This window comes from Pseudomonas sp. GW822-FHT02E03, from assembly GCF_058802325.1.
Genome location: NZ_JBXAOA010000022.1, coordinates 1 through 100,442 on the forward strand (window position 1 = coordinate 1; position 100,442 = coordinate 100,442).

Annotated in this window: 97 protein-coding genes; 48 read left to right on the forward strand and 49 right to left on the reverse strand. The window is 60.5% G+C overall.

Going from position 1 to position 100,442, the window contains the following annotated elements:
- The first annotated feature begins 119 nt into the window (after positions 1-119).
- The 3 genes from metF (at position 120) to rhlE2 (ending at position 4,055) form a co-directional block, all read left to right on the forward strand.
- The gene (gene metF / locus AC1RQB_RS17360) at positions 120-965 is read left to right on the forward strand and encodes a methylenetetrahydrofolate reductase [NAD(P)H] (protein WP_008071963.1); all 846 of its coding nucleotides are present in this window, start codon (positions 120-122) and stop codon (positions 963-965) included.
- Positions 966-1,157: 192 nt separating this feature from the next.
- Complete coding sequence (locus AC1RQB_RS17365; protein WP_063343917.1) at positions 1,158-1,973, forward strand: substrate-binding periplasmic protein; 816 nt, start codon at positions 1,158-1,160, stop codon at positions 1,971-1,973.
- Between the two features lie 222 nt (positions 1,974-2,195).
- On the forward strand, positions 2,196-4,055 hold the full coding sequence (gene rhlE2, locus AC1RQB_RS17370) for an RNA helicase RhlE2 (RefSeq protein WP_063342280.1): 1,860 nt from the start codon (positions 2,196-2,198) through the stop codon (positions 4,053-4,055).
- Positions 4,056-4,306: 251 nt separating this feature from the next.
- On the opposite strand, the gene AC1RQB_RS17375 is transcribed toward rhlE2, so the two are convergent.
- Together AC1RQB_RS17375 and AC1RQB_RS17380 are read right to left on the reverse strand one after the other, a co-directional pair.
- A complete protein-coding gene (locus AC1RQB_RS17375) occupies positions 4,307-4,900 on the reverse strand; it encodes a YceI family protein (protein WP_063342279.1) in 594 nt (197 codons plus the stop codon).
- Positions 4,901-4,932: 32 nt separating this feature from the next.
- Entirely contained in the window at positions 4,933-5,484 is a 552-nt protein-coding gene (locus AC1RQB_RS17380) for a cytochrome b (RefSeq protein ID WP_063342278.1), read from the reverse strand.
- A 285-nt stretch (positions 5,485-5,769) separates the two neighbouring features.
- On the opposite strand from AC1RQB_RS17380, the gene AC1RQB_RS17385 reads away from it, so the two are divergent.
- Positions 5,770-6,699, forward strand: coding sequence for a YncE family protein (locus AC1RQB_RS17385; RefSeq protein ID WP_063342277.1), 930 nt, complete (start codon positions 5,770-5,772; stop codon positions 6,697-6,699).
- An 82-nt stretch (positions 6,700-6,781) separates the two neighbouring features.
- Here the strand turns inward: AC1RQB_RS17385 and AC1RQB_RS17390 are convergent, their stop codons facing one another.
- Positions 6,782-8,557: a flavin monoamine oxidase family protein gene (locus tag AC1RQB_RS17390; RefSeq protein WP_063342276.1), complete on the reverse strand. Its 1,776-nt coding sequence runs from the start codon at positions 8,555-8,557 to the stop codon at positions 6,782-6,784.
- A gap of 222 nt (positions 8,558-8,779) precedes the next feature.
- Here AC1RQB_RS17390 and AC1RQB_RS17395 point away from each other — a divergent pair, with 222 nt between their 5' ends.
- Entirely contained in the window at positions 8,780-10,186 is a 1,407-nt protein-coding gene (locus tag AC1RQB_RS17395; RefSeq protein WP_063342275.1) for an adenosylmethionine--8-amino-7-oxononanoate transaminase, read from the forward strand.
- 138 nt (positions 10,187-10,324) lie between these two features.
- Positions 10,325-11,044 carry a 16S rRNA (uracil(1498)-N(3))-methyltransferase gene (locus AC1RQB_RS17400; protein WP_063342274.1) on the forward strand — a complete coding sequence of 240 codons (720 nt, stop codon included), beginning with the start codon at positions 10,325-10,327 and terminating at the stop codon, positions 11,042-11,044.
- Positions 11,045-11,168: 124 nt separating this feature from the next.
- Here AC1RQB_RS17400 and AC1RQB_RS17405 read toward each other — a convergent pair whose 3' ends face one another.
- Genes AC1RQB_RS17405 through AC1RQB_RS17415 form a run of 3 tightly spaced genes read right to left on the reverse strand, consistent with a single transcriptional unit; the run spans position 11,169 to position 13,709 of the window.
- Positions 11,169-12,071 (reverse strand): transporter substrate-binding domain-containing protein, encoded by a 903-nt coding sequence (locus AC1RQB_RS17405; RefSeq protein ID WP_063342273.1) that lies wholly within the window; start codon positions 12,069-12,071, stop codon positions 11,169-11,171.
- A gap of 27 nt (positions 12,072-12,098) precedes the next feature.
- On the reverse strand, positions 12,099-12,449 hold the full coding sequence (locus AC1RQB_RS17410) for a RidA family protein (protein ID WP_063342272.1): 351 nt from the start codon (positions 12,447-12,449) through the stop codon (positions 12,099-12,101).
- An 18-nt stretch (positions 12,450-12,467) separates the two neighbouring features.
- On the reverse strand, positions 12,468-13,709 hold the full coding sequence (locus AC1RQB_RS17415; protein WP_063342271.1) for a D-amino acid dehydrogenase: 1,242 nt from the start codon (positions 13,707-13,709) through the stop codon (positions 12,468-12,470).
- A gap of 108 nt (positions 13,710-13,817) precedes the next feature.
- Here AC1RQB_RS17415 and AC1RQB_RS17420 point away from each other — a divergent pair, with 108 nt between their 5' ends.
- Positions 13,818-14,780: a LysR family transcriptional regulator gene (locus AC1RQB_RS17420; RefSeq protein ID WP_063342270.1), complete on the forward strand. Its 963-nt coding sequence runs from the start codon at positions 13,818-13,820 to the stop codon at positions 14,778-14,780.
- Between the two features lie 58 nt (positions 14,781-14,838).
- On the opposite strand, the gene trhA is transcribed toward AC1RQB_RS17420, so the two are convergent.
- Positions 14,839-15,456, reverse strand: coding sequence for a PAQR family membrane homeostasis protein TrhA (gene trhA, locus AC1RQB_RS17425; protein WP_007897999.1), 618 nt, complete (start codon positions 15,454-15,456; stop codon positions 14,839-14,841).
- A 241-nt stretch (positions 15,457-15,697) separates the two neighbouring features.
- On the opposite strand from trhA, the gene AC1RQB_RS17430 reads away from it, so the two are divergent.
- Positions 15,698-16,618 carry a LysR family transcriptional regulator gene (locus AC1RQB_RS17430; protein ID WP_063342269.1) on the forward strand — a complete coding sequence of 307 codons (921 nt, stop codon included), beginning with the start codon at positions 15,698-15,700 and terminating at the stop codon, positions 16,616-16,618.
- A gap of 106 nt (positions 16,619-16,724) precedes the next feature.
- On the opposite strand, the gene madM is transcribed toward AC1RQB_RS17430, so the two are convergent.
- From madM to mdcA, 9 genes are all read right to left on the reverse strand, one after another.
- A complete protein-coding gene (gene madM, locus AC1RQB_RS17435; RefSeq protein WP_008007473.1) occupies positions 16,725-17,489 on the reverse strand; it encodes a malonate transporter subunit MadM in 765 nt (254 codons plus the stop codon).
- A gap of 1 nt (position 17,490) precedes the next feature.
- Positions 17,491-17,907 (reverse strand): malonate transporter subunit MadL, encoded by a 417-nt coding sequence (gene madL / locus AC1RQB_RS17440; protein WP_007897996.1) that lies wholly within the window; start codon positions 17,905-17,907, stop codon positions 17,491-17,493.
- 66 nt (positions 17,908-17,973) lie between these two features.
- A complete protein-coding gene (gene mdcH, locus AC1RQB_RS17445) occupies positions 17,974-18,885 on the reverse strand; it encodes a malonate decarboxylase subunit epsilon (RefSeq protein WP_063342268.1) in 912 nt (303 codons plus the stop codon).
- Positions 18,882-19,502, reverse strand: coding sequence for a malonate decarboxylase holo-ACP synthase (locus AC1RQB_RS17450; protein ID WP_063342267.1), 621 nt, complete (start codon positions 19,500-19,502; stop codon positions 18,882-18,884). The genes mdcH and AC1RQB_RS17450 overlap by 4 nt, the downstream gene beginning before the upstream one ends.
- Positions 19,496-20,299, reverse strand: coding sequence for a biotin-independent malonate decarboxylase subunit gamma (gene mdcE / locus AC1RQB_RS17455; protein ID WP_063342266.1), 804 nt, complete (start codon positions 20,297-20,299; stop codon positions 19,496-19,498). Before mdcE ends, AC1RQB_RS17450 begins: the two co-directional genes overlap by 7 nt.
- Positions 20,296-21,147 (reverse strand): biotin-independent malonate decarboxylase subunit beta, encoded by an 852-nt coding sequence (locus AC1RQB_RS17460; protein WP_063342265.1) that lies wholly within the window; start codon positions 21,145-21,147, stop codon positions 20,296-20,298. The genes mdcE and AC1RQB_RS17460 overlap by 4 nt, the downstream gene beginning before the upstream one ends.
- Complete coding sequence (locus AC1RQB_RS17465) at positions 21,140-21,439, reverse strand: malonate decarboxylase subunit delta (RefSeq protein ID WP_007941972.1); 300 nt, start codon at positions 21,437-21,439, stop codon at positions 21,140-21,142. The genes AC1RQB_RS17460 and AC1RQB_RS17465 overlap by 8 nt, the downstream gene beginning before the upstream one ends.
- Positions 21,439-22,314 carry a triphosphoribosyl-dephospho-CoA synthase gene (locus AC1RQB_RS17470; RefSeq protein ID WP_063342264.1) on the reverse strand — a complete coding sequence of 292 codons (876 nt, stop codon included), beginning with the start codon at positions 22,312-22,314 and terminating at the stop codon, positions 21,439-21,441. Before AC1RQB_RS17470 ends, AC1RQB_RS17465 begins: the two co-directional genes overlap by 1 nt.
- Complete coding sequence (gene mdcA, locus AC1RQB_RS17475) at positions 22,314-23,984, reverse strand: malonate decarboxylase subunit alpha (RefSeq protein ID WP_007897974.1); 1,671 nt, start codon at positions 23,982-23,984, stop codon at positions 22,314-22,316. The genes AC1RQB_RS17470 and mdcA overlap by 1 nt, the downstream gene beginning before the upstream one ends.
- 643 nt (positions 23,985-24,627) lie before the next feature.
- On the opposite strand from mdcA, the gene AC1RQB_RS17480 reads away from it, so the two are divergent.
- Positions 24,628-25,005, forward strand: a complete 378-nt coding sequence (locus tag AC1RQB_RS17480; RefSeq protein ID WP_063342263.1) for a DUF6124 family protein — start codon at positions 24,628-24,630, stop codon at positions 25,003-25,005.
- 114 nt (positions 25,006-25,119) lie between these two features.
- Here AC1RQB_RS17480 and AC1RQB_RS17485 read toward each other — a convergent pair whose 3' ends face one another.
- The 6 genes from AC1RQB_RS17485 to pilG form a co-directional block, all read right to left on the reverse strand.
- The gene (locus AC1RQB_RS17485; RefSeq protein WP_007939375.1) at positions 25,120-25,578 is read right to left on the reverse strand and encodes a chemotaxis protein CheW; all 459 of its coding nucleotides are present in this window, start codon (positions 25,576-25,578) and stop codon (positions 25,120-25,122) included.
- Entirely contained in the window at positions 25,571-31,474 is a 5,904-nt protein-coding gene (locus tag AC1RQB_RS17490; RefSeq protein WP_063342262.1) for an Hpt domain-containing protein, read from the reverse strand. Before AC1RQB_RS17490 ends, AC1RQB_RS17485 begins: the two co-directional genes overlap by 8 nt.
- Before the next feature lie 36 nt (positions 31,475-31,510).
- Positions 31,511-33,568: a methyl-accepting chemotaxis protein gene (locus AC1RQB_RS17495; RefSeq protein ID WP_063342261.1), complete on the reverse strand. Its 2,058-nt coding sequence runs from the start codon at positions 33,566-33,568 to the stop codon at positions 31,511-31,513.
- Positions 33,569-33,698: 130 nt separating this feature from the next.
- On the reverse strand, positions 33,699-34,232 hold the full coding sequence (locus AC1RQB_RS17500) for a chemotaxis protein CheW (RefSeq protein WP_063342260.1): 534 nt from the start codon (positions 34,230-34,232) through the stop codon (positions 33,699-33,701).
- Positions 34,233-34,242: 10 nt separating this feature from the next.
- Entirely contained in the window at positions 34,243-34,608 is a 366-nt protein-coding gene (gene pilH, locus AC1RQB_RS17505) for a twitching motility response regulator PilH (protein ID WP_008068134.1), read from the reverse strand.
- A 57-nt stretch (positions 34,609-34,665) separates the two neighbouring features.
- Positions 34,666-35,070 carry a twitching motility response regulator PilG gene (gene pilG / locus AC1RQB_RS17510; RefSeq protein WP_008068133.1) on the reverse strand — a complete coding sequence of 135 codons (405 nt, stop codon included), beginning with the start codon at positions 35,068-35,070 and terminating at the stop codon, positions 34,666-34,668.
- A gap of 233 nt (positions 35,071-35,303) precedes the next feature.
- Here pilG and gshB point away from each other — a divergent pair, with 233 nt between their 5' ends.
- From gshB to AC1RQB_RS17545, 7 genes are all read left to right on the forward strand, one after another.
- Positions 35,304-36,275, forward strand: a complete 972-nt coding sequence (gene gshB / locus AC1RQB_RS17515; protein WP_008068132.1) for a glutathione synthase — start codon at positions 35,304-35,306, stop codon at positions 36,273-36,275.
- A 106-nt stretch (positions 36,276-36,381) separates the two neighbouring features.
- Positions 36,382-37,281 (forward strand): energy transducer TonB, encoded by a 900-nt coding sequence (locus tag AC1RQB_RS17520; RefSeq protein ID WP_008068130.1) that lies wholly within the window; start codon positions 36,382-36,384, stop codon positions 37,279-37,281.
- 190 nt (positions 37,282-37,471) lie between these two features.
- A complete protein-coding gene (locus AC1RQB_RS17525) occupies positions 37,472-38,044 on the forward strand; it encodes a YqgE/AlgH family protein (RefSeq protein WP_007897948.1) in 573 nt (190 codons plus the stop codon).
- Complete coding sequence (gene ruvX / locus AC1RQB_RS17530) at positions 38,044-38,481, forward strand: Holliday junction resolvase RuvX (protein ID WP_007897947.1); 438 nt, start codon at positions 38,044-38,046, stop codon at positions 38,479-38,481. The genes AC1RQB_RS17525 and ruvX overlap by 1 nt, the downstream gene beginning before the upstream one ends.
- 99 nt (positions 38,482-38,580) lie before the next feature.
- Positions 38,581-39,084 carry a bifunctional pyr operon transcriptional regulator/uracil phosphoribosyltransferase PyrR gene (gene pyrR / locus AC1RQB_RS17535; protein ID WP_008068126.1) on the forward strand — a complete coding sequence of 168 codons (504 nt, stop codon included), beginning with the start codon at positions 38,581-38,583 and terminating at the stop codon, positions 39,082-39,084.
- Positions 39,085-39,111: 27 nt separating this feature from the next.
- On the forward strand, positions 39,112-40,116 hold the full coding sequence (locus tag AC1RQB_RS17540) for an aspartate carbamoyltransferase catalytic subunit (protein WP_007897943.1): 1,005 nt from the start codon (positions 39,112-39,114) through the stop codon (positions 40,114-40,116).
- Positions 40,113-41,384 carry a dihydroorotase gene (locus tag AC1RQB_RS17545; RefSeq protein ID WP_008007433.1) on the forward strand — a complete coding sequence of 424 codons (1,272 nt, stop codon included), beginning with the start codon at positions 40,113-40,115 and terminating at the stop codon, positions 41,382-41,384. The genes AC1RQB_RS17540 and AC1RQB_RS17545 overlap by 4 nt, the downstream gene beginning before the upstream one ends.
- A 112-nt stretch (positions 41,385-41,496) precedes the next feature.
- Here AC1RQB_RS17545 and AC1RQB_RS17550 read toward each other — a convergent pair whose 3' ends face one another.
- Complete coding sequence (locus AC1RQB_RS17550; RefSeq protein ID WP_207267417.1) at positions 41,497-41,928, reverse strand: NINE protein; 432 nt, start codon at positions 41,926-41,928, stop codon at positions 41,497-41,499.
- Between the two features lie 250 nt (positions 41,929-42,178).
- On the opposite strand from AC1RQB_RS17550, the gene AC1RQB_RS17555 reads away from it, so the two are divergent.
- The gene (locus AC1RQB_RS17555; protein WP_063342259.1) at positions 42,179-42,802 is read left to right on the forward strand and encodes a C40 family peptidase; all 624 of its coding nucleotides are present in this window, start codon (positions 42,179-42,181) and stop codon (positions 42,800-42,802) included.
- A gap of 130 nt (positions 42,803-42,932) precedes the next feature.
- On the opposite strand, the gene AC1RQB_RS17560 is transcribed toward AC1RQB_RS17555, so the two are convergent.
- The gene (locus AC1RQB_RS17560) at positions 42,933-43,967 is read right to left on the reverse strand and encodes a type IV pilus twitching motility protein PilT (protein ID WP_007897938.1); all 1,035 of its coding nucleotides are present in this window, start codon (positions 43,965-43,967) and stop codon (positions 42,933-42,935) included.
- Positions 43,968-44,023: 56 nt separating this feature from the next.
- Here AC1RQB_RS17560 and AC1RQB_RS17565 point away from each other — a divergent pair, with 56 nt between their 5' ends.
- The 10 genes from AC1RQB_RS17565 (at position 44,024) to AC1RQB_RS17610 (ending at position 51,013) form a co-directional block, all read left to right on the forward strand.
- Positions 44,024-44,710 (forward strand): YggS family pyridoxal phosphate-dependent enzyme, encoded by a 687-nt coding sequence (locus AC1RQB_RS17565; RefSeq protein ID WP_063342258.1) that lies wholly within the window; start codon positions 44,024-44,026, stop codon positions 44,708-44,710.
- Between the two features lie 36 nt (positions 44,711-44,746).
- Positions 44,747-45,565, forward strand: coding sequence for a pyrroline-5-carboxylate reductase (proC, locus tag AC1RQB_RS17570; RefSeq protein WP_063342257.1), 819 nt, complete (start codon positions 44,747-44,749; stop codon positions 45,563-45,565).
- Between the two features lie 24 nt (positions 45,566-45,589).
- Positions 45,590-46,177, forward strand: a complete 588-nt coding sequence (locus AC1RQB_RS17575; RefSeq protein WP_008068116.1) for a YggT family protein — start codon at positions 45,590-45,592, stop codon at positions 46,175-46,177.
- Positions 46,177-46,473: a DUF167 domain-containing protein gene (locus AC1RQB_RS17580; RefSeq protein ID WP_063342256.1), complete on the forward strand. Its 297-nt coding sequence runs from the start codon at positions 46,177-46,179 to the stop codon at positions 46,471-46,473. Before AC1RQB_RS17575 ends, AC1RQB_RS17580 begins: the two co-directional genes overlap by 1 nt.
- A 183-nt stretch (positions 46,474-46,656) precedes the next feature.
- On the forward strand, positions 46,657-47,796 hold the full coding sequence (metX, locus tag AC1RQB_RS17585; protein WP_063342255.1) for a homoserine O-succinyltransferase MetX: 1,140 nt from the start codon (positions 46,657-46,659) through the stop codon (positions 47,794-47,796).
- Positions 47,797-47,803: 7 nt separating this feature from the next.
- Entirely contained in the window at positions 47,804-48,424 is a 621-nt protein-coding gene (metW, locus tag AC1RQB_RS17590) for a methionine biosynthesis protein MetW (protein ID WP_008068110.1), read from the forward strand.
- A 26-nt stretch (positions 48,425-48,450) separates the two neighbouring features.
- Positions 48,451-48,885: a DUF4426 domain-containing protein gene (locus AC1RQB_RS17595; protein ID WP_063342254.1), complete on the forward strand. Its 435-nt coding sequence runs from the start codon at positions 48,451-48,453 to the stop codon at positions 48,883-48,885.
- Positions 48,882-49,478 (forward strand): RdgB/HAM1 family non-canonical purine NTP pyrophosphatase, encoded by a 597-nt coding sequence (gene rdgB, locus AC1RQB_RS17600; protein ID WP_063342253.1) that lies wholly within the window; start codon positions 48,882-48,884, stop codon positions 49,476-49,478. The genes AC1RQB_RS17595 and rdgB overlap by 4 nt, the downstream gene beginning before the upstream one ends.
- Positions 49,475-50,680 (forward strand): radical SAM family heme chaperone HemW, encoded by a 1,206-nt coding sequence (gene hemW, locus AC1RQB_RS17605; protein ID WP_063342252.1) that lies wholly within the window; start codon positions 49,475-49,477, stop codon positions 50,678-50,680. The genes rdgB and hemW overlap by 4 nt, the downstream gene beginning before the upstream one ends.
- 9 nt (positions 50,681-50,689) lie before the next feature.
- Positions 50,690-51,013 carry a DUF3392 domain-containing protein gene (locus tag AC1RQB_RS17610; protein ID WP_007897907.1) on the forward strand — a complete coding sequence of 108 codons (324 nt, stop codon included), beginning with the start codon at positions 50,690-50,692 and terminating at the stop codon, positions 51,011-51,013.
- Between the two features lie 116 nt (positions 51,014-51,129).
- On the opposite strand, the gene trmB is transcribed toward AC1RQB_RS17610, so the two are convergent.
- The 4 genes from trmB to AC1RQB_RS17630 all read right to left on the reverse strand — a co-directional run bounded on the left by trmB (position 51,130) and on the right by AC1RQB_RS17630 (position 53,382).
- Complete coding sequence (gene trmB / locus AC1RQB_RS17615) at positions 51,130-51,855, reverse strand: tRNA (guanosine(46)-N7)-methyltransferase TrmB (protein WP_052964985.1); 726 nt, start codon at positions 51,853-51,855, stop codon at positions 51,130-51,132.
- Between the two features lie 9 nt (positions 51,856-51,864).
- The gene (locus AC1RQB_RS17620; RefSeq protein ID WP_008068101.1) at positions 51,865-52,659 is read right to left on the reverse strand and encodes a thiazole synthase; all 795 of its coding nucleotides are present in this window, start codon (positions 52,657-52,659) and stop codon (positions 51,865-51,867) included.
- 60 nt (positions 52,660-52,719) lie between these two features.
- A complete protein-coding gene (gene thiS / locus AC1RQB_RS17625; protein WP_007897898.1) occupies positions 52,720-52,920 on the reverse strand; it encodes a sulfur carrier protein ThiS in 201 nt (66 codons plus the stop codon).
- Between the two features lie 90 nt (positions 52,921-53,010).
- Positions 53,011-53,382 (reverse strand): DUF423 domain-containing protein, encoded by a 372-nt coding sequence (locus AC1RQB_RS17630; protein WP_007897895.1) that lies wholly within the window; start codon positions 53,380-53,382, stop codon positions 53,011-53,013.
- Between the two features lie 74 nt (positions 53,383-53,456).
- Here AC1RQB_RS17630 and mtgA point away from each other — a divergent pair, with 74 nt between their 5' ends.
- Complete coding sequence (mtgA, locus tag AC1RQB_RS17635; RefSeq protein WP_063342251.1) at positions 53,457-54,179, forward strand: monofunctional biosynthetic peptidoglycan transglycosylase; 723 nt, start codon at positions 53,457-53,459, stop codon at positions 54,177-54,179.
- A gap of 206 nt (positions 54,180-54,385) precedes the next feature.
- Here mtgA and rpoH read toward each other — a convergent pair whose 3' ends face one another.
- From rpoH to ftsY, 4 genes are all read right to left on the reverse strand, one after another.
- Positions 54,386-55,240: an RNA polymerase sigma factor RpoH gene (rpoH, locus tag AC1RQB_RS17640; RefSeq protein ID WP_007897890.1), complete on the reverse strand. Its 855-nt coding sequence runs from the start codon at positions 55,238-55,240 to the stop codon at positions 54,386-54,388.
- A 113-nt stretch (positions 55,241-55,353) separates the two neighbouring features.
- Positions 55,354-56,382 carry a permease-like cell division protein FtsX gene (ftsX, locus tag AC1RQB_RS17645; protein ID WP_008068094.1) on the reverse strand — a complete coding sequence of 343 codons (1,029 nt, stop codon included), beginning with the start codon at positions 56,380-56,382 and terminating at the stop codon, positions 55,354-55,356.
- The gene (gene ftsE, locus AC1RQB_RS17650; RefSeq protein ID WP_007897888.1) at positions 56,379-57,050 is read right to left on the reverse strand and encodes a cell division ATP-binding protein FtsE; all 672 of its coding nucleotides are present in this window, start codon (positions 57,048-57,050) and stop codon (positions 56,379-56,381) included. Before ftsE ends, ftsX begins: the two co-directional genes overlap by 4 nt.
- The gene (gene ftsY / locus AC1RQB_RS17655; protein ID WP_063342250.1) at positions 57,047-58,543 is read right to left on the reverse strand and encodes a signal recognition particle-docking protein FtsY; all 1,497 of its coding nucleotides are present in this window, start codon (positions 58,541-58,543) and stop codon (positions 57,047-57,049) included. The genes ftsE and ftsY overlap by 4 nt, the downstream gene beginning before the upstream one ends.
- Positions 58,544-58,887: 344 nt before the next feature.
- On the opposite strand from ftsY, the gene AC1RQB_RS17660 reads away from it, so the two are divergent.
- The 5 genes from AC1RQB_RS17660 to AC1RQB_RS17680 all read left to right on the forward strand — a co-directional run bounded on the left by AC1RQB_RS17660 (position 58,888) and on the right by AC1RQB_RS17680 (position 64,264).
- Positions 58,888-60,243, forward strand: coding sequence for a M16 family metallopeptidase (locus AC1RQB_RS17660; RefSeq protein ID WP_008068089.1), 1,356 nt, complete (start codon positions 58,888-58,890; stop codon positions 60,241-60,243).
- The gene (locus AC1RQB_RS17665; protein WP_063342249.1) at positions 60,236-61,726 is read left to right on the forward strand and encodes a M16 family metallopeptidase; all 1,491 of its coding nucleotides are present in this window, start codon (positions 60,236-60,238) and stop codon (positions 61,724-61,726) included. Before AC1RQB_RS17660 ends, AC1RQB_RS17665 begins: the two co-directional genes overlap by 8 nt.
- Positions 61,726-62,343, forward strand: coding sequence for a 16S rRNA (guanine(966)-N(2))-methyltransferase RsmD (rsmD, locus tag AC1RQB_RS17670; protein ID WP_063342248.1), 618 nt, complete (start codon positions 61,726-61,728; stop codon positions 62,341-62,343). Before AC1RQB_RS17665 ends, rsmD begins: the two co-directional genes overlap by 1 nt.
- A 73-nt stretch (positions 62,344-62,416) precedes the next feature.
- Complete coding sequence (locus tag AC1RQB_RS17675) at positions 62,417-63,415, forward strand: hydrolase (protein ID WP_008068083.1); 999 nt, start codon at positions 62,417-62,419, stop codon at positions 63,413-63,415.
- Between the two features lie 3 nt (positions 63,416-63,418).
- The gene (locus AC1RQB_RS17680) at positions 63,419-64,264 is read left to right on the forward strand and encodes an AraC family transcriptional regulator (protein WP_063342247.1); all 846 of its coding nucleotides are present in this window, start codon (positions 63,419-63,421) and stop codon (positions 64,262-64,264) included.
- A 114-nt stretch (positions 64,265-64,378) separates the two neighbouring features.
- Here AC1RQB_RS17680 and AC1RQB_RS17685 read toward each other — a convergent pair whose 3' ends face one another.
- Both AC1RQB_RS17685 and AC1RQB_RS17690 read right to left on the reverse strand, forming a co-directional pair.
- Entirely contained in the window at positions 64,379-65,233 is an 855-nt protein-coding gene (locus AC1RQB_RS17685; RefSeq protein WP_063342246.1) for a sulfurtransferase, read from the reverse strand.
- A gap of 44 nt (positions 65,234-65,277) precedes the next feature.
- A complete protein-coding gene (locus tag AC1RQB_RS17690) occupies positions 65,278-65,949 on the reverse strand; it encodes a TetR/AcrR family transcriptional regulator (RefSeq protein ID WP_008068078.1) in 672 nt (223 codons plus the stop codon).
- Positions 65,950-66,095: 146 nt separating this feature from the next.
- On the opposite strand from AC1RQB_RS17690, the gene AC1RQB_RS17695 reads away from it, so the two are divergent.
- The 5 genes from AC1RQB_RS17695 to AC1RQB_RS17715 all read left to right on the forward strand — a co-directional run bounded on the left by AC1RQB_RS17695 (position 66,096) and on the right by AC1RQB_RS17715 (position 70,845).
- Positions 66,096-67,526 (forward strand): coniferyl aldehyde dehydrogenase, encoded by a 1,431-nt coding sequence (locus AC1RQB_RS17695; RefSeq protein ID WP_063342245.1) that lies wholly within the window; start codon positions 66,096-66,098, stop codon positions 67,524-67,526.
- 28 nt (positions 67,527-67,554) lie between these two features.
- Entirely contained in the window at positions 67,555-68,100 is a 546-nt protein-coding gene (locus AC1RQB_RS17700; RefSeq protein WP_063342244.1) for a hypothetical protein, read from the forward strand.
- Positions 68,101-68,254: 154 nt separating this feature from the next.
- Positions 68,255-69,850, forward strand: coding sequence for a GMC family oxidoreductase (locus AC1RQB_RS17705; protein WP_063342243.1), 1,596 nt, complete (start codon positions 68,255-68,257; stop codon positions 69,848-69,850).
- A 115-nt stretch (positions 69,851-69,965) separates the two neighbouring features.
- Positions 69,966-70,445 (forward strand): pantetheine-phosphate adenylyltransferase, encoded by a 480-nt coding sequence (coaD, locus tag AC1RQB_RS17710; RefSeq protein ID WP_007897855.1) that lies wholly within the window; start codon positions 69,966-69,968, stop codon positions 70,443-70,445.
- Between the two features lie 148 nt (positions 70,446-70,593).
- The gene (locus AC1RQB_RS17715) at positions 70,594-70,845 is read left to right on the forward strand and encodes a YfhL family 4Fe-4S dicluster ferredoxin (RefSeq protein WP_003195146.1); all 252 of its coding nucleotides are present in this window, start codon (positions 70,594-70,596) and stop codon (positions 70,843-70,845) included.
- A 114-nt stretch (positions 70,846-70,959) separates the two neighbouring features.
- On the opposite strand, the gene AC1RQB_RS17720 is transcribed toward AC1RQB_RS17715, so the two are convergent.
- Genes AC1RQB_RS17720 through AC1RQB_RS17730 form a run of 3 tightly spaced genes read right to left on the reverse strand, consistent with a single transcriptional unit; the run spans position 70,960 to position 72,993 of the window.
- Complete coding sequence (locus AC1RQB_RS17720; RefSeq protein WP_008068070.1) at positions 70,960-71,283, reverse strand: hypothetical protein; 324 nt, start codon at positions 71,281-71,283, stop codon at positions 70,960-70,962.
- Positions 71,284-71,337: 54 nt separating this feature from the next.
- Positions 71,338-72,150: a bifunctional DNA-formamidopyrimidine glycosylase/DNA-(apurinic or apyrimidinic site) lyase gene (mutM, locus tag AC1RQB_RS17725; RefSeq protein WP_008068069.1), complete on the reverse strand. Its 813-nt coding sequence runs from the start codon at positions 72,148-72,150 to the stop codon at positions 71,338-71,340.
- A 30-nt stretch (positions 72,151-72,180) separates the two neighbouring features.
- On the reverse strand, positions 72,181-72,993 hold the full coding sequence (locus AC1RQB_RS17730; RefSeq protein ID WP_198537230.1) for an HDOD domain-containing protein: 813 nt from the start codon (positions 72,991-72,993) through the stop codon (positions 72,181-72,183).
- A 385-nt stretch (positions 72,994-73,378) separates the two neighbouring features.
- Between AC1RQB_RS17730 and AC1RQB_RS17735 the strand changes: the two genes are divergently transcribed.
- From AC1RQB_RS17735 to ilvD, 5 genes are all read left to right on the forward strand, one after another.
- On the forward strand, positions 73,379-74,575 hold the full coding sequence (locus AC1RQB_RS17735; RefSeq protein ID WP_063342241.1) for a class I SAM-dependent rRNA methyltransferase: 1,197 nt from the start codon (positions 73,379-73,381) through the stop codon (positions 74,573-74,575).
- Positions 74,576-75,012: 437 nt separating this feature from the next.
- Positions 75,013-76,092, forward strand: a complete 1,080-nt coding sequence (locus AC1RQB_RS17740) for a SagB family peptide dehydrogenase (protein ID WP_063342240.1) — start codon at positions 75,013-75,015, stop codon at positions 76,090-76,092.
- Positions 76,089-77,066: a diiron oxygenase gene (locus tag AC1RQB_RS17745; RefSeq protein WP_063342239.1), complete on the forward strand. Its 978-nt coding sequence runs from the start codon at positions 76,089-76,091 to the stop codon at positions 77,064-77,066. The genes AC1RQB_RS17740 and AC1RQB_RS17745 overlap by 4 nt, the downstream gene beginning before the upstream one ends.
- On the forward strand, positions 77,059-78,279 hold the full coding sequence (locus AC1RQB_RS17750; protein ID WP_063342238.1) for an MFS transporter: 1,221 nt from the start codon (positions 77,059-77,061) through the stop codon (positions 78,277-78,279). Before AC1RQB_RS17745 ends, AC1RQB_RS17750 begins: the two co-directional genes overlap by 8 nt.
- Before the next feature lie 258 nt (positions 78,280-78,537).
- Entirely contained in the window at positions 78,538-80,379 is a 1,842-nt protein-coding gene (gene ilvD, locus AC1RQB_RS17755; protein ID WP_063342237.1) for a dihydroxy-acid dehydratase, read from the forward strand.
- Positions 80,380-80,660: 281 nt separating this feature from the next.
- Here the strand turns inward: ilvD and AC1RQB_RS17760 are convergent, their stop codons facing one another.
- Entirely contained in the window at positions 80,661-81,722 is a 1,062-nt protein-coding gene (locus AC1RQB_RS17760; RefSeq protein ID WP_063342236.1) for an HAD family hydrolase, read from the reverse strand.
- Positions 81,723-81,960: 238 nt separating this feature from the next.
- Here AC1RQB_RS17760 and AC1RQB_RS17765 point away from each other — a divergent pair, with 238 nt between their 5' ends.
- A complete protein-coding gene (locus tag AC1RQB_RS17765) occupies positions 81,961-83,352 on the forward strand; it encodes an L-cystine transporter (protein WP_063342235.1) in 1,392 nt (463 codons plus the stop codon).
- A 110-nt stretch (positions 83,353-83,462) separates the two neighbouring features.
- On the opposite strand, the gene AC1RQB_RS17770 is transcribed toward AC1RQB_RS17765, so the two are convergent.
- Positions 83,463-83,975, reverse strand: a complete 513-nt coding sequence (locus AC1RQB_RS17770) for a dihydrofolate reductase (protein ID WP_063342234.1) — start codon at positions 83,973-83,975, stop codon at positions 83,463-83,465.
- An 85-nt stretch (positions 83,976-84,060) separates the two neighbouring features.
- Between AC1RQB_RS17770 and AC1RQB_RS17775 the strand changes: the two genes are divergently transcribed.
- Positions 84,061-85,440 (forward strand): DUF2868 domain-containing protein, encoded by a 1,380-nt coding sequence (locus AC1RQB_RS17775; RefSeq protein WP_063342233.1) that lies wholly within the window; start codon positions 84,061-84,063, stop codon positions 85,438-85,440.
- Complete coding sequence (locus AC1RQB_RS17780) at positions 85,433-86,809, forward strand: GTPase/DUF3482 domain-containing protein (protein ID WP_063342232.1); 1,377 nt, start codon at positions 85,433-85,435, stop codon at positions 86,807-86,809. The genes AC1RQB_RS17775 and AC1RQB_RS17780 overlap by 8 nt, the downstream gene beginning before the upstream one ends.
- Before the next feature lie 147 nt (positions 86,810-86,956).
- On the opposite strand, the gene AC1RQB_RS17785 is transcribed toward AC1RQB_RS17780, so the two are convergent.
- From AC1RQB_RS17785 to AC1RQB_RS17815, 7 genes are all read right to left on the reverse strand, one after another.
- Complete coding sequence (locus tag AC1RQB_RS17785) at positions 86,957-87,514, reverse strand: phosphonate degradation HD-domain oxygenase (RefSeq protein WP_063342231.1); 558 nt, start codon at positions 87,512-87,514, stop codon at positions 86,957-86,959.
- A complete protein-coding gene (locus AC1RQB_RS17790; protein WP_063342230.1) occupies positions 87,514-88,647 on the reverse strand; it encodes a TIGR03364 family FAD-dependent oxidoreductase in 1,134 nt (377 codons plus the stop codon). The genes AC1RQB_RS17785 and AC1RQB_RS17790 overlap by 1 nt, the downstream gene beginning before the upstream one ends.
- Before the next feature lie 124 nt (positions 88,648-88,771).
- Positions 88,772-89,797 (reverse strand): putative 2-aminoethylphosphonate ABC transporter substrate-binding protein, encoded by a 1,026-nt coding sequence (locus tag AC1RQB_RS17795; protein WP_007897808.1) that lies wholly within the window; start codon positions 89,795-89,797, stop codon positions 88,772-88,774.
- 39 nt (positions 89,798-89,836) lie between these two features.
- Entirely contained in the window at positions 89,837-91,561 is a 1,725-nt protein-coding gene (locus AC1RQB_RS17800; RefSeq protein ID WP_063342229.1) for a putative 2-aminoethylphosphonate ABC transporter permease subunit, read from the reverse strand.
- Positions 91,561-92,637: a putative 2-aminoethylphosphonate ABC transporter ATP-binding protein gene (locus AC1RQB_RS17805; protein WP_063342228.1), complete on the reverse strand. Its 1,077-nt coding sequence runs from the start codon at positions 92,635-92,637 to the stop codon at positions 91,561-91,563. The genes AC1RQB_RS17800 and AC1RQB_RS17805 overlap by 1 nt, the downstream gene beginning before the upstream one ends.
- Before the next feature lie 222 nt (positions 92,638-92,859).
- A complete protein-coding gene (locus AC1RQB_RS17810; protein ID WP_063342227.1) occupies positions 92,860-93,723 on the reverse strand; it encodes a LysR family transcriptional regulator in 864 nt (287 codons plus the stop codon).
- Between the two features lie 16 nt (positions 93,724-93,739).
- Positions 93,740-95,998, reverse strand: a complete 2,259-nt coding sequence (locus AC1RQB_RS17815) for a heavy metal translocating P-type ATPase (protein WP_063342226.1) — start codon at positions 95,996-95,998, stop codon at positions 93,740-93,742.
- Between the two features lie 84 nt (positions 95,999-96,082).
- On the opposite strand from AC1RQB_RS17815, the gene cadR reads away from it, so the two are divergent.
- The gene (gene cadR, locus AC1RQB_RS17820; RefSeq protein ID WP_007897786.1) at positions 96,083-96,532 is read left to right on the forward strand and encodes a Cd(II)/Pb(II)-responsive transcriptional regulator; all 450 of its coding nucleotides are present in this window, start codon (positions 96,083-96,085) and stop codon (positions 96,530-96,532) included.
- Between the two features lie 127 nt (positions 96,533-96,659).
- On the opposite strand, the gene AC1RQB_RS17825 is transcribed toward cadR, so the two are convergent.
- From AC1RQB_RS17825 to AC1RQB_RS17835, 3 genes are all read right to left on the reverse strand, one after another.
- A complete protein-coding gene (locus AC1RQB_RS17825) occupies positions 96,660-97,631 on the reverse strand; it encodes a thymidylate synthase (protein WP_063342225.1) in 972 nt (323 codons plus the stop codon).
- 64 nt (positions 97,632-97,695) lie between these two features.
- Entirely contained in the window at positions 97,696-98,502 is an 807-nt protein-coding gene (lgt, locus tag AC1RQB_RS17830; protein ID WP_063342224.1) for a prolipoprotein diacylglyceryl transferase, read from the reverse strand.
- A gap of 82 nt (positions 98,503-98,584) precedes the next feature.
- Positions 98,585-99,367, reverse strand: a complete 783-nt coding sequence (locus tag AC1RQB_RS17835; RefSeq protein ID WP_063342223.1) for a sulfite exporter TauE/SafE family protein — start codon at positions 99,365-99,367, stop codon at positions 98,585-98,587.
- A gap of 134 nt (positions 99,368-99,501) precedes the next feature.
- On the opposite strand from AC1RQB_RS17835, the gene AC1RQB_RS17840 reads away from it, so the two are divergent.
- Positions 99,502-100,248, forward strand: a complete 747-nt coding sequence (locus tag AC1RQB_RS17840) for an NRDE family protein (protein WP_063342222.1) — start codon at positions 99,502-99,504, stop codon at positions 100,246-100,248.
- Positions 100,249-100,442 lie beyond the last annotated feature (194 nt).

A 100,442-nucleotide genomic window follows, 5' to 3' on the forward strand; every position in this document is an offset into this window, starting at 1 on the left:
CCCCCCCCCCCCCCCCCCCCCCCCCCCCCCCCCCCCCCCCCCCCCCCCCCCCCCCCCCCCCCCCGCTCCCACATTGGGATGTGCAAGCCTCCGGCTTACGTGCTTCCAAGGATATGACCATGTCCCAAGACCGTCGCTACAGTTTCGAATTCTTCCCGACGAAGACCGATGCTGGGCATGAAAAACTGATCGCCACTGCTCGTCATCTGGCGACCTTCAATCCCGACTTCTTCTCCTGCACCTACGGCGCTGGCGGTTCGACCCGTGATCGCACCCTCAACACCGTGTTGCAGCTTGAAAGCGAAGTCAAAGTCCCTGCCGCACCGCATTTGTCTTGCGTGGGCGACAGCAAGGACGACCTGCGCGGCCTGCTGAGCCAATACAAGGCAGCCGGCATCAAGCGTATCGTTGCGCTTCGCGGTGACCTGCCCTCGGGCATGGGCATGGCCAGCGGCGAGATGCGTCACGCCAATGACCTGGTTGAATTCATTCGTGAAGAGACTGGCGATCATTTCCACATCGAAGTCGCCGCTTACCCGGAGATGCATCCGCAAGCGCGCAACTTTGAAGACGATCTCAACAACTTCGTGCGCAAGGCTAACGCCGGCGCCAACAGTGCGATCACCCAGTACTTCTTCAACGCCGACAGCTACTTCTACTTTGTCGAGCGTGTACGGGCCAAGGGCGTGAACATCCCGATCGTGCCGGGGATCATGCCGATCACCAACTACAGCAAGCTGGCGCGCTTTTCTGACGCTTGCGGTGCGGAAATCCCGCGCTGGATCCGCAAGCAACTGGAAGCCTACGGCGACGACACCCAAAGCATTCAAGGCTTTGGCGAGCACGTCATCACCGAGATGTGCGAACGCCTGCTGCAAGGTGGCGCGCCAGGGCTGCATTTCTACACGCTGAACCAGGCTGAACCGAGTCTGGCGGTGTGGAACAACCTGAAGTTGCCGCGTTAATCGTCGTTAAAGCAAGATCAAAAGATCGCAGCCTTCGGCAGCTCCTACAGGGGTACGTATCCCCTGTAGGAAATGCCGAAGGCTGCGATCTTTTGCTTTGCGGCGCCCCTTTATTGTGCAGCCATACCCTGAACCAGAGCATCTGGATCCGGTTTCTGGCTCTTTATGATTTCTCGTCGTAATCTCAACCCCATGCCTTTGATCGCTCAGTTACTGACCATGCTTCTGTTCACTTGCCTGAGCCTCACTGCTCGGGGCGAGAAGTTGCGTATTGTCACCGAACCCTGGGCACCTTACGTGTATGAGGAAAACGGCAAGTCTTTGGGGCTTGACTATGAAACCACCGCCATTGTCTTCAAACGCCTCGGAATCGACGTGGAATGGCAGTTCCTGCCATGGAAACGCTGCCTGTCGATGCTTGAGCAAGGCCAGGCAGATGGCGTGCTGGATATCTTCCACAGCGCTGAACGCGACGCGACCCTGCTCTACCCCAGCGAACCGCTCTCGCAAGTCGAATTCGTAATGTTCTATGCCAACGAGCGACCCTATCCATTTCGCACCCTGGACGATCTGAAAGGCCTGACCATCGGCACCTCGCCGGGCTACCTGTACAGCAAGGACTTCAGCGAATCGACGCTGTTCACCCAAGAGCCGGCACCCACCCATGAAGCCAACTTCGGCAAACTGGTGCGCGGCCGCATCGACCTGCTGATCACTGATCGCCGGGTTGGCCAGCATTTGCTCGATCAACTGAACATCCGCGACAAAATCACCGAGAACCCGATCATCATCAGCCAGCAAAGCCAGTTTCTGGCGGTACGCCGCAATGCCGGGATGGACTTGTTGGTGCAGCGTTTCGGTGCCGAGCTCAAGCGCTTCAAGCGCGAGCCAGCCTACGCTGAACTGAGCGCCCGCTATGGCGCCAGCCCGGCCCCCGAAGCACCGGCCGCCAGCGCCACCGCAACCGGCGGAAAAACCGTTGAGCAGCAGGAAAGCGGCGCGCAGTGATTGCTCTGTTATACTCCGGCCTTCCCGCCAGGCTCACGCCCGGACGCTCGGACTTGTTCAAGGCATCTCGATCCCGCTACAGCGCAGCTTTTCAGCCCGCGCGAGCGCTCCAGACGAGCCTTCGAGGCCCAGCAGGACCGGACGGGATTGCGTCCTCTTAAACGCGATTCGCGCCAGGCAAGACTCCCATTGGGCCAAGCCCTAACTAAAACAGGATTACTCATGTCCTTTGCTTCCCTCGGTCTCTCCGAGGCTTTAGTCCGCGCCATCGAGGCAGCGGGCTATACCGAGCCTACTCCGGTGCAACAGCGGGCCATTCCCGCCGTGTTGCAAGGTCGCGACCTGATGGTTGCGGCACAGACAGGTACTGGTAAAACCGGTGGTTTCGCCCTCCCGATTCTGGAGCGGTTGTTCCCCAACGGTCACCCGGACAAATCCCAGCGTCACGGCCCGCGCCAACCGCGCGTACTGGTCCTGACCCCAACCCGCGAACTCGCGGCCCAGGTGCACGAGAGCTTCAAGGTCTATGCCCGTGACCTGAAATTCGTCAGCGCCTGCATCTTCGGCGGCGTCGGCATGAACCCACAGGTTCAGGCCATGTCCCGCGGTGTCGACGTGCTGGTGGCCTGCCCCGGTCGCCTGCTCGACCTCGCCGGCCAAGGCAGCGTCGACTTGTCCCACGTGGAAATCCTCGTGCTGGACGAAGCCGACCGCATGCTCGACATGGGCTTTGTCCATGACGTGAAAAAGGTCCTCGCCCGCCTGCCGAGCAAACGCCAGAACCTGCTGTTCTCGGCGACGTTCTCCAAAGACATCACCGACCTCGCCGGCAAGCTGCTGCACAACCCGGAACGCATCGAAGTCACGCCGCCGAACACCACGGTCGAGCGGATCGAACAGCGCGTATTCCGTCTGCCTGCCAACCACAAGCGTTCGCTGCTGGCGCACCTGATCACCGCTGGCGCCTGGGAACAGGTGCTGGTGTTCACCCGCACCAAGCACGGCGCCAACCGCCTGGCCGAGTACCTGGACAAACACGGCCTCACCGCCGTCGCCATCCACGGTAACAAGAGCCAGAACGCCCGCACCAAAGCCCTGGCCGACTTCAAGGCCGGTGAAGTGCGCATCCTGGTCGCCACCGACATCGCCGCTCGCGGCCTGGACATCGACCAGTTGCCCCACGTGGTCAACTTCGAACTGCCGAACGTCGACGAAGATTACGTGCACCGTATCGGCCGTACCGGCCGCGCCGGTCGTTCGGGCGAGGCGATCTCGCTGGTCGCTCCGGACGAAGAAAAGCTGCTCAAAAGCATCGAGCGCATGACCAAGCAGAAGATTGCCGACGGCAACCTGATGGGCTTCGACTCCAGCGCTGTGGAAGCCGAGAAACCTGAAGTCCGCGAGCGTCCGGATGTGCGTAACCCGCGCAACCCACGTGGCCCGCGCGGCGACGGTCCGAACGGCAGCGGTGGTGGCGGCGGTCGTAAAGACAAAGGCAAGGACAAGGGCGGCAAGGAAAAACCTGCTGCCACTGGCCGTGGCGATCGCCCGGCCCGTGAACACAAGCCTCGCGAAGGCACCCCGGCCCGTGAGCAACAGCGTCCGGCACCTCGTGCCGCCGCTGACCGCGCTCCGGACGAGTTCCTGGACGACGATGTCGATAACTTCGGTAACCGCGTCGATTACGTGCCTCAAGCCAAACCGGCTCAGGGCCGTGGCCGCCGTCCGGGCGCTCCGGCACAAGGCGCAGGTGCTCCGCGCACCGGTCAGCCACAAGGTCGCCAAAATGGTCCGCGCAGCAGCAGCGGCGCAACCACCGGCACGCCGCCAGCCAAGCGCAGCGGCCCACGCAACGGTGCCCCACGTGACGGCCAGGCCCGTCGCGAAGAGTCCCGCAACCGCCGCCCGGCCCGTGACGAACAGCCTCGTTCGGAACCGGCCGTGCAGAACCCGCGGGGCCCGGCACCGAAGATCATTCACAAGGAGTCGAAAAGCGATCGCTTCCCGACACCTGAGCAACTGGATCAACTGCCAGGCCGTCCACGCGGCGAAAAACCAGCCTTGCTGACCCGCAATCGCTGAGTTTTTAAAAGCCATGAAAAATGCCCCGGACCTCACGATCCGGGGCATTTTTTCTGGCTGACGAAAAAACCTGTGGGAGCGGGCTTGCCCGCGATTGTGTCAGCCCGGCAAACATCTATATTGCCTGACCCACCGCCATCGCGGGCAAGCCCGCTCCCACAAGGATTTGCATTGCCTCTACAGATTTTGCCCGCCAATAAAAAAAGCCCCGGATCGCGAGATCAGAGGCGTTTTTGTTCAAGCAGCGAAATTCACTTCGCTTTCACACCTTCAAACGTAATGTACAGCTCGACTGCGTCGGACGCTGGGCCCAGGTCTTTCTGTTTGCCGAAATCGGAACGCTTGATGCTGGTGGTGCCTTCGAAGCCGGCACGGTAGCCGCCCCATGGATCCTTGCCTTCACCCAGGAAGGTGGCTTTGACCACGATTGGCTTGGTCACACCCAGCAAGGTCAGGTTACCGGTTACGTCGGCAGTGTCTTTGCCAGCGGCGTTTTTGCCGGTGGATTTGACACTGGTGGAAACGAACTTGGCGTCGGCGAATTTGCCCACGTTCAGGAAGTCACCGCTGGAGATGTGCTTGTCGCGTTCGGCGTGGTTAGTGAACACGCTGGCGGTGCGCACATTGAACTCGATCTTGCTGTCTTCAGGCTTGGCAGCGTCAAAGCTGAACTTGCCGTCGATGTCCTTGAAGGTACCGGTGATGTAGCTGTAACCCAGGTGGCTGATCTTGAAATCAACGAAGGCGTGTTGGCCTTCTTTGTCGACAACGTAATCGGCCGCCATTACGTTAGCGGACAGCAGAGCAGAACCGATTGCCAGGGCGGCGAGCGTCTTTTTCAACATGCTTTCTATTCCTTTGGAGTCGAGGTAGAACATCAGGCTTTGCGACCCAGCATTCGTGTCAGGGTCACATCACGATCGATAAAGTGGTGTTTCAATGCTGCCAACGCATGGAGGCCGGAAAAAATTACCAGCGCCCAGGCCAGGTACAAATGGATCACACCAGCGGTGTCCGCCTGGTCCGGTAGTCCGGAAACCAGTGCAGGCACTTCAAACAGGCCAAACACCGGGATCCCGACACCGTCTGCGGTGGAAATCAGGTAACCGGCAATCATCACAGCGAACAGCGCGAGATAGAGGAAGGCATGGCCGAACACGGCACCAAGACGCGTCATGCGGCTATAACTTTGCAGGGCCGGTGGCGGTGGACTGATGAAGCGCCACAACACCCGCAGCAACATGACCGCGAACAACAGCAGGCCAATGCTCTTGTGCAGATCCGGCGCATCTTTGCGCCAGGCGCTGTAGTAGTCGAGACCCACCATCCACAACCCCAACGCGAACAGACCATAGACCGCGAGCGCCACACCCCAATGCATGAAGATGCTGATCCAACCGTAGCGGGAAGAAGAGTTACGTAGTTGCATTGCCCAAATCCTGTAAGAACTGCGCCCAAGACTATCGAGTTATCTATCGATTTAAAGCGGAAAATTTTGCTCTGAAATATCGAGAAATACGATCAAGACCTTGCGGTCGAGATGTTAAGAGAGTGTTAACCGAACGAAAAAACCTACAAATGCCGTCCCCATTCCCACTTAAAAAAAGCTTTTACCACTCGTCAGAACTGTCATATCTGACAGTAGCCAACATTGCAGGTCATTGATGAACCTGATCTCGGGCGTTTGTCCGAGCGTCTGAACAGGAGTTCTACCATGAGTCACCATTCGAGTTCATCCCCCGCGACTACGCGCAACCTATCCAATTCGATACCCGTAGGGGCAGGGCCGCGAGGGATAGCCATCAACAACGATGGATCACGGGTTTTTGTTTGCAATTACATTTCAGGCAATGTGTCAGTGATCAACACCCGGAACAGAAAGGTAATCCACACCATCGCCGTCGAGCATTACCCCCAAAACATCGTCCTTGCCCATGGAGGGAAAAGAGCTTATGTGACCAACTACGGGTCAAGTTCGGTTTCGGTTATTGATACCAAAACCTATAAGGTGGGTCACGTCACGGTGGGAAAATATCCTCGGGGAATCGTCGTGAGCCGAGACGGCAAGCATGTTTACGTCACCGTTCGACAAAATAAAGAGTGGCTGGCAATTATCGACACCCGCACTTATGCGGTGAGCAGAGTGAGAGGATTGCCCTCTCCCTCCATAAGTGTGGATATCAGCCAGGACAATTCGCGTCTTTATATTTCCAGCACGAACTCTCCTGATGGCCCTTATCAGGACGCACTAACGATCGTCAGCAGCAAGACTTTCAAAGTCCTCGATATCATCAGAACCGAAAGGTATCCGTCAGCAGTTACCGTCAGTCCCGACGACAAAGAAGTGTATATCGTGTGTCTGGACGCTCAAAAACTGACCGTACTGGACCCTAAGTTATCGACCACCAGGCATTTCGATTTTGTGACTTACGAAGGGAAAATAGTGTTCGGCGAAAAAAACGCTTATGCCGTTGATCAAATCAAAAAAGAGGTCGTGGAAATTAATACCGCCACGTATGAAATTGTTCGCCGGGTGCCCATCCCTGGTGCTTCCGAACCGTATGACATGGTTCTTGATCAACATAACCATGCCTATGTCAGCGACTACCAAAGCGACGAAGTCCATAGTGTCGATCTAGCTTAGCGTCAAAGAAAAATCAGCAGCGACATACGCAAGACATAAAAAAAGCGCGGCATCACTGCCGCGCTTTTTTTGATTCCAGAACTTACTGCGTCTTGGTTTCAGTCGTCGCCGGGGTCTTCGCAGCAGTATTGACCGCTGGCTTCTTCACCGGCTCAGTCTTTTTCACCGTCGCCTTGACCGGGGCTTTTTTGGACTCGGTCTTGGCCGCAGGCTTTTTCACTGGCGCTTTGGCCGGCGCTTTCCTGGCAGGCTCTGCTTTCACCGGTGCCGCAGGTTTCGGCGCCTCAACCGGTGCTGGCGCTGGCGTCGGCGCAGGTACTGGCGCGGGTGCCGGAGCAACCGGTGCCGCGGGTACTGGCGCCTTGGCCGGTTCCGGTTTGTCGTCAGAACCACCGAACAGGTTGGTGAAGAAGTTGCCTTTCTTCGCCGCCACTGCACCTGCAGCTGCTGCGGTCGCCGCCGGAACAACTTTCGCCGGCTCAAACGATTTGCCTGCCGCCAGGTCTTCTACCTGACTGGCTGCACGCTGACCGGTGCGCAATGCGCCTTCCAGAGTGCCTGGGTACAAGGCGTCGGTGTGTTCGCCGGCAAAGGCTACACGTTGCAGCGGACGCTCCCACAGACGCCAGTACTTGCTGATCTGGCCCGGGCCGAAGGCCAGGTAAGCGCCACCCATCGACGGGTCGGTGCTGTAGCGACGGATTTCATAACCGGTGAACGAACCGCGTGCCTGTGGATAAAAGGCATGCAGACGAATCAGTACCTGATCGACCATCTGCTTGTCGCCGAAGGCCTGCATCACGCGCGCATTGTCGCCGGACAGGTTGATCACCACATTGGCGCCGCCTTTCAGGGCCGGCTCGACCCACAACATGCCCAGACCGGTGTTGCTGTAGATCTCGCCGGACATGCGCGCCTTGCTTTCCCACACCGGCGTCTTGAACTTCAGCATGATCTGGTCACGCCAGCCGTAGTTGGTGCCTTTGATGGCGCCCAGGTGCTGAGCATCCAGCGCCGGGGTCATCTGAATCTTGTTCAGCGCCCGCAACGGCACGGCCAGCACGACGTAGTCCGCCTGATAGCCAACACTGCCGACCTTCACAGTCACGCCGTCCTTGTCTTGAGTAATGGACGAAACCGGCGAGCTGGTCTTGATGGTTTTCAGTTGTTTGACGAAGGCCTGGGCCAGCACCGGGCTGCCGCCAGGCAGACGCGAAGCGCGCAGGTCACGGTCGGCAACGCCACGGTAGACGCGGCTCTGTTGTGCGAAGTACAGCAGCGACAGGCGCGAAGGTTCGTCATAACGGGTACGAATCTGCTGATTCACCAACTGACGCGCAGTGGCTGGCAGATTCAAGCGATCGAGCCAGTTGGACACGTTGATCTGGTCCAGGGCGAACAGCGTGCTGTTGGCGGCCGGGTTCTGCGGGTCTTCGATCGAACGCGCCAGATCATCCAGGGTCTTTTCGTAGCGTTTCAGCGCCTCGGCGGTGGCCGGCTGTTTAGTCGCCAGATCGGCGGCGGTGAAATATTCACCGTCGATCAGGTAGCTCGGAGTCCGCACGAATTCAGGGGCTGGCGTGGTGGTCAGCTTGAACGTCGAGACGTACTTGTTCAGCACCGGTTGGGTCTTGTCGTTGCCGATCCACTCACTGGTGGCCATGCCGGAGCGACCGCCCAACGTCGGTTTGGCTTCCAGCAGGGTGACCTGCCAGCCTTTGTTCTGCAGCTCGTACGCCGCGGTGAGGCCCGAAAGCCCGCCGCCGACCACGATCACCGTTTTATCCTTGGCCAGCGCCGAAACGCTGAACAGCCCCAACATCACCAGCGCACAGGCGCGCAGCCAACCAGCAGACATTCAGCGAACTCCGGAAATACACGAGGAAATAGCGGTTTTACGAGTCAGACGACTCAAAGAACCGCGAAGAATACGTCAGCCATCAAAACGCCGCCAGCAACGTCTATCGTCCTATACAAAGTAGCTCAATCGACACAATGGGTTGTCCCGATGACGCGCATTGCATAGGCTTGCGCGATTGTTTACCCGCCTACGTCACGGGTAGCCTCGAGGAGACAGAAAATGGGCCTGAATAAACAGTGGATGGAACGCGATCTCGCGGTGTTGTGGCATCCCTGCACCCAGATGAAAGACCACGAACAGCTGCCGCTGATCCCGATCAAGCGCGGCGAAGGCGTCTGGCTGGAAGACTTCGAAGGCAAACGCTACCTCGACGCTGTCAGCTCCTGGTGGGTCAACGTGTTCGGCCACGCCAACCCGCGAATCAACCAGCGCATCAAGGATCAGGTCGATCAGCTGGAACACGTGATCCTCGCCGGTTTCAGCCATCAGCCGGTGATCGAACTGTCGGAGCGTCTGGTAAAGATGACGCCCGAAGGCCTGACCCGTTGCTTCTATGCCGATAACGGTTCGTCGTGCATCGAAGTCGCGCTGAAAATGAGCTTTCACTACTGGCTCAACCGCGGCCAGCCGAACAAAAAGCGCTTCGTCACCCTCACCAACGGTTACCACGGCGAGACCATGGCGGCGATGGCGGTGGGCGACGTGCCGCTGTTTACCGAAACCTACAAAGCCCTGCTGATGGACACCATCAAGGTGCCGAGCCCCGATTGCTACCTGCGCCCCGAGGGCATGAGCTGGGAAGAACACTCGCGCAACATGTTCGCCGCCATGGAGCAGACCCTGGCCGACAACCACGACACCGTGGCCGCGGTGATTCTGGAGCCGCTGATTCAGGGCGCTGGCGGCATGCGCATGTACCACCCGGTGTACCTGAAGTTGCTGCGCGACGCCTGTGATCGTTATGGCGTGCATTTGATTCATGATGAAATCGCCGTTGGCTTCGGCCGCACCGGAACGATGTTCGCCTGCGAACAGGCCGGCATCCGCCCGGATTTCCTCTGCCTGTCCAAGGCCCTGACCGGCGGTTACCTGCCGTTGGCGGCGGTGCTGACCACCGATGAGGTCTACGGCGCCTTCTACGACGACTACCCGACCCTGCGCGCCTTCCTGCACTCCCACAGCTACACCGGCAATCCGCTGGCATGCGCGGCGGCACTGGCGACGCTGGATATCTTCGAAGAAGACAACGTCATCGAGAACAACAAGGTGCTGGCTCAACGCATGGCCTCCTCCACCGCGCACCTGGCCGATCACCCGAACGTTGCCGAAGTGCGCCAGACCGGCATGGTGCTGGCCATCGAAATGGTCAAGGACAAGGCCAGCAAGACCGCTTACCCGTGGCAGGAACGTCGCGGTTTGAGGGTGTTCCAGCATGCGCTGGAGCGTGGTGCCTTGCTGCGGCCGCTGGGCAGCGTGGTGTATTTCCTGCCGCCGTACGTGATTACCCCGGAGCAGATCGATTTTCTGGCCGAGGTGGCCAGTGAAGGCATCGACATTGCTACCCGCGACAGCATCAGCGTGGCGGTGCCGAAGGACTTTCATCCGGGTTACCGTGATCCGGGCTAGTTTTTCTCGTTCCCACGCTCTGCGTGGGAATGCAGCCGGGGACGCTCTGCGTCCCAAAAGCGGACGCGGAGCGTCCGGTGAGGCATTCCCACGCAGAGCGTGGGAACGATCAGTTCAGACGAATTACAGAGACCATTGATGAGACTGTCCCGCTTCTTTATCGACGCCCCCTTGAGCACCGGCGAGCACGAGCTTCCCGAGGCCCAGGCCCATTACATCAGCCGCGTGCTGCGCATGGCCGAGGGTGATGCGGTGCAATTGTTCGACGGCTCGGGCCATGAGTTTCGCGGCACGCTGGCGGAAGTCGGCAAGAAGCGCGTCGTGGTGCAAATCGATGAAAGCTTCGCCGGGCAGGTCGAGTCGTCGCTTGCGGTCCATCTCGGCCAGGGCTTGTCCCGTGGCGAGCGGATGGACTGGGCGATTCAGAAAGCCACCGAACTGGGCGTCAGCGAAATCACCCCGATCTTCACCGACCGCTGCGAAGTCCGCCTCAAGGACGAGCGCGCCGACAAACGCCTGATGCACTGGCGTCAGGTGGCGATCAGCGCTTGCGAACAGTGTGGGCGTTCATCTGTGCCGGTGATTCATCCACCGCTGCTGTTGGCCGACTGGTTGAAGCAGACGGAAGCCGAATTGAAGCTGGTGCTGCACCCGGTGGCCGAGCCGCTGGTGAGCCATGCGAAACCGGCGACGCTGGCGTTTCTGATCGGCCCGGAAGGCGGGTTGTCCGACGCTGAAGTCGAGCAAGCCAAGGCTGGTGGCTTTCACGCCGCCCGCCTCGGCCCTCGCGTATTGCGTACCGAAACCGCGCCGGTGGTGGCGTTGGCGGTGGCGCAACAACTTTGGGGCGATTTTTAGGTTTGATCGTTCCCACGCTCTGCGTGGGAATGCAGCCCGGGACGCTCCGCGTCCCATCAAAAGCCGAACGCGGAGCGTCCGTAGAGGCATTCCCACGCAGAGCGTGGGAACGATCTTTCAGGAACTATTGCACCGGATCACTCACCGGCTTCGCAATGATCGCTTTCAACTCGCTGGTCATCGGAAACTCAAGGTTCAAACCTTTAGGCGGAATCGGCTGCTGGAACCAGCGGTTGTAGATGCCATTGATTTCCCCTGAGCTATACAAATCGGCAAGCGTCGAGTTCACCAACTCGAGAAATTGCGGATCGCCCTTGCGCACCATGCAGCTGTAGATTTCCCGCGATTGCTCCTCGCCCACCACGACCCACTTATGCGGATCGCGGGCCTTGGCCCGTTCACCGTAGAGCAGCGCATCATCCATATAGAACGCCGCCGCCCGCCCTGACTGCAGCATCTGGAAGGCTTCGCCGTGGTCCTTGGCGCTGATCACAAACATATCGATCTTGTGATCGACGTTGTAGCTCTTCAGAAACCGCTCATTGGTGGTGCCGGCGGTGGTCACAACGTTCTTGCCGCGCAGGTCGGCGAAGCTTTTGATGCCGCTGTCCTTCGCCGTGAGCAACTGCCCCTTCACGTAGATGAACCCATAGGAAAACGCCACTTGCTGCATGCGCTCGGCGGTCACGCCGGTGGAGCCACATTCAAGGTCGACCGTGCCGTTTTGCACCAGTGGAATACGCGTTTGCGAGGTCACCAGGTTGTACTTCACCTGCAAATCCGGCAGCTCGAGTTTTTGCTTGATGCGCTCGACAATCTTGCTCGCCAGGTCCACCGAATAGCCCATCGGCTGCCCCGTGTGATCACCCACGTAAGAAAACGGCACCGACGCATCGCGATAGCCCAGCGTGATGCTCTTGGCATTGGCGACCTTGTTCAGCGTGCCGGTCAGTGGCGCTTCATTGGCCTGGACCTGGCTGCCGAGCAGCAGGCCGAGGGTGCAGCCGATCAACGTGATTTTTTGCATTGTTATTCTCCGTTGTGGGTAAGGCGATTAGCGGCGGGCGGCGATCACGGTGATTTCCACCAGGATCTCTGGACGGGCCAGTTGCGCCTGCAACGTGGTGCGGGTCGGTGCCTTGTCCGGCGACAGCCATTGTGACCAGACCTCGTTCATGGCGGCGAAGTCGCGGCCAATGTCGCTCAGGTAAATGGTCGCGTTGAGCAAGTGATCCTTGTCGCTGCCAGCCTCGGCCAGCAACGCATCGATCTTCGCCAGCACTTCGGCGGTTTGGCCGGTGACGTCGGAGCTGTCACCCGGAACCTGTCCTGAGAGAAACACCAGATCGCCAAAGGTCACCGCGCCAGAGAGTCGGCTGTTGCTGTTGATACGCTTGATGCTCATCGGTTTTTCCTTTTCAAGTCAGGCGACGCGGGGGGCGAGGCCCTGCATTTCGATCGAGGGTGTGCGCCGGGCAATCAACTCACTCAGCAGCCGAGCGCTACCGCAGGCCAAAGTAAAACCCAAGGCACCATGGCCGAGGTTGAGCCAGAGGTTGCGGTACGCCGTGGCGCCAATCAACGGCACGCCGCTGGGAGTGGCCGGGCGCATGCCGGCCCATTCGATGGCGGCGTCGTAATCGCCGGCATTGGGCAAGGTTTCCTGGGCCTGGCGTTTGATCAGCGCCAGACGCTTGGGATCGAGTGCCGGGTCGAAACCGACAATGTCGACCATCGCCGCCACTCGCAGTTGTGCACCGATGCGGGCGTAAACGATCTTGCGGTTGTAATCGGTGATGCTCAGCTCTGGCGCGCGGTGTTCGGTGCGGATCGGCATGGTCAGGCTGTAGCCCTTGAGCGGATACAGCGGCAGGTTCATGCCCGGCAACGCCAGCGCCGGGCTGCGATGACCGGCAGCGATCACCAATTGCTCAACCGGCAATACCTGCGCGCCCATTTCGACGGCCTGCACCGCGCCGTCGCCGTGGCGAATGCCGGTGACCGTGCGCCCCGGCAAAAACTCGCAACGCCCCGACGCCTTGAGCCGGGCCACCAGTTGCAGGCAGAACGCATGGCAATCGGCGACTTCTTCATCGGGCGTGTAGATCGCGCCCACAAACGGTGCCTCGGCGAGCGCCGGCTCCAGCTGTGCGCACTCGGTCCGGGACAATACCTGTTGCTGTCGCGGATCAGCCAGACTGTGGCACGCATGCTCGAAACTTGCGGCTTCGCGAAACGTCACCAATTTGCCGTTGCGCCGCCAGTCGAAACCGTCGAGGCGGTCTTCGTCGCGCCAGCCTTGCAGCGTGGCCTGGCTTAGCAGCGCCAAGCGCAGCAGGTGTGCGCCGTTGCGCTGATTCACCGAACGCCGGCAGGCCGCCAGAAAGGCCGCCATCCAGCGCCATTGCGCCGGGTCCAGGCGCGGGCGCAGCTTCAACGGTGAGTCACCGCGCAACATCCAGCCCAGCGCCTGCAACGGTACGCCGGCATCGGCCAGTGGCGCGACGTAGCGGTAGGACAACTGGCCGCCGTTGGCGAAACTGGTCTCGCTGGCAAACGAATCCCGGGCCTCGATCAGCATCACGTCGATGCCGTCGCGAACCAGTGCGTAAGCCGTTGTCAGCCCGATGACGCCGCCACCGATGATGCAAACCCGCTGAGCCATGTCAGTCCTTAAGCGTTGTTGAAACGTGCCCTCAGCTTAGGAGCAGGTGACAGACGTTGAACAATGCATAAAGATGCCTGAGCCATAAACAAAGGTTATGGACTTGCCATGCGACTGCGACACATCGAAATTTTCCAGGCCATTCGCCAAACCGGTTCGGTCAGTGGCGCCGCCCAGTTGCTGCACGTGTCGCAGCCAGCGGTGAGCAAAGTGCTGCAACACGCCGAACAGCAACTGGGCTTTGCGTTGTTCCTGCGGGTGCGCGGTAAATTGCAGCCGACGCCCGAAGCCCTGGAGCTTGAGCGCGAAGTCGACAAGGTCACCGAAAGCCTGCAAGGCGTGCGACGCCTGGCCCAGAGCCTGCGCCGCGAGCCGGGCCACAGTGTACGGATCGGCGCGATCCCGGCACTGGCTTTGTCGCTGCTGCCGCCGGCGATCAACGAATGGACGCAACGCTACCCGCAAATCGCCTGCGAACTGTCCAGCGCCCACAGCCGCGAGCTGATGCAAAACTTGTTGATGCGCGAAGTGGATGTCGCCCTGACGTTGCAACTGCCCGATCATCCGGGCCTGAAGGCGCAGGCCTTGGCCTGTGGGATGCTGGTGGCGCTGGCGCCGAAGGGCTTTTGGCCCGACGACACTCACGGTAAACCGCTGCCGTTGATCGAACTGGCCGGTGCGCCGCTGATTGGCTTGTCCAGCGCCGACCCGCTGGCCGCCAGACTCGACAGCTACCTTGAGGCAGTCGAGCCGCCGCCAAAGGTACGCATCGCCGTGCAAACCTATTCGCTGGCGCGGGCGATGGTCGAATCCGGGGCCGGGTTGGCGGTGATCGATCCGTTCACCGCGCTCGGCGCGTCCCCCGCCACCACGGCGATTCGACCTCTGGCGCCGGCGCTACCGATCACCCTGTACGCGGTGACCCGCGCCGACGAACCGCCGCCGCACACCTTGAGCGACTTGTTGCAGGTGTTCAGCCGACGGGCGCAGGCGCAATTGGATCACCTGTGTCCCTGTGGGAGCGGGCTTGCTCGCGAAAGCGGTGGATCAGTCAGCGATGATGTCGACTGACCTGAAGTTTTGCGAGCAAGCCCGCTCCCACAGGTTTTGCAAATAGCTGCAGTGCGATCTACAAGACATAAAACAGAATCGCCACAAAGTGCAGCACGCTCCCGGCAATCACAAACAAATGCCAGACCCCATGGGCATGGCGCAGGCGATGGTCGAGGGCAAAAAAGATAATCCCCACGGTGTACAACACCCCGCCCGACGCCAGCCAGGTAAAGCCGACTGGCCCCAGCGCCGCCAGTAATGGCTTGACCGCCACCAACACGATCCAGCCCATCACCGCGTAAATCACGATCGACAGAATCCGCGCTTCCGAACGCGGTTTGATCTCTTGCAAGATGCCGATCAGCGCCAGCCCCCAGACGATCCCGAACAACGTCCAGCCCCACGGCCCGCGCAGGGTCACCAGGCAGAACGGTGTGTAACTGCCGGCAATCAGCAGGTAGATCGAAAAGTGATCGACCTTCTGCATGATCGCTTTCTTGCGCCCGCGCACGCTGTGGTACACGGTCGAGGCGCTGTAGAGCACCAGCAAGGTGAACGCGTAAATCGCCACGCTGACGATCTTCCACGGACTGCCATCCATACTGGCAATCACCAGCAACCACACGCCCCCGACAAACGCCGCCACTGCCCCGACCAAATGCGTCCAGGCGTTCAATCTTTCCCCGTGATACATGTATTGCTCACCTCAAAATTCATTAACACAAAGCCCCTGTAGGACCGGTGTAGGAGCTGTGTAGGAGCTGTGTAGGAGCTGTCGAGTGAAACGAGGCTGCGATCTTTTGATCTTGATTCTAGGCGCCCTCTGAAAGATCAAAAGATCAAAAGATCGCAGCCTTCGGCAGCTCAACAAAAGCCATCGAGCCAAACGTCAGCCAATTGGGCACAATCGAACGATTCGAATAAGAGTCTGGCCCATGCTGATCGATGAAGAGTTGACCCTGAAAAAACTCGAGGTGTTCCTGGCCTTCATGCGCACCGGCAACCTGACCCGCGCTGCCGCCGAGTTGCAAACCAGCAACGTCAGCGTGCACCGCGCTATTCACTCTCTGGAAAGCGCCCTGCGTTGCCCGCTATTCAAACACGAAGGCCGCAACCTGACCCCACTCGAAAGCGCTTATGTGCTGGAAGAACGGGCGCAGAAGCTGATCCAGGACGTGCTCGAAAGCGTGCGCCTGACCCGCGAAGCGGCCGGGTTCTCGGCTGAGCGTTTCAAACTTGGGTCCCTGTATTCGCTGACGGTGAAGACCGTCCCGCAGCTGATCATGGGCCTGAAAATTCGCCGCAGTGAACTCAATATCGACCTGATCCTGGGCTCGAATATCGACCTGTTGTACAAGCTCAAGAACATGGAAGTCGACGCGATCCTGGTGTCGCTGGATGACAGCGTCAACGACCCGGACTGCGAGCAGATTCCGCTGTTTTCCGATGACATCTTCCTCGCCACACCGGCTGATTCGCCCTTTGCCCAGCGGGCCGAAGTCGATCTGGCCGAGGTGCGCGACGAGACATTCATCACCTTGACCCAGGGCTTCGCCACGCACCAGGACGGTATTCGGGTGTTCAAGCAGGCGGGGTTCGAGCCAAAGGTGGCGATGCAGGTCAACGACATCTTCACCCTGCTGAGCATGGTCAGCTCAGGGGTCGGTTATGCGTTGCTGCCGGGAAGGATTGCGGCGGTGTATGAGAACCGGGTGAAGCTGATTCCGTTGCAGCAAAAGTATCGGTTACAGCAGCACATCGGCGTGGTGTTTCTGAAGGCCAAGGAGCGTGACCCGAATTTGCTGGCGCTGTTGGCAGAGTGCCGGATGTATGCCAATCGTCAGGCCACCCAATGATCGTTCCCACGCTCTGCGTGGGAATGCCTCAATGGACGCTCTGCGTCCGCTTTGGGACGCGGAGCGTCCCGGGCTGCATTCCCACGCGGAGCGTGGGAACGATCAGTCAGCCGACAATCCCGCGAACAATGAAGTACAGCAACGAAGGCCCAAGCAAGCACCCAAGCCCGGTGTGGAACGTCGCCGTCAACGCGCCATACGGCACCAGCCTACGATCCGTCGCCGCCAACCCTGCGGTCACCCCACTCACCGTCCCGGCCAACCCGCCAAACACCATGGCCGAGCGCGGGTTATCCAGCCCCATCCAGCGCGCCGCCATCGGTGTGCCGACCATCACCAGAATCGCCTTGATCAGCCCGGTAGCAATCGACAACGCCATCACGTCGGACGTGGCACCAATCGCTGCCCCGGTCACTGGCCCGACGATGTACGTCACCGCACCCGCGCCAATGGTGGTCATGCTGATCGCATCGCGATAACCGAACACCCAGGCCATGCTCGCCCCGACAATGAACGGCAGAATCGTGCCCAGCAGCAGCGCGATAACACCAATCATCCCGGCCTTTTTCGCTTCGGTGGCCTGCACCTCGAACGCCGTGGCGACAATGGCGAAGTCCCGCAGCATGGCGCCGCCCATCAAACCAATACCGGAAAACAGCGACAAATCCGCCAGGCCTTTTTGCCCACCGGTCATGGTGCCGCCGACCCAGGCCAGCACCAGGCCAATGACGATGGCAATCGCCGAGCCGTGAATTCGTCCGAAGGTCAGGCGTTTGGACAACACCACCGACACCCACATGATCACGCCAACGAAGGCGAATGCCGTGATCAGACCGTTATGTTCCAGACCTTTCTCGATGAGATCCCACATATCAGCGACCTCCTGCCGGTGCGCCAACCGACGTTATATCCGCCGGTTCATCGGGCAAGGGCTCGCCTTTGTGGGTCCGGCTGATCAGCGCAATCGTGCAACCACAGAGCACCACCGAACCAATCGCCGCCAGCACCGCCACCGGCCCGCCGTGCAAGGCGGTGACGACGTTCTGTTGCGCGGCCATCGCCACCACCACCGGAATGTACATGGCGCCCCAGAAGCCGACGCCCATCTCGCAGTCCTTGGTCATGCCGCCGCGTTTTTGCATCCACAACCGCGCGCAAATCAGCAGGATCATCGCGATCCCGACCCCGCCGACGTTGGATTTAACGCCCAGCAACGCGCCGAGCATGTCACCCATGATCACCCCTGCCAGCGTACAGATCGCCAACAGCGCCACACCGTAAATAATCATTGTTGTAGTCCTCAAAGTGCATCGTCGGAATTGTTGTTTTTGTAGTTCGCAGCCTGAGTCGGTGATCTAGGGTTGGCGGCTTCCCTCCTCACGCAACAGCGCCTGCAAGGTATCGAGCCGCGCACCGTCGAAAGCAATCACGGTGCCCTGCTCGAACACCCGGCGCGCCAGCCCGGTCAACACCGCACCGGGCGGCAGTTCGATCTGTAGACGTACGCCGCGCTCGTAGGCGCTTTGTACCGTGCCGCGCCAATCCACCACGCGGCACATGTTGAAGGCCAGGTCGTCGCGTAACGCCTCCGGATTGATAACAGGCCGGGCGCGGCTGCCGCTGAGATAACCCAGGGTCGGCGTTTTCAATTGCACCTTGGCGAAGGCTTCGGCCAGGATTTTTGCCGGGGCTTCCAGCAACGGGCAATGGGACGGCACGCTGACCGCCAGACGCTTGGCCAGACCGGCGCCACGCCCCTTCGCCAACTCGGCAACCGCTTTCATCGCCTCCTCGCTGCCAGCAATCACCACTTGGGTATCGGCGTTGATATTGGCCAGGTAAACCGGTGTGTCGACGCTGTGCACCCGCGCCAGCAAACCTTCCACCGTCGCCAGATCCAGACCGATGATCGCGGTCATGCCATAGCCCTGAGGATAAGCCTGCTGCATCAGCTCACCGCGCAGGCTGACCAGATGCAGCGCATCGCTGAAGCTCAAGGCGCCGGCGACCACCGCCGCCGGATAAGCTCCGATGGACAGTCCGGCCACGTAATCCGTGCTCAATGACAACTGACGTGAAGCGGCGATTCCGGCGATCAGCAGGCATAGCTGAACCGCCCTCGTTGACTGCAACGCCTCGGCAGAATCCAGCAACAAAACATCTTCACCCAGCACCTCACTCGCCTCGATCAGCGTTTCCCGAGGCAAGCGATGGAGCATGCCCGGTTGCTGCGCGCCTTGGCCGGGGAACACCAGCAAACTGCTCACGCTGCTTGCTCCTGCGGGTTCCACGGATCGGTGACCAGGCAGGCGACCTGAGCGTTTTTGAGCAGCACCCGATGCGACGGGCCGGCCCATTCGCGCAGAGCTACAGCGCCGTAAGGTGTCTGCAATTGCATGTCGACCAGACATTCAGCAGTGCCGAGAAGCGTCACCAACTCTTGCGCTTGAAGTCGGCTCAACAGTTGCGGTGTACGCAGAATCAAGTCCAGATCGCTGCGCTCATGCAACGCCGCAAAACCGCTGGCCAATTCAAACCCGGCGCTGCCGCTGACACCCCACACCCAACCGCAGGCATCGAGCATTGGCCGCAGCTGCACCAGTGCTCGCAACGCCGGCAGATCCCGCGCCGTCTCGACATGACAAAGCTCTTCCGGACTTACCCGACGTGAAATCGCCGTGATCGCCATCGACGTTGCATAACGCTGCTCACGCAAGCGTCCTCGTACCCCGACCGCGATCTGATCCGGCGCACTCATCGCACGCCGAACCACCACTGGCTGACCCGCGCTGATCGACTCGATCACCCACGCAGGCGCATCCGCAGGCAACTGCTCCGGGGTCATCCCACACAGCAGGTCGTGGGCCAGAAGCGTGCTCACCACTGCTCTCTCAGCAGTTGGCGAACCTTGCTCGACGCGCCGCGGTTGGGCGCACCCAAGCGGCCGCTCAAATCGCGACGACCAGCCCCGACATCGTCAATCGCCTGAACCAGACACTCGTTCACCCGCGCCAGATCCGCCGCCGTCGGTTGTTCGATCTGATCCACCGACAAGGTTTCCCAAAGCAAACCCAAGCTGGCAAAGCTGTCGATGTCATAGGCCATCGGCGGCACGCTGGCGGCCAAGGCTTCAAGCTCTTCGACACTGCGCAAGGTAACCCGCGCCGCCGACGCCTTGCCCATCGCATGCACCATCACGCCCGGATCGCGTAGCGCGATCAGCCGGTTGGCCTGATAGCCATGAGCGAGAAACGCCCCGGACATCGCCTTGCCCACCAGCAAACCGATCACCGCATGCCCGGCCAGTCGGGCACGGGCATAACTGTCCGCAGCACCGGCCAAGGCTTGATGAATGCCGAGGGCTTCTTCGCGCCGACCGTAAGCCTGGCTCGGCACATCGACGATGGCGATCAAGGCGCGTTTTTGAGGTTTGTCGTTATCCGCGGCAATGACGTCAGCCACCGCTTTGGCCAAGCCCCAGCCTTCCAGCAAACCGACCTCGCCATTGCGGGCGCGGACGAAACGGTTGTCGGGATCGGCCACTACCGCGATAAATCGAACAGGTTGATCGCCCAATAAACCATCGGCGACTTTCAACGATGCCGGCAAACCCGCGACCGGTTTTGCGCCGGCACTCAAGGCGTTGAACCAGTTCAAGCCTCTCAGGGAATACGAACTCATGAGCGCTCTCCTTGATACAGATCGCGAACCGTCGCCGGCTCGATTTGTGGTTCGGCGTCCAGACGCGCCAGCCGTTGCAGAAACCATTCGGCCTGGCGGCTGCGTTGCTGCGCCGGCAACCCCTGCTGGAGCAACTCGCTAACCTGCTGCTGAATCTGCGCCACGTCGTCGGCGACATAGCGGTCCACCAGACCGCTGGCGAAACGTTGCTCACCGCCGGTCAGGCTCCAGATAAACGGGCGATCGCGGGAGTCGTATTCCTCAAGTCCGGCTTCCTGCTCGATCACTTGGGGGCCGTTGAGGCCAAGGCGCGCTTCCTGAGTCACCAGCAAATAGCTGCACAACCCGGCGGCAATCGACATGCCGCCAAAGCAACCGACGCTGCCGGCGACCACGCCAACTACCGGTTGGTACTGGCGCAAATCGACAATCGCCGCATGAATATCGGCAATCGCCGCCAGCCCCAGATTGGCCTCCTGCAAACGCACGCCACCGGTTTCCAGCAACAGCACAGCGCGAGTGGGAATGCCTTTGCGGTTGTCCTCGGCGGCCAGTTCCAGCGCGCCGGCAATCTTCGCTCCGCCGACTTCACCGAGGCTGCCACCCTGAAACGCGCCTTCGATGGCAGCGATCACCACCGGCAAACCGCCGAGGCTGCCCTTGGCGATCACCACGCCGTCATCGGCTTGCGGCACCACGCCCTGGCGCGACAGCCACGGCGACATGACGCGCTGAAACGGGTCGAGCAGCTCACGAAAGGTCCCGGCGTCGAGCAACGCTTTCGCTCGTTGCCGGGCGCCGAGTTCGACGAAGCTATGTTTGCTGAGAAGCGCTGCGCTGTCAGTCATGGCCGATCTCCTCGAAGCCTTGTTCCAGGCGCAAACGCACCACGCCGGGAGTGGCGCCGAAATCGTGGATATCGATCGCCATCGCGGGCGGTGTCTGGCCGTCGAACATCCGCGCGAACAGATGCTGCCAGCGTTGTTCGCTGCCGTTGACCGAGGTCTGCACCTGGATCGTCAGCTTGCCCGCTAGCCCCGGTTCGATCAGCACTTCCAGATCGCCCGAGCCCACGCAGCCCACCAGCGCCCTGCCCCGTGGCGGCTGCCCGGCGGGGAATTCAAAGGATAAGGTTTCCATCAAAACGCTCCCTGGAGGACGCCGGCGCCCGACTCGATGCGGTCGATAAACAGGCAGGCTGCGAGCAAGTCCGCAGCGCCGCCGGGCGAGGCATTCAACGCGATTAATTGTTGGTCCAGCTCATGCAAACGGCGGCGACCGGCCAGGCTCGCACTGCCGCCGGCGTCGAGCACTGCTTGGGCGCCGAGTTGCATGGTCTGCAGGCCGCTTTCGCCTGCGCGGTAGAGCACGCAGGTGTCGGCCAGTGTCGTCATGATCGCCAGCAAGGCGTCGAGCCGGGCGTTCTGTTCGCCATGGCCGGCGGCGCGGCTGCGTTTGAGTTGCGGCAGGCCACGTTGCAGCACGGCCGGGAAACCAAGCTGCGCCTCTTCACGGGCACCGCGAGCGCCATAACGTTGGGCCACTTGAGCGCCATGGCTTAGAGGGCGCGGGGCGTAGCGGTCGTCGAGCAAGGCCAGGCGTGCAGCGCGCAAGGTCACGGCGCTTGCTTTGGTATTCGTACATTCCAACGCCGCCGCAGCGACCAACAGCCCCAACGCCCAGATCGCCCCACGATGAGTATTCACACCGTTGGTGGTGGCGAGCATCACTTGCTCACCGTCACGACCAATCCGCCCAAGGGCTTCGCGCAGGGGTAAACCGACTTCGCCAAACTCCATGGCCGCTTCTGCCATTGCCTTGAACGCCGGCCACAACGACAGCGCCGAGGCGTGCATCAGGCTCAGGTGTAAATCGGTGTGCGCGCCATTGCCGCGACGGTCGACCAGCGCCGGTTTCGGCGACAAGTCCGCTTCGTCGATCAGCGCGTCCACCGCGAGATCCGCCAGCCGCTCAGTCAGGGTTAAAGGTTTCGGTTGCAGGTTGAATGCGTGCATTACCAGCTCCTGAACTTGGCGGGCGGGTTGTAGAGACCACCGGACCACTCCACCAGATCGGCCACGCTTTTCGCTGCGAGCAACTCGCGGGTGGCGTCGGTGCGGCGGATGCCGAGGTCTTCGGGCAAAGCGATCAGGCCTTCGCGGCGCATGCGGGCGGTGTCTTTCGGGTTATGGCGCAGGCCGATGGCGGTCACCCCGGCGACGGCGGCGATCATCGCCTGACGCTCTTCGAGGGAACGGGCCTTGTACAAATAGGCGATGCCTTCTTCGGTCAGCAAGTGAGTGACGTCGTCGCCGTAAATCATGATCGGCGCCAGTGGCATGCCGCTTTTCTTCGCCACTTCCACCGCGTCGAGGGTTTCAACGAAGGTCGGCTTGCCGCCCTCCTGGAAGGTCTCGACCATTTGCACCACGAGTTTTTTACCGCGTTCCAGCAACGCTTCGGGTGCATCGTCGTGACGCATGTCAAGCCAGGCCGGCGTGCCATGGCGGCGACCGCGCGGGTCGTGGCCCATGTTCGGCGCACCACCGAAACCGGCCAGGCGGCCGCGCGTGACGGTGGAGGAATGGCCGTCGCCGTCGACTTGCAGGGTTGCACCGATGAACAGGTCCACCGCGTACTGGCCGGCCAGTTGGCAGAACATCCGGTTGGAGCGCAGCGAGCCGTCGCGGCCGGTGAAGAACACATCCGGTCGAGCGGCGATGTAGTTTTCCATGCCCAGTTCGGTGCCGAAACAATGCACGCTTTCGACCCAGCCGCTTTCGATGGCAGGGATCAGGGTTGGGTGAGGATTGAGGGTCCAGTTGCGGCAGATCTTGCCTTTCAAACCAAGGGATTCACCGTAGGTCGGCAGGATCAGTTCAATGGCGGCGGTGTTGAAACCGATGCCGTGGTTCAGGGACTGGACGTTGTGTTTTTCATAGATCCCGCGGATCGCCATCATCGCCATCAACACGTGCACAGGCTTGATGTGGCGTGGGTCGCGAGTGAACAGCGGTTCGATATAGAACGGCTTGTCGGCCACCACCACGAAGTCGACCCAGGATGCGGGAATGTCGACACGGGGCAGTTCGCTGACATCGTCCACCAATTGGTTGACCTGCACGATGACGATGCCATCGCTGAACGCCGCCGGTTCAATCAATGCGGGGGTGTCTTCGGTGCTCGGGCCGGTGTAGATGTTGCCGGCGCGGTCGGCCATGAAACCGGCCGAGAGCACGACGTTGGGAATCAGGTCGACCACCAGCCGCGCATAGAGCTCGATGTAGGTGTGGATCGCGCCGATTTCCAGCAAACCGTCTTCGAGCAACTGACTGATACGCAGGCTTTGGGTGCCGGCAAAAGAGAAGTCGAGCTTGCGCGCAATGCCGCGCTCGAACAGGTCCAGGTGCTCGGAACGCCCGACGCTGGGCATGATCATGTGCAGGTCATGCAGCTTGCCGGGATCGGCCTTGGCCAGGGAGCGGGAAAGGAAGTCCGCCTGCTTCTGGTTATTGCCCTCCAGCACCACACGGTCGCCGGGCAGGATCAATGCCTCCAGCGCCGCAACGATCTTGTCGGTGGGCAACACCACACCGTCGGCAAGCCCCTTCACCCATTCGAGGCGCCGCTGCTTTTCGCTGCGCCGCCGCGTCCATCGCGAGTCGGGGGATATTGTTGTTGTCATGACCACTCCACGGGTTCGCTGTCGTGGGGGTCACCTTAGGAGCGTTGGGTGGGGGCATCAATCAAGCAGAGGGACGGATCGTTACGCTGACCGTAATAATCGAACACCGTCCCGATCGTTCCCACGCTCTGCGTGGGAATGCCTCGAGGGACGCTCCGCGTTCCAGCTCTCGAATGGGACGCGGAGCGTCCCGGGCTGCGTTCCCACGCAGAGCGTGGGAACGATCAGGAACGCAGAAACCTTTGTGGCGAGGGGCTTGTTGGAAGGTCCGACAGCCTGGGGTTTTGTGTTTAAAAGTTTGTCCGCAGGAACGGTGAGAGGCTACACAACCTTGCGTCGCTGCCTACAGCAATGCCGGAACCCGCTGACTGGTGCGGTTTTGCGTTGGTCTTTATCGTTTGGGGGTCGCTGCAAACTCAGCGACCGGGATTGGAACCCCGTGGTGTTAACGAGGCAAAAGCGCCTTTCATAACGTATGCTTGCGCACCTTTAATGTGTGCACTCCGTTATGGCGGCTGTGCGCGGGAGACCTTAGTGTCTGTCGGGTTTTGTCCGTTTGCCCGGGTTCCAGCCCGCGTACAGCTGCCACCCCTTCGATTGGAACCCGATGGAGCAGCTGAAACTCATTAAATGGAGCTTCACTATGTTCAAAGCTACTCCCACCCCCCCGGAAACCGACGTCGATTCCCAAGCATCCCTCGATGCAGAAAAGATGAAGGAAGCCGCCGACCACGCCTTCTCCCATTACTTCCCCCCACTCCATGAAAAACCGGCCAAACGCCGTAAATCCCAGCTCTTCGCCGTCTGCCCCGATATCGACACCGAAGCCCTTCTGGCCAATGCCTCCGAAGACCTGCTGTCTATCAGCGCCATTGCGGCCGATCTGGCGGACGATGTGGAAGGCTCACGCCGCTCTGTAGCCTTGGCGCTCAGCCGTTTGGCAGATGGCGTGCAGTTGTTGGTGGAGCGGGTGCTGGATCATCATGAGTCGTTGCAGATGAAGGCTCGGGCCGGGGTTTAACGCAGAAGATCGTTCCCACGCTCTGCGTGGGAATGCAGCCCGGGACGCTCTGCGTCCCAAAAAGCCGAACGCGGAGCGTCCGTTGAGGCATTCCCACGCAGAGCGTGGGAACGATCAATGGGCTAACCCTGCTGTAACAAGCAACTCTTCCAACGCCAACAAATCCGGCACCTTGGCCACTTGCTCCCCCACCTGCACTGCCGCCTGTTCCAGCGAACACAACGGCACATCCACATAGCTCAACTGGCTATCCAGCTTGTAAGACCGCGGAATCCCCTGCACCAGCAACGCAATGAACTTCAGCTCAGGCCGCCCACCGAGGGCATTGAGGATGACGATCCGTGCTCGCTCACCGATCACCACTTTGTTGCCACACGCCGACTCAAAACTAAGCAATGGAATTTGCCTCTCCCGCCACGTCACCCGCCCCAAATACCACGGCGGTGTATCGAGATCGAAAGCCCCCGGCTGATAGTCGATAAGTTCAGCGACAGCGACGTTAGGCAGGATCAGGTTGCGGTCAGCCAGGGGCAGTAGCAGACCGGTGAGGTTGCTGGAGCGGTGTTCATGCATGGGTTTTGCTCCATCGGGCGATGCTGTCGAGCAGCACCGATTCCTGGTATGGCTTGCCGAGGTAGTCGTTGACGCCGATGGCCATGGCGCGGTCGCGGTGTTTCTGGCCGGTACGGGAGGTGATCATGATGATCGGCAGATGCCGCAAGCGTTCGTCGGCGCGTACCTGGGTCGCCACTTCAAAGCCGTCCATACGCGGCATTTCGATGTCCAGCAGCATCAGGTCGGGCATGTGTTCTTCGAGCAGTAACATGGCGTCGACACCGTCCTTGGCGATCAGCACGTTCATGCCGTGGCGTTCCAGCAGACGGCTGGTGACCTTGCGCACGGTGACCGAATCGTCGACCACCAACACCAGCAAGGGCCGTTGCGGCTCGGGCTCTACGTCTTGAGTCACAGGCCGCTTCGGCACCTGTGCCTGCATCGCGCGGATCGGTGCCAGCAAATCGAGAATCAGTACCACACGGCCATCACCGAGAATCGTCGCCCCGGACAAACCCTGCACCGCGGCGAACTGCGGGCCAAGGCTTTTGACCACGATTTCCCGGGTGCCGGCCATGGCATCCACCTGCACCGCAACGTGCCGCTCGTTGCATTGCACCAGCAACACCGGCAACGGCAGGCTCTGGCCCAGCAGTTTTGGACGGGTGCTGGTTTTCAGCAGTTCACCGAGATAGCACAATTCGTAACGTTGCCCGGCGTATTCGTAGGTCGGCGGATCGAGCCGGTAATGCCCTTCGAGTTCGTTGGGCAACACCCGAACGATGCCGTCGATGGTGTTCAGCGGGATCGCGTATTGATCCTCCCCGCACTGCACCATCAGCGCGCGGTTGACCGACACGGTGAACGGCAGGCGAATCCGGAAATGCACGCCCTGCCCTGGCACAGAGTCGATGGTCATGCTGCCGCCGAGCTGCCGGACTTCTTCGTGAACCACATCCATGCCGACGCCACGCCCGGAGATCTGAGTGATTTTCTCGGCAGTGGAGAACCCCGGTTGCAGGATGAATTGCAGCACGTCGCGATCACTGATGTCGCTGTCCGGATCGAGCAACCCGCGCTTGATCGCCTTGCGCCGCACGGCGTCCAGCGGCACGCCGGCACCGTCGTCGCGGATGTCGAAAATGATGTCGCCGCCCTCTCGCGACAGGTCGAGGGTGATCTTGCCCTGAGCCGGCTTGCCGGCCGCAATACGTACCTCGGCCGATTCCAACCCATGGTCGACGGCGTTGCGCAGCATGTGTTCCAGCGGCGCGGCCATGCGTTCGAGGACGTTGCGGTCCATCTCGCCTTCGGCGTTGCCGACGACGAAGTCCACGTCCTTGCCCAGTTCGCTGGCGACCTGCCGCACGATGCGTTTCAAACGCGGCAGCATTCGCTCGAACGGCACCATGCGCGTACGCATCAGGCCTTCCTGCAATTCGGTGTTGATGCGGCCCTGCTGTTGCAGCAGGTTTTCCGCGTCGTGATTGCGCCGTTCGAGGGTTTCCTTGAGGTCGAGCAGGTCGGAGGCAGACTCGAACAGCGCCCTGGACAACTGTTGCAGCTGCGAGTGACGGTCCATCTCCAATGGGTCGAATTCTTCGTACCCCAGGCGTTCGGCGTCGACTTGCTGACGGCTGAGGATCCGCCCCTGGGTTTCGGTATCGAGGCGACGCAACTGATCGCGCATGCGTTCGATGGTGGTTTCCATCTCGCTCAGGGCCACCCGTGCGTCGTTGACCTGTTGTTCGATGCGGCCACGGAAGATTGAAGTTTCCCCGGCCAGATTGACCAGGTCATCGAGCAATTCCGCCGAGACCTTGACCGTGTCGGTGCCTTCCGGTTGCAGCGCGGTTGTCTCGGCTTTGGGCGCTACGGGCAGCGTCACGGGTGCCGATGTTTCGGGCACTGCCGGATGGCTGAAATTCTTGATCGCATCGATCAGCCGATCGGCCGGCGGCAATGGCTGACCGGCGCGGGTGGCGTCGAGCATCTGCGCCAGTCGGTCATGGCTGCGTTGCAACAGCGAGAATAGCTCGGCGGTGGGTTGCAGCACGCCAGCCGACAAGCCTTCGTAGAGAAATTCCAGTTCATGGGCCAGGTCGCCAATCGGCACAATCTCCACCATCCGCGCGCCACCCTTGAGGGTGTGCAAGTCGCGCAGCAGGGTTTCCATTTCCTGGCGACTCGACGGCTCGGCCTGCCAGCGCAACAGCGCCGCACCGGAATTTTCAATGATGTCGAAACCTTCCTCGAGGAAGATCTCCAGAAGCTCGGAATCATGACCCGCCGAGTCATTGCTCGCCGCTGGTTCGATCACCTCGGCGCTGCCGGCATTGCCCTGACGAAACTCGCGAATGGCTTGGATCAACTCGCCCGGATCACCCAATGGACGGTTGTGCTGCAACTGATCAAGGAACATGGCCAGTCGGTCATGGCTCTGCTGCAGCAACTGCGCCAGCGTTTCGCTGTGACTGTAACGGCGGTCCACCAGGCCTTCGTAAAGGCTTTCAAGTTCATGGGCCAGATCGCCGACCGGTTCGACCTCGGCCATCCGCGCACCGCCCTTGAGGGTGTGCAAATCGCGCTGCAAGGACAACAGCGGCGCGGCGTTGTCCGGGTCACTCAGCCAGCGCTGCAAAGCCTGACCAGCGCTCTCGAGGATATCCACCGCTTCTTCAAGGAAGATCGAAACGATTTCGTCGTCCAGCTCCACCTGCGTCGCGCTCTGCTCCAGCTCGGCGGTGGCGCTGCCCAGTTCGCGGATGCTCAAGGTGCGGCTGCCGTCACTGCGGATCAGGCCCATGGCGGATGGATCGAGACTCTCATCGAGCAAGCCGCGCAAGGCCCGCACCCGCTGCGGTTGGGCAGTGACTTCCTGGCCGGCGGCCAGTTCGTCGAGCATGTTGATCAGCGCTTCATGGGCACTTTGCGCCTCATGGAAAAACGCCTCGCTGACCGCCAGGCTGCTTTCTTCCACAGCGCCATACAGGTCGAGCAAAGCTTCACAGAGTTCATCCACCGGATGCAGATCGGCCAGGTGCGCGCCTTCGCCCAGGGTGGTCAGTTCGTCCAGTAACGCACTGAGTTCCTGCCGCTCGCCGGGATGTTGCTGCCAGCGCTGCAACAGGCTTTCGGCGTCCAGCAGGATGTCCATGCCCTGGGCAAGAAAATTGTTGATCAGTTGCGGATCGCGCTTGATGCGCTGCTTCGTATTGGGCGTGGTCAACAGGCTTTGCAGACGCTCGGCCAGCAATGCCTGGGTTCGCTCTATCAGCGAGCGGGCGTCGGGGATTTCAGCCAGCGGGTCGCTCTTGAGTTGTCGCAGCCCAAGGCGGAACAGCCCTTCGGCTTCCAGCAGCAATTCAACTTCGTCCAGGTCGAGGGCAATCCGGTGCGCCTTGTACTCCCGGGCCAGTTCATCCAGCGACGCCGCCAGCTCGGCAATCGGCAGCACGCCGGCCATCGAGGCGCTGCCCTTCAGGGTGTGCAACGCCCGCTGCAACTCGTCGCTGGCTTGAAGCGGTACGTGCTCGGCGGCCTGGTCGAGGAAGCGATTGAGGCTGCTCAAATGGGTTTCGGCTTCGTTGCGGAAGATCTCCAGCAACAGTGGATCGAGCGCCGCGACATCCTGCACGTCTTCATCGGACACCGGTTTATCACCCTTGGCGAGGGCATGGGCGCGGGCGGCCAATTGATCGACATCGTTGCGTTGGCGCTGGGCATTGGCGGCGAACTCGGCCACCAGTTCCGGCAACAGCTTCAGCGCATCGCCCACCAGTTGTTGCACTGCAGGCGAAGGTGCAACGCTGTGTTCCAGCACGCGATTGAGCAGGTTTTCCACCGCCCAGGCCAACTCACCCAGCACCAGCGCGCGGACCATCCGGCCACTGCCTTTGAGGGTGTGGAAGGCGCGGCGCAATTCAGTCAAGACCGATGTGCTGTCGGGGCTGGCCGACCAGCGCGGCAGATACTCCTCAAGGATTTCCAGCACCTCGTCAGTCTCTTCGAGAAAGACGTCCCGTAGCTCATCGTCCACCGGTTCTTCACCGGCGGGCGGCGGCAAAAGGCTACCCGGCGTGGTTAGGGCTGGCGGGTTGACGGACGACACCGGGCTGGCCAACACATCGGCCAGGGACTGAACGGTTTCGGGGTCATCCAGCTCCTGCATGTCCTGCATGACCAGGGCTTCACTGGGGCTGAGCACATCCTTGAGCATCGGCACCTGCTGTTCGATGGGAAAGAAGCCGAGCGAGGCCAGGCCTTTTTCCGCGACGTCGAGCAGGTGTTCCCCCGGCGCTTCGGGGTCGTCGCTGAGGCGCTCCAGGTAATATTCGATGCTGGTGATGACGTCGGCCAGGCTGTCCAGTTGCTGCCAGCCGGGCTGGCCCGGGTCCACCAGCAGATGCTCGCGGATGAAGCCGTTGCAGGTCTCGACCAGGCTCGCCGCGCGGGCCAACGGAATCATCGCCAACGCACCACGTACCTGGGTCAGCAACGCCGGCAAGGGTTGCAAATGCTGGCGGTCCCAGTCGGCGTCGATGTAGTCGACGATCATGTCCTTGGCCTGTTGCAGGCAAATGCGCGCTTCCTTGATCACGATCTGATGGATCTGCGTCAGGTCGGTGGTCGGCAGACGGCTGTCTTCCTGGCTTTCCGGCTCCACGGTACCGACCATGCCGGCCAGGGTCGCTTCGACGTAGAGCAAGGCCCCGGCGACGTCCATGAGGGTCGCGTCGTTGGGTTCACGCTGGCCCTGAGCGAGGCTCAGCACCACTGCCAGTTGATCGATGATGACCTTGCGCGGCTGGCCAAAACCGAGCACCGCCAGGGTGTCGGCGATTTGCCGCAGGGGCGCCAGCAGGCTTTCGAGGTCCGAGGTGTGCTGGCGGTCGCTGCGCACGAACAAATCCAGGCGCTCCTTGACCCGCACCAGCTCTTCGCACAGCGCCGCCAATACCGAACGCATGGCGTCGCGGTCAGGGCCGGCCAGCCTTGCCCGTTCTTCATCGACCATCGCGCCGTCGGGTAGCGCATCGTCAAGTGAGTAGCGATCTTTCATGGTCAGCATCTGCCCGGTGGGGTGTTCGGCCTTGGCAATATAGAACAACAAACTCTTGAGCAGCTCCGGCGGTGCCGGTTGATTGATTGCGGGCATGCCCTGTTCGAGCAAACGCTTGAGCTCTTTGTCGGCGTCCTTGAACAGGCTGCGCAACGCCGGGCTGTTGGCAATCGAGCCATTGCGCATGCCTTCGACCAGTGCCGAAGCGACTTGCCATAACGGGCTCAGCGGCGCGTTGTCGCACAGCCCTTCGAGGTGCACAAAAACCCTCGCCAGATAACCGATGTGGGTTTCGTCATCCTGCTCGCGCAACAAACCAACCAGGGCCATCTGCAACATCTGCCGCAATTTGCGCAGCACATTCGGCAAGTCGGACGGTTCCAGCAGCGCCAAGGCCTCTGGGCCCAGAGGTAGCAGCTCCGGCAGTTGCGGGCTGAACAGGCTGGTTTCCGATAACAGGCTTTCGCCACGGGCGCTGCGTAGGTCGTTGAGCAGCGGCAACACCACCAGCGGTAAATCACGACGGGCACCTTGCACCCGGTCGAGGTAAGTCGGCAATTGCCCCAGGGCTTGCAGTAACAGATGGATCGCCTCGTCACGATGGCTGACGCGGTTCTGCTGTAAGGCGCTGGTCAACTGCTCGATCTCTTCGGCGAGCAAGGCCGCGCCGTAGAACTCGACCATCTGCAAGCTACCGTGAACCTGATGGACACAGGCAAGACACTCACTCAGCGTGTGCGTCGCCTGTGGATCGTCGATCAGGGTTTCGATCGCCTGATGAGCCTGTTTCAGCGTTTCGGCAATCTCGCCTTTGACCCACTCGAGGGCCACATAGTCGTGCCGATCACCCATAACTACTCCAATCAAATGCATACGCCCTGAGGCGGTTCAAGCTTTGTCCGCAGCCTGCGCTTTAGCGGCCGGCAAGGTGAAACCGGACACCGAACGCCGCAGCTGGCTGGCCATTTTCGCCAGGTTGCCGATGCTCTCGGCGGTGGCGGTGGAGCCGGACGAGGTCTGCGTGGTGATCTGCTGGATCACGTTCATCGTCAGGGAAATCTGGCCGGCCGACGAAGTCTGTTGCTGCGCGGCGTTGGAAATACTCTGGATCAATGCCGCGAGGGTCTTCGATACGCCTTCGATTTCTTCCAGGGCCACCCCGGCATCCTGCGCCAGACGCGCGCCGCGCACCACTTCGGTGGTGGTCTGTTCCATGGAAATCACCGCTTCGTTGGTGTCGGCCTGAATCGCCCGCACCAGCGTTTCGATCTGCCGGGTCGCCGCGGATGAACGCTCGGCCAGACGCTGTACTTCGTCGGCCACCACCGCAAAACCGCGCCCGGCGTCACCGGCCATGGACGCCTGAATCGCCGCGTTGAGGGCGAGGATGTTGGTCTGATCGGCAATGTCATCGATCAGGCTGACAATGTCGCCAATTTCCTGAGAAGACTCACCCAGCCGCTTGATGCGCTTGGCGGTGTCCTGAATCTGCTCGCGAATATTGTCCATGCCATGAATGGTGTTGTGCACCACTTCGTTGCCCTTGTTAGCGATCTCCACCGAGCGTTCGGCCACCGCAGAGGATTCGGCGGCGTTGGCCGAGACCTGATCGATGGACTGGGCCATGTCGTTGATGGCCGTGGAAGCTTCGGAAATCTGCTGCGCTTGATGCTCCGAGGCCTGGGCCAGGTGCATGGCGGTGGCCTGGGTTTCCTGCACGGCGGCGGCGACCTGGCCGGCGGTGAGGTTGATGGTCGCCACCAGATCGCGCAATTGGTCGACGGAATAGTTGATCGAGTCGGCGATGGTCCCGGTGAAGTCTTCGGTCACCGAGGCGGTCACGGTCAGGTCGCCGTCGGCGAGGTCTTCGATTTCGTCCAGCAAACGCATGATCGCGTTCTGGTTGCGCTCGTTCTTCTCGGCGGTTTCACGCAGCTGACGGTTGGTTTCGCGCACCATCACCAAGCCGATGAGGATGATCGACATCAGCGCCAGCAAGCCCAGTACATAACCACCGATAGTGCCGGTGTTACGCCCGCCAGCGAGGTTTTCGAATCGGCTGGCCAGGTGTGAAGCTTCATCGAGCAGGGTTTGCGACAGGGTAAAAATATTGGTGGCCGATTCGCGGACCTTGAGCAGCTCCGGCGAGGTTTCGAGGATTTCATCCACCGAACCCGATACGAATTCGAACAGTTCGGAAATCTCGGTCAGCCGGGCGCGCGCATCACGGTCTTCGACCTGGCTGATTTTCAGTGCCGCATTGCCCTGAAGCATGCCGTTGAGCACCAGGCCGAAACGCGCCGCGTCGCGACCGAAAGCGTCGGCCGCCTGCTGCGAATTTTCATCGCCGGACAACACGGTATTCACCGCACCAAGAATCCGCTCGGCCAGCAGCGACTGACGCTGGGCCATCGCCACTTGAGTCGCCGGGGCGCCACGTTGCAGGAGGGTTTCGACGACCTTCTCATACTCGACCTGCAACTGCGGCACGGTTTCGGCCAGTGTTGCGGCGACTTGATGCAAAGACAACACGGTCTGCTCGCTGGAGAGAATGGCGTCGGTGTTTTTCAGCAAACGCTCCCAATCCAGCTGCACGGCGCGCATTTCCGGGCGCACGGTGGACGGTGCCGGCGGCAGGCCGGTGGAAGGATCGCCTTTCTTCAGATAGCCCCAACGCTGGGCGAAGTCGTTGCGCGCATCGCTGAGCAACTTGAACGCCGCGGCCTTGCCGGCGGCGGCTTCGGTGGCGTTCTTGGCGATGCGCTGGGACAGCACGCGCAGCTCACCGGCGTGGCCGATGTACTGTTTGTCGTAATTCGCCTGGGTGTTGAGGTATGCGAAGTTGGCGAACAGCAGCATGATGAAGACGATCAACGCGATGAACAGCGCGATGATCTGCGACCGACTGCGCGACCCTTCTGGCTTGCCTGTTTTAGCTTTTATCATCGGTCCTCGCCTGTTAACCAACATCTTGTGAGACCTGACAGGAACCCTGTGGGAGCGGGCTTGCCCGCGATGAGGGCGTGTCAGTCGACATCTATTGAACCGCTATCGCGGGCAAGCCCGCTCCCACAGGTTATACGGCGACGTTCATGAAACCTTGTGACTGCGCCAACGCAAACGGGCTGAATACCTGCCAATTCTGCTCACGCTGAAACCGGCCTTTGATGAACGGTGCAATCGGGCCGCTCAAGGTATCTACCGGTTCCAGGCTGTCCTGGGCAAAGTGTTGCAAGCCGAACACTTCATCGACCAGTAACCCGGCAAACACCTCGTTGTGCTCCACCACCAAAACCCGCCGCTGCTTGCGCAGATTCGACAGTTCATGACCGATGAAGCCACTCAAATCCATGATCGGCAGCAATCGCCCGCGCAGGTTGGCCACGCCCTTGACCCAGGGCTTGACCCCAGGCAATTGGGTAACGCGCGGTTCGTGCAGGACTTCGCTGACTTCGCCCATGGGCGCGACGTACCAATGCTCGCCCAAGCGAAAGCCGATGCCACTCCAGCTGTCCTGTCGGGTTGGCTGGGACGGCAGGTCCGCCGCCAGCAGACGACAGCGCTGGTCAATCTGCAGCAGCAGTTCAAAAGCCGTCAGCGACTCGGTCATGACCGGACGATCAACCGGCCAGCACGTTGTTCAGAGTCTTGATCAGGGTCTCTTCGTCGACCGGTTTGGTCAGGTAGTCCTTGGCGCCCTGGCGCGTGCCCCAGACTTTGTCGGTTTCCTGATCCTTGGTGGTAATGATGATCACCGGAATGTGCCCGGTTTCCGGGTCTTTGGTCAGCTGACGGGTCGCCTGGAAACCGTTAAGGCCGGGCATGACGATGTCCATCAACACCGCGTCGGGTTTTTCCTGACGGGCCAGGGCCACGCCGTCGGCGCCGTTTTCGGCTTTCAACACCTCATGACCGTGCTTTTCGAGCATGCCGGTCAGTTTGTACATTTCGGTCGGCGAGTCATCGACGATCAGAATACGTGCCATGGTCTTCCCCATTCTTGTCGACACCGGGCCCCATGGCCGAGCGTCACTGTGCGTGTCCTACTGCGGCGAAACGGCGGTGAAGCCCGGTACATGGGCCTGAATCGCGTTCAGCAGTTCTTCCTTGCTGAAAGGCTTGGTCAAAAACTGGTCGGAACCGACGATCCGCCCCTTGGCCTTGTCGAACAACCCGTCCTTGGACGACAGCATAATCACTGGCGTGGACTTGAACGCACTGTTGTTCTTGATTAAAGCGCAGGTCTGATAACCATCCAGACGCGGCATCATGATGTCGACAAAGATGATGCCGGGGTGATTGTCGGCAATCTTGGCCAGGGCATCGAAACCATCGATTGCGGTGATGACTTCACAGCCCACGTTTTTCAACAGCGTTTCGGCGGTGCGACGAATCGTTTTCGAATCATCGATCACCATGACCTTCAAGGCGCTGGAATGCTGTTCCATAGTGGCTCTACCGTCGCCTTTGTGAATCAAATTGTCCGTTTGCCGCTCATCGCTGGCTCGAAACCCTTGATACTTAAGGGCCAACAGGGCATGGCAGCCTTTTTAGCACAGTCTCCCCATCCAATCTATCGGGCGACCCTGGCGGTGGTTTTTCCTTGACCGGGAACACACTCAGCGCCACTCTGACGCCACTTTTTCACAACACTTTGCACCCCAATTTCGAGGAAAACCCCATGAGCGTTCGCGTCGGGATTGTCATGGATCCTATCGCCAGCATCTCCTATAAAAAGGATAGCTCGCTGGCCATGCTGCTGGCCGCGCAAAAGCGTGGCTGGGAACTGTTCTATATGGAACAGCGCGATTTGTATCAGGCTGAAGGCGAGGCTCGCGGGCGGATGCGTCCGCTGAAGGTGTTCGCCAACCCGGAAAAATGGTTTGAACTGGGTACCGAAAGCGACGCGCTGCTGAGCGATCTGGACGTGATCCTGATGCGCAAGGATCCGCCGTTCGACATGGAGTTCGTCTACTCCACGTATTTGCTGGAACAAGCGGAAAGTGCTGGCGTACTGGTGGTCAACAAGCCGCAAAGCCTGCGTGACTGCAACGAAAAGCTCTTCGCCACGCTGTTCCCGCAGTGCACGCCGCCGACCATCGTCAGCCGTCGCCCCGACGTGTTGCGTGAATTCGCCGACCATCACGGTGACGTGATTCTCAAGCCGCTGGACGGCATGGGCGGCTCGTCGATCTTCCGCCACACCGCTGGCCACCCGAACCTGTCGGTGATCCTCGAAACCCTGACCTTGCATGGCCGTCAGCAAATCATGATCCAGGGTTACCTGCCGGCAATCGTTGATGGCGACAAGCGCATCCTGATGATCGATGGCGAACCAGTGGATTACTGCCTGGCACGGATTCCCGCGCTCGGTGAAACCCGTGGCAACCTCGCCGCCGGTGGCCGTGGCGAAGCCCGACCGCTGACAGAGAAAGATCGCTGGATCGCCGCGCAAGTCGGCCCGACCCTGCGTGAGAAGGGCTTGCTGTTCGTCGGTCTCGACGTAATCGGTGAGCATCTGACCGAAATCAACGTCACCAGCCCGACCTGCATTCGCGAGATCGATAACGCGTTCGGCACCGACATTGGTGGCCTTCTGATGGATGCCATAGAGAAAAAGCTGCAAGTTGCAAGCCTCAAGCCTCAAGCTTGAAGCACGCGGCATACAGCTTGTCGCTTGAAACTTGTAGCTTGAAGCTAAAAACCAACATTGCGTTATCATGCCGGGCTCGTGAAAAACTCTATGTTGGTTTTTGGTTATGACACTCCCGTCCGATCTGCCCCCTGAACTCGCCCACCTTGGTGTGCGCCCGGCTGATCGCCTCGGTTTCACCCTGTTTCTCGCGGCGCTGATTCACCTGGCCTTGCTGTTGGGCGTCGGGTTCTCCATGGTCGAACCCCAGCAAATCAGCAAAACCCTGGAAATCACCCTCGCCACGTTCAAAAGCGAAAAGAAGCCGGAAAAAGCTGACTTCCTCGCCCAGGAAAATCAGGAAGGCAGCGGCACTCTGGAAAAAAAGGCGACGCCCAAGACCACCGAGGTCGCGCCCTTCCAGGACAACAAGGTGCAGCCAGTCACCCCACCGCCAACCGCCACGCCTCAAGTGCCGGAAGCAGCCCCCAAGGCAGCCGTGACGACCGTCGCGCCGAAACCGAAAAAAACCGCGACCAAGCGCGAAGAGATCAAGACCGAGACCAAACCCAAGGTCGTGGCACCCACCTTCGACAGCGCACAGCTGTCCAGCGACATCGCCAGCCTGGAAGCGGAACTGGCCAGTGAACAACAGCTGTACGCCAAGCGCCCGCGCATCCACCGCTTGAGCGCCGCGTCGACCATGCGCGACAAGGGCGCCTGGTACAAAGATGAATGGCGCAAGAAGGTCGAGCGCATCGGCAACCTCAACTACCCGGACGAAGCCCGGCGCAAACAGATTTACGGCAATTTGCGACTGATGGTCTCGATCAACCGCGACGGCTCGCTGTATGAAGTGTTGGTGCTGGAATCTTCCGGCCAGCCGCTGCTGGACCAGGCGGCGCAACGCATCGTAAGGCTCGCGGCGCCATTTGCACCGTTCACCGGGGATCTGTCGGACATCGATCGTCTGGAAATTATTCGGACGTGGAAGTTTGCGCGTGGGGACAGACTCTCCAGTAATTGATCAGCACAGAACCCCTGTGGGAGCGGGCTTGCCCGCGATAGCGGTCTGTCTGACACTTCAATTTTGGATGTACCGCCGTCATCGCGGGCAAGCCCGCTCCCACAGGGAACAGGTTGTTTGCGGGGACTCGGGGCATTTCCTGTGCATCCTCAGCTTGTCAGTTCGCCCCTCCAACGCCACACTAGCGCTCATGAAGAACGTCAGCCCCAGCTACCTCAAGCATCACTTCCTGATCGCCATGCCTCACATGGCCGACCCGAACTTTGCGCACACCTTGACCTACATCGTCGAGCACACGGCCAATGGTGCCATGGGGCTGGTGGTCAACCGCCCGCAGGACCTGAACCTGGCCGATATTCTCGAGCAATTGCGCCCCGATATCGAACCACCAGTGCTCTGCCAGCACGTGCCGATCTTTATGGGTGGCCCGGTGCAAACCGATCGCGGTTTTGTCCTGCACCCATCGGGCAAATCTTTTCAGGCGACCGTTGATCTGGAAGGCGAATTGTCCCTGTCGACCTCCCAGGACGTGCTGTTCGCCATCGCCGACGGCGTCGGCCCCGCGAAAAGCCTGATCACCCTCGGCTACGCCGGTTGGGAAGCCGGGCAACTGGAAGCCGAACTGGCCGACAACGCCTGGCTGACCTGCCCGTTCGATGCCGACATCCTGTTCAACACCAGCAGCGAATTACGTCTTGAAGCGGCAGCCAAGCACCTGGGCGTCAATCTCAGCCTGCTCACCAGCCAGGCGGGGCACGCCTGATGGCCCTGCGGTTGATTTTGGGTTTCGACTACGGCACCAAACAGATCGGCGTTGCGGTCGGTCAGGTGATTACCGGTCAGGCCCGCGAGCTGTGCACCTTGAAGGCGCAAAACGGCATTCCTGACTGGAATCAGGTCGAAGCCCTGATTAAGGAGTGGAAACCCGACGCTGTGGTGGTCGGCCTGCCGCTGAACATGGACGGCACGCCGAGCGACATGTGCCTGCGGGCCGAGAAGTTTGCCCGGCGCTTGAATGGCCGCTACAACCTGCCCTTTTATACTCACGACGAGCGCCTGACCACCTTCGAGGCCAAGGGCGAACGCCTGGTCCGTGGCGGCCAGAAAGGCAGTTACCGCGACAACCCGGTCGATGCCATCGCCGCCGCCCTGCTGCTGCAAGGCTGGCTCGACGAAAACACAGCGCTGTTCGAATCCTGACCGCACCTAATTCTGAAGAGCCGCTGCGGCGTCTCCCTTAGCTACAACCCGAGCCACCACTCAAGCGGCATCCGGCTCGGGACAAAGAAGGAGCAAACCATGAGCCTGCCCAATCCCGCCGAACTGATCAGCCAGATGGCGATCCGTCTTGACACCTATCTGGCCAAACGGGGCATCAGCGAACCGCGTTACATCGGCATTCGGACCGGTGGCGTCTGGGTCGCGCAGGCGTTGCTCGATGAACTGGGTAGCGATTCGCCCCTGGGTACCCTGGATGTTTCGTTCTACCGCGACGACTTCAGCCAGAACGGCCTGCACCCACAAGTACGCCCATCGGCGCTGCCGTTCGAGATCGAAGGCCAGCACCTGGTGCTGATCGATGACGTGCTGATGAGCGGTCGGACCATTCGCGCCGCAATGAACGAACTCTTCGACTATGGCCGCCCGGCCAGTGTGACGCTGGTATGCCTGCTGGACCTGGACGCCGGTGAACTGCCGATCCGGCCGAACGTGGTTGGCGCGACGCTGTCGCTGGCGGCCCACGAACGCGTGAAACTGTCCGGCCCGGAACTCAAGCTCGAACTTCAAGACCTCGCCCTTTAATTCGCCCTATTGAGAGTCCCCCTCGCGATGACGCCTCTAGAAACCAAGCGCCCGCTGCAGCTCAATGATCAGGGCCAGCTGCGCCACTTCCTCTCGCTCGACGGTTTGCGCCGCGAGCTGCTGACGGAAATCCTCGACACCGCCGACTCGTTCCTCGAAGTCGGCGCCCGGGCGGTGAAGAAAGTCCCGTTGCTGCGCGGCAAGACCGTGTGCAACGTGTTCTTCGAGAACTCCACCCGCACCCGCACCACCTTCGAACTGGCGGCCCAGCGGCTGTCGGCTGACGTGATCACCCTGAACGTGTCCACGTCGTCGGCGAGCAAGGGCGAAACCCTGCTCGACACCCTGCGCAACCTGGAAGCCATGGCCGCCGACATGTTCGTCGTGCGTCACGGTGATTCCGGCGCGGCGCACTTCATCGCCGAGCATGTTTGCCCGCAAGTGGCGATCATCAACGGCGGTGACGGCCGTCACGCCCACCCGACCCAGGGCATGCTCGACATGCTCACTATTCGTCGGCACAAGGGCGGCTTCGAAAACCTTTCGGTGGCCATCGTCGGCGACATCCTGCACTCGCGGGTAGCGCGCTCGAACATGCTGGCCCTGAAAACCCTCGGCTGCCCGGACATCCGCGTGATCGCGCCGAAAACCCTGCTGCCGATCGGCATCGAGCAGTACGGTGTGAAGGTCTACACCGACATGACCGAAGGCCTGAAGGACGTCGACGTGGTGATCATGCTGCGCCTGCAGCGTGAACGCATGACCGGCGGCCTGCTGCCGAGCGAAGGCGAGTTCTACCGCCTGTTCGGCCTGACCACCGCGCGCCTGGCCGGGGCCAAACCGGATTGCATCGTCATGCACCCGGGGCCGATCAACCGTGGAGTAGAGATTGAGTCGGCGGTGGCCGACGGTCCGCACTCGGTAATCCTCAACCAGGTAACCTACGGCATCGCGATTCGTATGGCCGTGCTGTCCATGGCCATGAGCGGGCAAACAGCCCAGCGCCAATTCGAGCAGGAGAACGCCCAGTGAAGCTCAGCATTCTCGGCGCACGCGTTATCGATCCGGCCAGCGGCCTGGATCAAGTGACTGATATCCACGTTGAAGCCTGCAAGATCGTCGCCCTTGGCGCCGCTCCAGCGGGTTTCGTTGCAGTAGACACCATCGACGCCAAGGGCTTGGTTGCCGCCCCCGGCCTGGTTGACCTGAACGTCGCCCTGCGTGAGCCGGGTTACAGCCGCAAAGGCTCGATCGCCAGCGAAACCCGTGCCGCCGCTGCCGGTGGCGTGACCAGCCTGTGCTGCCCGCCGAAAACCAAACCGGTGCTGGACACCTCGGCCGTGGCCGAACTGATCCTCGACCGCGCCCGCGAAGCCGGCAACACCAAAGTCTTCCCGATCGGCGCACTGAGCAAAGGCCTGGATGGCGAACAGCTGGCCGAACTGGTCGCCTTGCGCGATGCCGGTTGCGTGGCCTTCGGCAACGGTCTGGAGAGCTTTCGCAACACCCGCACCCTTTGCCGGGCGCTGGAATACGCGGCGACGTTCGACCTGACGGTGATTTTCAATTCGCAGGACCATGATCTGGCCGAAGGTGGCCTGGCTCACGAAGGCCCGACTGCGAGTTTCCTCGGTTTGCCGGGCATTCCGGAAACCGCTGAAACCGTAGCCCTGGCCCGGGACCTGCTGCTGGTCGAGCAAAGCGGCGTGCGCGCGCACTTCAGCCAGCTCACCAGCGCCCGCGGTGTGGCGCTGATCGCCCAAGCCCAGGCCCGTGGCCTGAAGGTCACGGCGGACGTGGCGTTGTATCAACTGATCCTCACCGACGAAGCGCTGATCGACTTCAGCAGCCTCTATCACGTCCAGCCGCCGCTGCGCACCCGCGCCGACCGCGATGGCCTGCGGGCAGCGGTGAAGTCGGGGGTGGTCTCGGCCATCTCCAGCCATCACCAGCCCCATGAACGCGATGCCAAACTGGCGCCGTTCGGTGCCACCGAACCGGGCATCAGCAGTGTGGAACTGCTGCTGCCGTTGGCGATGACCCTGGTGGAAGACGGTTTGCTCGACTTGCCGACGCTGCTTGCACGCTTGGGCGCCGGTCCTGCCGAAGCATTGCGTTTACCAGCGGGCAAATTGGCGGTAGGTGGGCCGGCAGATATCGTGCTGTTCGACCCGGCGGCCTCAACCGTGGCCGGTGAGACCTGGTTGTCGAAGGGCGAAAACTGCCCGTTCATTGGCCACAGCCTGCCGGGTGTGGTGCGTTACACCCTGGTGGATGGGCGGATCAGTCACCAGGCTTAACACCGCGCTGCCTGCCTTCGCGAGCAAGCCCGCTCCCACATTTGACCTTCAGCGAACACAGAATTTGTGTACGACCGAAAACACATGTGGGAGCGGGCTTGCTCGCGAAGGCTTACTGGAAGGCGCCTCTATTCTGCGCATTGCGAATAGACACCTGGTCATTCAACGTCCAGAAGTCATACAACACCCCCAGAAAGAACACCCCGCCTGTCACCAGATACAGCAAACCGCTGATCCATTTCCCCTGATACATCCGGTGCACACCGAATACCCCCAGAAACGTCAGCAGAATCCACGCAACGTTGTATTCGATGGGGCCCGCGGTAAAGCGCAGGTCCGCTTCACGGTCCATGGAGGGGATCAGAAACAGGTCGATCAACCAGCCGACACCCAGCAAACCGAAGGTAAAAAACCAGATCGTCCCGGTCACCGGCTTGCCGTAATAGAAGCGGTGAGCCCCGGTAAAACCGAAAATCCACAACAGGTAACCAATCACTTTGCTGTGTGTGTCTTGCTCTGAAACGGGGTGTTGATAGGTGTTCATGGATGACCTCGACTCACACGATAGAGAAATATTCTTGAATTCTTTGTGACTTTTTTACAGGCGGCCGACATACGGCAAATGCTAACTTCATTCCTGTCAAAGCCTTGTAATACCTGACTTTTGTCCGACAACCGCGTCAATTTTTCCGCTTATTTAGTTCCGTGGCCCGCCGTTTGAATCGACCAACGGCCTCGGAAGGGCCAAAAAAGCTGTTATAAAGTTGCGCGTTCACCCATATGAGCCTTGCCTAATGCGTCCATTTTTCAAGACATGGCTAACCATTTGCCTATTATTGCCCCTGGCCGCCCACGCCACCAATCGTGAGCAACGTCTTCCCAACGTTAATGGTTACACCCCCAAATCCCATGTTTCTGCTCCTTCAAGCAAAAACAACAAACAGACAGTAAAACGCTCCACCCAACTGAGCAGCGCTAACCGCAAGCTGGTACCGCCAATGGCCAGCAAGGAAAGCAGCAACGTGTTGAGCCGCGCGGTAAACGTGCTCGGTACGCCTTATCGTTGGGGCGGCAGCAGCCCTAGTAAAGGGTTCGATTGCAGCGGTCTGGTGAAATACGCGTTCAACGACGCTACGTTTGACCTGCCTCGTACCTCCAACGCCATGGCCAGCGGCCATGGCGAGAAGGTCGATCGCAACGATCTGAAGCCAGGCGACCTGATTTTCTTCAACATCAAGAGCCGCCGGGTCAATCATGTTGCCATCTACCTGGGCAACGACCGCTTCATCCACGCACCACGCCGTGGCAAGTCGGTGAGCATCGACACCCTGAAGAAACCGTACTGGGAAAGCCACTACGTGGTTGCCAAGCGGGTTCTGCCGAAAGAACAGAACGAATTGCAGGTTGTTCAGCGTTGATCCGACACTGATCATTCCCACGCTCTGCGTGGGAATGCAGCCCGGGACGCTCCGCGTCCCCCTGCCAAAGCGGACGCGGAGCGTCCATTGAGACATTCCCACGCAGAGCGTGGGAACGATCAACTTCCTGTCAGAAGTTATCCGGCGAGCGCGCCTTCTCCCGCGCATGCTCGCGGCTGATCACGCCCTTGGTCACCAACTCCTTCAGGCACATATCCAGCGTCTGCATCCCCAGCGACCCTCCGGTCTGAATCGACGAGTACATCTGCGCCACCTTGTCTTCGCGGATCAGGTTACGGATCGCCGAAGTGCCAAGCATGATTTCGTGGGCGGCAATTCGCCCGCCGCCGATTTTCTTGATCAATGTCTGCGACACCACCGCCAGCAACGACTCGGAGAGCATCGAGCGCACCATCGATTTTTCGTCGCCCGGAAACACGTCCACCACCCGGTCGATGGTTTTCGCCGCCGACGTGGTGTGCAGCGTGCCGAATACCAGGTGACCGGTCTCGGCGGCAGTCAATGCCAGCCGAATAGTCTCCAGATCCCGCATTTCCCCCACCAGAATCACGTCCGGGTCTTCGCGCAGGGCCGAACGCAGCGCCGTGGCGAAGCTGCGGGTATCGCGATGGACTTCGCGCTGATTGATCAGGCATTTGCGCGATTCGTGGACGAACTCGATCGGGTCTTCGATGGTGAGAATGTGGTGATGGCGATGGTTGTTCAGGTAATCGATCATCGCCGCCAACGTGGTGGACTTGCCCGAACCGGTCGGGCCGGTCACCAGCACCAGGCCCCGGGGCGCTTCGGTAATCTTGCGAAACACTTCCCCCATCCCCAGATCGTCCATGCTCAGCACCTTGGACGGAATGGTCCGGAATACCGCGCCCGCCCCCCGATTCTGGTTGAAGGCATTGACCCGAAAACGCGCCACGCCGGGCACTTCGAAGGAAAAGTCGGTTTCAAGATGCTTCTCGAAGTCCACCCGCTGGAGGTCGTTCATGATGTCGTAGATCAGCTCATGCACTTCCTTGTGATCCAGGGCCGGCAGGTTGATGCGTCGCACATCGCCGTCGACACGGATCATCGGTGGCAGGCCGGCGGACAGGTGCAGGTCAGACGCGCCTTGTTTGGCGCTGAAAGCCAGCAGCTCAGTGATATCCATAGCGCTCCTCAATTCCAGTAGAATGCCGCGAACCTTCAGACCGCTGGCGCCTCTTGATGTCCACGATAGCAGACAACATCGCTCAGGTTAGTTCACGCATCCGTGCTGCCGCCCTCGCCGCCGGGCGCAACGAGCACAGCATCCAGCTGCTAGCCGTGAGCAAGACCAAACCCGCCGAAGCCCTGCGTGAAGCCCACGCCGCCGGGATCCGCGACTTTGGCGAAAACTACCTGCAGGAAGCCTTGGGCAAACAGCTCGAATTGGCCGACCTGCCCTTGATCTGGCACTTCATCGGCCCCATTCAATCGAACAAGACTCGCGCTATCGCCGAGCATTTCGACTGGGTGCATTCCGTGGATCGCTTGAAAATCGCACAACGGCTGTCCGAACAACGTCCCGCCGATTTGCCTCCATTGAACATCTGCATCCAGGTCAACGTCAGTGGTGAAGCCAGCAAGTCCGGCTGCACCCCGGCGGATCTGCCCGCCCTGGCCAATGCCATCTGCGCGCTGCCGCGCTTGAAATTGCGCGGGCTGATGGCGATTCCCGAGCCGACTGAAGATCGCGCCGCCCAGGATGCAGCCTTTGCTGCCGTGCAGAGCCTGCAAGCCAGCCTGAACCTGCCACTCGACACACTTTCCATGGGCATGAGCCACGACCTCGAGTCGGCCATTGCCATGGGCGCCACTTGGGTCCGTATCGGAACGGCCCTGTTTGGTGCCCGCGACTACGGCCAGTCTTGAAACAATGGCTGACACCTCTCTTTATAAGGACCTGACATGAGCAAGACTCGTATTGCCTTTATCGGAGCCGGCAACATGGCCGCCAGCCTGATCGGCGGCCTGCGCGCCAAAGGTCTGGACGCCGCGCAAATCCGCGCCAGCGATCCGGGTGAAGAAACCCGTGCCCGCGTGAGCGCCGAACACGGCATCGAAGTGTTTGCCGACAACGCCGACGCCATTCAGGGCGTGGACGTGATCGTGCTGGCGGTCAAACCCCAGGCGATGAAAGCCGTGTGCGAAGCCATTCGCCCAAGCCTTGCGCCGAATCAACTGGTGGTCTCGATTGCGGCCGGCATCACCTGCGCCAGCATGAAAAAGTGGCTTGGCGCCCAGCCTATCGTGCGCTGCATGCCTAACACCCCGGCGCTGCTGCGTCAGGGCGTGAGCGGTTTGTTCGCCACCAGCGAAGTGAGCGCCGAACAACGCCAGCAAGCTGAAGAGCTGCTGTCGGCGGTTGGCATTGCCCTGTGGCTGAACGAAGAACAGCAACTGGACGCGGTCACCGCCGTTTCCGGCTCGGGCCCGGCGTATTTCTTCCTGCTGATCGAAGCCATGACCGCCGCGGGCGTGAAGCTCGGCCTGCCTGCGGACATCGCCGCACAACTGACCGTGCAAACCGCTTTGGGTGCTGCACACATGGCGGTCGCAAGCGATGTCGACGCGGCTGAGTTGCGTCGTCGCGTGACGTCGCCTGCGGGCACCACCGAAGCGGCGATCAAGTCGTTCCAGGCCGGTGGTTTCGAAGCCCTGGTGGAAAAAGCACTCGGTGCCGCTGCGCACCGCTCGGCCGAGATGGCCGAACAACTGGGTCGCTAATCAGCTCTTACAAAGGAATCAATGATGCTCGGACTCAATGACGCTGCCATTTTCATCATCAAAACCTTGGGCAGCCTGTACCTGCTGATCGTGCTGATGCGCTTCATCCTGCAATTGGTTCGGGCGAATTTTTACAATCCGCTCTGCCAGTTCATCGTGAAAGCCACTCAACCGCTGCTCAAGCCCTTGCGCCGGGTCATCCCGAGCATGTTCGGGCTGGACATGTCGTCACTGGTACTGGCGCTGATCGTGCAGATGGTGCTGATAGCAGTCATCCTGCTGCTCAAGGGCTTCGAGGTCGATTTGCTGCTTTTGGTGCCTTGGGCACTGATCGCAATCTTCTCGCTGTTCCTGAGTGTTCTGTTCTACGCGATGATCATCAGTGTGATCCTGTCCTGGGTCGCTCCCGGCAGCCACAACCCGGGCGCAGAGCTGGTCGCGCAGATTACTGAACCGGTACTCGCGCCGTTCCGCCGTATCATTCCGAACCTGGGCGGCCTCGACATCTCGCCGATCTTCGCGTTTATCGCGATCCAGTTGCTGCAAAGCTGGCTGATCCCGCGACTTGCGTACTATGCCCTCATGCCGCAGGGGCTGCTCGGCCTGATCTGATGAGCTACTTTCGCTGGGACGGTGATGACCTGATTCTGGAATGTCACCTGCAACCGGCGGCCCGCAGCGATGATTTCTGCGGGCTGCATGGTGATCGCCTGAAGATCCGCTTGACCGCACCGCCGGTCGAGGGCAAGGCCAATGCATACCTGATGGCGTTTCTGGCCAAGGCATTCGGGGTTTCCAAGAGTCAGGTGAGTTTGATCAGCGGAGAGCTGAACCGGCAGAAACGGGTGCGGATTTGTTCGCCGAAGAAACTGCCGGATTTGCCGGATCTGGTGCGACAGTCCGGCTAACCGTGTCATCGTTCATCGCGGGCAAGCCACGCTCCCACAGGGGTACGCATTCCAATGTGGGAGCGTGGCTTGCCCGCGATGGTCACGCCTCGGTCTCACAGGAAAAAATCAGGCCCGGCCTTTGCTTGCCGCTAGCCACAGCGGTCTTTAGACTTACGCCTCATTTCAATGAGAGCAGGGTCGATGCCAGCTGCCTTCCCCCCCGATTCTGTTGGTCTGGTGACGCCGCAAGTGGCGCACTTCAGTGAACCCCTGGCCTTGGCCTGCGGACGTTCGCTGCCCGCATATGACCTGATCTACGAAACCTACGGCACGCTGAACGCTACGGCGAGCAACGCCGTGCTGATCTGCCACGCCTTGTCCGGTCACCATCACGCCGCCGGCTTCCACAGCCCCGACGACCGCAAACCCGGTTGGTGGGACAGCTGCATCGGCCCCGGCAAGCCGATCGACACCAACAAGTTCTTCGTGGTCAGCCTGAATAATCTCGGCGGGTGCAATGGCTCCACCGGCCCCAGCAGTGTCAATCCGGAAACCGGCAAGCCATTCGGCGCCGATTTCCCGGTACTGACCGTGGAAGACTGGGTCCACAGCCAGGCGCGTCTCGCCGACCTGCTCGGCATCCGCCAATGGGCGGCGGTAATCGGCGGCAGCCTCGGCGGCATGCAGGCCTTGCAGTGGACCATCACCTACCCGGACCGCGTGCGGCACTGCCTGGCCATCGCCTCGGCACCGAAGCTGTCGGCGCAGAACATTGCGTTCAACGAAGTCGCACGCCAGGCGATCCTCACCGACCCGGAGTTCCACGGCGGCTCGTTCCAGGAAGCGGGTGTGATCCCCAAGCGCGGCTTGATGCTGGCGCGGATGGTCGGGCACATCACGTACCTGTCCGACGACTCCATGGGCGAGAAATTCGGTCGCGGCCTGAAGAGCGAAAAGCTCAACTACGACTTCCACAGCGTCGAGTTCCAGGTCGAAAGCTACCTGCGCTATCAGGGTGAGGAGTTTTCCGGACGTTTCGACGCCAACACCTACCTGCTGATGACCAAGGCACTGGACTACTTCGACCCGGCGGCGAACTTCGACAATGACCTGGCGAAAACCTTCGCCAATGCCCAGGCCAGGTTCTGCGTGATGTCCTTCACCACCGACTGGCGCTTCTCCCCTGCCCGCTCGCGGGAACTGGTGGACGCGCTGATGGCGGCCAGGAAAGACGTCTGCTACCTGGAGATCGACGCTCCGCAAGGCCACGACGCCTTCCTGATTCCGATCCCGCGTTACTTGCAGGCCTTCAGCAATTACATGAACCGTATAGCGCTTTGAGGAAGACATGAGAGCCGATCTGGAAATCATCCAGGAATGGATCCCCGCCGGCAGCCGCGTGCTCGACCTCGGTTGCGGTGACGGCGAGTTGCTGACCTGGCTGCGCGATAACAAGCAGGTCACCGGCTACGGCCTGGAAAACGACCCGGACAACATTGCCGAGTGCGTGGCCAAGGGCATCAACGTCATCGAGCAGGACCTGGACAAGGGGCTGGGCAACTTCGCCAGCAACAGCTTCGACATCGTGGTCATGACTCAGGCCCTGCAAGCTGTGCACTACCCGGACAGGATCCTCGACGAAATGCTGCGCGTCGGTCGCCAGTGCATTATCACCTTCCCCAACTTCGGTCACTGGCGCTGCCGCTGGTACCTGGCGAGCAAGGGCCGGATGCCGGTTTCGGAGTTTCTGCCATACACCTGGTACAACACGCCGAACATCCACTTCTGCACTTTCGAAGACTTTGAAGCACTGTGTCGCGAACGTGAAGCCAAGGTCATTGATCGGCTTGCCGTGGATCAACAGCATCGGCATGGGTGGGCCAGTAAGCTATGGCCTAATCTGTTAGGTGAGATCGGCATCTACCGCGTCAGCAGCCCCGGTCTGCCGGACCACAAGGTCGCGGTCTGAATCACGACACTTCGAGGAGAACGATCATGGGTCGTCTAGCACTGTTTTTACTTACTGCCTGCCTGAGCGTCACCGCCATGGCCGCCGACGTCATCAAGGGCGAGCGCAAGGAAACCTTTGGCGACGTGACGGTGCATTACAACACCTTCAATTCCACCTTCCTGACGCCGGAGATCGCCAAAGCGGCGGAGCTGACTCGCAGCAAGAATCAGGGCGTGATCAACGTCTCGGTACTCAAGGAAGGTAAACCACAGACGGCTCAGGTCAGCGGTACGGTCAAAGACCTGACCAGCCAAAGCATCCCGTTGAAGTTCAAACAGATCACCGAAACAGGCGCGGTGTACTACATCGCCCAATTCCCGGTGGATCAGCAGGAAATCCGCACCTTTGACATCAAAGTGCAGACCGGCGACAAAACCAACACCATCAGTTTCCAACAAGAGCTTTTCCCTGGCCAATGATGAATTTCACCCAACTCGTACTGGCCAGCCACAACGCCGGCAAACTCAAGGAACTCCAGGCCATGCTCGGCGAATCGGTGCACTTGCGCTCGATCGGCGAGTTCAGCAGTGTCGAGCCTGAAGAAACCGGCCTGTCGTTCGTCGAGAACGCCATTCTCAAGGCCCGTAATGCCTCGCGCATTTCCGGGCTGCCAGCCTTGGCCGACGATTCGGGGCTGGCGGTGGATTTCCTCGGCGGTGCGCCGGGCATTTATTCGGCCCGTTACGCCGACGGTAAAGGCGATGCGGCGAACAACGCCAAACTGCTCGACGTCTTGAAAGACGTGCCCGAAGCCGAGCGCGGCGCGCAATTCGTCTGCGTGCTGGCATTGGTGCGTCATGCCGACGATCCGTTGCCGATCCTCTGCGAAGGCCTGTGGCATGGGCGCATCCTGACCCAGGCCAGCGGCAAACACGGTTTTGGCTACGACCCGCTGTTCTGGGTGCCGGAGCGCGAGTGCTCCAGCGCCGAGCTTAAGCCCAGCGACAAGAACCAGATCAGTCACCGCGCCCGTGCAATGGATCTGCTGCGCCAGCGTCTGGGCCTGAAATGACCCATGACTCGTCCGCGTCGCCGCTGATCTTCGGCGGCGCCGCCCAATCGCCTCGAGCGGCCCTGCCTGTGCTGCCGCCCCTGGCGCTGTACATCCACATCCCGTGGTGTGTACGCAAATGCCCTTATTGCGACTTCAACTCCCACACCGCCAGCCCCGTGCTGCCGGAAGAAGAGTATGTGGATGCCTTGCTGGCCGACCTCGATCAAGACCTGCATGCGGTCTATGGCCGCGAGCTGAGCTCGATCTTCTTCGGTGGCGGTACGCCGAGTCTGTTCAGTGCCGCGGCTCTGGGTCGCCTGCTCAAGGGCGTCGAGCAACGAATTCCGTTTGCCAGCGACATCGAAATCACCCTGGAAGCCAACCCCGGAACCTTCGAGCAGGAAAAGTTCGTCGCTTACCGGGCGCTGGGTATCAATCGCCTGTCGATCGGCATCCAGAGCTTTCAGGAAGAGAAACTCAAGGCCCTGGGGCGGATTCACAACGGTGATGAAGCCGTGCGTGCCGCCGGCATGGCGCGTCAGGCCGGTTTCGACAACTTCAATATGGACCTGATGCATGGTTTGCCCGATCAGTCCCTGGACGATGCCCTGAACGACCTGCGCCAGGCCATTGCCCTGAAGCCGACGCACCTGTCCTGGTATCAGCTGACGCTGGAACCGAACACGGTGTTCTGGAACCAGCCGCCGACGCTGCCGGAAGACGACACCCTGTGGGACATTCAAGAGGCCGGTCAGGCGCTGCTGGCCGAACACGGTTACGCGCAATACGAAGTCTCGGCCTACGCCCTGCCCGGTCGTCCGGCGCGGCATAACCTCAATTACTGGAGTTTCGGCGACTTCATCGGCATCGGTGCCGGGGCTCACGGCAAGCTCAGCCATCCGGACGGGCGCATCGTCCGAACCTGGAAGACCCGCTTGCCGAAGGACTATCTCAACCCGGCCAAAAGCTTCCAGGCCGGCGAGAAAGCTCTGACCAACGAAGAGCTGCCGTTCGAGTTCCTGATGAACGCCTTGCGCCTGACCGAGGGCGTCGAAGCGCGGTTGTACCCAGAGCGCACCGGGCTGCCCCTGGAAAGCCTCGCCGAAGGGCGCCGCGAGGCCGAACAAAGTGGCTTGTTGCAGGTCGAACCGTCACGTCTGGCGGCCACGCTGCGCGGACAACTCTTTCTCAATGACTTGCTGCAAAAATTTCTGACATAAGGAAATCGAATGGATCTGGTACTCGACCTGCTCGCCACCGTGTCCCGCTGGAGCCGTAGCAACCTGTCGGAAATCTCTCTGGCGCTGGTGGGCTGTTTGCTGGTGCTGTTTGGCGCTGACATCAAAGGTTGGGTCGACCAACGCCTGGGCAGCATCGCCGGCGCTTTGCGCGTCCCGCTGATGGCCCTGCTGTGCATGGTCGGCAGCGGCGTGGCGCTGATCTATGCCACGCCATGGATCATCAAAGGCCTGAGCCAGTTCAACAACTACAGCCTGGCACCGGTGCTGTTGGTGGTGCTGGTGTTGATCGGCGTGGTCGCTGATCGCCGCTAAATTCGAATAGCACACAAAACAATGTGGGAGCGGGCTTGCCCGCGATGAGGCCATAACATTCAACATCCTTGTTGACTGTCAAACCGCCATCGCGGGCAAGCCCGCTCCCACAGGTTTTAGGACTGTTTTTCGAACTTCAGATCCCACACGCCATGCCCAAGGCGTTCGCCGCGGCGTTCGAACTTGGTGATCGGGCGTTCGGTCGGGCGCGGGACGCATTTGCCGTCTTCGGCGAGGTTGCGATAGCCCGGCGCGACGTTCATCACTTCCAGCATGTACTCGGCGTACGGTTCCCAGTCGGTGGCCATGTGCAACACACCGCCGACCTTCAACTTGCTGCGCACCAGCTCGGCGAACGACGCCTGAACGATACGACGCTTGTGGTGACGGCTCTTGTGCCACGGGTCCGGGAAAAACAGCATCAGGCGATCGAGGCTGTTGTCGGCGATGCAACGGTTGAGCACTTCGATCGCATCGCAATCGTAGACGCGCAGGTTGGTCAGGCCCTGGGTCAGCACGCCATTGAGCAGCGCGCCGACACCTGGACGGTGAACCTCAACGCCAATGAAATCCTGCTCCGGCGAGGCCGCGGCCATTTCCAGCAGCGAATGGCCCATGCCAAAGCCGATTTCCAGCGAGCGCGGCGCTGAGCGACCAAACACCTGATCGAAATCCACCGGCGCATCGGCCAAAGGCAGTACGAACAGCGGCGTACCTTGGTCCAGACCACGTTGCTGGCCTTCGGTCATGCGCCCGGCGCGCATCACGAAACTCTTGATGCGGCGGTGTTGGCGCTCTTCGCCTTCTTCCGTCTGGATTGGCGTGTCGTTTGATTCAGTCATCAATGGCTCTTACTTGATCAGACCATCCAGCGGCGAGGAGGCGCTGGCATAGAGTTTTTTCGGCATGCGGCCGGCGAGGTAGGCCAAGCGACCTGCAACGATGGCGTGTTTCATGGCTTCAGCCATCATGATCGGCTGCTGGGCATGGGCGATGGCCGAGTTCATCAGCACCGCCTCGCAACCCAGTTCCATGGCGATGGTGGCGTCGGAGGCGGTACCGACACCGGCATCCACCAGCACCGGGATCTTGGCTTCTTCGAGGATGATCTGCAGGTTGTACGGGTTGCAGATCCCCAGGCCTGTACCGATCAGACCGGCCAGCGGCATCACCGCGATAACGCCGATTTCCGCCAGTTGACGGGCAATGATCGGGTCATCACTGGTGTACACCATCACGTCGAAACCTTCCTTGACCAGCACTTCGGCGGCCTTGAGGGTTTCGATCACGTTGGGGAACAGGGTTTTCTGGTCCGCCAGCACTTCCAGCTTCACCAGGTTGTGGCCGCCGAGCAGTTCACGGGCCAGACGGCAGGTGCGCACAGCCTCGGTAGCATCGAAGCAGCCGGCGGTGTTAGGCAGGAAGGTGTAGCGATCCGGCGACAGGACTTCGAGCAGGTTCGGTTCGCCCGGGTTCTGGCCGAGGTTGGTGCGGCGCACGGCGAAGGTGACGATCTCGGCACCCGAGGCTTCGATGGCCAGGCGGGTTTCTTCCATGTCGCGGTACTTGCCAGTACCTACCAGCAAACGCGACTGGTAAGTACGACCGGCCAGGACGAAAGGCTTGTCGCTACGAACGATGCTCATGGGAAATCCTCTGTAGGGGTGAGGTTCTTGCAGAATTCTGTGCCCATCAGGGCCGGGCGACTAGCCGCCGCCGATGGCGTGTACCACCTCGACGGAATCGCCGTCGTTTAGGGTGGTTTCTGCGTGCTGGCTGCGCGGGACGATATCCAGATTGAGCTCGACCGCCACCCGGCGTCCGGTCAGTTCCAGACGGGTCAGCAGGGCCGCAACGGTTTCACCGTCGGGCAGTTCAAGGGATTCGCCGTTCAATTGAATGCGCATACCGAATGCCGCCATCATTTTTAGGGGCTGGCATTCTAGCCCGATCAGTCAGGCCGACCCAAGCCATTCGTCACGAAATGGACCGCGTGGTCAGCTCAACCGCCAGGCGGCAAGCCCCAGGCAAACCCAGCCAACCAGGAACGCCAGGCCACCGAAGGGCGTCACGATCCCGAGCTTGCTGATGCCCGTCATCGTCAGCAGGTACAGGCTGCCGGAAAACAACAGAATGCCGATGGCAAATGATGCGCCGGCCCAGGTGATCAGTCGACCGGGAATCTGCGTGGCGAGCAGCGCTACACCCAGCAACGCCAGGGTATGCACCAGTTGATAGGTGACGCCCGTATGGAAAATCGCCAGGTACTCGGCGCTCAGGCGGCTTTTCAGGCCATGGGCGGCGAATGCGCCCAAGGCAACACCGGTGAAGCCGAAAAAAGCAGCCAGCATCAGGAAGCCACGCAACATGAAGAACTCCGGTCAGACTCGATCAACAGGGTCTGTATAATGGCCGGCTCAACGGGTTCGGCCAAGCCATCTCTATGCTGCAGTTAATTTTCCGTCGTTTCACAAAGGCCCTGCTCTGGTTCGCGGGCGGCAGCGTATTGCTGGTGTTGCTGTTTCGGGTGGTGCCGCCACCGGGAACGGCGTTGATGGTCGAGCGCAAGATCGAATCCTGGTTCGACGGCGAACCCATCGACCTGCAACGCACCTGGAAACCCTGGGATGAAATCTCCGACGACCTGAAAGTCGCGGTGATTGCCGGTGAAGACCAGAAGTTTCCCGAACATTGGGGCTTCGATATCGGCGCGATTCAGGCAGCATTTGCGCATAACGAGCGCGGCGGCTCGCTTCGTGGCGCCAGCACTCTGAGCCAGCAAGTGTCGAAGAACCTGTTTCTGTGGTCTGGCCGCAGCTGGCTGCGCAAAGGCCTGGAGGCCTGGTTTACCGGGCTGATCGAGGTGCTCTGGCCCAAACAGCGGATTCTTGAGGTGTACCTCAACAGCGTCGAGTGGGATGAAGGCGTGTTTGGCGCCGAAGCGGCGGCTCGGCATCACTTTGGTGTAGGCGCTCGCTCGATATCCCGACAGCAGGCAAGTTTACTGGCTGCGGTACTGCCAAACCCGCGGGTGTGGAGCGCCAGTCATCCAACCAACTACGTTGCACGACGGGCCGGGTGGATTCGCCAGCAGATGAGTCAGTTAGGTGGGGATAGCTATCTGCTCGGGCTCAACGATTCGCGCCGGGCACCTTGGGCTCAGTAACCACTCACGATTTTTCGGGCACTACAGAACCCTGTGGGAGCGGGCTTGCCCGCGAAGGCGTAGTGCCAGTCGACATCAATGTTGAATGATCAGCCGTCATCGCGGGCAAGCCCGCTCCCACAGGGATCAAGGCGAGCCTGAAAAATGGGCACAAACAAAAACGCCCCGATCAATGATCGGGGCGTTTTTTATTGCCGGCGCTGCGGTTAGGCGGCGATCGACAACTTGAGCTTGTTCATCGCGCTCTTCTCGAGCTGACGAATACGCTCGGCCGACACGTTGTACTTCTGCGCCAGGTCGTGCAGCGTGGCTTTTTCTTCTGCCAGCCAGCGCTGGTAGAGGATGTCGCGGCTGCGGTCGTCCAGCACTTCAAGCGCTTCGTGCAGGTTGTGGTTGGAGTTGTCGCTCCAGTCAGCGTCTTCCAGTTGACGGGCCGGATCGTACCGGTGGTCTTCCAGGTAGTTGGCCGGCGACTGGAATGCACTGTCGTCGTCCGCTTCCGCGGCAGGGTCGAAAGCCATGTCATGGCCGGTCAGGCGACTTTCCATCTCGCGCACTTCCCGCGGCTCTACGCCGAGGCTTTCCGCCACACGATGGACTTCCTCGTTGTTCAGCCAGGCCAGACGTTTCTTCTGGCTGCGCAGGTTGAAGAACAGCTTGCGCTGGGCCTTGGTGGTCGCGACTTTCACGATCCGCCAGTTGCGCAGGATGAACTCGTGGATTTCCGCCTTGATCCAGTGCACCGCAAAAGACACCAGGCGTACACCCATTTCCGGGTTGAAACGCTTGACCGCTTTCATCAGGCCGACGTTGCCTTCCTGGATCAGGTCAGCCTGGGCCAGGCCGTAGCCGGAATAGCTACGGGCAATGTGTACGACAAAACGCAGGTGGGCGAGCACCATCTGCCGAGCCGCCCCCAAATCCTGCTCATAATAGAGACTCTCGGCCAGTTCACGCTCCTGCTCCGGTGTCAGCAATGGAATGCTGTTCACCGTGTGCACATAGGCCTCCAGGTTCGCACCCGGGACCAGAGCATATGCAGGCTGCAAAGAATTGGTCATACGAAAAAACCTCCGACTTACATAACTCGTGCAGTTCAGCACTGCGAAAATTGACCGGAAACCAAAAGACAAGTTCCCATAAACGCTGAAAGGTCAATACGAGCAAAATGATATTACTTTGGCGCAAGCTCCCGCAGGTGGCGTGCGACTGCAATCCATGCACCGATATACCCCAACAGCACCGCGCCAAGCAAGAGCGATAGACCGTCGGCAACTGGCACTCCGGCCAGCGCAAAATCACTGCCGTACAAACCGGCCAGTCCAACCACCGCGTCGTTCAGCCAGTTCAGGCCGAACGCCAATACACCCCAGGAAAGAATCCCCGCACCAAAGCCATAAAGCGCACCCATATACAGAAAGGGCCTGCGCACATAGCTGTCAGTGCCGCCGACGAGTTTAATCACTTCTATCTCTGTGCGGCGGTTTTCAATATGAAGACGAATGGTATTGCCTATCACCAAAAGTAATGCAGAAACCAGAAGCACGGTCAGACCGAAGACAAATCGGTCGCCCAGCTTGAGGATGGCTGCCAGACGCTCGACCCAGACTAGATCAAGTTGCGCCTGTTGTACCTTCGGCAATTCGGAAAGTTTTTGTCTCAATGCTTCAAGCGCGGGCTTGTCGACCTCGTTCGGGGTCACCAGGACCACGCCCGGCAGCGGGTTTTCCGGGAGCTCCTTGAGCGCTTCGCCTAGCCCGGACTGCTGCTGGAACTCTTCCAGCGCCTGATCGCGCCCCACGTATTCGGCTTCGGCCACGCCCGGCATGCCCTTGATCTGCTCACGCAACGACTCGCCCTGTTCAGGGCTGGCATCGAGTTGCAGGTACAGGGAAATCTGCGCCGCACGCTGCCAGGAACCGCCGAGACGCTCGACGTTACTTAGCAAAAGTGACAGGCCCATCGGCAAACTCAGGGCAACTGCCATCACCATGCAGGTGAAAAAGCTGCCGATCGGGTGTTTGCCCAAGCGGCGCAAGCTGTCCAGCAGACTGGCGCGATGGCTTTCGATCCAGGCGCGGAACAGCGTAGGGAAGTCCGGGCCATCGTCATCGTCGCGCTTTTTCTTCTGCGACTGCGGTTGCGGATCGGCAGCCTTCGGGGCCACGCGCTCGGAAACCTTGGGGCTACGTGTTGCACTCATACGCCAGCCTCCCCGTCGCCGATCAATCGGCCACGCTGCAGGGTGAGCATGCGGTGACGCATGCGGGCAATCAGTGCCAGGTCGTGACTGGCGATCAGCACGCTGGTGCCCAGACGGTTGATGTCTTCGAACACACCCATGATTTCTGCCGCCAGACGCGGGTCGAGGTTACCGGTCGGTTCATCCGCCAGCAGCAAGGCCGGACGGTGAACGATGGCGCGAGCGATGCCGACCCGCTGTTGCTGGCCGGTGGACAGGTCGCCGGGGTAGAGATCGGTTTTGTCCGAGAGCGCCACCCGCTCCAGGGCCGAGTCCACGCGCTTGGCGACTTCGGCCTTCGACAGACCAAGGATCTGCAGCGGCAACGCGACGTTGTTGAACACCGTGCGATCGAACAGCAGCTGGTGATTCTGAAACACCACGCCGATTTGCCGGCGCAGGAATGGAATCTGCGCATTGCTGATGGTGCTCAGGTCTTGCCCTGCCAGCAGCAATTTGCCGGTGGTCGGACGTTCCATCGCCAGCAGCAGGCGCAACAAGGTGCTTTTACCGGCGCCAGAATGGCCGGTAACAAACAAGAATTCGCCCCGACGGACTCGAAAGCTCAGCTCATGCAAGCCGACGTGACCATTCGGGTAGCGTTTACCGACCTGTTCGAAACGAATCATGAACGCTCCCGCTCGGCAAACAATGCCTGGACAAAGGGTTCTGCTTCAAAAGTACGCAAATCGTCGATGCCTTCGCCGACACCGATATAGCGAATCGGCAAGCCAAACTGCTTGGCCAGGGCGAAAATCACCCCGCCCTTGGCGGTGCCATCGAGTTTGGTCAGCGCCAGACCGGTCAATTCGACGGTCTGGTTGAATTGCTTGGCCTGGTTGATGGCGTTCTGGCCGGTACCGGCGTCAAGCACCAGCAGCACCTCATGGGGCGCGTCGGCATCAAGCTTGCCGATCACCCGGCGAACTTTTTTCAGTTCTTCCATCAGGTTGTCTTTGGTGTGCAAACGACCGGCGGTGTCGGCGATCAGCACGTCAATACCACGGGCCTTGGCGGCCTGCACGGCATCGAAGATGACCGAAGCCGAGTCGGCGCCGGTGTGCTGGGCGATTACCGGGATCTTGTTGCGCTCACCCCAGACCTGCAATTGCTCCACTGCGGCGGCACGGAAAGTATCACCGGCGGCGAGCATCACTTTCTTGCCTTCCAGCTGCAGCTTCTTCGCCAGTTTGCCGATGGTGGTGGTCTTGCCGGCGCCGTTGACGCCCACCACCAGAATCACGAATGGCTTGTTCTGTGAGGTGATTTTCAGCGGCTGTTCGACGGGCTTGAGCATCGCTGCCAGCTCGGCTTGCAGGGATTTGTACAACGCGTCGGCATCGGCCAGCTCTTTGCGGGCGACTTTCTGGGTCAGGCGCTGAATGATCACCGACGTCGCTTCGACGCCGACATCGGCGGTCAGCAGACGAGTCTCGATGTCTTCGAGCAACTCGTCATCGATGATTTTCTTGCCGAGGAACAGGCTGGCCATGCCCTCGCCAATGCTGGCGCTGGTCTTGGACAAGCCTTGTTTGAGACGGGCGAAGAAACCGGCTTTGGTCTCCTCGGTACGCACAGGCTCGACCGGTGTTTCGACGGGAGCGATGGGCGTGGTGGCGACAGGAGCGATAACCGGTGCAGGTGCAGGCGCTTGAACAATCGGAGCAACCGGAGCGGGAGCAACAAATGCAGGCGCTACAGGTTCTGGAGCAACCAGCGCAGGCTCGGCCACGAACACAGGTTCAACGATCGGCTCAACCACCGGCGCGCGAACTGGTTCAGGAGCAAACGCAGTCGGGGCCGGAATCGGCGGAGTGATGTGAGCTGCTTGTTCATCTTCGACCAACGCCACCGGCTCTTCCGCCACCGGCAACGTCAGCCACGGCTCGGCGGCTGGCGTCAGCGGCAACGGGGCCACGACTACGGTTTCAGGCGCAGGCTCGGCCGCGGATTGCAGCACCGGCTCGGCGATTGGCAGGGCAACCGGCGCAGGTGTTGGCTCAGGAAGTGGTTGTGGCTGTTCGACAACGGGTTCCTGCGGCTTTTTGCGCAGCCATCCGAACAGGCTTTTCTTCTCGCCAGCCGCAGCTGGGGTCTTCTTGTCGTCGTTGGAACCAAACATGGAGGACGGCTATCTCACGGTAGCGACGCGCCAAAGGGCGCCTCGGCAATAAATAATTCGATGCAGAACAGACTGCGATTCATCCAGCTTGTTCACGCGCAACATTTTGTCGAGGTGCAAACGGCACCTTGCAAAAAACGATTTCACGAAGGACTGAAGCGGCAAAATCGGCGAAAAAGCAGAGTTTAGTCGATAAAACCCAGCCTTCTGCCGTAAACCCATACAACCTGATCAAACGTAAAGGCCTGATAGGCGTGGCCGCCAGTAAAACGGATCAGTATCCTAGCACCCTCTCGCCCGCCGACGCTAAGACCAAGCGGGCAGCCCAACAGGTTTAAAAACGAATGAATGCTCTAGCCCGCCGCGCTGCAGGCCTGCTGTTCAGCACAGTTTGTCTGCCCCTCTCGGCCCTGGCTGCCGATCCACAACCCACCCACGAATTCACCCTCGACAACGGCCTGAAGGTTGTCGTGCGCGAAGACCATCGTGCGCCAGTCGTCGTTTCCCAGGTCTGGTACAAGGTCGGCTCAAGCTATGAGACCCCGGGCCAGACCGGGCTGTCCCATGCGCTGGAACACATGATGTTCAAGGGCAGCGAGAAAGTCGGCCCCGGCGAAGCGTCGCTGATCCTGCGCGACCTCGGTGCCGAAGAGAACGCCTTCACCAGCGACGACTTCACCGCGTATTACCAAGTGCTGGCCCGTGATCGTCTGGGCGTGGCCTTCGAGCTGGAAGCGGACCGCATGGCCAATCTGCGCCTGCCAGCCGACGAATTCACCCGCGAGATCGAGGTGATCAAGGAAGAACGTCGCCTGCGCACCGACGACAAGCCGATGTCCAAGGCCTACGAACGCTTCATGGCCATCGCCTACCCCGCCAGCGGCTATCACACGCCGACCATCGGCTGGATGGCGGACCTCGACCGCATGAAGGTCGAAGAACTGCGCCACTGGTATCAATCCTGGTATGTGCCGAACAACGCCACCCTGGTGGTCGTCGGTGACGTGACCCCGGACGAAGTCAAAACCCTGGCCCAGCGTTACTTCGGCCCGATCGCCAAGCGTGATGTGCCACCCGCGAAAATCCCGCTGGAACTGGCCGAGCCCGGCGAACGGAAGATCACCCTGCATGTGCAGACCCAATTGCCGAGCCTGATGCTGGCCTTCAACGTGCCGAGCATCGCTACCGCCGAAGACAAGCGCTCGGTGAACGCTCTGCGCCTGATTTCCGCACTGCTCGATGGCGGCTACAGCGGCCGGATCCCGACGCAACTGGAACGCGGCGAAGAGCTGGTGTCCGGCGGTTCGTCGAGCTACGACGCCTACACCCGTGGCGACAGTCTGTTCACTTTGTCGGCCACGCCGAACACCCAGAAGAAGAAAACCATGGCCCAGGCGGAAGCCGGCCTGTGGAAACTGCTTGAACAGCTGAAAACCACCGCGCCCTCCACTGAAGAGCTGGAGCGCGTACGAGCGCAGGTCATTGCCGGCCTGGTCTACGAGCGTGACTCGATTACCAGCCAGGCCACCGCCATTGGCCAACTGGAAACTGTAGGGCTGTCCTGGAAACTGATGGACACCGAACTCGCCGAACTGGAAAGCGTGACCCCGCAAGACATCCAGAAGGCCGCCAAGCTGTATTTCACTCGCGCACGTCTCAGCGTCGCCCATGTACTGCCACAGGAGACGACTCATGAGTGAGCGTAAAAAACCGCGCCTGGCCCTGATCGGCCTGATCGTCATTGCATTGCTCGGGTCTGGCGTCTTCTATTTCTCCAAGTCTGACAAAACCAGCGCCAGCGAAGTCCTCGACAAAGCCAAGGCCAGCCAGAAACTGCAATCGTTGGCAGAACTCGACGGCAAGGCCCCAAGCCATCGCTCGCTGAACGTGCAAACCTGGAACACCGCCGAAGGTGCCAAGGTAATGTTCGTCGAAGCCCGTGAGCTGCCGATGTTCGACATGCGCCTGATCTTCGCTGCCGGTAGCAGCCAGGACGGCGATGCTCCCGGCCTGGCGCTGCTGACCAATGCCATGCTCAATGAAGGTGTGGCCGGCAAGGATGTCAGCGCTATCGCCCAGGGCTTCGAAGGCCTGGGGGCCGATTTCGGTAACGGCGCCTATAAAGACATGGCGATTGCCTCGCTGCGCAGCCTCAGTGCCGCGGATAAACGCGAGCCTGCCTTGAAGCTGTTTGCTGAAGTGGTCGGCAAACCGACCCTCCCCGCCGATTCCTTTACACGCATCAAGAACCAGATGCTGGCCGGGTTCGAATACCAGAAACAGAACCCCGGAAAACTCGCCAGCCTGGAGCTGATGAACCGCTTGTATGGCGATCACCCGTACGCGCACTCCAGCGATGGCACGGTGAAAAGCATTCCACCGATTACCCTGGCGCAGTTGCGGGCCTTCCATCAGAAAGCCTACGCTGCTGGCAACGTGGTGATTGCACTGGTGGGCGACTTGTCGCGCGCCGAGGCCGAGGCGGTTGCCGCACAAGTGTCCGCCGATCTGCCCAAAGGGCCGGCCCTGGCGAAAATCGAACAACCGACCGACCCCAAGTCCAGCATCGGCCACATCGAGTTTCCGTCCAAGCAAACCAACCTGATGATCGCGCAACTGGGCATCGATCGTGACGATCCGGATTACGCAGCGCTGTCGCTGGGCAATCAGATCCTTGGCGGCGGTGGCTTCGGCACCCGGTTGATGAGCGAAGTGCGCGAGAAGCGCGGCCTGGCCTATGGCGTGTATTCGGGTTTCAGTCCGATGCAGGCTCGCGGGCCGTTCATGATCAACCTGCAAACCCGCGCCGAGATGAGCGAAGGCACGCTGAAACTGGTGCAGGACGTGCTCGCCGACTACCTTAAAACCGGCCCCACCGAGAAAGAACTCGACGACGCCAAGCGAGAACTGGCCGGCAGCTTCCCGCTGTCCACCGCCAGCAACGCCGATATCGTCGGGCAGCTCGGCGCCATGGGTTTTTACAACTTGCCGCTGAGCTACCTGGAAGACTTCATGCAGCAGTCCCAGAGCCTGACCGTCGAGCAAGTCAAAACCGCATTGAACAAACACCTGAGCACGGACAAACTGGTCATCGTCAGCGCTGGCCCGACCGTGCCGCAAAAGCCGTTACCGGCCCCTACTGACAAACCTGCCGAGCAACCGCTCGGGGTTCCGGAGCATTAATGGCCCGTCCATCGCGTCCAAAGAAACCTGTTCACAACGTGCATAACGGTGTGAATCAACTGCGCATCATCGGCGGTGAATGGGGCAGCCGAAAGCTGAGCTTCCCCGATGCGCCAGGCTTGCGTCCAACGCCGGACCGAGTCCGTGAAACCCTGTTCAACTGGCTCGCGCCCTATGTCGCCGGGGCCAAGGTACTCGACCCCTTTGCCGGTAGTGGCGCATTGTTTCTCGAGGCTTTGTCCCGTGGCGCAGCAATGGGCCAGGCACTGGATGCCAGCAACATTGCCGTGGCGAGCATCAAGGAACATCTGGGCACCCTGCGCTGCACGACCGGTCAGGTACAGACTGCCGACGCCTTGCGCTATCTGGAAACCCAACCGGCCACGGCATTCGATCTGGTGTTTCTCGACCCGCCGTTCAATCAGAATCTATTGCCGGCCGTTTGCACTTTGCTCGAAGAGCGTCATTGGCTGAGTGACGATGCGTGGGTCTACACTGAAAGCGAAACGGCACCGTCGATATTGGGTTTGCCAGAAAATTGGCGCCTGCATCGGGAGCAAAAATCCGGACGAGTGTATTACGCGTTGTGGCAACGTATGGCAGGGATCGCCGGTTAGTCCGGCCTGTAAAAACGGTGCGAAGCTCAGTCAGTTAACGCTGCGGGTAAGCACCGCTGCATCGAGAGCAATCGTGTCCCATCTGCCAGAACGTTTCACCCCCGCCTACGGCCTGGGCAATCCGCACTTACAAACCTTGTGGGGACCGCTATGGCGCAAAACCACACACCTGGACCGCGAGCGCGAACGTTTATGGCTCGAAGACGGCGACTTCCTTGACCTGGACTGGCATGGCCCCCACAGCGCGAATGTGCCACTGGTGCTGGTGCTGCACGGCCTGACCGGCTCATCGAATTCACCTTACGTGGCCGGTGTGCAGAAGGCGCTGGGCGCCCAGGGTTGGGCCAGCGTCGCGCTGAACTGGCGAGGCTGTTCCGGCGAACCCAATCTGTTGCCGCGCAGTTACCATTCCGGGGCCAGTGAAGACCTGGCCGAAACCATCAAGCACCTGCGAACCCAGCGCCCTCTCGCACCGCTGTATGCGGTCGGTTATTCCATGGGCGGCAATGTGTTGCTCAAGCACCTGGGCGAAACCGGCAGCAACAGCGGCGTACTTGGCGCGGTGGCGGTGTCGGTGCCGTTTCGGCTCGATCAGTGCGCCGATCGTATCAGCCAGGGTTTTTCCAAGTTCTATCAAGCGCATTTCATGCGGGAGATGGTCGCCTACATCAAGAACAAGCAGCGCAGGTTCCAGCATGAAGGGCATCAGGATGGCTTGGCGGCATTGGCGGCGCTGGGCTCGCTGGAGAACATGCGCACCTTCTGGGATTTCGATGGCCGGGTCACCGCGCCGCTGAATGGTTTCGCCGATGCCGCGGATTATTATCGCCGCGCTTCGAGTCGTTATTTCCTTGGGGAGATTCGCACACCGACCCTGATTATCCAGGCGGCCGATGACCCGTTTGTCTTTCCTCATAGCCTGCCGCATGCCGACGAATTGTCCGCCAGCACTCAATTCGAATTGCAGGCCAAGGGTGGGCATGTCGGCTTCGTCGAGGGCTCGTTCCGGCAACCGGGTTACTACCTGGAAAGGCGCATTCCCCAATGGCTCGCCACCACAGGGCGCAAGTAGAGCATGGGTTCGGATCAGGGCGAGTCGATTCACTTCTGGCAAACGGCGCCGTTGGCCGGAGTCGAGCTGTTATCCGCACGCTACATCGAACACCGCTTCGCTCCCCATGTGCATGATGGCTATGTGATCGGCATGATCATGGCCGGCGCCCAGCGTTATCGCTATCGAGGTGCCGAGCATCTGGCGGGTAGCGGCACGCTGGTGCTGATCAATCCGGATGAGCTGCACACCGGCCACAAAGGTACGGAAGACGGTTGGTTGTACCGGGCGTTTTATCCCGACAGCGGGCAGATTCTTTCACTGCTGGACGAGCTCGAACTGCCGACCGATACCTTGCCGGCGTTTGGCGCCACGTTGTATCGCGATCCGGATCTGGTGAAGGGATTCTGCCAACTGCATTGTTTGCTGGAGAGTCCGTCCACGGCGCTGCAGCAGCAAACGGCCTGGCGGGAAATGATGCTGTCGCTGTTGCAACGTCACGCAGCCGTCCCGACCGCCAGCAAACCTGGCAAGGAACACCGGGCGGTGACCCTGGCCAAGGAACTGCTGCAATCACGCTTGGCGGCGCCGCCCTCGCTGGAAGAACTGGCGGCGGCGGTGAACCTGTCGCCCTTCCACTTCGCCCGAGTGTTTCGCAGAGCCACCGGCATGCCGCCACACACCTGGTTGATGCAGCAGCGCATCGCTCGGGCACGGGCGTTGTTACAACGCGGCTGCCTGCCGCTGGAAGTCGCGACGCAACTGGGTTTTGCCGACCAGAGCCATCTGAGTCGGCAATTCAAACAGGTTTACGGCGTGGGACCGGGGGCGTATCGCAGCGCGCGGCAGCTGCCTGGTTATGATGGATGACGAAAATCCAAATGTGGGAGCGGGCTTGCTCGCGAAGGCAGTGGGTCAGTCAACATTAATGTCGTCTGTTACACCGCCTTCGCGAGCAAGCCCGCTCCCACAATGGATTGGGGATTATTCGCCCTTGGCGACACCTCGCGCAGGATCGTTGATCCACTCGCTCCACGACCCGGCATACAACGCTCCCAACGGATAACCCGCCAGGCACAGGGCGAACAGGTTGTGGCAGGCGGTCACGCCGGAACCGCAATACGCGACCAGCTCTGTCGGTGAACGATCACCGAGCTTCGCGGCAAACCGCTGCTTGAGCTGTTCGGCCGGCAGGAACCGCCCGTCGCTGCCCAGGTTATCGGTGAACGCGGCACATTGTGCGCCGGGGATGTGCCCGGCAATCGGATCGATCGGCTCTACTTCGCCCTTGAAGCGCGGCAAGCCGCGGGCGTCGAGCAAGGTCAACGCGGGCTGGCCGAGACGTTGCTGGAGCTGTTGGGCGCTGAGCACCAACGAAGCATCCGGCTCCCCGGTGAAGGTCCCGCGGGTGATCGATGGCGGATCAAGACTCAGGGGCAATCCGGCGGCGTGCCAGGCTTTCAGCCCGCCATCGAGAATGAACACACCGTCGCGTTTACCCAGCCACGCCAGCAACCACCACGCCCGCGCCGCGTAGGCGCCGGGACCGTCATCGTACAAAACCACTTCGCTGTCGGCGTTGATGCCCCAGGCTTGAAAACGTTCGATCAAGTCGGCGGGTTCAGGCAATGGATGACGCCCGGTAACCCCCTTGACCACTGCCCCGCTCAAATCACGCTCAAGATCGGCAAAGCTCGATCCGGCAATATGCCCTTCGGCGTAACTGCGCTGCCCGTAATCAGGGTCTTCGAGGGCAAAACGACAATCCAGAATCACCAGCCCCGGCGTCTCCTTTTTCAGGTCCAACGCTTGCGGGCTGATCAGTTGCGCAATGGGCATAACGGGCTCCTGTGATTTTTCTGTCTCGAATCCTACTGCACTCTTTATCCCACTTCTTCCAGCGCCTGGGCCAGCGGCACATAAAACTCTTCGAACAGTGCATTCACCGCATCGCGAGATTGATCCGTGACAAAACCGGCCTCCAGCACCAGCACCTGATACACGCCTCGTTTGATGGCCTGTTCGCTCAGATGGTTGGAATTTTCCCGCGTAGTGCACAGAAAACGCACCCACGAGGTGAGAATGATCCAGGCATTGAGGGTCAGGGATTCGATCTGAACCTTGTCCATGCACAGAATGCCAGCCTCGACGAAACCCGCGTAGATGTGTGTGCCCTGGATCAGGCAGCGCTGGGAAAAACGCCGGTAACGGGCAGCCAGTTCAGGATCGCTGTCGAGCAAATGCTCGAGGTCGCGATGCAGGAAGCGGTATTGCCACATGGCGGCGAGCAGTTCCTTGAGGTAGAAGCGCTTGTCTTCGACTGTCGCTGCGCGGCCCTGGGGCGGGCGCAGGAAGCTGTCCACCAGGTTTTCGTACTCACTGAACAACACGGCGATGATCGCCTGCTTGTTGGGGAAGTGGTAGTACAGGTTGCCCGGGGAAATTTCCATGTGGGCAGCAATGTGGTTGGTGCTGATACTGCGCTCGCCCTGTTGATTGAACAGCTCCAGGCTGTTCTGCACGATGCGCTCGCTGGTTTTGATCCGAGGGGCCATGGCTTGAGCTTTAATTCAGAGTGCGATGAGGGGCATCTTACGACCTATCCGCGCATGGATAAAACAAAGCTGTGCCAGAGTGCCATTTGACTTTCTAGAGCATAGACTCTAGAAAGTCCCTCATTACAATAAATCCGGAGCCGACCATGCCTGCAGACATTGCCTACCTGAAGAACCTGCAGCAGCCTCTGGACGAACTCCAAGCCCTGTTCGACGCTCAGCGCGCGGCGTATGCCGCCAACCCGATGCCACCCGCAGCTCAGCGCCAGCAATGGCTAAAGGCGTTGAAGGACCTGCTGAGCAATGAGCGCCAGGCCCTGATCAATGCGATCAGCCAGGATTTCAGCCACCGCAGCGCCGATGAAACCCTGCTCGCCGAACTGATGCCCAGCCTGCACGGCATTCACTACGCCAGCCGGCACCTCAAAGACTGGATGAAAACCTCGCGACGCAAAGTCGGCCTCGCCTTTCAACCGGCGTCAGCCAAGGTCGTTTATCAGCCGTTAGGCGTGGTTGGGGTGATCGTGCCGTGGAACTACCCGCTTTACCTGGCCATCGGGCCGCTGGTGGGTGCGCTATCGGCAGGCAACCGGGTGATGCTCAAACTCAGCGAATCGACCCCCGCCACCGGTTTGCTGCTCAAGGAATTGCTGGGTCGAATTTTTCCCCAGGACCTGGTCTGCGTGGTGCTGGGTGAGGCCGATATCGGTGTGGCGTTCTCGCGGCTGCGTTTTGATCATTTATTGTTCACCGGCGCCACCAGCGTCGGCAAACACGTGATGCGCGCGGCGGCCGAGAATCTGACGCCGGTGACCCTCGAACTGGGCGGCAAGTCCCCGGCCATCGTTTCCCGCGATGTGCCGCTCAAGGACGCCGCCGAACGCATCGCTTTCGGCAAGACCCTCAACGCCGGGCAAACCTGTGTCGCCCCGGACTACGTGCTGGTGCCGGAAGACCGCGTCGGCTCTTTCGTCGAAGCCTATCGCCAGGCGGTTCGCGGGTTTTATCCGACGCTGGCCGACAACCCGGACTACACCGCCATCATCAACGACCGGCAGTTGGCGCGGCTCAATGGCTACCTCAGCGACGCCACCAGCAAGGGCGCGCTGCTGATTCCGCTGTTCGATCAGGGCCAGGGCCGGCGCATGAGCCAGAGCCTGTTGCTCAATGTCAGCGACGACATGACAGTGATGCAGGACGAAATCTTCGGCCCGTTGCTGCCAATCGTGCCATACAAGGATCTCGATGAAGCGTTTGCCTACATCAACCAACGCCCTCGCCCGCTGGCGCTGTATTACTTCGGCTACGACAAGCGCGAGCAAAACCGCGTCCTCCACGAAACCCATTCCGGCGGTGTTTGCCTCAATGACACCTTGCTGCACGTTGCTCAGGACGACATGCCGTTTGGCGGCATCGGTGCCTCGGGCATGGGCCACTACCACGGCCACGAGGGCTTCCTGACCTTCAGCAAGGCCAAAGGCGTGCTGATCAAACAGCGCTTCAATGCGGCGAAACTGATCTATCCGCCGTACGGTAAATCCATTCAGAAACTGATCCAGAAGCTGTTTATCCGCTAACGATCATCACCGCCGGGTAATAACAATAATGAGCCCAAGCCTGTCCGACACACCCGCGCTGTCACGGCGCGGCCTGCTTAAATTCAGCCTCGGCGCCAGCGCTTTTCTAGCCACGGCCGGATTAGGCGCGAGCCTCAGCGGCTGCTCGTCGAATACGCCGGCCATCGGTTTCGCGATTCTGCGCAGCGGCGACCTGCTGTTTCTGCGGGCAGTGATTCCAGTGATGCTCGATGGCGCCGTGACCATCGAAAAAATGCCGGCCGCCGTCGCCGAGACCTTGCACTGCCTGGATAACGGCCTGAATCACCTGTCGCCGGAAATGCTCAAACTGACCCGACAATTGTTCGATGTGTTGGGGATGGCCGTGACTCGCGGGCCACTGACCGGAATCTGGGGTAGCTGGGAAAACGCCAGCAGCGAACAGATCCGGCACTTTCTCGACCGTTGGGAAAACAGCTCGTTGAGCCTGCTGCGCATGGGCCACAGCTCGTTGCTGCAAATGGTGATGATGGCGTGGTACAGCCGGGCGGAGTCGTGGGCGCATTGCGGGTATCCCGGGCCGCCTACGGTTTGAAATCGTGGCGACCCTATCGCGGGCAAGCCACGCTCCCACAGGTTTGAGGTCGCCCACCCTTTTGTGAACGACTCAAACCCTGTGGGAGCGTGGCTTGCCCGCGAAGACGTCAGCCGCCTCACCACAGAATCCAAAATAATAAGAGAACCCGAACATGCCCGAACCCGATCCGTTCCGCGAAGGCCTGGCCCGTGGCTGGAAAACCTACAACGGCGCCCGCCTGACCCAGGACCTGACCCTCGAAGCGGACGTGGCAATCATCGGCAGCGGTGCCGGCGGCGGGACCACCGCCGAAATCCTCAGCACCGCCGGCTACAAGGTATTGCTGATCGAAGAAGGCCCGCTCAAGACCAGCAGCGACTTCAAGATGCTCGAAGACCAGGCCTACACCAGCCTCTATCAGGAAGGCATCGGGCGCATGAGCAAGGATGGCGCAATTACCATCCTCCAGGGGCGGGCGGTGGGCGGCACCACGCTGATCAACTGGACCTCAAGCTTTCGCACCCCGGACCCGACGCTGGAACACTGGGCCAAAGAGCACGACGTCAAAGGCCACACGCCGGCCGAGATGGCGCCCTGGTTCGAGAAAATGGAACAACGCCTGGGTGTCGCCCCTTGGATGGTGCCGCCCAACGCCAACAATGACGTCATCCGCAAAGGCTGCGAAAAACTCGGCTACGCCTGGCATGTGATTCCGCGCAACGTGCGCGGTTGCTGGAACATCGGCTACTGCGGCATGGGTTGCCCGACCAACGCCAAGCAATCGATGCTGGTCACGACCATCCCGGCGACCCTGGAAAAAGGTGGCGAGCTGCTCTATCTGGCCCGGGCAGAAAAGCTGTCGATCAAAGACGGCAGGGTTACGGGGCTGCAATGTGTGGCGATGGATGAGCGTTGCGTTGCGCCCACCGGACGCACGATTACGGTCAAGGCGCGGCATTACGTACTGGCCGGCGGCGGGATCAACAGCCCGGCGCTGCTGTTGCGCTCAGAGGCGCCGGATCCTCACGAGCGGCTGGGCAAACGGACTTTCCTGCACCTGGTAAACATGTCCGCCGGGCTGTTTGATGAGGTGATCAACCCGTTTTACGGCGCGCCGCAGTCGATCTATTCCGACCATTTCCAGTGGCAAGATGGCACCACTGGCAAGATGTCCTACAAACTTGAAGTTCCACCGCTGCATCCGGCGCTGGCCAGCACGTTACTCGGTGGTTTTGGCACGCAAAGCGCCCGGCATATGGAAAACCTGCCGCACACCCACGCCATGCTGGCGTTGCTGCGGGATGGTTTTCACCCGGACAGCCCTGGCGGCAGTGTTGAATTGCGCGGTGACGGCACACCGGTGCTCGACTATCAGGTTTCACCCTACGCCTGGGACGGGTTGCGCCGGGCTTTCCACAGCATGGCCGAGATCCAGTTCGCCGGTGGCGCCAACGCCGTGATGCCGATGCACGCCGACGCTCGTTACGTGAAAACCCTCGCTCAAGCGCGCACGCTGATTGATGATCTGAGCCTTGAGTTGTATCGCACGCGCCTGGGCAGTGCCCATGTGATGGGCGGTTGTGCCATGGGTGAAGACCCGAAAAATGCCGTGACCGACAGCCTCGGCCAACATCACCAACTCGCCAATCTGTCGATTCATGATGGCTCGCTTTTCCCCACCAGCATTGGGGCAAATCCCCAATTGTCGGTCTACGGACTGACGGCACAATTGGCGACTTCGCTGGCTGAACGTTTGAAAAACCCATGAAAACGCGGAATATTCCCATCGTCTATAGTGCTTTCTTACCCAACAGGCGACTTGGCCGACCGGGAAGGCTGCGATACCATCCGACTCCCCAACGGACTCCCGCCAGGACGACGCGATGAACCGAGTGTTGTACCCAGGTACCTTCGACCCTATTACCAAGGGCCATGGCGATCTGGTCGAACGCGCCTCGCGCCTGTTCGATCACGTGATCATCGCCGTCGCCGCCAGCCCGAAAAAAAACCCGCTGTTCCCCCTGGAACAACGTGTGGAGCTGGCCCGCGAGGTCACTAAACATCTGCCGAACGTTGAAGTCGTCGGTTTCTCGACGCTGCTCGCGCACTTCGCCAAAGAGAAGAACGCCAACGTATTCCTGCGTGGTTTGCGCGCGGTATCGGACTTCGAATACGAATTCCAGCTGGCCAACATGAACCGCCAACTGGCACCGGATGTGGAAAGCCTGTTTCTTACGCCGTCCGAGCGTTATTCGTTCATTTCCTCGACGCTGGTTCGTGAAATCGCAGCCCTGGGCGGCGATATCACCAAGTTCGTCCACCCGGCGGTGGCCGACGCCCTCACCCTACGCTTTAAAAAGTAGGAGCTGCCGAAGGCTGCGATCTTTTACGGCTACCGCAATCTTCGAACGCTGCACTTGATCGCGCCCGCGTGCACTGCGGGCGCCAATGCGGCACAATTGTGCGCATTGATTTATTGCGCCCGGGCCTGCTGCCCTGGCTGGAGTTAGCATGTCCCTGATCATCACCGACGATTGCATCAACTGCGACGTCTGCGAACCCGAGTGCCCGAACGCCGCCATTTCCCAGGGCGAAGAGATCTACGTGATCGACCCGAACCTGTGCACACAATGTGTCGGCCACTACGACGAGCCGCAGTGCCAGCAGGTCTGCCCGGTGGATTGCATCCCGCTGGACGAGGCTCATCCGGAGACTGAAGAACAGTTGATGGAGAAGTACCGCAAGATTACCGGTAAGGCTTGAGTCATCCGGCGCCTGTCAGGGCGCCTTCGCGGGCAAGCCTCGCTCCTACAGGTCCGCGTCGTCCCACCGATGGCACTCTGTAGGAGCGAGGCTTGCCCGCGAAGCTCTTAGAAGTCACTCCCGCTGCTCAAACCCCTCCCCGATACACCCCAGGCACCGCACAAATGCGGCTTTCGCCGGATCGACCACCAACGCCTGTCCCGCATCGCCAATGCCGCCGCCCAGTGCGGTAAACGGCAACGACAGCACAAATGCCCCGGCACCGATAACCGTCGCCGCCACCAACAAAGGTCGAGCAATCAGCAAGTCGCCAAGCATGGCGTAGGCCGGTGGGTTCTGGATGGTGTAGCGCGGATCGCCGCTGCCGTTCTCAGCCGCCAGCGCGGACGCGCCGACGCTCAGCAGCAGCGCAACAACAAGGGTTCGAAACGGATTCATGGCACGGTCCTTCGGCTAGGCAGTGAGAACACTGACTATAGACCGTAGCCGGTATCAGCTCTGGCAACGCGGACAAAAGACGCTGGCGCGCTGCCCAAGCTTGACTTCCCGCAGCCCTGTGCCACAGACCTTGCAGTGTTCACCACCACGGCCGTACACGAATAGTTCCTGCTGGAAATAACCCGGTTGACCGTCGCCGCCGATAAAGTCCCGCAATGTGGTGCCCCCGCGCTCAATGGCGAGGGCAAGGATGCGCTTGATCTCGATCGCCAGCTTCAAATAGCGCGCCCGGGAAATGCTCTTGGCTTCACGGCGCGGGTCGATGCCGGCGGCAAACAAAGCTTCGGTCGCGTAGATATTGCCGACTCCGACCACCACTGCGTTGTCCATGATGAACGGTTTTACCGCCATGGAACGCCCGCGGGATTGCTGGAACAGCCGCTCGCCGTCAAATAGATCGGTCAACGGCTCCGGCCCGAGGCGAATCAGCAGTTCATGGTTCAGCGGATCCAGGCTCCAGAGCATCGCGCCAAACCGTCGCGGGTCGGTGTAGCGCAGGGCCAGGCCCGATTCCAGTTCAATATCCACATGCTCATGCTTGGCCGCCGGCAGGCCGACTTCCACCAGCCGCAGATTCCCCGACATCCCCAAATGACTGATCAGCGTGCCGACTTCGGCGTTGATCAGCAGGTACTTGGCGCGCCGTTCCACCAGCACGATGCGCTGACCGGACAGCCGCACATCCAGGTCTTCGGGGATCGGCCAGCGCAGACGGCGCTCACGCACGATCACCCGGCTGACGCGCTGGCCCTCCAGGTGCGGTGCAATCCCGCGGCGGGTGGTTTCGACTTCCGGCAGTTCAGGCATGGGGCTCTCGAATCAGGCGAGGTTCGACACTCAACGCGTGGCGAGGTCGCGAATCTCTTGTTTCTGGGTTTCGAAATCGTATTCCGATAGGCCGATGTAATCGAGCACAAGAGGCCCGACACTGTTCCATTCGTGGTCTTCGGACTGGTTGCCCAGTACCCGGAAGGAGGCGCAAATGTGTTCGGCCATCTTCAGGATCGCCAGCAAGTTTTTCAGCGGCGTGTTGCGTGACGATTCATCGCTGAAAATGGCCAGGGCGTTGTGATGGTTGGCAATGGCCTGGGTGACATGTTCCGGCAGGCGCCAGGACTTGGCGGTGTAATACCCGACCACGGCGTGGTTGGTGTTGTATTTTTTGTTCTCGGTATCCACCACCCGGCATTCGGCACTGGCATTGGCATAGGCCTGTTCCAGCACTTTCATGTAGTCGGGGAATTTCTTGATCATCAACGGGATGCCGCAATCGTGGAACAGACCCAGCGCATAGGCTTCATCACCGGCCTGGACACCGACACGCTTGGCCAGGGTCAGGCACGTCATCGCCACGTCCTGCGCCGTATCCCAGAAACGGTTGAGTGTAACGATGGCATCATCGTTCAGCTCGCCCTTGATCGACTGCGCATTGATCAGGTTGATGATCGAGCGGCTGCCCAACAGATTCACTGCCCGCTGGATCGCGGTGATCTTGTTACTCAAGCCGTAGTACGGCGAATTGACGATTTTCAGCAAGGCGCCGGACAGGCCTGGGTCCTGGGAGATCAGCTTCGCGATCACTTCCAGATCCGGGTCGGGCATGTACTGCTCCATCTGCAGATCCACCATGATCTGCGGCTGGGGCGGCACACTGATGCCTTGCAAGGACTGTTGAATCTGTTCGGTCGTCAACTCTTGGGACATAAGTACACACTCCGGGTCAGGCGGGGATTCTAACCCTTAAAAAGATGGATCCGACACCTTTGGCCGGCACATCGCTTGAAGTTTCATCAGCAAATGCTCAGGCCCTCTCCCGGGTACAAAGCAACCTCCTGTGGCGAGGGAGCTTGCTCCCGTCCGGCTGCGAAGCAGTCGCAAATCCAGCGAATGCGGTTTGCCCGAGTGCACTGCAACTACCGCTTATGGGACGGCTTCGCCATCCAGCGGGAGCAAGCTCCCTCGCCACATGTCCACTCGCCGGCCTATCCGGGATCTCAACACGCTATACTCCCGCTCTTTTTTCCGGAGCGACGTCATGTCCCTGCCTAGCCTGCGCCTCAAAGCCAACGCCGACCGTCGTCTGCGAAACGGCCACCTGTGGGTCTACAGCAACGAAATCGATGTAGCCGCTACGCCTTTGCACGGTTTCAAGGCCGGCGACCAGGCGACCCTCGAAGCCGCCAGCGGCAAGCCGCTGGGCATCGTTGCCATGAGCCCGAACAACCTGATCTGCGCCCGTCTGCTGTCGCGCGACATCAAGTTGCCGCTCGACAAGTCGCTGCTGGTGCATCGCCTGAACGTTGCCCTGTCCCTGCGCGATCGCCTGTTCGACAAGCCGTTCTATCGCCTGGTCTACGGCGACTCCGACCTGCTGCCAGGCCTGGTGGTCGACCGTTTCGGCGACATCCTGGTCGTCCAGATCGCCTCGGCGACCATGGAAGCTCACAAAGACGACGTGATCGCGGCACTGACCCAAGTGCTCAAGCCAAGCGGCATTCTGTTCAAGAACGACTCCGCTGCCCGTGATGCCGAAGGCCTCAACCGCTACGTCGAAACCGTATTCGGCCTGGTACCGGAGTGGGTCGCGCTGGAAGAGAACGGCGTGAAATTCGAAGCGCCAGTCATCCAGGGACAGAAAACCGGCTGGTTCTACGACCACCGCATGAACCGTGCGCGTCTGGCCCCTTATGCCAAAGGCAAGCGCGTACTCGACCTGTACAGCTACATCGGCGGCTGGGGCGTTCAAGCGGCTGCCTTCGGCGCCAGTGAAGTGTTCTGCGTCGATGCTTCGGCCTTCGCCCTCGACGGCGTCGAGCGCAATGCCGCACTGAACGGCGTCGCCGAAAAAATGACCTGCATCGAAGGCGACGTGTTCGAAGCCCTGAAGGAACTGAAAGCCAGCGAAGAGCGTTTCGACGTCATCGTGGCCGACCCTCCTGCCTTCATCAAACGCAAGAAAGACATGAAAAACGGTGAAGGCGCCTACCGTCGCCTGAATGAGCAAGCCATGCGCCTGCTTAGCAAGGACGGCATCCTGGTCAGCGCTTCGTGCTCGATGCACCTGCCGGAAGACGATCTGCAGAACATCCTGCTGACCAGCGCCCGTCACCTGGACCGCAACATCCAGATGCTGGAGCGCGGTGGTCAGGGCCCGGATCACCCGGTACACCCAGCGATTGCCGAGACTCGCTACATCAAGAGCATCACCTGCCGTCTGCTGCCAAACAGCTGAGTACGCTGGTTTGACGGGGAGCCAACAGGCTCTCCGTCAGCCGTTTCAACGCCACACCATCCACTCTTCAGCCTCTGTTTCTTACTCTTGCAGTCCTACTGACTTGCAGGACGTTTCCCTGCATCCTTTATTTAAAAGAATATAACTTACAAACTTGCCCCTGCCGCCAGATCGCTCCGACAAAATTACTAGAATCTTCCTACTTAATATCCCCTTGATAAGGGCTCATTACAGCCTATGATTGAGTTGTCACCGCGAAGTGACACTCACTATCAATGACAAGGAGTCAAAAACATGAAAGCAATTACTCTGGAAACAAACAAAATCGCTAACCTGGCTTTTCTGGTTGCGCCAAAAACCCGCTAAGTAAATGAAACGCTGGGGAGTGCCGGCTACCCAGCGTTTTCTATAGCTATGTCCAGAGCGAACCGTCCATCATGCAGATAAACCCATACTTGTTCATACTTCCTCGTACGCCCGGCCAAATAGTCTGGGATTACAAAAACCATAAACAATTTGAACTTAACCTGGAATACTCAACCCGGCTTGTACAACTTATCAATGACCCCAAACTGTATGACGACAGCAACAGAGTAGACACTCAACTTCTGAACTCAGGAATATTGACCCATTCAAAACAAGACACTATTGAATGGGGCTGGGATGAACTGTCGAAGATATTCCATATCGGCACCAAGAACATTCCCTGCGAACATGTCCCTCAGAACATTCATGAATGGTCGAGGCACTATCTGGACCATTGCACCGAAGTACTGGCCGCAGCCGCGCCGGGCACCAGGCTCAAAGAACACCAAGCGCGCGAGCTGATTGCCCTGCCAAAACCCTCCTGCCTGCCGGAGAACTCCCTTGCCAACGTCCTGACCGGCCGAAAAACCTGCCGCACCTTCACGGATGAAGCGGTTTCGCTAGAAGATGTCGGCACACTGCTTTACCTGTCCCTGGGCTACTTGCATGAACGCGAAAATGACGTCGACGAAACCATTGTCGAAGGTCTCGGTGCCCGACGCAGCAGCCCGTCCGGCGGCGGGCTGAATGCCTGCGAAGGCTTTCTTCATGTACAAAACGTCAGCGGCCTGAAACCCGGGCTCTACGCCTATCACCCCGTCGACCATGCACTGAGCTTCATCAACCCGACACCTGACTCGCCCCTGGGGCAGTTGCTGTGTGGCCAACATTTCATCAATAACCTGCCGGTGGGTCTGTTCATTACCGCTCGCTTCGACAAGTTGTGGTGGAAATATGAACACTCACGAGCCTACCGAATGGCCTTCGTGGAGGCGGGGCATATTTCCCAGACCTTTCAACTGGTGGCCACTGCACTGGGGCTGAACACATGGCTGACAGGAGCTCTGACGGACAATCAGGTCGAAACATTGCTGGGGCTTGAGAACAATCCAGAACAACCCTTGTTTTTTGTTGGCTGTGGCCACAGCGACGGACAAGTGATGTGCAAGGAATTGAAGGATCTGCTGAGCAGTCGGGAGCCGCAACAATGACCGCCCCCATCATTGCGCCGGTAGATCGCCCCCTTTCCTGGGCGCGGCGTTTCACCCTCGGTGACTGGAATACCCGCGCGTCGGTGCGAACCAGCGAGCACGACTATCTATTGCCGCCAGACCTGGAACAACAATTGGAAACACGCCACTGGTTTCCTCCGGCCTTCCTCGCGTACCTGAAGCACCCGGCTATCGAAGCGCTGGGCCAAACCGTCATCCATCGGCTGTCGGCCAATCATCTGGTGTATTTCCTCGACTACACCACCTTGCTCGAACACCGCATCGTCAACCGATCCGTGGAAACCATCATCCACGGTGAACTGAGGGCCTGCGTCCCCCCGCGGATGAAGACCGCCGCACTTCAGCTTTATACCGACGAGGGTTATCACGCACTGTTCTCCAACAGCCTTGCCGAGCAGGTTGCCGGGGTTTACGGGATCAGTCCGCGCCCGGTCATGCCTCACCGCATCACGCGGTTGAACACCTTGCTCGACCGCACACCTGAAAAAAACAGGGCACTGGCCTGGTTTCTCGTCGGGTTCGTGTCGGAGACGATCATTGCCAAGGATCTGCTCGACATCTGCCGTGACGACCTGGTGTCCAGCGTTCAGGCAATGCTCAGGGACCATCTCTCGGACGAGGCGCTTCACAGCCGCTATTTCTCTGAAGTGTTCCATTACCTGTGGTTGACCCTGAGCAGCCGTCAACGCACGTTCGCCAGCAGGCTGCTGCTGAACATCGTCCGGATTTTCTTCGAAGCCGATGAGCGATGGATGCGGGAAAGCCTGCGCAGCGCGGGTATCGACGAGACCGCCGTCACACAGATTCTCGGAGAACTGACTAGCCGCCAAGCCACCCTTCAGCGTGCACGATCCGGCAGTGGCGCGACGCTTGATGCTTTGAAAAAAGCCGGATTCTTCGCCCAGCCATACAACCAGCAGCTGTTCATGAAGGCAGGACTTATCGATGAATGAAGGACATTCTGCGGCAACCGCCAGACAGCGTCGGGGGGCAGTCAGCCTGTTGTTGGCGATGGTGCTGCTTGGCGTATTCCCGCTGGACGTCCTGCTTCCCTCGTTCCCTGCACTTACCGAACACTTTCGCAGCACGCCCGCCGACATTGCGCTGTCGATCAGTCTGTTTGCCGGCGGTATAGCAGCTTCTCAACTGCTGATCGGGCCGCTGTCGGATGTGATCGGACGCAAAAGGTTGTTGCTCGCCGGAATCACCGTTTCGATGCTGGGGGCGGTGGGCTGCGTGCTGACCACGGACTATGTCCATTTCCTGCTGCTGCGTGTCATTCAGGCGCTCGGCTGCGGGTGTTTCGTGCTGTCACAAGCACTGATTCAGGATCTGTTCGAGGGTGAGGAACGTGACCGGTTGCGGATCCTGATGGTCACCGCCACCGGCATTTTCATCTCGGTCTCGCCGTTGGCCGGTACATTCCTGCAAGCCACGCTGGGCTGGCAGGGCAGCTTCTGGGTGTTTACCGCACTGGCCGGCGTGGTACTGCTCAAAGCCTGGCTGTTTCTCGACAATACCCGCCCGGCAGCAACCCGCGCGCGGCCGAATATCCTCCAGTCCTACAGTGGGGTCCTGCGTGATGCCGACTTCCTGCCCTACTGGTTGATTTCAGGCTTTGCTTTCGCCTGCCATTTCTCATTCATCGTTATTTCGCCGCTGATCTTCATGGAGCAACTCCAGTTATCGGCCTATGACTACTCGCTGATCCTGCTGGTATACGGCGGCGCCTACATCGTCGGCGGCATGGCTGCGATTGTGCTGGGCAAACGCATCAGTCCCCGTCATCAGATCATCAGCGGGCTGAGCCTGATCCTGCTGTCCGGCCTCATCATGCTTTACCTTTCAAACCACGTTGCACTGTCATCGGTCACCGTCCTGGTACCGATGCTCATCTGCACCGCCGGCACCACCATTGCCCGACCGGCCGCCACCTCAAAAGCCATGAGCCTGTTCCCTGAAAGTGCGGGAACCTCGGCGTCGGCCGGCAGCACGGTGATTTTCATTTGCGGCGGGTTGATCAGTGCGCTCATCAGCTTGGGGCCGGCCAACCTGCAATCCACCCTTGGATACAGCTTCGTCATCCTGAGCAGCATGGCGCTGGCGCTCAACAGTCGTATCAATCAACGAGCCAAAAGCCCAAGAGCCAGTCCAAGCGTCGAATAACCCCGCCGATCGTCACCCCACACGCTTCATCGGCGCTGGATCAACGTTTTCCGGCATTCCCTCCTGACGCCAGCGGTGTAGAATCGCGAGATTCATCGCCATTCATCCCCCGGCGGGTTTATGAGCTCAAGCTGAAGCGCGCGGCGATCCCGCAAAGTTATCGGCAACTTCCGGACACACGGCCATTTCTGAGTGTTCCAGACGTCAATAGAAGCTCACTTCCCCTTTTGATACCTGATTAGCCGCCCGGAGTGCTTCATGCCTGATTACCGCTCGAAAACATCCACCCACGGCCGCAACATGGCCGGTGCCCGCGCACTGTGGCGCGCCACGGGGATGAAAGATGACGACTTCAAGAAGCCGATCATCGCCATTGCCAACTCCTTTACCCAGTTCGTACCGGGCCATGTGCACCTCAAGGACCTGGGGCAACTGGTCGCTCGCGAAATCGAACGGGCCGGGGGCGTCGCCAAAGAATTCAACACCATCGCCGTGGACGACGGCATCGCCATGGGCCACGACGGCATGCTCTATTCGCTGCCGAGCCGCGAGATCATTGCCGACTCCGTCGAATACATGGTCAACGCTCACTGCGCCGATGCCATCGTCTGCATTTCCAACTGCGACAAGATCACCCCCGGCATGCTGATGGCCTCCTTGCGCCTGAACATCCCTGTGATCTTCGTGTCCGGTGGCCCGATGGAAGCCGGCAAGACCAAACTGGCCAGCCACGGTCTCGACCTGGTCGATGCCATGGTGATCGCCGCCGACTCCAGCGCCTCCGACGAGAAAGTCGCCGAGTACGAGCGTAGCGCCTGCCCGACCTGCGGTTCGTGCTCCGGCATGTTCACCGCCAACTCGATGAACTGCCTGGTTGAAGCCCTGGGCCTGGCATTGCCGGGCAACGGTTCGACACTGGCCACCCACAGCGACCGCGAACAGCTGTTCCTGCAGGCCGGCCGCACCATCGTCGAGCTGTGCAAGCGTTACTATGGCGAGAACGATGAGTCGGTGTTGCCACGCAACATCGCCAACTTCAAGGCGTTCGAAAACGCCATGACCCTGGATATCGCCATGGGCGGTTCCACCAACACCATCCTGCACTTGCTGGCCGCGGCCCAGGAAGCCGAGATCGATTTCGACCTGCGCGACATCGACCGTCTCTCCCGCCATGTACCGCAACTGTGCAAGGTCGCGCCGAACATCCAGAAGTACCACATGGAAGACGTGCACCGTGCCGGCGGGATCTTCAGCATCCTCGGCTCCCTGGCCCGTGGCGGTCTGTTGCACACCGACCTGCCGACCGTGCACAGCAAGAGCATGGCTGAAGGCATCGCCAAGTGGGACATCACCCAGACCACCGACGAAGCCGTGCATCACTTCTTCAAGGCCGGCCCGGCGGGCATCCCGACGCAAACCGCGTTCAGCCAGTCGACCCGTTGGGAAACCCTGGACGACGACCGTGAAAACGGCTGCATTCGCAGTGTCGAACACGCTTACTCGAAAGAAGGCGGCCTGGCCGTTCTGTACGGCAACATCGCTCTGGACGGCTGCGTGGTGAAAACCGCCGGCGTCGACGAGTCGATCCACGTCTTCGAAGGCAACGCGAAGATCTTCGAAAGCCAGGACAGCGCCGTACGCGGCATCCTCGCCGACGAAGTGAAGGCCGGCGACATTGTGATCATTCGTTACGAAGGCCCGAAAGGCGGCCCGGGCATGCAGGAAATGCTGTACCCGACGTCTTACCTGAAATCCAAAGGCCTGGGCAAAGCCTGCGCCCTGCTCACCGACGGCCGCTTCTCTGGCGGCACTTCGGGCCTGTCCATCGGCCACGCATCGCCAGAAGCCGCTGCCGGCGGCGCGATTGGTCTGGTGCAGGATGGCGACAAGGTGCTGATCGACATTCCGAACCGCTCGATCAACCTGTTGATCAGCGATGAAGAAATGGCCGCCCGCCGTGCCGAGCAGGACAAGAAAGGCTGGAAACCGGTGGAAGTGCGTCCACGTAAAGTGACCACGGCGCTCAAAGCCTATGCCCTGTTGGCCACCAGCGCCGACAAGGGTGCGGTACGTAACAAGGCGATGCTCGACGGGTTGTAATACTTAACCGTCGAACAAAAAAATGCCCCGCCAAGTGCGGGGCATTTTTTGATCGTTCCCACGCTCCCGCGTGGGAATGCCTCAAGGGACGCTCTGCGTCCAGTGACGCGGAGCGTCACGGGCTGCATTCCCACGCAGAGCGTGGGAACGATCAATGGTGAATGTTATGGCCCCATCGCGGGCAAGCCCGCTCCCACAGGGATCTTCGGTGTTCATACAATCTACTTATCACCACAGCTCCTGTGGGAGCGAGGCTTGCCCGCGATGGGCGCAACCCGGTCCTACTGAATCTCTTCAGGCTTGACGATCACCCAGTTCTTGTCCGCCGTCACCGCCAACCCTTCTTTCGCCTGGGCTGCTGCGTTTTTGGCCATCATGCCGTTAATCTGGGTCATGTATTTGTCTTTGCGGTTGACCCACAAATGGATACCGCCCTTGGACACGTCGACGCTGTGGAACAGCATGTAGCCATCGCTGGTCGGGGTATCGCCGCCCACCAGGACCGGTTTTTTCCATTCATCGATGTAGGTCAGAATCGCCGCCTGTTTGCCGGCCATCCAGGTTGCTGGAGTCCACAGGTATGGCGTCAGCTCGAGGCCCAGGTTGGCCTTCTCGTCATACTTGCCCGCGGTGACCTGCTTGCGCGCGGTGGTCAACTCGCCGGTCTTGCGGTCCTTGAGCAACAGGCTCACGCCGATCACGTTCTGCGGTTTGACGTTGTAGCCGTACTTCGGATCGGAGGCGACCATGCGCACCAGTTCTTCGGAGGCGGCGGTCATCACGTAGACCTCGATGCCGTTCTCCATCAGCTTGGTGTAGAGCTCTTTCTGACCGGTGAAGATTTTCGGTGGATTGACATCGATGGTCTTGACAACGTCGCCATCGTAATAGGTGCCAGGCACCGGTTTGCCTGACGCCATCAGCTCGTCGACGTTGGTCTTGAGTTCCTGAAGGGTGAAGCCGGAAAACACTTGGGCGACCCATGGATAGCAAACCATGTCGTCTAATTCGCAGAGGCGATAGTAGTAGCTGAACAGGCTTTCCTTGTGGTCGGCGGTGTCCTTGAACGGCATCAGTTTCAGGGAGGGATCAAGGCTCTCGCGAGTGATCAGGCCCTTGTTTTCCATGAACGGAAGCAACGATTCTTCAAGGTCGTAGCGGTAACTGGTGTTGTCCATGTCGAACACCGCAAAGTTACCTTTGTTGGCATTGGCCGCGATCATCGCGTCCAGCGCCTTGGCCTGATCGGCTGGCCAATGCTTCAAATCTGTGGCGAAGACCTGGCCGGCAAGGCCCAGTCCCAAACTCAGTGCGGCAGCCAGAAATTTCGGTGCGAGCTTCATCTGCGTTTCTCCCTGATTTAAAGATATCGACGCTAACAAATCCGTATGACAGTCCCCGCCTGCCCGCGACCGCTTGCATCCTGATTCCGCCAACTGCATTCCTCACAGCGGCATCGGCTTATTCCAAAAACGACAGTCAACCGCTGTTTTTGATATTAAATCATTACATATCAAGCTGTTAGGCTTGCCGGTTCGCAGTCACACACGAAGGTGGCTGGCACAAGTCTATGGAGCTTCTATGAATCTGCCGCTGATCCTCAATCTGCTGGTGTTCCTCGCCTTGCTCTTTGGCCTGGCACAAACCCGTCATACCACGTGGAGCCTGGCCAAAAAGGTTCTGCTCGCGCTGGTACTGGGCGTGGCATTTGGTGTCGCTCTGCACACAACTTATGGTGCGGGCAACCCGGTATTGAAAGCCTCGATCAGTTGGTTCGATCTGGTGGGCAACGGTTACGTGCAGTTGCTGCAAATGATCGTGATCCCACTGGTGTTCGCCTCGATCCTCAGCGCCGTGGCGCGCCTGCACAACGCTTCGTCGCTGGGCAAAATCAGTTTCCTGACCATCGGCACGCTGCTGTTCACCACCGCCATCGCGGCGCTGATCGGCATCGGCCTGACCAACCTGTTCGGCCTCACCGCCGAAGGCCTGGTCGCCGGCACCCAGGAAATGGCTCGCCTGCAAACCATTCAGAGCGATTACGCGGGCAAGGTTGCCGACCTGAACGTGCCACAGCTACTGCTGTCGTTCATCCCACAGAACCCGTTCGCCGATTTGGCTCGCGCCAAGCCGACATCGATCATCAGCGTGGTGATCTTCGCGGCATTTCTTGGGGTCGCCGCACTGCAACTGCTCAAGGATGATGTCGAGAAAGGTCAGAAAGTGATCAACGCCATCGACACCCTGCAAGCCTGGGTGATGCGCTTGGTGCGTCTGGTGATGAAGCTGACCCCGTACGGCGTATTGGCGCTGATGACCAAAGTGGTCGCCGGCTCCAACCTGCAAGACATCATCAAGCTCGGCAGTTTTGTAGTGGTGTCCTACATCGGCCTGGGCTTGATGTTTGTGGTGCATGGCGTGCTGGTGTCGGTGGCCGGGATCAACCCGCTGCGCTTCTTCCGCAAGATCTGGCCGGTGCTGACGTTTGCCTTCACCAGCCGGTCCAGCGCCGCCACCATTCCGCTGAGCATCGAAGCCCAGACCAGCCGCTTGGGTATTCCACAGTCCATTGCCAGTTTCGCCGCCTCGTTCGGCGCGACCATTGGCCAGAACGGCTGTGCCGGTCTGTACCCGGCAATGCTGGCGGTGATGGTCGCGCCGACCGTGGGCATCAACCCGCTGGACCCGCTGTGGATCGCGACGTTGGTGGCGATTGTGACGCTGAGTTCGGCCGGTGTGGCCGGGGTTGGTGGCGGCGCGACCTTCGCCGCATTGATCGTGCTGCCGGCCATGGGTTTGCCGGTATCACTGGTGGCGTTGCTGATTTCGGTTGAGCCGTTGATTGATATGGGTCGTACGGCGTTGAACGTGAGTGGTTCGATCACGGCGGGTGCGATTACCAGCCAGATGATGCAGCAGACCGATAAAGAGCTGCTGGATGCGGATGAGCATTCGGAGTTGGCTCACGCTTAACCCGTACGGATCGTTCCCACGCTCCCGCGTGGGAATGCCTCAAGGGACGCTCCGCGTCCAGTGACGCGGAGCGTCACGGGCTGCATTCCCACGCAGAGCGTGGGAACGATCTACGTGCGCTCCCACACCTCAAAGCTGTAAGCCGGCTTGTCGCCTTCCGCCGGATTCGGAACATTCGACACCAGTTTCCACTGGTTCAAATCAAACTCCGGAAACCACGCATCCCCTTGCGGGCTCAGCGCCACGCGGGTCAGGTACAGCCGATCAGCCTGTGCCAACCCTTGCGCATACAACTGCGCCCCGCCAATCAGCATCACCTCATCGACGCCCTGCTCGTGCGCCCATTGCTGCGCCCGAGCGACGGCAGCCTCCAGCGACGGATAAACCTCCGCGCCTTCCAGCTGCAGATCCGCCTGACGACTGACCACGATGTTCAACCGCCCCGGCAGCGGACGACCGAGGGAATCCCAGGTCTTGCGACCCATGATGATCGGCTTGCCAAGGGTGGTAGCCTTGAAGTATTTGAAGTCCCCCGGCAAGTGCCAGGGCATGCTGTTGTCGACGCCGATCACACGGTTTTCACCGAGGGCTGCGATCAGGCTGAGGGGGAGTGATTTAGTCATGTCGGCGAGGATACCAGAGCCTCCCTTACCCCGATAAGCGTCACAGCGGTTATGCTCACCGCTCAATTAAGCGACGGGAAGCCGCGTGACTGAACTGACACCCCTGCAAAACCTCTGGCTGAGTGAAACCATACGTCTGCGTGAAGAACACGCAGGCCCGCTGGACGATCTGGAAGCCAATCGAATCGCCCGAAGCGCCGGCGGCGACCTGCCGACGCGCATTCAACGCCGTGCCCTGTGGCTGGCCGAGCGCGACGGACAGACTCGCGCCCTCAAACATTGGTTGCAAGGCGCGCGACTGGCGCTGATCGTGCTGGCCGTTCTGGCCGTGATCAGCGGCGCCGGCCTGGCGTTTGCCGCGCTGGGCGATGGCCAGACCCCGGTCAATGTGTTCTGGGCGTTGGGCAGTCTGCTCGGGCTGAATCTGATTTTATTGCTGAGCTGGGCCTTGGGCCTGGTGTTCGCCGGTGAACAAGGCGCCGCCCTCGGACGCTTATGGCTGTGGCTCAGTGAAAAACTCGCCCGCGATGCCAACGCCGCACAACTGGCGCCGGCCCTGCTGCTGTTGCTGCAACGGCAGAAACTCAATCGTTGGGCGCTGGGTGTGCTGGTCAACGGGTTGTGGTTGCTGGCGATGCTCAGCGCTTTGGTGATGGTGCTGACGCTGATGGCGACCCGGCGTTACGGCTTCGTCTGGGAAACCACCATTCTCGGCGGCGACACCTTCGTCGCCATGACCCAAGCCCTCGGCGCCCTGCCGGCCTTGCTCGGTTTCAGTGTGCCCAGCGCGGAAATGATCCGCGCCAGCGGCGATGCCGCGCTGAACATCGAAAGCGCCCGCCAGGCCTGGGCGGCGTGGCTGGTTGGGGTGCTGCTTGTGTACGGCGTTTTGCCGCGATTGCTGCTCGCATTGTTCTGCCTGTGGCGCTGGAAAACCGGTCAAGCAGCCCTGCATCTGAATTTGAACCTGCCCGGCTACGCCCAACTGCGCGAACGGCTGATGCCCACCAGCGAACGCCTGGGCATCAGCGACGCCGCGCCAGAACAACTTCATCGGGTTGAAAAAACTGCCAGCGACCTGCAAAGCGATGGCGCGCTGTTAGTGGCCATCGAGCTGGACGATCAACGCCCCTGGCCGCCGCAACTGCCGAAAAACGTCAACAACGCCGGCGTACTCGACAGCCGTGAATCCCGGCACAAATTGCTCGAACAGTTGAGTCGTTTTCCCCCGGCCCGGCTGGCCATCGCCTGCGATCCACGGCGCTCGCCGGACCGTGGCAGTCTGGCGCTGATTGCCGAACTGTCTCGCAGCGCTACCGCCACCCGTGTGTGGTTGCTGCAAGCTCCGCCTGGCGAAGCGCTGGATGCCGAACGCCTGGGCGACTGGCATGTTGCGCTACAACAATTGGACCTGCCGTTCGCCGATTGCGCGCCGTTGAACTGGCTGGAGACGGGTCATGACTGATGCCTGGAAACAGCCGTTGAAGCTCGCCGTGGTCGGCCATACCAACGTCGGCAAAACCTCATTGCTGCGAACGCTGACGCGCGACGTCGGCTTCGGCGAAGTGTCCCATCGTCCCAGCACCACACGTCACGTCGAAGGCGCGCGCTTGTCGGTAGACGGCGAGCCGTTACTCGATCTGTTCGACACGCCGGGTCTGGAAGACGCCATCGCCCTGCTCGACTACCTCGAGCGTCTGGAACGGCCCGGCGAACGTCTCGACGGCCCGGCACGACTGGCGCGTTTTCTGGACAGCAGCGAAGCCCGACAGCGTTTCGAACAGGAAGCCAAGGTGCTGCGGCAACTGCTCGCCTCGGACGCCGGCCTCTATGTGATCGACGCCCGGGAGCCGGTGCTGGCCAAGTACCGCGACGAACTGGAAGTGTTGGCCAGTTGCGGCAAACCGCTGCTGCCGGTGCTGAATTTTGTCAGCAGCGCCCAGCATCGCGAACCTGATTGGCGCGAAGCCCTGGCGCGTCTCGGCTTGCATGCGTTGGTGCGTTTCGACAGCGTCGCGCCACCGGAAGATGGCGAACGTCGACTCTATGAAAGCCTGGCGCTGCTGCTGGAAAACTCCCGCGAACAACTGGAGCGTTTGATCGCCGACCAGCAGGCCCAACGCCTGGCCCGTCAGCAGAGTGCAGCGCGGCTGATTGCCGATTTATTGATCGATTGCGCCGCCTGCCGCCGCAGTGTGGTCAGCGAGGTGGAGCAGGAACAGCAAGCGATCAGCGAACTGCGCAAAGCAGTGCGTCAGCGCGAACAACGCTGCGTCGAGGCCTTGCTCAAGCTCTATGCCTTCCGCCCGCAAGATGCGGCGGCCAGTGACTTGCCGCTGCTCGATGGCCGCTGGGGCGATGATCTGTTCAACCCGGAAACCCTGAAGCAGCTCGGTGTGCGGGTCGGCGGCGGCATCGCGGCTGGCGCGGCGGCCGGGGCCGGGGTCGATCTGCTGGTGGGCGGCCTGACCCTCGGCGCCGCGGCACTGGCCGGAGCGATTGCCGGCGGCGCCCTGCAAACTGCCCGCAGTTACGGCAGCCGCCTGCTGGGCAAGATCAAAGGACAGCGAGAACTGACCGTCGACGACGGCGTGCTACGGCTGTTGGCGCTGCGTCAGCGGCAATTGCTACAAGCGCTGAATTCCCGTGGCCACGCAGCGATGGACAGCATTCAGGTCGCCACGCCGCAGGACAAAACCTGGCGCGAAGGCAAACTGCCCGAAGCGCTGAACAAGGCCCGGGCGCATCCGCAGTGGTCGTCGCTCAATCCTCATTCGAAGTTGAGTCAGGGGGAGCGCCAAGAGCAGGTTGAGGTGTTGGCGCAGCAACTTTAAAGACCCGCAATCTGCGGTGTCAGCTCTGGCCTCATCGCGGGCAAGCCCGCTCCCACAGGAATCTTCGGTGTTCATGCAATATCTGTATCACCCGAGACCTTGTGGGAGCGGGCTTGCCCGCGATGGGCGCGACTCGATTGTGAAGCTTTACTCAGCCAACAGCCGCAACGCCTTTGCCTTCAAGATGCCCAGATCCATCACCGGCACCCACATCTCCTTGGCCAATTCATCCCACTGACGCATCCGCAAACTGACGGCACACAACGGATCCTGCTCGAACGCCTCAGCTTCGGCAGCCGTCATCACCCCGCCCTGATACTCAAGCGTCCGCCGACTGGCTTCGCTCAAACGCTCGTAGTACCCGGGCTCTTTGAGCGTCAGATAACGCTTGGCCTGAACGTGGTACTCCACCAACCGCGCCAGGCGTTCGCTGAAGCCGGCGCGACGCAAGTAATCCGCCCCCAATCGCTCGTGGCTGACCACACCAAAGCCACCCATGCTCTCGGCACCCTCATCACAGAGATGCCCGATGTCATGAAAGAACGCCGCCAGCACCACTTCATCATCGAACCCCTCGGCCATCGCCAGTTCCGCCGCCTGAGACATGTGCTCGATCTGCGACACCGGTTCGCCGATGTAGTCGTTGTCGCCAAAACGCTCGTACAGACCGAACACCTCGGCGATCACTTGCTCATGGCGGCCCATCAACTGTCTCCCAATAAAGTCGCAACGTTACGTTCGGCCAGCGCCGGCCCGACACTCATGCCGACACCGGTGTGCATCAGCGCCACGCTCACACCTGGCATCGGCCGCAGAAAGGAGAACGGCCCCGGTCCGCGTGAACCATAGACGCCCTGCCAGCGTTCGACCACTTGCACCTTACCGCCCAACGTCTGCTCGGCCAGCTCAATCATCCAGTCATCCACCTGCTCGGCATTGAACGGTGATGGATCGCTGCCGTAATGATGAGAGTCACCGATGATCAGCTCACCATAAGGCGTCGGACTGATCAGCAGGTGAATACCGTTTTCATGCAGATGCGGTGCCTCGCGCAGAATCTGCTCCTGCACCGCGGCGGCTTCCGGCAAATCGGCGAAGGCGCCGTAATGCACACAACTCAGACCGGTGAGCAGCGCGTGTTGCAGGTTGAGGTTGATCTGCGGGCGGGCGCGAAGCATTTGCAGGCGGCAGATTTGCGGATTCAGTTCGGCAATCGGCTCAGCCAGCAGCGTTTGATAATCGTGGCCGGAGCAGACGATGATCTGCTCGGCGCTGAAGGTGCCGGCGGTGCTGTGCAAGCGCCCCGGCTCGATGTCGCGCACCAGCGTAGAGAAGTGGAACTCGACGCCAAACTCGCGGCGCAGGTAGTCGATCAACGACGGAATCGCTTCGCGCGAATACAACTGCTGGTCGTCCATGCCGTGCAACGCAGCGCGGTGATGGCTGAACTGGCCGCCGTATAAATCGCGCAACGCCGCACCACGCAGCAGGTCGACGCGATAACCGTGCTGCATGGCGCGCCCGGCGCAGAAGGCTTCCAGCAGGTGTTCTTCCGCTTCGGTGCGGGCGAACAGGTACGAGCCGTTGCGCTTGAGTTGCAGGCCGGCCAGTTGTGCCCATTGCCCCCAGATGTCGCGGCTGGCCTTGGCCAGTTCAAGCATTGGGCCGGGTGGCTGGCCGGTGACCAGTGCCTGGCCGAAGTTGCGCACCGAAGCGCCGAGCGGCGTTTCGCTGCGTTCGAAAACGGTGACTTTCAGACCGCGTCTGGCGGCGGCATAGGCGTGGGACAGGCCGAGAATGCCGGCGCCTACGATCAGCATGTCGTTGTGATGAGTCATGGAGTTCCCCAATGATCGTTCCCACGCTCCGCGTGGGAATGAATCCCGTGACGCTCTGCGTCACGGGGACGCGGAGCGTCCTTTGCTGCATTCCCACGCAGAGCGTGGGAACGATCGGTGGTGCTTACTTGGCAGCCACTTTCTCGGACTTGCCGTCATAACGCTTGCGCCATTCGGTGAGGATCTGGTCACGATTCTTCGAGGCCCAGGCAAAGTCGTTCTTGATCAGGCGCTGCTCATAATCCGCCGGCAGTTCGGTCTGCGGCTTGGCGATACCCGGTTGCGCGAGCACGGCAAAGTTCTCTTTATAAAGCTCCATTGCCGCCGGGCTTGCAGAGAAGTCCGCCAGCTTCTTCGCCGCGTCTTCGTGCGGTGTGCCTTTGATCACGGCGGTGGCTTCGATCTCCCAGCCCAGGCCTTCTTTCGGCAGGATGATGTCCAGCGGCGCACCCTGGCGTTTCAACTGAACGGCCGGGTATTCAAAGGAAATGCCGATCGGGAATTCACCAGCGGCCGCAAGCTTGCACGGCTTGGAACCGGAGTGAACGTACTGGCCGATGTTCTGGTGCAGGTCGTCCATGTACTGCCAGCCCTGCTTCTCGCCGAAGGTTTGCAGCCAGGCGCTGACGTCGAGGAAACCGGTGCCGGACGAGGCCGGGTTGGGCATGACGATCTTGCCTTTGTATTCAGGCTTGGTCAGGTCCTGCCAGCTCACGGGCTTGGTCAAACCCTGTTTTTCGGCCTCGACGGTGTTGAAGCAAATGGTCGCCGCCCAGACGTCCATGCCGACCCAGGCTGGCGGATTGGCCGCGTCGCGATAGTTACCACCGATCTTGCCCAGGTCCTTCGGCGCGTAGCTTTGCAGCATGCCTTGCTGATCGAGAATCGCCAGGCTCGACGCCGCCAGGCCCCACACCGCATCAGCCTGTGGGCGGGCTTTTTCGGCGAGGAGTTTGGCGGTGATGATGCCGGTGGAATCGCGCACCCACTTGATCTCGACGTCCGGGTTGGCCTTTTCGAAAGCCTCTTTGTAGGTCTTCAGTTGTTCGGCTTCGAGGGCGGTGTACACCGTCAACTCGGTTTTCGCCGCAAAGGCGTTCAGGCTGAAAGCGGTGAGGACAGCAGCGGCCAGGGCCAAAGGCTTGAACATGATCTTTTCCTGTTTGAGTTGAGGTGTGGGGGGGGCAAATCAGTGACCGGGCGCGGTCTGCCGCCAAGCCTGGGAGCGGCGCAACAAACCGCGCGAGGCCCAGGCCAGCAGCAGGGACACGCCCGCCGAGGTGAACAGAATCAGGGTCGACATCGCCGCCGCGCCGCCGACGTTGCCGGCGTCGTCCATGTTCAGCACCGCCACCGCAGCAAGGATGGTGTCGGGGCTGTAGAGGAAGATCGCCGCCGAGACGGTGGTCATGGCCGAGACGAACAGGTAGCGCACGATGTCCAGCAATGCTGGCAGGCAGATCGGCACGGTGACCCGCAGGTAGTGCCGGTACAGCGGCGCCTTGAGCGACAGCGCGGCGGCTTCGAACTCGGCATCGAGTTGGCGCAGCGCGGTGGTGGCAGTCATTTGTGCGGTGGTCAAATAGTGAGCAATGGTGCAGACCACCAGCAGGGTCATGGTCCCGTAGAGCACATGCAGCGGGTTGCCGGTCAGATTGAAGAAGAAGACGTAACCCAGGCCCAACACCAGACCCGGCACCGCCATCGGTACGAAACTGAGCATGCGCAGGGTCAAATTCAGTCCGCGCTGGCCACGGGTTTTCTCCATCAGGTAAGCACCGGTGAAGATCAGCACACTGCCGATCAACGCCGTACACAACGCCATCTTCACGCTGTTGCCGTAGGCCAGCCAACCGCCGCCCGCCGTGTCGCTGAACTGGTAATGGTTGAGCGACAGCGACAGGTTGTACGGCCAGAACTTCACCAGCGATGAGAACACTGCCATGCCGAACACCAGCAGCAACACTGCGCAGATCAACAGCACGATGGCCAGATAACAAGCGTCGCGCAGCATCGATGGCGCCGGTTGAAACACTTGCGCCCGACCGCTCATGGAATCGCCATGACGCCGACGCAGCCAGGCGTCGACGCCGAAGCTGAACAGCGCCGGCAGCAGCAAGACCATGCCGATCAACGCGCCGCGACCGAATTGTTGCTGGCCAACCACCGCCTTGTAGGCTTCCAGCGCCAGCACTTGATAGTCGCCACCGACCACCACGGGCACGCCGAAGTCGGTGATGGTCAGGGTGAAGACGAGGCAGAACGCCGCGAACACCGCCTGACGGGTCGCCGGCCAAGTGATGCTGCGAAACGCTTTCGCCGGACTGGCGCCCATGCTTGAAGCAGCATCGAACAGTCGTGCATCCGCCAGGGACAGGGCTGACAGCAAAATCATCAAGGCGTGTGGGAAGGTGTAGATGACCTCGCCCAGAACAATGCCCCAGAAGCCGTAGATATTTTCCGAAAGCAAACCGCGCAGCATGCCCTGATTGCCGAACAGATAAACCAGCGCAATCCCCGGCAGCATTGACGGCGCCATCAGCGGCAACAGCGACATGCCGCGCCAGATGCCTTTACCGGGAATCAATGTACGTTGCAGCGCGTAGGCAAACAGATAAGCCAGCGGTACGACGATGGCCGCGACGCTGACAGACACTTTCAGGCTGTTGCCCAGTAGCCAGTGGAAATTGGCGCTGGTCAGCAGTTCGCGAGCGGCGATCAGTCCACCGCCCTGCCCGGCTTCAGAGCTGAAGCCGCGCCAGAAGATCGCCAGCAATGGCATCAACACCGCAATGCCGAGCAACACCAGCAGCAGGACCTTGCCGCCGACCACGAACAACCGATCGCCGATTTCGGCACGGGAGGCCTGCCGAACCTGCTTGTGCGGTATCGGCATCGCGACGTTCACGCTCATCAGGCAAACACCTGCAGGCTGCGCGGCGGCAAGGCGACCATGATCTGTTGCGCGCCAAGACGCGGCATGGCTTCCGGCGCCAGTTCCGCCAGCAATGCGTGGCCCGGCAGTTGATCGAGTTCGAAGCTCATGCGACAGCGGTTGCCGAGAAAAGTGATCTCGCGAACCTTGGCCGGGAACAGGTTTTCTTCATGCACCGGCGGGTTGACGTTGATCGCCTCGGGGCGGCAGAACAAACGGCCCGAGGCAGTTTTAGCGCTGCCTTCAGCCAGGCGCATGTTCATCCCGCCGACCTGGGCATGACTGTCGCTGCTGCGGCGGAACGGCAACCAGTTGCCCTGGCCGACGAACTCCGCCACAAACGGTGTGGCCGGGCGGTCGTAGATTTCCTGCGGCGTGGCGTACTGCTCGACCTTGCCGTTGTTCATCACGGCGATGCGGTCGGCCATCAGCATGGCTTCATCCTGATTGTGGGTGACCATCAGGGTGGTGACGCCGAGGTTGCGCTGCAATTGGCGCAGTTCGGTGCACAGATGCTCGCGGACTCGGGCGTCGAGCGCCGACATCGGTTCGTCCAGCAGCAACAATGAAGGGGCCGGCGCCAGGGCCCGAGCCAGTGCGACTCGCTGCTGCTGACCGCCGGACAATTGGCCGGGGTACTTTTTCTCACTGCCGATCAGGCCGACCAGTTCCAGCATCTGACCGACACACTGGCGCACTTCATCGCGACTGCTGCCGGTGAGGCCGTAGGCGATATTCGCCTCGACGCTGAGATTGGGGAACAGTGCGTAGGACTGGAAGAGAATGCCGTAGTCCCGAGCCTGAGGTGCCAGGTGGGAAACGTCGCGATCGCCGAGGTACAACTCGCCGCTGTCTTGTTTCTCAAGGCCGGCGATGCAGCGCAGCAAGGTGGTTTTGCCACAGCCCGACGGCCCCAATAGGCACACCAGCTCACCGGCCGCCACGTCGAGGGAGACGTTATCCAACGCGGTGAACGCGCCGAAGCGTTTCTGCACGCCGCGCACTTTCATCGGCGCACCGGGGTTGGTCAGGGCAGTTGCAGTCGAGTGGTTCATGGACAGGCCTCATCAAGCAGATGAGGGCCATCCTAGGTTTGCAATGCGTCCGTCATGTGGCAATGAGGCAAAAACGGCCGATAGTGGTATTTGGGGATTTGGGTTCACCACTGATCGTTCCCACGCTCTGCGTGGGAATGCCTCAACGGACGCTCCGCGTTCGGCTCTTGGGACGCAGAGCGTCCCGGGCTGCATTCCCACGCGGAGCGTGGGAACGATCATCTACGCCGGGGCCATTTCCTGCGCCAACCCGAGGAACGCCGCCGGCAGCCGCGCACCTTTTCGCTCCTTGAGGCAGTACAGATACTCAGGAATCTGCGGCGCATTTTCGAGGGTCAGCACCCGCAATTGCGGATCGTGAGGCACTTCCTGCCGAGCAATGATGCTGATACCAATGTTGCGCAGCACCGCCTCACGAATCGACTCGCGGCTGCCAATCTCCAGCAACGGCCCGAAACTCACCCCGGCGCCGGCCAGCAACTCTTCGGTCAAGCGCCGAGTGGTCGAGCCCGACTCACGCATCAACAACGTATGCCCCGCCAACGCACTGAGCGGCACATGATCATGCACCGCCAGCGGATGATTACGATGCACCGCCAGCACCAGTGGATCGCTGCCGAGCACGCGGCGGATCAGCCGCGCATCGTCCAGCAACTGCGAGGACGCCGCGACATCGACCCGGTAATCCTCCAGCGCTTCGAGCACCTGTTGGGAGTTGCCGATTTCCACCGACACCTCCACCTGCGGCAAGCGCTCGCGAAAGGTCTTCACCAGGTCGAGGATGTAATACGGCGCCGTGGCAGCAATGCGCAACGTGCCCTGAACCTGACCGCTGTTGCGCAGGAAGAACTCGATGTCGGCTTCCTGCTGCAACAGCGCCTTGACCATCGGCAACAACCGCGCGCCTTCGTCGCTGACGCTGAGGCGCCGACCGCCACGGTAGAACAGCTCAACCGAGTACTGGCTTTCCAGATGGCGAATCTGGGTCGTTACCGTCGGTTGGCTCAGGCCGAGCTTTTTCGCCGCCAGGGTAATACTGCCCAGCCGGGCCACCATGTAAAACGCCTTCAGCTCGGCACTCAGCACACCCTTCCCTCATCGTCTATTTGCGCAACAGGCGCAAACCGTTGAACACCACCAACAGGCTCACGCCCATGTCAGCGAACACCGCCATCCACATGGTGGCGATCCCGGCGAAGGTTACCCCAAGAAAGATCGCCTTGATGACCAATGCCAGGGCAATGTTCTGTTTGAGGATATTCGAGGTCTGCCGCGACAGGCGGATGAAAGCCGGAATCTTGCGCAGATCGTCGTCCATCAGGGCGACATCGGCGGTTTCAATGGCGGTGTCGGTACCGGCCGCCGCCATGGCGAAACCGATCTCGGCCCGCGCCAGTGCCGGTGCGTCGTTGATGCCGTCGCCGACCATCCCGACCCGATGACCTTGGGCATAAAGCGTTTCGATGGCTTGCAGCTTATCAGCCGGCAATAGATCGCCCTGCGCCTGATCGATGCCCACCTGGGCGGCGATGGCCTGAGCGGTATGAACGTTGTCGCCGGTCAGCATCAGGGTTTTGATGCCCAACTCATGCAACTGCTGGATCGCTTCGCGACTGGACGCTTTCACGGTGTCTGCCACGGCAAACAATGCCAGTGGACCGGATTTATCGAGCAACAGCACCACGGATTTGCCCTGTTTCTCCAGAGCAAACAGTTTCTCTTCCAGCGCTGGCGAACACAGGCCCAACTCTTCCACCAGACGATGGTTGCCCAAGTGGTAGAGCTCACCGTTGATCTCGCCGCGCACACCACGACCCGCCAGGGCTTCGAAGTTATCCACAGCGGGGGGGCGCCGGTTATCCACAACTGCAGCCGCATTGGCGATGGCCAGGGACACCGGGTGATCCGAACGACCGGCCAGTGCCGCCGCAATGGCCGGAGCTATTTCATCCGCGATTGGGTCGAGGGACAAATAGTCGGTCTGCACCGGTTTGCCGTGCGTGAGGGTGCCGGTCTTGTCGAGGGCCAGGTAATCGAGTTTGTGACCGTGCTCCAGATAGACGCCGCCCTTGACCAGAATCCCTTTGCGCGCCGCAGCCGCGAGACCGCTGACGATGGTCACCGGGGTGGAAATCACCAATGCACACGGACAAGCGACCACCAATAACACCAGCGCCCGGTAGATCCAGTCGAACCACAGCGCATCCATGAACAGTGGCGGAATCACCGCCACGGCCAGGGCCAGGATGAACACTGCCGGGGTGTAGATTTTCGAGAAACTGTCGACGAAACGTTGGGTCGGGGCACGTGCCCCCTGAGCCTGTTCCACGGCGTGGATAATCCGCGCCAGGGTCGAATTGTTCGCCGCGGCGGTTACCGTGTATTCCAGCGAACCGGACTGGTTGATGGTGCCGGCGAACACTTTGTCGCCGATGGTTTTTTCCACCGGGAGGCTTTCACCGGTGATCGGCGCCTGATTGATGGTCGAGTTGCCGGACAGTACTTCGCCGTCCAGACCGATCCGCTCGCCCGGACGCACCCGCACCCGCGCACCCAGTTCGATGTTTTTAACCGGTTGTGCGATCCAACTGCCATCGGCCTGCTGCACCGTGGCTTGCTCGGGGGTCATCTGCATCAGCCCGCCAATGGCGTTGCGCGCCCGGTCCAGGGACCTGGCCTCAATCAACTCGGCCACGGTGAACAGGAACATCACCATCGCCGCTTCCGGCCATTGACCGATCAGAATCGCGCCGGTCACTGCGATGCTCATCAGCGCGTTGATGTTCAGGTTGAGGTTTTTCAGGGCGATCCAGCCCTTCTTGTAAGTGCTGAGACCACCGCTGAGGATCGAGATCAGCGCGATAACCGCCACCACCCAGTTCGGCGCCGCGTTGGTGAAATGGATAACTTCAGCTGCCAGCGCACCAACGCCGGACAATGCCAATGGCCACCAGGGCTTTTTCTCGGGCGCCGGGATTGGCGCTTCGACGCCCGGCTCCAACGGCTCGGCGTGCATGCCGAGCGACTTGATCGCATCGATGATCGGCGCGGTGCCTGGCAGGTCATGGGTCACGCCCAATACCCGATTGATCAGGTTGAATTCCAGTTGCTGCACACCCGACAGCTTCCCGAGTTTGTTCTGGATCAGCGTCTGCTCGGTCGGGCAGTCCATGGCCTCGATCCGAAAACTGCTCAGCCGCGCACCGGCGGTCGGCGTTTCGCTCAACTTGATCAACGACGGCGCTGCTGCTTTGGAGGAACAGCAGGAATCCCCGTGGCCGCCATGGTCATGCTTGGACACAGGCTGCAGCTTGTGGCTGTGATCGTGCCCGGATTTGTGGGTGTGAAGAGAATCGCTCATTGTTCGCGTCCATGAAGGTGCCTGTTGCCAAGTAAAGGCCCTGTAGCCACTATAGGGTCAAGCATCCTTTTGGAGATTGTCGCGATGAAAATCGGAGAACTGGCGAAACTCACCGACTGCGCCGTGGAAACCATCCGCTACTACGAGCGCGAAAACCTGCTGCCGGAGCCGGCCCGCAGCGACGGCAATTACCGCGTCTACACCCAGGCCCACGCCGAGCGCCTGACCTTCATCCGCAACTGCCGAACCCTGGACATGACCCTCGAGGAAATCCGCAGTCTGCTGGCCCTGCGCGACAGCCCGCAGGATCAATGCGAAAACGTCAACGCGTTGATCGACGAACACATCCACCATGTGAAGGCTCGGATCGACGGCTTACTGGCCTTGCAGACACAATTGCTCGACCTGCGCCAACGCTGCAGCGAAGGGCCGGATATCGATCAGTGCGGGATTTTGCAGCGGCTGGAAGTGAGCGGCGGGGTTGTGGCGACGGAGGTTGAGCATTCTCATGTCGGCCGAAGCCACGGCCACTAAGAACACCACAAAACCCAATGTGGGAGCTAGCCTGCTAGCGATAGCGGCTTTTCAGTCACATCATTATTGGATGTGCCGTCGCTATCGCTAGCAGGCTAGCTCCCACAGGGGTATTGCGTGCAGATTGTCAGACCGCCATCGGCGCGGTCATCGGCGCGTGGTGCTCATAGCCTTCCAGCGAGAAATCGCTCGGTTCGATCTGCTCCAGCCATTCCGGCTGATAAACACCGGTCTTGGCAAACTCCGGCACACGATCGGATATCTTCAGCTTCGGCATCGGGAACGGCTCGCGCTTGAGCTGTTCGTTGAGCATGTCCAGGTGGTTTTCGTAGACGTGGGCGTCGCCGATGAAATAGGTGAACCAGCGCGGTGTGTAACCGGTCAGGCGACCGATCAGGCTCAGCAGCGCCGCGCCTTCGGTGAGGTTGAACGGCGTGCCCAGGCCCAGGTCGTTGGAGCGGATGTAGAGGGTCAGGGAGATTTCCTTGGTCTCGACATTCGGGTGGAACTGGTACAGCAAGTGGCACGGCGGCAAGGCCATTTCGTCGAGCTGGGCGACGTTCCAGCCGTGGAACAGGATGCGACGGCTGCCCGGGTCCTTGATGATGGTGTCGACACACTGGCGGATCTGGTCGATCGCCTTGTACAGCACCACATAGGCCTGACCGTCTTCTTCGCCTTCGGCAATCTGACGATAACCCTGGCTCAGGGTCTGCTCGATGGCGGCCTGGTTGCTGACCGGAATCTGCTTGTACGCCGGCCATTTGCGCCATTGCACGCCGTAGATCTCGCCGAGGTCGTCTTCACCCTGACGGAACGGGTTGGCCAGCCACTGCGCGTTTTCGTTGGCGTTCTGGTCCCAGACCTTGCAGCCCAGCGCACGGAATTCGGCGGCGTTGTTCACCCCGCGCAGAAAACCGCACATCTCGCCGATGGCCGATTTGAAGGCCATCTTGCGAGTGGTGATCGCCGGGAAACCTTCCTGCAGATCGAAGCGCAGCATAGCGCCCGGAAAGCTGATGGTGTTCACGCCGGTACGGTTGGCCTGTTTGGTGCCGTTCTTGATGACGTGGGCGACCAGTTCGAGATATTGCTTCATGAATTACCTGTGTCCTTGAACCCGGGACCGTCGCCCCGGGGTTCGAATTTATAGCGCCTGCTTCTTATACCGCAGCTGCGGGGGCCGCCGGGGCGCGCCGATAAGCCAGCCAGATCAGGAACAGCCCGCCGACGATCATCGGTACGCACAGCACTTGGCCCATGGTCAGCCAGTTCCAGGCCAGATAACCCAGTTGCGCGTCTGGCACGCGAACGAATTCGACGATGAAACGGAAGATGCCATAGAACAGCGCGAACATCCCGGACACCGCCATGGTCGGCCGCGGCTTGCGCGAGAACAGCCAGAGGATGGCGAACAGCGCCACGCCTTCCAGCGCGAACTGGTACAGCTGCGACGGATGACGGGCCAGTTGCGCCGGATCGGTCGGGAAGACCATCGCCCACGGCACGTCGGTCGCCTTGCCCCACAACTCGGCGTTGATGAAGTTACCGATGCGCCCGGCTCCCAGGCCGATCGGCACCATCGGCGCGACGAAGTCCATCAGCTGGAAGAACGACTTGTCGTTCTTTTTACCGAACCACAGCGCCGCCAGCATTACACCGATAAACCCGCCGTGGAACGACATGCCGCCCTTCCACACTTCGAAGATCAGGGTCGGGTTGGACAGGTAGGCGTTCAGATCGTAAAACAGCACATAACCCAAACGTCCACCAACGATGACACCCATCGACATCCAGAAGACCATGTCGGAGAGTTTCTCCTTGGTCCAGGTCGGGTCGAAGCGGTTCAGCCGGCGTGATGCCAGCCACCACGCGCCGCCGATGCCGATCAGGTACATGAGGCCGTACCAGTGGATTTTCAGCGGACCGATGGCCAGGGCCACCGGGTCGATCTGCGGGTAAGGCAGCATTGCGACTCCTCGTTAGAGTTGAAACCTTCAAATTCCCGGGCGACGCTGTCACGCCAGGATTAAGCCAGGATTGCGCTACGCGTCAGAGCAAGAAGCTCAAGCCGACACAAAACAGCAAAACGGCAAACAGTCTTTTCAGCAAGCGCGGCGACAGCCTGTGGGCCAGTCGCGCACCAAGGCGGGCGAATACCATGCTGGTCAGGGCAATCCCCAGCAGCGCCGGCAAATAAACAAAACCGAGACTATGGGCCGGCAGCAGTGGATCGTGCCACCCCAGAATCATGAAACTTAAAGCACTGGCCAAGGCGATTGGCAGGCCACAGGCCGACGAAGTAGCCACCGCTTGCTGCATCGGCACGCTGCGCCAGGTCAGGAACGGCACGGTCAACGAGCCGCCGCCAATCCCGAAAATCGCCGAAGCCCAGCCAATCACACTGCCGGCCACGGTCAGACCGACTTTGCCCGGCACCGTTCGGCTGGCCTTGGGTTTGAAATCCAAAGCGAGTTGAACGGCGATGATCAGCGCAAATACACCAATGATCTTCTGCAAATTCGGCCCGGAAATCGCTTCGGCAGTCAGCGCGCCGAAACCGGCACCGATCAGAATGCCAAGGGTCATCCAGGCAAAAATCGGCCAACGCACGGCGCCGCGGCGATGGTGCTCGCGAACCGCATTGACCGACGTAAAGATGATCGTCGCCAGCGAGGTGCCGACTGCCAGATGCGTCAGGATCGACGCATCAAATCCCTGCAAGGTGAAACTGAACACCAGCACCGGGACAATGATGATCCCACCGCCTACCCCGAACAGCCCGGCCAGCACGCCCGCACAGGCGCCCAGCGCCAGATAGAGCAGAAATTCCATGGCCGCATCCCCAAGCATCCCGAATCAGGAGCGGCATGGTAACGGAAGCATGGCCTCGGGCTCCACTGTGGATGGCGATGGATCGATGAGCGATGTCTGCGTAGAGTGAGCAAAAAACACACAAGGACCACCTTATGTGCCTGATTGTTTTTGCCTGGCGACCGGGTCATGCCCAGCCACTGATCGTGGCGGCCAACCGCGACGAATTCTATGCCCGGCCCAGCCTGCCCCTGGCGCAATGGCCGCAAGCCCCGCACGTGTATGCCGGTCGCGACCTTGAGGCTGGCGGTACGTGGCTCGGGGTCGGCGCCAATGGGCGCTTCGCCGCGCTGACCAACATCCGTGATCCCCTTCAGCCGCCGGCGCGCAAGTCGCGAGGCGAACTGGTGGCGCAGTTTCTCAGCGGGGACATGTCGATTGACGACTATTTAAAGGACGTTGCCGGACGTTCGCCTGAATATGCCGGGTTTAATCTGTTGATTGGCAATGCCAACGAGCTATGGCACTTCAATGCCCGGGAGACGGAAGCAGTCATGCTCCAACCGGGCATTTATGGGTTATCGAACGCGGGGCTTGATACGCCGTGGCCAAAAGTGCTCAAGGCCAAGGCAGCATTGAGCGAAGTATTGGGCGATCCGCAGCCGCAGGCGCTATTGGCCTTGCTGAGCGATCCGCAGACGGCGCCGCTTGCCGAACTGCCGGACACTGGCGTGGGACAGGCCACCGAGACGTTGTTGTCGAGCGTGTTTATCAAGAGCCCGACTTACGGGACACGGGCGAGCACGGCGTTGATTGTTCAGGCGGATGGGGGGCGGCATATGGTCGAACGGAGTTTCGGGCCGTATGGGGGGCATTTGGGGGAAGTAGAGATCAGGATTTAATTTTGTGCTGCCTGGACTGGCCCTATCGCAGGCAAGCCAGCTCCCACAGGTTTGGGTGTTGATCACAAATCAGTGAATCGACCCAAACTCCTGTGGGAGCTGGCTTGCCTGCGATGGGCATAGGTATCTACACATCTCTAAAGTCTTCGGCTGGCCACCCAGCCGATGGCTTCTTTAGCGAAACCCGCCAGCTC

Coding starts and splice junctions, on each gene's coding strand:
- AC1RQB_RS17815 (WP_063342226.1), bottom strand. CDS start 95,998: ATGAGCGATTCTCTTCACACCCACAAATCCGGGCACGATCACAGCCAC.
- AC1RQB_RS17430 (WP_063342269.1), top strand. CDS start 15,698: ATGCTGATCGATGAAGAGTTGACCCTGAAAAAACTCGAGGTGTTCCTG.
- AC1RQB_RS17735 (WP_063342241.1), top strand. CDS start 73,379: ATGTCCCTGCCTAGCCTGCGCCTCAAAGCCAACGCCGACCGTCGTCTG.
- AC1RQB_RS17385 (WP_063342277.1), top strand. CDS start 5,770: ATGAGTCACCATTCGAGTTCATCCCCCGCGACTACGCGCAACCTATCC.
- rdgB (WP_063342253.1), top strand. CDS start 48,882: ATGATGAATTTCACCCAACTCGTACTGGCCAGCCACAACGCCGGCAAA.
- AC1RQB_RS17465 (WP_007941972.1), bottom strand. CDS start 21,439: ATGGAAACCTTATCCTTTGAATTCCCCGCCGGGCAGCCGCCACGGGGC.
- AC1RQB_RS17470 (WP_063342264.1), bottom strand. CDS start 22,314: ATGCACGCATTCAACCTGCAACCGAAACCTTTAACCCTGACTGAGCGG.
- rsmD (WP_063342248.1), top strand. CDS start 61,726: ATGGCCCGTCCATCGCGTCCAAAGAAACCTGTTCACAACGTGCATAAC.
- AC1RQB_RS17410 (WP_063342272.1), bottom strand. CDS start 12,449: ATGAGCATCAAGCGTATCAACAGCAACAGCCGACTCTCTGGCGCGGTG.
- metF (WP_008071963.1), top strand. CDS start 120: ATGTCCCAAGACCGTCGCTACAGTTTCGAATTCTTCCCGACGAAGACC.
- AC1RQB_RS17390 (WP_063342276.1), bottom strand. CDS start 8,557: ATGTCTGCTGGTTGGCTGCGCGCCTGTGCGCTGGTGATGTTGGGGCTG.
- ilvD (WP_063342237.1), top strand. CDS start 78,538: ATGCCTGATTACCGCTCGAAAACATCCACCCACGGCCGCAACATGGCC.
- AC1RQB_RS17485 (WP_007939375.1), bottom strand. CDS start 25,578: ATGCATGAACACCGCTCCAGCAACCTCACCGGTCTGCTACTGCCCCTG.
- AC1RQB_RS17765 (WP_063342235.1), top strand. CDS start 81,961: ATGAATCTGCCGCTGATCCTCAATCTGCTGGTGTTCCTCGCCTTGCTC.
- AC1RQB_RS17715 (WP_003195146.1), top strand. CDS start 70,594: ATGTCCCTGATCATCACCGACGATTGCATCAACTGCGACGTCTGCGAA.
- lgt (WP_063342224.1), bottom strand. CDS start 98,502: ATGCTGCCTTACCCGCAGATCGACCCGGTGGCCCTGGCCATCGGTCCG.
- AC1RQB_RS17520 (WP_008068130.1), top strand. CDS start 36,382: ATGACACTCCCGTCCGATCTGCCCCCTGAACTCGCCCACCTTGGTGTG.
- AC1RQB_RS17620 (WP_008068101.1), bottom strand. CDS start 52,659: ATGAGCATCGTTCGTAGCGACAAGCCTTTCGTCCTGGCCGGTCGTACT.
- AC1RQB_RS17785 (WP_063342231.1), bottom strand. CDS start 87,514: ATGGGCCGCCATGAGCAAGTGATCGCCGAGGTGTTCGGTCTGTACGAG.
- hemW (WP_063342252.1), top strand. CDS start 49,475: ATGACCCATGACTCGTCCGCGTCGCCGCTGATCTTCGGCGGCGCCGCC.
- AC1RQB_RS17790 (WP_063342230.1), bottom strand. CDS start 88,647: ATGACTCATCACAACGACATGCTGATCGTAGGCGCCGGCATTCTCGGC.
- AC1RQB_RS17490 (WP_063342262.1), bottom strand. CDS start 31,474: ATGGGTGATCGGCACGACTATGTGGCCCTCGAGTGGGTCAAAGGCGAG.
- ftsY (WP_063342250.1), bottom strand. CDS start 58,543: ATGTTTGGTTCCAACGACGACAAGAAGACCCCAGCTGCGGCTGGCGAG.
- AC1RQB_RS17560 (WP_007897938.1), bottom strand. CDS start 43,967: ATGGATATCACTGAGCTGCTGGCTTTCAGCGCCAAACAAGGCGCGTCT.
- coaD (WP_007897855.1), top strand. CDS start 69,966: ATGAACCGAGTGTTGTACCCAGGTACCTTCGACCCTATTACCAAGGGC.
- AC1RQB_RS17580 (WP_063342256.1), top strand. CDS start 46,177: ATGAGCTACTTTCGCTGGGACGGTGATGACCTGATTCTGGAATGTCAC.
- ruvX (WP_007897947.1), top strand. CDS start 38,044: ATGGCCCTGCGGTTGATTTTGGGTTTCGACTACGGCACCAAACAGATC.
- AC1RQB_RS17420 (WP_063342270.1), top strand. CDS start 13,818: ATGCGACTGCGACACATCGAAATTTTCCAGGCCATTCGCCAAACCGGT.
- metX (WP_063342255.1), top strand. CDS start 46,657: ATGCCAGCTGCCTTCCCCCCCGATTCTGTTGGTCTGGTGACGCCGCAA.
- AC1RQB_RS17415 (WP_063342271.1), bottom strand. CDS start 13,709: ATGGCTCAGCGGGTTTGCATCATCGGTGGCGGCGTCATCGGGCTGACA.
- AC1RQB_RS17610 (WP_007897907.1), top strand. CDS start 50,690: ATGGATCTGGTACTCGACCTGCTCGCCACCGTGTCCCGCTGGAGCCGT.
- AC1RQB_RS17720 (WP_008068070.1), bottom strand. CDS start 71,283: ATGAATCCGTTTCGAACCCTTGTTGTTGCGCTGCTGCTGAGCGTCGGC.
- AC1RQB_RS17405 (WP_063342273.1), bottom strand. CDS start 12,071: ATGCAAAAAATCACGTTGATCGGCTGCACCCTCGGCCTGCTGCTCGGC.
- thiS (WP_007897898.1), bottom strand. CDS start 52,920: ATGCGCATTCAATTGAACGGCGAATCCCTTGAACTGCCCGACGGTGAA.
- pilG (WP_008068133.1), bottom strand. CDS start 35,070: ATGGAACAGCATTCCAGCGCCTTGAAGGTCATGGTGATCGATGATTCG.
- ftsX (WP_008068094.1), bottom strand. CDS start 56,382: ATGAGTGCAACACGTAGCCCCAAGGTTTCCGAGCGCGTGGCCCCGAAG.
- AC1RQB_RS17770 (WP_063342234.1), bottom strand. CDS start 83,975: ATGACTAAATCACTCCCCCTCAGCCTGATCGCAGCCCTCGGTGAAAAC.
- AC1RQB_RS17380 (WP_063342278.1), bottom strand. CDS start 5,484: ATGCAACTACGTAACTCTTCTTCCCGCTACGGTTGGATCAGCATCTTC.
- AC1RQB_RS17750 (WP_063342238.1), top strand. CDS start 77,059: ATGAATGAAGGACATTCTGCGGCAACCGCCAGACAGCGTCGGGGGGCA.
- cadR (WP_007897786.1), top strand. CDS start 96,083: ATGAAAATCGGAGAACTGGCGAAACTCACCGACTGCGCCGTGGAAACC.
- AC1RQB_RS17375 (WP_063342279.1), bottom strand. CDS start 4,900: ATGTTGAAAAAGACGCTCGCCGCCCTGGCAATCGGTTCTGCTCTGCTG.
- AC1RQB_RS17705 (WP_063342243.1), top strand. CDS start 68,255: ATGCCCGAACCCGATCCGTTCCGCGAAGGCCTGGCCCGTGGCTGGAAA.
- AC1RQB_RS17840 (WP_063342222.1), top strand. CDS start 99,502: ATGTGCCTGATTGTTTTTGCCTGGCGACCGGGTCATGCCCAGCCACTG.
- AC1RQB_RS17695 (WP_063342245.1), top strand. CDS start 66,096: ATGCCTGCAGACATTGCCTACCTGAAGAACCTGCAGCAGCCTCTGGAC.
- AC1RQB_RS17685 (WP_063342246.1), bottom strand. CDS start 65,233: ATGCCCATTGCGCAACTGATCAGCCCGCAAGCGTTGGACCTGAAAAAG.
- AC1RQB_RS17665 (WP_063342249.1), top strand. CDS start 60,236: ATGAGTGAGCGTAAAAAACCGCGCCTGGCCCTGATCGGCCTGATCGTC.
- trmB (WP_052964985.1), bottom strand. CDS start 51,855: ATGACTGAATCAAACGACACGCCAATCCAGACGGAAGAAGGCGAAGAG.
- AC1RQB_RS17680 (WP_063342247.1), top strand. CDS start 63,419: ATGGGTTCGGATCAGGGCGAGTCGATTCACTTCTGGCAAACGGCGCCG.
- AC1RQB_RS17740 (WP_063342240.1), top strand. CDS start 75,013: ATGCAGATAAACCCATACTTGTTCATACTTCCTCGTACGCCCGGCCAA.
- AC1RQB_RS17835 (WP_063342223.1), bottom strand. CDS start 99,367: ATGGAATTTCTGCTCTATCTGGCGCTGGGCGCCTGTGCGGGCGTGCTG.
- AC1RQB_RS17700 (WP_063342244.1), top strand. CDS start 67,555: ATGAGCCCAAGCCTGTCCGACACACCCGCGCTGTCACGGCGCGGCCTG.
- AC1RQB_RS17555 (WP_063342259.1), top strand. CDS start 42,179: ATGCGTCCATTTTTCAAGACATGGCTAACCATTTGCCTATTATTGCCC.
- metW (WP_008068110.1), top strand. CDS start 47,804: ATGAGAGCCGATCTGGAAATCATCCAGGAATGGATCCCCGCCGGCAGC.
- rpoH (WP_007897890.1), bottom strand. CDS start 55,240: ATGACCAATTCTTTGCAGCCTGCATATGCTCTGGTCCCGGGTGCGAAC.
- AC1RQB_RS17660 (WP_008068089.1), top strand. CDS start 58,888: ATGAATGCTCTAGCCCGCCGCGCTGCAGGCCTGCTGTTCAGCACAGTT.
- gshB (WP_008068132.1), top strand. CDS start 35,304: ATGAGCGTTCGCGTCGGGATTGTCATGGATCCTATCGCCAGCATCTCC.
- ftsE (WP_007897888.1), bottom strand. CDS start 57,050: ATGATTCGTTTCGAACAGGTCGGTAAACGCTACCCGAATGGTCACGTC.
- madL (WP_007897996.1), bottom strand. CDS start 17,907: ATGATTATTTACGGTGTGGCGCTGTTGGCGATCTGTACGCTGGCAGGG.
- AC1RQB_RS17400 (WP_063342274.1), top strand. CDS start 10,325: ATGAGACTGTCCCGCTTCTTTATCGACGCCCCCTTGAGCACCGGCGAG.
- mutM (WP_008068069.1), bottom strand. CDS start 72,150: ATGCCTGAACTGCCGGAAGTCGAAACCACCCGCCGCGGGATTGCACCG.
- proC (WP_063342257.1), top strand. CDS start 44,747: ATGAGCAAGACTCGTATTGCCTTTATCGGAGCCGGCAACATGGCCGCC.
- trhA (WP_007897999.1), bottom strand. CDS start 15,456: ATGTATCACGGGGAAAGATTGAACGCCTGGACGCATTTGGTCGGGGCA.
- AC1RQB_RS17365 (WP_063343917.1), top strand. CDS start 1,158: ATGCCTTTGATCGCTCAGTTACTGACCATGCTTCTGTTCACTTGCCTG.
- AC1RQB_RS17630 (WP_007897895.1), bottom strand. CDS start 53,382: ATGTTGCGTGGCTTCCTGATGCTGGCTGCTTTTTTCGGCTTCACCGGT.
- AC1RQB_RS17500 (WP_063342260.1), bottom strand. CDS start 34,232: ATGACCGAGTCGCTGACGGCTTTTGAACTGCTGCTGCAGATTGACCAG.
- AC1RQB_RS17805 (WP_063342228.1), bottom strand. CDS start 92,637: ATGAACCACTCGACTGCAACTGCCCTGACCAACCCCGGTGCGCCGATG.
- AC1RQB_RS17690 (WP_008068078.1), bottom strand. CDS start 65,949: ATGGCCCCTCGGATCAAAACCAGCGAGCGCATCGTGCAGAACAGCCTG.
- AC1RQB_RS17480 (WP_063342263.1), top strand. CDS start 24,628: ATGTTCAAAGCTACTCCCACCCCCCCGGAAACCGACGTCGATTCCCAA.
- AC1RQB_RS17395 (WP_063342275.1), top strand. CDS start 8,780: ATGGGCCTGAATAAACAGTGGATGGAACGCGATCTCGCGGTGTTGTGG.
- pilH (WP_008068134.1), bottom strand. CDS start 34,608: ATGGCACGTATTCTGATCGTCGATGACTCGCCGACCGAAATGTACAAA.
- AC1RQB_RS17780 (WP_063342232.1), top strand. CDS start 85,433: ATGACTGATGCCTGGAAACAGCCGTTGAAGCTCGCCGTGGTCGGCCAT.
- AC1RQB_RS17460 (WP_063342265.1), bottom strand. CDS start 21,147: ATGACTGACAGCGCAGCGCTTCTCAGCAAACATAGCTTCGTCGAACTC.
- AC1RQB_RS17565 (WP_063342258.1), top strand. CDS start 44,024: ATGTCCACGATAGCAGACAACATCGCTCAGGTTAGTTCACGCATCCGT.
- madM (WP_008007473.1), bottom strand. CDS start 17,489: ATGTGGGATCTCATCGAGAAAGGTCTGGAACATAACGGTCTGATCACG.
- AC1RQB_RS17525 (WP_007897948.1), top strand. CDS start 37,472: ATGAAGAACGTCAGCCCCAGCTACCTCAAGCATCACTTCCTGATCGCC.
- AC1RQB_RS17760 (WP_063342236.1), bottom strand. CDS start 81,722: ATGAAGCTCGCACCGAAATTTCTGGCTGCCGCACTGAGTTTGGGACTG.
- AC1RQB_RS17745 (WP_063342239.1), top strand. CDS start 76,089: ATGACCGCCCCCATCATTGCGCCGGTAGATCGCCCCCTTTCCTGGGCG.
- AC1RQB_RS17540 (WP_007897943.1), top strand. CDS start 39,112: ATGACGCCTCTAGAAACCAAGCGCCCGCTGCAGCTCAATGATCAGGGC.
- rhlE2 (WP_063342280.1), top strand. CDS start 2,196: ATGTCCTTTGCTTCCCTCGGTCTCTCCGAGGCTTTAGTCCGCGCCATC.
- AC1RQB_RS17825 (WP_063342225.1), bottom strand. CDS start 97,631: ATGAAGCAATATCTCGAACTGGTCGCCCACGTCATCAAGAACGGCACC.
- AC1RQB_RS17595 (WP_063342254.1), top strand. CDS start 48,451: ATGGGTCGTCTAGCACTGTTTTTACTTACTGCCTGCCTGAGCGTCACC.
- mdcA (WP_007897974.1), bottom strand. CDS start 23,984: ATGACAACAACAATATCCCCCGACTCGCGATGGACGCGGCGGCGCAGC.
- AC1RQB_RS17800 (WP_063342229.1), bottom strand. CDS start 91,561: ATGAGCGTGAACGTCGCGATGCCGATACCGCACAAGCAGGTTCGGCAG.
- pyrR (WP_008068126.1), top strand. CDS start 38,581: ATGAGCCTGCCCAATCCCGCCGAACTGATCAGCCAGATGGCGATCCGT.
- AC1RQB_RS17550 (WP_207267417.1), bottom strand. CDS start 41,928: ATGAACACCTATCAACACCCCGTTTCAGAGCAAGACACACACAGCAAA.
- mdcE (WP_063342266.1), bottom strand. CDS start 20,299: ATGAGTTCGTATTCCCTGAGAGGCTTGAACTGGTTCAACGCCTTGAGT.
- AC1RQB_RS17575 (WP_008068116.1), top strand. CDS start 45,590: ATGCTCGGACTCAATGACGCTGCCATTTTCATCATCAAAACCTTGGGC.
- AC1RQB_RS17495 (WP_063342261.1), bottom strand. CDS start 33,568: ATGATAAAAGCTAAAACAGGCAAGCCAGAAGGGTCGCGCAGTCGGTCG.
- mtgA (WP_063342251.1), top strand. CDS start 53,457: ATGCTGCAGTTAATTTTCCGTCGTTTCACAAAGGCCCTGCTCTGGTTC.
- AC1RQB_RS17795 (WP_007897808.1), bottom strand. CDS start 89,797: ATGTTCAAGCCTTTGGCCCTGGCCGCTGCTGTCCTCACCGCTTTCAGC.